General features: G+C 44.7%; 91 protein-coding genes, 1 pseudogene and 1 other annotated feature (2 of these 93 running past the window's edge). Of the genes and pseudogenes, 11 read left to right on the forward strand and 81 right to left on the reverse strand.

Features of this window, described 5'->3' with window-relative positions; all coding sequences use genetic code 11:
* The 5 genes from NQ536_RS13185 to mltG form a co-directional block, all read right to left on the reverse strand.
* Positions 1-1563 carry the 5' portion of a serine/threonine protein kinase gene (locus tag NQ536_RS13185; RefSeq protein WP_004852545.1) on the reverse strand. The gene continues 573 nt to the left of window position 1, outside the view, so 1563 of the gene's 2136 nt are visible here — the first part of the coding sequence; the start codon lies at positions 1561-1563; its stop codon lies off the left edge, out of view.
* 12 nt (positions 1564-1575) lie between these two features.
* Entirely contained in the window at positions 1576-2346 is a 771-nt protein-coding gene (locus NQ536_RS13190; RefSeq protein ID WP_004852547.1) for a PP2C family protein-serine/threonine phosphatase, read from the reverse strand.
* Positions 2347-2391: 45 nt separating this feature from the next.
* Positions 2392-4437, reverse strand: a complete 2046-nt coding sequence (locus NQ536_RS13195) for an FHA domain-containing protein (protein ID WP_049937863.1) — start codon at positions 4435-4437, stop codon at positions 2392-2394.
* 79 nt (positions 4438-4516) lie between these two features.
* Positions 4517-6148, reverse strand: a complete 1632-nt coding sequence (locus NQ536_RS13200) for a DUF6382 domain-containing protein (RefSeq protein ID WP_004852551.1) — start codon at positions 6146-6148, stop codon at positions 4517-4519.
* A 178-nt stretch (positions 6149-6326) separates the two neighbouring features.
* Positions 6327-7424, reverse strand: a complete 1098-nt coding sequence (gene mltG / locus NQ536_RS13205; protein WP_004852553.1) for an endolytic transglycosylase MltG — start codon at positions 7422-7424, stop codon at positions 6327-6329.
* Positions 7425-7512: 88 nt separating this feature from the next.
* Between mltG and NQ536_RS13210 the strand changes: the two genes are divergently transcribed.
* Together NQ536_RS13210 and NQ536_RS13215 are read left to right on the forward strand one after the other, a co-directional pair.
* Positions 7513-8031, forward strand: a complete 519-nt coding sequence (locus NQ536_RS13210) for a peptidylprolyl isomerase (RefSeq protein ID WP_022058654.1) — start codon at positions 7513-7515, stop codon at positions 8029-8031.
* Between the two features lie 218 nt (positions 8032-8249).
* The gene (locus NQ536_RS13215) at positions 8250-9515 is read left to right on the forward strand and encodes a sensor histidine kinase (protein WP_004852559.1); all 1266 of its coding nucleotides are present in this window, start codon (positions 8250-8252) and stop codon (positions 9513-9515) included.
* Positions 9516-9631: 116 nt separating this feature from the next.
* On the opposite strand, the gene NQ536_RS13220 is transcribed toward NQ536_RS13215, so the two are convergent.
* The 6 genes from NQ536_RS13220 to iorA all read right to left on the reverse strand — a co-directional run bounded on the left by NQ536_RS13220 (position 9632) and on the right by iorA (position 17221).
* Positions 9632-10888, reverse strand: a complete 1257-nt coding sequence (locus NQ536_RS13220; RefSeq protein WP_004852560.1) for a diaminopimelate decarboxylase — start codon at positions 10886-10888, stop codon at positions 9632-9634.
* 29 nt (positions 10889-10917) lie between these two features.
* On the reverse strand, positions 10918-12552 hold the full coding sequence (locus tag NQ536_RS13225) for a class I adenylate-forming enzyme family protein (RefSeq protein WP_004852562.1): 1635 nt from the start codon (positions 12550-12552) through the stop codon (positions 10918-10920).
* A gap of 283 nt (positions 12553-12835) precedes the next feature.
* Positions 12836-13552 carry a prepilin peptidase gene (locus NQ536_RS13230; protein ID WP_004852566.1) on the reverse strand — a complete coding sequence of 239 codons (717 nt, stop codon included), beginning with the start codon at positions 13550-13552 and terminating at the stop codon, positions 12836-12838.
* 26 nt (positions 13553-13578) lie between these two features.
* The gene (locus NQ536_RS13235; protein WP_004852568.1) at positions 13579-14820 is read right to left on the reverse strand and encodes a phenylacetate--CoA ligase family protein; all 1242 of its coding nucleotides are present in this window, start codon (positions 14818-14820) and stop codon (positions 13579-13581) included.
* 42 nt (positions 14821-14862) lie between these two features.
* Complete coding sequence (locus tag NQ536_RS13240) at positions 14863-15435, reverse strand: indolepyruvate oxidoreductase subunit beta (protein WP_004852570.1); 573 nt, start codon at positions 15433-15435, stop codon at positions 14863-14865.
* Positions 15428-17221, reverse strand: a complete 1794-nt coding sequence (gene iorA / locus NQ536_RS13245) for an indolepyruvate ferredoxin oxidoreductase subunit alpha (RefSeq protein WP_004852572.1) — start codon at positions 17219-17221, stop codon at positions 15428-15430. The genes NQ536_RS13240 and iorA overlap by 8 nt, the downstream gene beginning before the upstream one ends.
* A gap of 202 nt (positions 17222-17423) precedes the next feature.
* Here iorA and alr point away from each other — a divergent pair, with 202 nt between their 5' ends.
* The 3 genes from alr to NQ536_RS13260 all read left to right on the forward strand — a co-directional run bounded on the left by alr (position 17424) and on the right by NQ536_RS13260 (position 19291).
* Positions 17424-18557, forward strand: a complete 1134-nt coding sequence (gene alr / locus NQ536_RS13250) for an alanine racemase (RefSeq protein WP_004852574.1) — start codon at positions 17424-17426, stop codon at positions 18555-18557.
* A gap of 25 nt (positions 18558-18582) precedes the next feature.
* Entirely contained in the window at positions 18583-19023 is a 441-nt protein-coding gene (locus NQ536_RS13255; RefSeq protein ID WP_049937865.1) for a helix-turn-helix domain-containing protein, read from the forward strand.
* A 112-nt stretch (positions 19024-19135) separates the two neighbouring features.
* Positions 19136-19291 carry a hypothetical protein gene (locus NQ536_RS13260; RefSeq protein WP_004852580.1) on the forward strand — a complete coding sequence of 52 codons (156 nt, stop codon included), beginning with the start codon at positions 19136-19138 and terminating at the stop codon, positions 19289-19291.
* 213 nt (positions 19292-19504) lie between these two features.
* Here NQ536_RS13260 and rsmI read toward each other — a convergent pair whose 3' ends face one another.
* The 13 genes from rsmI to NQ536_RS13325 all read right to left on the reverse strand — a co-directional run bounded on the left by rsmI (position 19505) and on the right by NQ536_RS13325 (position 35365).
* Complete coding sequence (gene rsmI / locus NQ536_RS13265; protein WP_004852582.1) at positions 19505-20344, reverse strand: 16S rRNA (cytidine(1402)-2'-O)-methyltransferase; 840 nt, start codon at positions 20342-20344, stop codon at positions 19505-19507.
* A 62-nt stretch (positions 20345-20406) separates the two neighbouring features.
* Complete coding sequence (locus NQ536_RS13270; RefSeq protein ID WP_408639983.1) at positions 20407-21345, reverse strand: tRNA1(Val) (adenine(37)-N6)-methyltransferase; 939 nt, start codon at positions 21343-21345, stop codon at positions 20407-20409.
* A gap of 16 nt (positions 21346-21361) precedes the next feature.
* The gene (locus tag NQ536_RS13275) at positions 21362-22270 is read right to left on the reverse strand and encodes a PSP1 domain-containing protein (protein WP_004852586.1); all 909 of its coding nucleotides are present in this window, start codon (positions 22268-22270) and stop codon (positions 21362-21364) included.
* Complete coding sequence (locus NQ536_RS13280; RefSeq protein ID WP_004852588.1) at positions 22270-23262, reverse strand: DNA polymerase III subunit; 993 nt, start codon at positions 23260-23262, stop codon at positions 22270-22272. Before NQ536_RS13280 ends, NQ536_RS13275 begins: the two co-directional genes overlap by 1 nt.
* Positions 23263-23332: 70 nt before the next feature.
* Complete coding sequence (tmk, locus tag NQ536_RS13285) at positions 23333-23956, reverse strand: dTMP kinase (RefSeq protein WP_004852590.1); 624 nt, start codon at positions 23954-23956, stop codon at positions 23333-23335.
* Positions 23957-24081: 125 nt separating this feature from the next.
* On the reverse strand, positions 24082-25731 hold the full coding sequence (locus NQ536_RS13290) for an aminotransferase class I/II-fold pyridoxal phosphate-dependent enzyme (RefSeq protein WP_004852592.1): 1650 nt from the start codon (positions 25729-25731) through the stop codon (positions 24082-24084).
* A gap of 167 nt (positions 25732-25898) precedes the next feature.
* Complete coding sequence (locus tag NQ536_RS13295) at positions 25899-26927, reverse strand: aldo/keto reductase (RefSeq protein ID WP_004852595.1); 1029 nt, start codon at positions 26925-26927, stop codon at positions 25899-25901.
* 284 nt (positions 26928-27211) lie between these two features.
* Positions 27212-27535, reverse strand: coding sequence for a sensor histidine kinase (locus tag NQ536_RS13300; protein ID WP_004852599.1), 324 nt, complete (start codon positions 27533-27535; stop codon positions 27212-27214).
* Positions 27536-27754: 219 nt separating this feature from the next.
* Positions 27755-28801 (reverse strand): 16S rRNA (cytosine(1402)-N(4))-methyltransferase RsmH, encoded by a 1047-nt coding sequence (gene rsmH, locus NQ536_RS13305; protein WP_004852603.1) that lies wholly within the window; start codon positions 28799-28801, stop codon positions 27755-27757.
* A 230-nt stretch (positions 28802-29031) separates the two neighbouring features.
* On the reverse strand, positions 29032-29802 hold the full coding sequence (gene aroD, locus NQ536_RS13310) for a type I 3-dehydroquinate dehydratase (RefSeq protein ID WP_044998239.1): 771 nt from the start codon (positions 29800-29802) through the stop codon (positions 29032-29034).
* Positions 29803-29850: 48 nt separating this feature from the next.
* Positions 29851-32433 carry a hypothetical protein gene (locus NQ536_RS13315; protein ID WP_227909614.1) on the reverse strand — a complete coding sequence of 861 codons (2583 nt, stop codon included), beginning with the start codon at positions 32431-32433 and terminating at the stop codon, positions 29851-29853.
* A gap of 144 nt (positions 32434-32577) precedes the next feature.
* Positions 32578-33903: a GTPase HflX gene (gene hflX / locus NQ536_RS13320; RefSeq protein WP_004852893.1), complete on the reverse strand. Its 1326-nt coding sequence runs from the start codon at positions 33901-33903 to the stop codon at positions 32578-32580.
* A gap of 28 nt (positions 33904-33931) precedes the next feature.
* Complete coding sequence (locus tag NQ536_RS13325) at positions 33932-35365, reverse strand: L,D-transpeptidase family protein (protein ID WP_004852891.1); 1434 nt, start codon at positions 35363-35365, stop codon at positions 33932-33934.
* Positions 35366-35617: 252 nt separating this feature from the next.
* Here NQ536_RS13325 and NQ536_RS13330 point away from each other — a divergent pair, with 252 nt between their 5' ends.
* Entirely contained in the window at positions 35618-36964 is a 1347-nt protein-coding gene (locus tag NQ536_RS13330; RefSeq protein WP_004852889.1) for an MATE family efflux transporter, read from the forward strand.
* Between the two features lie 95 nt (positions 36965-37059).
* On the opposite strand, the gene NQ536_RS13335 is transcribed toward NQ536_RS13330, so the two are convergent.
* From NQ536_RS13335 to NQ536_RS14060, 22 genes and pseudogenes are all read right to left on the reverse strand, one after another.
* Positions 37060-41727 (reverse strand): glycosyl hydrolase, encoded by a 4668-nt coding sequence (locus NQ536_RS13335; protein ID WP_004852888.1) that lies wholly within the window; start codon positions 41725-41727, stop codon positions 37060-37062.
* A 705-nt stretch (positions 41728-42432) separates the two neighbouring features.
* Positions 42433-42684, reverse strand: coding sequence for a hypothetical protein (locus NQ536_RS13340; protein WP_004852886.1), 252 nt, complete (start codon positions 42682-42684; stop codon positions 42433-42435).
* Positions 42685-42960: 276 nt separating this feature from the next.
* Entirely contained in the window at positions 42961-44175 is a 1215-nt protein-coding gene (locus NQ536_RS13345) for an aminotransferase class I/II-fold pyridoxal phosphate-dependent enzyme (RefSeq protein WP_015534380.1), read from the reverse strand.
* 178 nt (positions 44176-44353) lie between these two features.
* Positions 44354-44595 (reverse strand) — a binding site (T-box leader).
* Between the two features lie 147 nt (positions 44596-44742).
* Positions 44743-45876, reverse strand: a complete 1134-nt coding sequence (locus tag NQ536_RS13350; RefSeq protein ID WP_004852880.1) for an alpha/beta hydrolase — start codon at positions 45874-45876, stop codon at positions 44743-44745.
* A gap of 16 nt (positions 45877-45892) precedes the next feature.
* On the reverse strand, positions 45893-46786 hold the full coding sequence (locus NQ536_RS13355; RefSeq protein WP_044998282.1) for a Fic family protein: 894 nt from the start codon (positions 46784-46786) through the stop codon (positions 45893-45895).
* A 142-nt stretch (positions 46787-46928) separates the two neighbouring features.
* Complete coding sequence (locus NQ536_RS13360; protein WP_044998280.1) at positions 46929-47549, reverse strand: flavin reductase; 621 nt, start codon at positions 47547-47549, stop codon at positions 46929-46931.
* Between the two features lie 137 nt (positions 47550-47686).
* Positions 47687-49360, reverse strand: a complete 1674-nt coding sequence (locus tag NQ536_RS13365) for a hypothetical protein (protein ID WP_004852875.1) — start codon at positions 49358-49360, stop codon at positions 47687-47689.
* A 246-nt stretch (positions 49361-49606) separates the two neighbouring features.
* Complete coding sequence (locus NQ536_RS13370; RefSeq protein WP_167530869.1) at positions 49607-49996, reverse strand: alpha/beta hydrolase-fold protein; 390 nt, start codon at positions 49994-49996, stop codon at positions 49607-49609.
* 20 nt (positions 49997-50016) lie between these two features.
* Complete coding sequence (locus NQ536_RS13375) at positions 50017-51924, reverse strand: recombinase family protein (RefSeq protein ID WP_044998278.1); 1908 nt, start codon at positions 51922-51924, stop codon at positions 50017-50019.
* Positions 51925-51977: 53 nt separating this feature from the next.
* Positions 51978-52169: a hypothetical protein gene (locus tag NQ536_RS13380; protein ID WP_000503424.1), complete on the reverse strand. Its 192-nt coding sequence runs from the start codon at positions 52167-52169 to the stop codon at positions 51978-51980.
* Positions 52170-52239: 70 nt separating this feature from the next.
* On the reverse strand, positions 52240-52470 hold the full coding sequence (locus NQ536_RS13385) for a YdbC family protein (RefSeq protein WP_000659121.1): 231 nt from the start codon (positions 52468-52470) through the stop codon (positions 52240-52242).
* Between the two features lie 76 nt (positions 52471-52546).
* A complete protein-coding gene (locus tag NQ536_RS13390) occupies positions 52547-53401 on the reverse strand; it encodes a ParB/RepB/Spo0J family partition protein (protein ID WP_000743701.1) in 855 nt (284 codons plus the stop codon).
* A 7-nt stretch (positions 53402-53408) separates the two neighbouring features.
* The gene (mobV, locus tag NQ536_RS13395) at positions 53409-54374 is read right to left on the reverse strand and encodes a MobV family relaxase (protein WP_001145977.1); all 966 of its coding nucleotides are present in this window, start codon (positions 54372-54374) and stop codon (positions 53409-53411) included.
* A gap of 518 nt (positions 54375-54892) precedes the next feature.
* Positions 54893-55924: an AAA family ATPase gene (locus NQ536_RS13400; protein ID WP_001170965.1), complete on the reverse strand. Its 1032-nt coding sequence runs from the start codon at positions 55922-55924 to the stop codon at positions 54893-54895.
* Positions 55925-56077: 153 nt separating this feature from the next.
* Positions 56078-56551: a sigma factor-like helix-turn-helix DNA-binding protein gene (locus NQ536_RS13405; protein WP_000323521.1), complete on the reverse strand. Its 474-nt coding sequence runs from the start codon at positions 56549-56551 to the stop codon at positions 56078-56080.
* 83 nt (positions 56552-56634) lie between these two features.
* Positions 56635-57060, reverse strand: a complete 426-nt coding sequence (locus tag NQ536_RS13410) for an RNA polymerase sigma factor (protein ID WP_000323896.1) — start codon at positions 57058-57060, stop codon at positions 56635-56637.
* Between the two features lie 94 nt (positions 57061-57154).
* Positions 57155-57664, reverse strand: a complete 510-nt coding sequence (locus tag NQ536_RS13415; RefSeq protein ID WP_000872511.1) for a sigma-70 family RNA polymerase sigma factor — start codon at positions 57662-57664, stop codon at positions 57155-57157.
* A 489-nt stretch (positions 57665-58153) separates the two neighbouring features.
* On the reverse strand, positions 58154-58327 hold the full coding sequence (locus tag NQ536_RS13420) for a cysteine-rich KTR domain-containing protein (protein ID WP_011528024.1): 174 nt from the start codon (positions 58325-58327) through the stop codon (positions 58154-58156).
* A 51-nt stretch (positions 58328-58378) separates the two neighbouring features.
* Positions 58379-60298, reverse strand: coding sequence for a tetracycline resistance ribosomal protection protein Tet(O) (gene tet(O) / locus NQ536_RS13425; RefSeq protein ID WP_000691759.1), 1920 nt, complete (start codon positions 60296-60298; stop codon positions 58379-58381).
* Between the two features lie 366 nt (positions 60299-60664).
* Entirely contained in the window at positions 60665-61039 is a 375-nt protein-coding gene (locus tag NQ536_RS13430) for a TnpV protein (RefSeq protein WP_001140406.1), read from the reverse strand.
* Positions 61020-61286, reverse strand: a complete 267-nt coding sequence (locus NQ536_RS13435) for a hypothetical protein (RefSeq protein WP_004852852.1) — start codon at positions 61284-61286, stop codon at positions 61020-61022. The genes NQ536_RS13430 and NQ536_RS13435 overlap by 20 nt, the downstream gene beginning before the upstream one ends.
* A gap of 271 nt (positions 61287-61557) precedes the next feature.
* Positions 61558-61662 (reverse strand): annotated as a pseudogene (locus NQ536_RS14060) (Rpn family recombination-promoting nuclease/putative transposase); the annotation flags it as partial.
* Positions 61663-61965: 303 nt separating this feature from the next.
* On the opposite strand from NQ536_RS14060, the gene NQ536_RS13445 reads away from it, so the two are divergent.
* The 3 genes from NQ536_RS13445 to NQ536_RS13455 all read left to right on the forward strand — a co-directional run bounded on the left by NQ536_RS13445 (position 61966) and on the right by NQ536_RS13455 (position 64415).
* Positions 61966-62244, forward strand: coding sequence for a hypothetical protein (locus tag NQ536_RS13445; protein WP_147564905.1), 279 nt, complete (start codon positions 61966-61968; stop codon positions 62242-62244).
* Positions 62245-62389: 145 nt separating this feature from the next.
* Positions 62390-62779, forward strand: a complete 390-nt coding sequence (locus NQ536_RS13450) for a GntR family transcriptional regulator (RefSeq protein ID WP_004852847.1) — start codon at positions 62390-62392, stop codon at positions 62777-62779.
* A 136-nt stretch (positions 62780-62915) separates the two neighbouring features.
* On the forward strand, positions 62916-64415 hold the full coding sequence (locus NQ536_RS13455) for a PH domain-containing protein (protein ID WP_004852845.1): 1500 nt from the start codon (positions 62916-62918) through the stop codon (positions 64413-64415).
* Between the two features lie 51 nt (positions 64416-64466).
* On the opposite strand, the gene NQ536_RS13460 is transcribed toward NQ536_RS13455, so the two are convergent.
* The 21 genes from NQ536_RS13460 to NQ536_RS13560 form a co-directional block, all read right to left on the reverse strand.
* Positions 64467-64769 carry a type II toxin-antitoxin system RelE/ParE family toxin gene (locus NQ536_RS13460; RefSeq protein WP_004852844.1) on the reverse strand — a complete coding sequence of 101 codons (303 nt, stop codon included), beginning with the start codon at positions 64767-64769 and terminating at the stop codon, positions 64467-64469.
* Positions 64762-65025 carry a type II toxin-antitoxin system prevent-host-death family antitoxin gene (locus NQ536_RS13465; RefSeq protein WP_004852843.1) on the reverse strand — a complete coding sequence of 88 codons (264 nt, stop codon included), beginning with the start codon at positions 65023-65025 and terminating at the stop codon, positions 64762-64764. The genes NQ536_RS13460 and NQ536_RS13465 overlap by 8 nt, the downstream gene beginning before the upstream one ends.
* 432 nt (positions 65026-65457) lie before the next feature.
* On the reverse strand, positions 65458-66093 hold the full coding sequence (locus NQ536_RS13470) for a ThuA domain-containing protein (protein WP_004852840.1): 636 nt from the start codon (positions 66091-66093) through the stop codon (positions 65458-65460).
* Between the two features lie 230 nt (positions 66094-66323).
* Positions 66324-66905 carry a DUF6553 family protein gene (locus NQ536_RS13475; protein WP_004852838.1) on the reverse strand — a complete coding sequence of 194 codons (582 nt, stop codon included), beginning with the start codon at positions 66903-66905 and terminating at the stop codon, positions 66324-66326.
* 185 nt (positions 66906-67090) lie between these two features.
* The gene (locus tag NQ536_RS13480) at positions 67091-68131 is read right to left on the reverse strand and encodes a galactose ABC transporter substrate-binding protein (RefSeq protein ID WP_004852837.1); all 1041 of its coding nucleotides are present in this window, start codon (positions 68129-68131) and stop codon (positions 67091-67093) included.
* A complete protein-coding gene (locus tag NQ536_RS13485; RefSeq protein WP_004852835.1) occupies positions 68124-69086 on the reverse strand; it encodes a substrate-binding domain-containing protein in 963 nt (320 codons plus the stop codon). Before NQ536_RS13485 ends, NQ536_RS13480 begins: the two co-directional genes overlap by 8 nt.
* Positions 69073-70980: a cache domain-containing sensor histidine kinase gene (locus tag NQ536_RS13490; protein WP_004852834.1), complete on the reverse strand. Its 1908-nt coding sequence runs from the start codon at positions 70978-70980 to the stop codon at positions 69073-69075. The genes NQ536_RS13485 and NQ536_RS13490 overlap by 14 nt, the downstream gene beginning before the upstream one ends.
* Positions 70981-71012: 32 nt before the next feature.
* Complete coding sequence (locus NQ536_RS13495; protein ID WP_044998295.1) at positions 71013-72620, reverse strand: response regulator; 1608 nt, start codon at positions 72618-72620, stop codon at positions 71013-71015.
* Between the two features lie 97 nt (positions 72621-72717).
* Entirely contained in the window at positions 72718-72909 is a 192-nt protein-coding gene (locus NQ536_RS13500) for a hypothetical protein (protein ID WP_004852831.1), read from the reverse strand.
* 195 nt (positions 72910-73104) lie between these two features.
* Positions 73105-74757, reverse strand: coding sequence for a galactose/methyl galactoside ABC transporter permease MglC (locus NQ536_RS13505; protein WP_022058265.1), 1653 nt, complete (start codon positions 74755-74757; stop codon positions 73105-73107).
* A 17-nt stretch (positions 74758-74774) separates the two neighbouring features.
* Positions 74775-76283 carry a sugar ABC transporter ATP-binding protein gene (locus NQ536_RS13510; protein WP_044998273.1) on the reverse strand — a complete coding sequence of 503 codons (1509 nt, stop codon included), beginning with the start codon at positions 76281-76283 and terminating at the stop codon, positions 74775-74777.
* 187 nt (positions 76284-76470) lie between these two features.
* Positions 76471-77742, reverse strand: coding sequence for a substrate-binding domain-containing protein (locus tag NQ536_RS13515; RefSeq protein WP_022058043.1), 1272 nt, complete (start codon positions 77740-77742; stop codon positions 76471-76473).
* A 349-nt stretch (positions 77743-78091) separates the two neighbouring features.
* Positions 78092-78703: a zinc-ribbon domain-containing protein gene (locus NQ536_RS13520; protein WP_004852824.1), complete on the reverse strand. Its 612-nt coding sequence runs from the start codon at positions 78701-78703 to the stop codon at positions 78092-78094.
* Between the two features lie 59 nt (positions 78704-78762).
* Complete coding sequence (locus NQ536_RS13525; protein ID WP_004852822.1) at positions 78763-79554, reverse strand: TraX family protein; 792 nt, start codon at positions 79552-79554, stop codon at positions 78763-78765.
* A gap of 47 nt (positions 79555-79601) precedes the next feature.
* Complete coding sequence (locus NQ536_RS13530) at positions 79602-81155, reverse strand: DUF975 family protein (protein WP_004852820.1); 1554 nt, start codon at positions 81153-81155, stop codon at positions 79602-79604.
* Positions 81156-81267: 112 nt separating this feature from the next.
* On the reverse strand, positions 81268-85794 hold the full coding sequence (locus NQ536_RS13535) for a coiled-coil domain-containing protein (RefSeq protein WP_227909612.1): 4527 nt from the start codon (positions 85792-85794) through the stop codon (positions 81268-81270).
* Positions 85736-86455: a DUF6063 family protein gene (locus NQ536_RS13540; RefSeq protein WP_004852816.1), complete on the reverse strand. Its 720-nt coding sequence runs from the start codon at positions 86453-86455 to the stop codon at positions 85736-85738. The genes NQ536_RS13535 and NQ536_RS13540 overlap by 59 nt, the downstream gene beginning before the upstream one ends.
* 200 nt (positions 86456-86655) lie before the next feature.
* A complete protein-coding gene (locus tag NQ536_RS13545; RefSeq protein ID WP_004852814.1) occupies positions 86656-88284 on the reverse strand; it encodes a hypothetical protein in 1629 nt (542 codons plus the stop codon).
* A 142-nt stretch (positions 88285-88426) separates the two neighbouring features.
* Positions 88427-89560, reverse strand: a complete 1134-nt coding sequence (locus NQ536_RS13550; RefSeq protein WP_004852813.1) for a rhomboid family intramembrane serine protease — start codon at positions 89558-89560, stop codon at positions 88427-88429.
* Between the two features lie 58 nt (positions 89561-89618).
* Positions 89619-90674, reverse strand: a complete 1056-nt coding sequence (locus NQ536_RS13555; protein WP_004852811.1) for an iron-containing alcohol dehydrogenase family protein — start codon at positions 90672-90674, stop codon at positions 89619-89621.
* A gap of 594 nt (positions 90675-91268) precedes the next feature.
* Entirely contained in the window at positions 91269-93920 is a 2652-nt protein-coding gene (locus tag NQ536_RS13560; RefSeq protein ID WP_044998271.1) for an ABC transporter ATP-binding protein/permease, read from the reverse strand.
* Between the two features lie 419 nt (positions 93921-94339).
* Here NQ536_RS13560 and fba point away from each other — a divergent pair, with 419 nt between their 5' ends.
* The gene (gene fba / locus NQ536_RS13565; RefSeq protein WP_022058049.1) at positions 94340-95209 is read left to right on the forward strand and encodes a class II fructose-1,6-bisphosphate aldolase; all 870 of its coding nucleotides are present in this window, start codon (positions 94340-94342) and stop codon (positions 95207-95209) included.
* 641 nt (positions 95210-95850) lie between these two features.
* Here fba and NQ536_RS13570 read toward each other — a convergent pair.
* The 10 genes from NQ536_RS13570 to NQ536_RS13615 all read right to left on the reverse strand — a co-directional run bounded on the left by NQ536_RS13570 (position 95851) and on the right by NQ536_RS13615 (position 109242).
* Positions 95851-96933 carry a CvpA family protein gene (locus NQ536_RS13570; RefSeq protein WP_004852802.1) on the reverse strand — a complete coding sequence of 361 codons (1083 nt, stop codon included), beginning with the start codon at positions 96931-96933 and terminating at the stop codon, positions 95851-95853.
* 3 nt (positions 96934-96936) lie between these two features.
* Positions 96937-99828, reverse strand: coding sequence for an excinuclease ABC subunit UvrA (gene uvrA / locus NQ536_RS13575; RefSeq protein WP_044998290.1), 2892 nt, complete (start codon positions 99826-99828; stop codon positions 96937-96939).
* A 94-nt stretch (positions 99829-99922) separates the two neighbouring features.
* A complete protein-coding gene (uvrB, locus tag NQ536_RS13580; protein ID WP_004852799.1) occupies positions 99923-101911 on the reverse strand; it encodes an excinuclease ABC subunit UvrB in 1989 nt (662 codons plus the stop codon).
* Positions 101912-102055: 144 nt separating this feature from the next.
* On the reverse strand, positions 102056-102430 hold the full coding sequence (locus tag NQ536_RS13585) for a hypothetical protein (RefSeq protein WP_004852796.1): 375 nt from the start codon (positions 102428-102430) through the stop codon (positions 102056-102058).
* Positions 102431-102897: 467 nt separating this feature from the next.
* On the reverse strand, positions 102898-103668 hold the full coding sequence (gene trpA / locus NQ536_RS13590; protein WP_004852793.1) for a tryptophan synthase subunit alpha: 771 nt from the start codon (positions 103666-103668) through the stop codon (positions 102898-102900).
* Positions 103661-104845, reverse strand: coding sequence for a tryptophan synthase subunit beta (gene trpB / locus NQ536_RS13595; protein ID WP_044998269.1), 1185 nt, complete (start codon positions 104843-104845; stop codon positions 103661-103663). Before trpB ends, trpA begins: the two co-directional genes overlap by 8 nt.
* Before the next feature lie 146 nt (positions 104846-104991).
* Positions 104992-105852, reverse strand: coding sequence for an indole-3-glycerol phosphate synthase TrpC (gene trpC, locus NQ536_RS13600; RefSeq protein WP_004852789.1), 861 nt, complete (start codon positions 105850-105852; stop codon positions 104992-104994).
* Positions 105853-105901: 49 nt separating this feature from the next.
* The gene (gene trpD / locus NQ536_RS13605) at positions 105902-106915 is read right to left on the reverse strand and encodes an anthranilate phosphoribosyltransferase (RefSeq protein ID WP_044998268.1); all 1014 of its coding nucleotides are present in this window, start codon (positions 106913-106915) and stop codon (positions 105902-105904) included.
* 18 nt (positions 106916-106933) lie between these two features.
* Entirely contained in the window at positions 106934-107500 is a 567-nt protein-coding gene (locus NQ536_RS13610) for an anthranilate synthase component II (RefSeq protein WP_004852786.1), read from the reverse strand.
* Between the two features lie 263 nt (positions 107501-107763).
* Positions 107764-109242: an anthranilate synthase component I gene (locus NQ536_RS13615; protein WP_004852785.1), complete on the reverse strand. Its 1479-nt coding sequence runs from the start codon at positions 109240-109242 to the stop codon at positions 107764-107766.
* Between the two features lie 738 nt (positions 109243-109980).
* Here NQ536_RS13615 and NQ536_RS13620 point away from each other — a divergent pair.
* A complete protein-coding gene (locus NQ536_RS13620) occupies positions 109981-111360 on the forward strand; it encodes an MATE family efflux transporter (protein ID WP_044998266.1) in 1380 nt (459 codons plus the stop codon).
* A 285-nt stretch (positions 111361-111645) separates the two neighbouring features.
* Here NQ536_RS13620 and NQ536_RS13625 read toward each other — a convergent pair whose 3' ends face one another.
* The 4 genes from NQ536_RS13625 to NQ536_RS13640 all read right to left on the reverse strand — a co-directional run.
* Positions 111646-112497, reverse strand: coding sequence for a hypothetical protein (locus NQ536_RS13625; protein WP_022058146.1), 852 nt, complete (start codon positions 112495-112497; stop codon positions 111646-111648).
* A 118-nt stretch (positions 112498-112615) separates the two neighbouring features.
* Entirely contained in the window at positions 112616-112858 is a 243-nt protein-coding gene (locus NQ536_RS13630) for a hypothetical protein (protein WP_004852778.1), read from the reverse strand.
* A 17-nt stretch (positions 112859-112875) separates the two neighbouring features.
* Positions 112876-113967, reverse strand: a complete 1092-nt coding sequence (locus NQ536_RS13635) for a PTS transporter subunit IIC (protein ID WP_044998265.1) — start codon at positions 113965-113967, stop codon at positions 112876-112878.
* Between the two features lie 35 nt (positions 113968-114002).
* Positions 114003-115343, reverse strand: the 3' portion of a protein-coding gene (locus NQ536_RS13640) for an aminoacyl-histidine dipeptidase (RefSeq protein ID WP_004852773.1). Its footprint extends 174 nt past the window's final position; 1341 of the gene's 1515 nt are visible here — the last part of the coding sequence; the start codon falls outside the window, past its right edge; its stop codon occupies positions 114003-114005.

The following is a 115343-nucleotide window of genomic DNA, read 5'->3' on the forward strand; positions in this document are numbered from 1 at the left end:
CTTTGAGAGGACAGTTGCGTTGTCGTTCAGCTTGTCGCTCGCCTCCTGCAACAGTTCTATCGTTCTGTTCGCAAGCTCCTCATCGCTTGAAAGCTTATCTACATATATAGTTGCTATATTAAGGTAATTGACATATTTGTATGTATTTGTATCGTCTATGTTGTCGCTGTTGTACTGCTGAAAGTCAAATACTTCCTGCTTACTGTCATTGAAATCGGCTGTCTTGTTTATCTTGTTATCGCATATAGCCTCATAGTATTTTGCCTGTTTTACATCATTTGCAAAGTTTTCCGTATCTCCTACCATATTAAAGTACTTTCTCGCAGCACTATAATCCGGTACCTCATTAAAATACAGAAGGGCTATCTCATATTTGACATCATCCTTTACCTTGTCAATGTTCCTCAAGGCAAACTTGATTCCCTTTTCCGCCGGTGTCTCTGTACCCGTTCCTGTAGCCACATCCTCATCCGTGTAATAGTAGGCATATGTGTCCATATATCCTATATACGCCTCTGATGCTGTAGGATCAATGTCCACAGCCGCTTTATAACATTCAAATGCCTTGTTGTAGTCGCTCGAATCGACCGCGTCCTCTGCTTCCGCTATCTTGTTGTTATAATCCTGCTCCTTCAGCTGTCCCTTCTTGACTCCGCCAAATATCGCACAACATCCGGACAATATAGAAAGTCCCGCCATCGTTGCAAATACTGCAACTTTTCTCTTTGCCTTTGCCTTGAATTCGTTGTCAAGCTCATTGTAATGATCCAGCGCATACAAAAGCTCTGAACACGACTGATATCTGTCCTCCGGGCTAGGCTGACAGCATTTTATTATTATCTGCTCAAATCCTGACGAGAGCGTTGGATTCCACTGTCTGATAGGTTTTATCTCATATGGAGGCTCACATGGATTCTTACCCGTTACCAAATGATACAACGTAGCACCCAGATTATATATATCGGTTCTTGCATCCGTATTGTATATACCTCGTCCCTGGGAATCTCCGAACTGCTCAGGTGCTGCATATCCTCTGGTTCCAAGAGCTGTGGTATCAGCATTGTTCTCAACGATATATTCCTTTGCCGTTCCAAAGTCTATAAGCTTTACCGAACCATCAGGTTTAAGCATTACATTTGACGGTTTCATATCCCTGTATATTATAGGTGGATTCATGGAATGAAGATAATCCAGTGCACTCGCTAGGGCTCTGCCCCACTCTATGACCTTGTTCTGATCCTGTGCGCCCTCAGCCTTGAGCACATCGCTGAGAGGTTTTCCCTCGACAAAATCCATCACTACATATATCGTACCGTTTTCGTTTATAATATCGACGATACGCGGAAGAACCGGATGGTCGACATCTTTGAGTATGTTGGCCTCCCTCTCCAGACTTTTCAAGAGAGTTGCCGTACTTTTGGAGCCGTCATTTTTAATCTCCTTGACTGCCCACTGCTTATTAAGTCGGTTATCCATAGCGAGATAGACTATCGACATTCCGCCCTGTCCGACTTTTTTTAGTATTTCGTATTTCCCATCTAATACTGTTCCTAATTCTGTCATCTTATCTCCCCATTATTCCGTTTTAATAAGAACCACTGTGATATTGTCTGTTTCTTTTCTGTACTTAACCAGCTCTGTGAGGAACTTACATCCGTCCTCCATCTCTGCCTCTGTTCCACATGCTGCCGGCCCGATCTTACTCATTATCTCATCGTTTGAGATCTTATGTCTGAATCCGTCTGAACAGATCATGTATGTTGCACCCGCCTGGATATCTCCAGCCACAAAGTCCGGCTCAACAACCGGCGATGCACCTATGCACTGGAGAAGAACGCTTCTTCGGCTATCCGTCTCTGCCTGCTCCGGTGTAAGCCTACCAGCTGCTATCTCCCTTGCAACCAGAGTCTGGTCAGCTGTGAGCTGCTGCACGGTCGAGCTCATCTGATATATACGGCTGTCTCCCACATGTACTATGTAATATCTGCCTCTGTACATCAGGATTGCCGATATTGTTGTTCCAAGCATTATTCCATTCTGTTCACCATATGCCTTTATCTTCTCATTCATGTCCACGGCAAGGTGAAGCCACTGATATTTCAATGCTCCCTCACTGAAGCTCTCATTTTTTACCATCTCGGCGAACTGCTGGTCAAACCAATTGCAAAACGCACATATAACTTCTTTGCTGGCGACCTCCCCTTTTGCCAGTCCTCCCATACCGTCACATACAAGTGAGAACAAGGCCTGTCCGTCCGGTGTCTCTGCAATCTTTATTGCAAGCGAATCCTGATTGGTCTTTTTCTTGATTCCCACATCTGTATTGTATACTGCACTAAATCTCATCACAGCTCTCCTTCCAAATATACATTCTAATTATTGGTGACAAGACTATCTTATATGATATACAAATTCTTCATTGCCCAATAAAACAACTACACCATTTGTAAGGAATCTCTTTTCCCCTTCATTTAATCTTTGTCCGTTTATATATGTTCCGTTCGTTGAGTTGTTATCACTGATAAAACATACTCCTCTGTCTTTGACTATCACACAATGTACTCTACTTATATCTGTGTTGTCAGAGATCGCATAATCTACTTCGGAAGCCTTACGTCCAATCTTGAATTCTGCCTTATCAATATTTATTCTCTCACCGGTCCTCATTCTGATGAAATATGGAGCAGGGCCTTCCTCAAACGGCATTCCCGTTGGCACTGCCGATGATACCGGTGTTCCGCCAAACTGATTATTCATCTCAGGCATCGGTGGCATCGGCGCTCCGCCAAATGGATTACCCATCTCTGGAATCGGTGCTCCGCTAAATGGATTGCCCATCTCTGGCATCGGCGGTACCGGTGCTCCACCAATCAGATTATCTGTAACTGGCTGCTCCGATGTCTCCTCTGTATTCTCATTCTCTTTATCTTCAGCTGCCCTGTCCTCTGGCGCCTGCTCAATCGGATTTTCCATCGGTGATACCGGTACTCCGCCAGATAGATTGCCCGTTGGTGGCACTGGTGCTCCACCAAATGGATTGCTCATCTCTGGCATCGACGGTATTGTGGCTTCGCCAAATGGCTTCTCCATCTTTGGCTGCTCCTGTATCTCCCTATCCTCTTCAGCGCCTTTATTCTCTTCGGCGCCTTTATTCTCTTCTACATCCTCTTTCTCAGCATCTTTAACCTCTGGCATCGTCTCAAACGGATTGCCCATCGGTGGCACTGGTGCTCCACCAAGCGGATTGCTCATTGGTGGTACATTTTCGTTCATCGGCATTCCGTTTGGTCCCATCGGCGGCATACCTCCATTCATCGGCATTCCGTTTGGTCCCATCGGCGGCACTCCTCCATTCATCGGCATTCCGTTTGGTCCCATCGGCGGCACTCCCCCATTCATCGGCATTCCGTTTGGTCCCATCGGCGGCATACCTCCATTCACCGGCATTCCATTTGGTCCCATCGGCGGCACTCCTCCGTTTATCGGCATTCCGTTTGGTCCCATCGGCGGCATACCTCCGTTCATCGGCATTCCGTTTGGTCCCATTGGCGGCATACCTCCATTCATCGGCATTCCGTTTGGTCCCATTGGCGGCATACCTCCATTCATCGGCATTCCGTTTGATCCCATCGGTGGCATACCTCCGTTCACCGGCATTCCGTTTGGTCCCATCGGTGGCATACCTCCGTTCACCGGCATTCCGTTTGGTCCCATCGGTGGCATACCTCCGTTCATTCTGGCATTATTTCTCATAACCCCAAGACGGCTTACCTTTGGAGACGGTACATCAGAACGGAGTATATGGCTGTTCCCGCTGGTTGCAAACGCATCATCTGCTACCTTTTTTCTTCCGGCAACAGGGACACTAGCGCCCATCTCCACAAAAAGATCGATCACTTTATTTTTCATGTCGGAACTTGAAAATGTTCCCGGCACATTAGTCAGGTTTATAAGTCTGGCAACATAATTATCACCGTCATTCTCCGAATATGTGGCGTCAACGATTATCGTCTTTATGAGGTTTCTAACCTCATTCATATCCGTGGCTTCTTTATTCACTGGAGCAACGATAAATCCCACATCATAAGTCTCTGGTGAAACGAAAATATGCTGAATATCCTTTGCCACAAAACTCAGAGAAACCATTCCCTTTCCAAACGACTCAAGCCCATCTAACACATTGTAAATCACTGTAAGCATCTCTTTCTTGCCGACAGTAGACCTGAGAATCTCTGGCAAAGGCTTCATATGATCTATATCATACTCAAACACTCTCACCCCACCATTTTCCTGCATATTACAAAGTATCATCTGTGGAAACTGTCCGCTCCTGCTCATATCGTAAACCTTGGCATCGACGACATCGTCAACGTCCAGGCAATAATTTACTTTATATGTATCCCCCATAGGTACTACAGTTATCTTCTCTCTATTCATTCTATTTTTACCCCCTTTAGTAAACACCAAAAGCAGGTATTACTACCTGCTCTTTTCCCACCTCTGTGGGCTGTGTATATTAACTTAATTTGAAAATGAAATCCTCACCGCCGATACTTATCATGGCATCATTTGAAAGCTTCATCTCACCATTATCATCAAGTCTCTGTCCGTTCAGATATGTACCATTGGTCGTCTTGTTATCCTTCAGGTAACATCCATCCTCTCTCTGGTAGATTATAATGTGAACCTTGCTTATCGCACCGTTACCGCCAACATGATAATCAACTCCACGACCAGCCTTGCCTATCTTGAATACGGCCTTATTGATCATAACCCTCTCGCCAGTGTTGACTCTGACTATATAAGGCATAGCCTTAGGAACTCCCTTTGAAACTGCTGCAGCAACCTCTGAGTCGCTATCCTTTACGACATTCATTCCGCCCGTAAGCTCAACTGTGCTACCAGTTCCCTTCTTCTCCTCGGTCTCCACCTTTGATGTGACAGGATCCATATTAGTCTCAGGTTCAACTGCCTCACCATTCATATACTGAGGAGCTGTTATCTGCTCAGTAGGATTGTCTATTCTGCTTTCCTCCGCATCGACAACCGCCTTCTGAATTATCTTAGCTCTGTTTATCTTGATATTCTTGACCACTGGTGGATTGTCCATGACCTCATCCGTGGATATCAGAACAGGTATCTGTTCCTCCTGCCGCTCAAGTTCAACTTCCATGACTCCATCTGTGGTCTGAGCAACCTCTGTCAGACTAGACTGTGTTTTCGGCTCCTGTGGCTCCGGCACCTCCACATCAGATGTAAGTGCCTCTGTATAATCTGAATCGTCATCAACGTTCTCCGTCTCAAGATCATCAAATACACTGTCGTCAAACACTGACATATCTATGCCATCTGATACCGACTTCCCCTCTTCCTGCTTCTCTGAATCATCAAAGGTCAGATCCTTAAACAGACTGTCAACATCTGCTACTGTGTCATCCTCTTCCTCTGAGTCATCATCCTCACCAAATGACACATCCTTGTACTCAGGCAGATCATCCATGCTTGTATCAGGCGATGTGTCGACTGTAGACTGTGATACAGATATATCACCATCTATATCTAAAAACTTTTCTTCAACCTGCATACCTGCAGATTCCATAAGTTCTGTAAGCTGTGAATAAAAATTTCTCACGGTAAACTTATCTGTATTTAAAAGATTCAGCAGTCTTGCAACATAGTTGCAGTCTTCACTATCGTCATACTTTACGCTTGTAAGTATATCCTTTACAAATGTTCTAAATTCTGCATTTATATTTGCATCGGCTTCAACTGGAACACAAAGCATTCCGACATCATATGTAACAGGATTAACATACGTAAATCCTTTATGTAATATGACATAAGAAGCAGGGATTCCAAGATCACGAAGATTGACTATTCCTGAAGCTACCCCCCTGACTATCCCCAATATCTTCTCGGCATTTACTGTATTAGAAAGGAGTGCGTCTACCGTTGTCCTGCCTGTAACATTATATGTAAGATAATCATTCTCATCATCCTCTTCATAAATGATATCTATGAGTTCTGGAATCTTGTTCTCCTCCAGATAATCCAGCAATTCTTCATCAAACTCACAATCATCATTAAGAATATATGACAAATATTTCTCAGAGCCGATATTTCTTACTTTGAAACTTACTTTTCTCATCAAATATTCCTCCTATCGCACCTCCAAAAGCGCATAACTCGATGCATAAAAACCCAAAAGGGTACATACTCTTTTATTATATATAATAAACTTATATATCGCAAGCAGTTTATACCCTTTTGGAAAAATAACGACTATATTTTATTGTATATTTTCTTGCTTCTACACTCTTTGGAAACTACTCTCCATCACCCTCACTCTCTTTCTCAGCCTTTGCAGCGTCCGCCTTCTCTATATCAGCAAGATGTCCCTCATAAGTTTCATTGAATATACATGCGCCCTCACTCTCATCTGAAGTCAGATAGTAGAGATAATTGTGATGTTCCGCGTTAAGAACCCCTTCTATTGAAGTCTGTCCAGGATTACATATTGGGCCTACCGGAAGTCCCGTATACTTATAAGTATTATATGGTGAGTCAACCTCAAGATCATCATACGACAGTTCAGCCTTATCGTACTGTCCATCAGTAACAACATAGAGTACTGACGGATCCACCTGAAGCGGCATATCCTGATTAAGTCGGTTGAGGAATACTCCAGCAACCTTCGGTCTGTCTGAATCAAGTTTGCACTCTTTTTCAACGATTGATGCCATTGTGAGAACTTCAAAGTCTGTAAAGCCCATATCCTCGGCTTTCTTCTTGTACTCATCTGTATATATACTGTTAAACTTATCTATCATATCCTGTATGAGATCCTTGGCTGTCATATTCTCGTATATATCGTATGTAGCAGGAAACAGAAATCCCTGAAGAGCGTATTTAACTTCTGTCGATGGTATTTCAAATGGGTATTCAAAGTCTCCTGATCTGCACTCAGTAAGGAACTCATCCGCAGTACAAAAACCCTTTTCCTCACATCTATCAGCTATCTGTTCAACCGTAAATCCCTCCGGTACAGTGATTGTATACAACACCTCTCTGGTAGACTCTACATAACAAAGAGTTTTTATCATATCCAATGTCGACATACTTGAATTAAGCGTATATGTTCCTGGCTGCAGGCTTCCACTATACTGGGAACCTGTCATTCTGAGCTGAAACGCAAGCTTGTACTTTATAAGGCCTGCCTCCTTCAACATTCCAGCTGCCTCCTTGACCGTAGTATCCTCAGGGATCGTGATCTCTATATTCTCTCCGACCTCCCCGCCTTCTGTACCTTCGTATTCTCTCATAAAACCGGTGTACGTGTCCTTGATCTTATGAACGCCAACCACCACCACACACACTGCAATGGCAATGATTATTATCGGTCTTACAATATTTCTCCAATCCATTTTTCTCTCCTTCTTGTTTTTTTCATTTGCCTGTTTATATAAGTGATGTTATCATAACCATATCTCAATGAAGAAAGGAATGATATAATTGGCAAATCCTATAGTTACTATTACTATGGAAAATGGTGATGTCATGAAAGCTGAGCTTTATCCTGACATTGCACCTAATACTGTAAACAACTTCATCTCTCTCGTAAAGAAGGGCTTCTATGACGAAGTTATCTTCCATCGTGTCATAAAAGGCTTCATGATACAGGGTGGAGATCCTCAGGGAATCGGCATCGGCGGTCCTGGATATTCCATCAAAGGAGAATTCGCACAGAACGGTTTCAAGAATGATCTGGCACACACGCCAGGTGTCCTCTCTATGGCTCGTTCAATGATGCCTGACTCAGCAGGTTCACAGTTCTTTATCATGCACAAGGCAGCTCCACATCTGGACGGTGCCTATGCAGCCTTTGGCAAGGTTATCGAGGGACTTGACATTGTAGACAAGATTGCAAATGTACCAACTGACTACAACGACAAGCCTAGGGTTGAACAGAAGATGAAGACTGTAACTGTCGACACCTTCGGTGTAGACTACCCTGAACCAGAAAAGGCTTAATCGAAGTTATTATAAACCATATACTGGGATTTGAAAATAACAATAATTTTATATTACACAAATTTAAAGACTGACTATACTCCCAAATGAGCACAGTCAGTCTTTTTTCTTCTATATGTTCATAACAGTGCTACCGTATCACATGTAGATTTTTTCTTCCATTTGCGGTACAATACTCTGCAGAGGGGATTCATAATTTTTATTTGAAGGAGTTTCCCATGTTACATCCAGCTATAGATCTGGCGTGCTTTGCTCTGGAAGCAGTCGTTGACATCATTATGTTTTCAGCTCTACTGGGGCTCAGGTTTCGGAATCTGAGGCATCCCATCGCAGGCTTATCCATGTATTTTATCTGTGGCAATCTTATCGGCTACATTTTTCCCAACGCATTTGGCTGGGTAGCTTTATGCCTGTTATCCTATCTGGCAATGCTGTATATGACCAAGGCCTCACCATTTTATACGTTGGTAGCATATATTATCTCCTACCTGTACAATGCTTTCTGCGAAGATTTCTTCTTCATGGCGTTCTCCAAGATTGGTATACAGAATGAGAATATAATCGCCCTGGGAAGTTCAATATTACTTTTCCTCATCGCGCCTGTCATCTGTCATTTTGTGCCGCTTCACAGATGCTTCAGCTATATTATAAAGGGAAGTGCATTGACCAGATTCCTTCTGCTGCATCTGTTCGCCATATACATCATTGAGACCGGCCTGTACAAATACAGTTCAACTGATATCTCATCATATATTCCTTACATAGCTTCATTTGTGGTAATAATTGTCATAACCGATATTGTACTGCTCCATCAGCAGCGAACGATAAGCAGGCAGCAGCACGACCTTGCCAGCTACGAAACATACCAGCCTATGATGACGGATCTTATACAGGATATACTTGGCAGACAGCACGATTTCAACAATCATCTCGCCGCCATCAATATGCTTCCTTATGCCTATAAAGATTATGACTCTCTGGTCAGCGCCCTGGCAGACTACTCGGCAAATATCGTCTCAGACTACAGAGATACCGAGCTTCTGAAGATCAACATGCCTATCGTTGCGGGTTTTATACACAGTAAGATGATCATTGCGGACAGGCTCGGCATAATGCTTGATATAACAATAAAAAATCATGACCTTGTGAGTGCCATGCCTGAATACGATATCATCCGTGTTGCAGGAATCCTTATAGATAACGCACTCGAAGCCTCACAGAGAACCGACACGGTCCGTCTGACTCTCGGAAGCAGTGATGGAAAGATTGAGATTGAGACTCTCAACAAGGGACAGCAGCTCACGCACGAGCTCAGGCAGCAGATGTTTGATGCAGGATATACCAGCAAGCAATCCAACAGAAAGCTGCACGGCTACGGGCTGGCAAACCTGAAAAAGCTTGTTGCCCAGTACAATGGGCAGATTTGTCTCGATAATCAGCAGATAGACGGCGTGACGTATATACATTTTGATGTGCGCGTATAACAATATAAAAGCCAGACACGGACGATCCACGTCATAAATACAAATGACTTATATCCCGTCCATGTCTGGCTTTTATACTTTTGTTCTATATTGCGCTGTTTCTGCTTTTTTCTATCTTACAGCTCTACATCCCAGAAATCATTGATGGTTGCGAAGTAATCCTCCGGTGTCTCTGCACGGCGGATAAGCCTCCATGATCCGTCTGGTCTGAGCAGGACCTCTGCTGACTTAAGCTTTCCATTGTAATTGTATCCCATGGCAAATCCATGAGCTCCTGTATCGTGGATGACAAGGATATCTCCCATGTCGATCTTTGGAAGCATTCTGTCTATAGCGAACTTGTCATTGTTCTCACACAGTGAACCTGTCACATCATACTTGTGATCACATGGCTCATTCTCTTTGCCGAGAACTGTGATGTGGTGATATGCACCATACATAGCAGGTCTCATGAGGTTGACTGCACATGCGTCCACGCCAATGTACTCCTTGTGTGTGTGCTTCTCATGGATGGCTGTTGTAACCAGGTGTCCGTAAGGTGCCAGCATGAAACGTCCAAGCTCTGTGAAGATAGCTACATCACCCATGCCTGCTGGTACAAGCACTTCCTCATATACCTTTCTGACGCCCTCGCCGATGACCATGATGTCATTTGGCTCTTTATCCGGTGTATATGGAATTCCAACTCCGCCTGACAGGTTGATGAAGTCAAGCTTGACGCCTGTCTTCTCCTTGATCTCAACTGCTGTCTCGAATAGAATCTTGGCAAGTGTTGGATAGTATTCATTTGTCACCGTATTGCTGGCAAGGAAGGCATGCATTCCGAATCTCTTCACGCCCTTTGCCTTGAGGATCTTGTATGCCTCGATGATCTGATCCTTTGTCATACCATACTTTGCATCACCAGGGTTGTCCATGATGGTTGTTGATATAGAGAACTTTCCGCCCGGATTGAATCTGCAGCAGATCTTCTCTGGAATTCCTGCTGACTTCTCCAGGAAATCAATGTGTGTGAAATCGTCAAGATTGATGGTTGCGTTCAGCTTCTTTGCAAGCACGAATTCTTCGGCAGGGGTGTCATTGGACGAGAACATGATCTCATCGCCCTTAAATCCCATCTTGTCTGACATCATAAGCTCTGTCAGTGATGAACAGTCAGTTCCGCAGCCCTCTTCCTTGAGGATCTTGAGTATTGTTGGGTTTGGAGTAGCCTTTACAGCGAAATACTCCTTGAATCCTTTATTCCATGAAAACGCCTTGTAAAGCTTTCGCGCATTCTCTCTGATTCCTTTTTCATCGTAAATGTGAAATGGTGTAGGGATCTCCTTGATGATCTCCTCCGCCTTTGCCTTTGTAATAAATGGTGTCTTCATCTTTTTTCCTTTCTGTCCTTTCCTGCATACTATGCGTTGTTCTCCGCTGCGACAAGGTTCTCACTCTTGTGCATCCTACGGAGAAGTGGCTTTTCTATCTTACCTGTAGCATTTCTCGGAACGTGCTCAAATATGATCTTCCTTGGCCTCTTGTATCTTGGAAGTTCTTTACAGAACTCGTTGATCTCTTCCTCTGTGCAGGTCATGCCATCCTTTACCTCTATGATGGCCGCTGTGATCTCTCCGAGACGGGCATCTGCGATACCGATAACCGCAACGTCCTTGATCTTCTCGTATTTGCTGAGGAAGTTCTCTATCTGTACAGGGTAGATATTCTCTCCACCACTGATTATAACATCTTTCTTTCTATCTACAAGATAAATAAATCCATCTTCGTCCTGCATAGCCATATCTCCTGTGTACAGCCAGCCATCCTTCAGGCACTCCTCAGTCGCCTTTGGATTCTTGTAGTAGCAGGTCATGACACCAGGTCCCTTGAGGATAAGCTCGCCGACTGCGCCCTGCTCAACCTCTGTTCCGTCCTCATTCACGATCTTTGCCTGCCAGCCATAACCCGGCACGCCTATAGCTCCGACCTTATGTATGTTCTCTACTCCCAAATGTACAGCGCCCGGTCCGATGGACTCTGAAAGTCCATAGTTCGTATCGTACTGATGGTTAGGGAATATCTCTTTCCATTTTTTTATAAGGCTCTGTGGCACTGGCTGTGCTCCGATGTGCATCAGTCTCCACTGTGACAGCTCGTAATCCTCCAGATGTACATCGCCGTTCTCTATGGCGAGCAGTATATCCTGAGCCCATGGTACAAGAAGCCATACTATAGTACACTTCTCATCACTTACAGTCTGAAGTATAGTCTTTGCGCTTACTCCCTTGAGCAGAACTGCCTTGCCGCCCACTATCAGACTTCCAAACCAGTGCATCTTGGCACCCGTGTGGTACAGCGGTGGAATACACAGGAATACATCATCCTTTGTCTGTCCGTGATGTACATTCTCAACCTTTGCCGCATGCATCAGGCTCTCATGATTGTGAAGAATAGCCTTTGGAAATCCTGTTGTTCCAGATGAGAAATATATAGCCGCATCATCGCTGTCCTTGATGTCTCTCTTCTCGAATACACTTGAACAGTTGGATGTCAGCTTGTCATAATCCTCCGCAAATGTAGGGCAGTTACCGCCCACATAGAAGAGGATTCTCTTCTCAGCTATCTCGTCAACGACAGCCTCTATACGTCCGATGAACTCAGGACCAAATACAAGTACGTCGACATCCGCAAGCTCTACACAGTATTTGATCTCCTCCGCATCGTATCTGAAGTTGAACGGAACAACTATGGCTCCCGTCTTCAACACTCCGAAATATATTGGAAGCCACTCAAGGCAGTTCATCATGAGGATACCTACCTTATCTCCCTTCTGGATTCCACGTGATACCAGAAGATTGGCAAATCTGTTTGCCTTCTCGTTGAACACGCTCCATGTGATCTCTCTTCTGTACTGACATGTAGGATTCGACTCTATGAGTTCATACTCTCTCCATGTAACTCTTCTCGTCTCCTGCACATCAGGATTTATTTCTACCAAAGCGACATCATTTCCATATTCTCTGGCATTTCTCTCTAAGTAATCTGTGATTGGCATAACCGTAACTCCTAACCTCTCTTAATAATTGCTCTTATCTCTTTTTCAATTAAAAGCTTTAACGCGTTAAATTGCACGCTCTTTACAGTATATCCCTCACATGGAAAATATACAATAGGCAAATATACCTCTATATAAAACTATGAGAAACACGCTTCGCGAGTTTCTCAAGTTATCGCGGCAGTCGCCAAGGTCTCGTGCAAGCACGGACTTTGGCTCGTTGCTCGCGTAAATTAAATCAGCGATGAACACAAATTTTCGTGTTCACCGCCGATTTAGTTTTCTACGCATAAAATGATGCCTTGATTACATTGATATAACTGTTCATCATCTGTGATCCCACAAATGTCGCGATCATCAGTCCTACGCTGAGCGCAGGGCCAAATGCAAAATGCTCATCTTTGCCCTTCTTACGTCTTATCAGCAAGATAGCACCCTGGCATCCACCAATGATAAGTCCGATGAAGAACGCTATGACAGTAGCCTTCCAGCCAAGGAAGAATCCTGCGGCAAACATGAGCTTGATATCTCCGCCGCCAAAGCCATCCGGAATGACCAGAACAATCAGGAACAGCGGAAGACTCACACATATCATTCCTATGAGTCTGCTCACAAGTGAGAGATCTCCGCCCGTCAGTGAAAAGCCTCCTCTTGTGAATATGGATATAACTCCAAGCACCAGTATGCATACATTCAGCACAAATGGTATCTCCATGGTGTCAGCGTCTATAAACGTGATTATAGTCAGCAGTGCAAAGAACAGGAATACGGTGACCGCCTCAAGGCTCACACCAAACTGCCACACCATCAGCACTCCGAACACTCCGCCAAGTATCTGTATGAATAAGCATCTCGGAGAAAACTTCTCAAAACTCTTCGGCTTTCCCTTAAATATGTTCTCATTGTTCGGCAGCTTGAGTATGATCTCATTTGCCAGAGTGAAAAGCACCACCCCAAGTAAAAACGCAACTATACAAGCTGCTATATTGATTGAATTCATAAATATAAAATCCCTTCTAAAAATACCTACTGCTCACGATGGTCGATGACACGCTGCGTCTTCTTCTCACTTCTAGGCAGCGTTCCAACAGGGACAACAGTGATCTTCGGTGTAACTCCGATCCTTGACTTGAACAGATCTCTGATCTGACGTCCTGTCTGCTCAAAATCTACACGTCCCTCGGCCTCAACTGTAACCAGCATGATATCCTTATTGGCAGGCTCGTCATGGGCTATATTTATGGTGTACTCACTTGGGACTCCATCCACGAGTGCAAGCAGCTCCTCAACCTGACTTGGAAACATATTTACGCCGTGTACCTTGAACATATCGTCACTTCTACCCTTGATGATATCAAGTCTAGGATGCTTTCTTCCGCATGGACACTCACCCGGAATGATCCTTGATATATCGTGTGTCCTGAAACGGATGAGCGGAGCCCCCTCCTTAACCAGAGTAGTGATAACTATCTCTCCCTCCTCTCCGTCAGGGAGAGTCTTTCCGGTCTTCGGATCTATTATCTCTATATAAACATAATCATCCCAATAGTGCATTCCATTCTGGGCATCGCAGCTTATTCCGATACCAGGTCCATAGATCTCTGTAAGTCCATATATATCATACAGCTCTATTCCAAGCTTCTCTTTTATATACTTTCTCTTCTTCTCACTCCAGCGTTCTGAGCCAAATACGCCCTTCTTCAAATGTATCTTATCCTTAAGCCCTCTCTTATCTATCTCTTCGGCAAGAAGAAGTGCGTATGATGATGTTGCTGTGAGAACTGTACTTTCAAGATCGATCATCATCTGTAACTGTTTGTCAGTATTTCCAGGGCCCATAGGAATTACCATGGCACCAAGCTTCTCCGCGCCCGCCTGAAATCCTATTCCGGCTGTCCACAGACCATATCCCGGTGTGATATGTACTCGGTCTTTCTTTGTCACTCCGGCTGTCTCGTAGCATCTTGCGAACATGGTTGCCCAGTCATCGACATCCTTTGCTGTATAAGGTATGATAACCGGCTTTCCTGTTGTTCCTGAAGATGAATGGATACGTACCACTTCCTCATCCGGAACAGCCTGTATTCCAAGCGGATAAGCATTTCTCAGGTCGTCCTTGCTTGAAAACGGAAGCTCCTCAAATGCCTCCTGACTTGTCACATCTGTTATACCAAGCTCTCTGTACTTCTTACCATAATAGCTGTCAGTCTTTACAAGTCTCTTTATCTGAGCGTCCACCTGACTGAGCTGTGTGTCATTTAACTTCATAATTTTTACTCTCCTTTTTCCCTTCGGTCAGCCCATCGCCAACTACATCTTCATCGCATATTCAAATACTTTCTTGTTCACCTCTACAAACTTCGGATTCACTCCATTCTCAATAGCTGAAATAATATCCGCCTCGTCAAGTCCAAGTCTGCCGCTGGCAACTGCAACTCCAAGAAGTGCTATGTTGTAGAACTTTGCCGAACCAAATTCACGGCTTATCGCCGCGCCGTCCATGACTATACAATCGCATTTATCCTTCAGGTAGTCAAGCATCGGCTGTGCCTCGTAGCCTGAATTCATGAGCGAGTCAGTCGCCGGTTTCACCGGGACGTTGTTGGTGATGACGATTCCTCCCTTTTTCAGATAAGCTAGATTGCGCACCGCCTCTGCAGGCTCAAACGCAAGTATAATGTCAGCACCGCCCTGGGCTATGAGTGGTGAATACGCCTCACCGATCCTCACATGGCTCGTGACACTTCCGCCTCTCTGCGCCATACCTATGGTCTCCGCCGAATGTACCGTCTCGCCCTTTGCCATATACGCCGATGCGATGAGCTTGGACGCAAGAACCGTTCCCTGTCCGCCTACACCGCAGACCAGAATATCTTTATTCATTGCAAGCACCTCCTATCGCACCCACCGGACAGATCTGTGCGCACAGACCGCATCCCGTACACAGGCTTTCATCTATCGCCACCTTGCCATCCTTCAGGATGATCGCAGGGCAGCCTATCTCTCTGATACATTTCTTACACTGTATGCACTTTTCGGATATCTCCATCTTGCCGGACGGCTTGGTGATGGCTATACAAGGCGACTTGAAAATGATCGCCTTAACTCCCCTGATATCCGCGCACTCTTTGACTGCTGCCACGCTGGCCTCAAGATCAAGCGGATCAACCGTGACTATCTTCTTCACTCCGATTCCCTCAAGTACCTTCTGTATGCTCACCTTGTCCACGAACTGGCCCATCATATTGCGTCCTGTTCCCGGATGTGGCTGGTGTCCCGTCATTGCTGTGGTCGAGTTGTCGAGCACACACAGGATCATATTCGCATCATTGTAAACTGCATTTACCACTCCTGTCATACCCGATGCAAAGAATGTGGAATCTCCCACAAATGCAAAGCATACGCCGTCTTCATCCACCCAGTGGAAGCCCTGCGCCATGGTGATTCCGGCTCCCATGCACAGACAGGTATCCACCATGTCAAGCGGCATGGCATTTCCAAGTGTATAGCATCCGATATCTCCGCAGAAGTAGCTCTTTCTGCCAGCCATCGCTTTCTTTACCGCGTAAAATGACGCTCTGTGAGGGCATCCTGCACACAGCACCGGAGGTCTCACAGGAAGCTCTGGTGCATCTGACACATCCACCTGGGAAGTCTTCTCAAGGTCAAGGAAATCGCACAGGATATCCGCAGCCTTGTTGGTAGAAAGCTCTCCGCTCGCCGGCACATCCCCGGTCTGCTTTCCTCTGACATCTATATCCATATGATATTTGCCTGCAAGGCGTAATATCTGATTCTCTATGTATGGGCTGAGCTCCTCAAGACACATGACCTCCGTCACTCCGTCCAGCACATTCTTCACGAACTGTTCAGGGAACGGATGTGGAGTTGCTATACGAACCAGCTTCACATCAGGCACATTCTTAAGCGTCTCCTTTGCATAGCAGTAGCTGATTCCCGATGCGAATACCGCCTTGCTGCCGCTGCCCTCCACCGTGTTCATGGAGTAGCTGCCAAAGTCGTCCCCAATCTCTACATTTCTTTTTTCTATCATGGCATGATTGGCAAATGACAATCTCGGGAAGATGACCCATTTCTTTGAATCCTTTACAAATCCCTCATATTCCTTTGCCTTCCACTCGTCTTTTACCTCTATGGATGCGTATGCATGACACACTCTTGTTGTCGGTCTGAACAGAACCGGTGTCTTGTATTTCTCCGAGTAGTCAAATGCATCCTGTATCATCTGATATGCCTCCTCAGGAGTCGACGGGTCAAATACTGGGATCCTGCAGAAGTCTGCAAACATCCTTGTATCCTGCTCCGTCTGTGACGATATCGGTCCCGGATCGTCCGCAGACACGATAACCATTCCGCCCTTTATCCCGACATACGCCAGCGACATAAGCGGATCCGATGCCACATTGAGGCCCACCTGTTTCATGGTCACAAGTGTCCTCGCTCCACTGTATGATGCACTGGCGGCAACCTCCATAGCCGCTTTCTCATTTACCGACCACTCCACATGGACTCCGTCATGCGGGTATTTTGCTACTGTCTCCAGTATCTCCGAAGACGGGGTTCCCGGATATCCCGCCACAAGGTTCAGACCCGCCGCAAGTGCACCGAGGGCTATGGCCCCATTACCCATAACATATTCTTTTCTCATAACAATACTACCTTCCAAGTCATTTATAAATTCTCTTATATTTCGATATTATACCCTCCACGGCTTTCAATGACAACAAATATTCTGGGACAGCACCACTTTACTGTTATAAAGTGGTGCTGCCCCTTCAAATTCATACTCTTCTTTTTAACATGCATATGTGATACAATGTTTCTTGAATTTTTATAGAAGGAGAATAACCATGAACAACCGACCATTTGCCGGCAGAACTGCTGCCGTTATAGATCTGGCAAAGCTCAGGAGCAATATTGCCAACATAAAATCAAGACTGAAACCGGGTGTTGAATTTATCGCTGTCATGAAGGGCGATGGATATCGCCACGGTATTGCAGGACTTTACCCGACTCTTAAAGAGTGTGGCATAGACAGCTACGCCGTCGCCATCTGGGAAGAGGGAAAGATGCTCAGGGACGCAGGGGCCACAGAGTCTATACTTATCCTTGGCGATACAGCGGATGACATGCTGGACGAGGCCGCAAAGTACGACCTTGATCTCACTGTCTTTTCAATGGAGGGTGCTGAGAACATGGCTGCCGCTGCAAGAAGAGCCGGCAAGAAACAGAATGTCCAGATAAAGCTAAACACCGGTATGAACCGAATAGGATTCCCGGTATGTCAGGAATCATTTGACACTATAAAGAAGATCTGTGAGATGGAGGACCTGAACGTAACAGGTATATTTACACATTTTGCAAGGGCAGATGAGGGGGATCACACAAGTGCAAGAAAGCAGCTTGATCTATATCTCCACGCCGTAAATGAACTTGAGAAGATGGGGGTTGTCATACCAAAGCACCACGTAGCCAACAGCCCTGCCATACTGATGCTTCCTGAAGCACAGCTCGACGCAGTCAGATGCGGTGATATCCTCTATGGTCTTACTCCTTCTGATGATTTTGACTGGAAGAATTCAGGACTTCAGGAGATCCTCAGCTGGTACACATACGTTGCCATGGTGAAGGAGGTCCCTGCCGGATCCGAGGTTGGATACGGCGGAACATTTGTCACCGAAAGACCTACAAAGATCGCAACACTTCCGGTTGGTTTTGCGGACGGCTACAGCCGTTACCTGTCCAACAAGGGCAAGGTCATCATTAACGGTCACGAGGCACCGATCATCGGGCGCGTATGTATGGATCAGTGCATGGCGGACATCACAGACATCCCGGATGTACAACGCGGCGACACCGTAACCCTACTCGGCGAGGGCATGTCCATCGAGGACATGGCAAATATGCTTGATACCAATGTGGATGTGATCGTGTGCAACATATCGGTAAGGGTTCCGAGGGTGTATATAAATGGGGATATCTGATCGGCAGCGCCACGGAGGAGAAGGTATGACTTTTGGAGAACGATTGTATGAATTGCGAAATAAAAATAATCTATCCCAGGAAGAGCTTGCGGAGGTTTTAGATGTGTCCCGGCAATCGATTTCCAAATGGGAAAATGATAAGGCATATCCTGAGATGACAAGGCTGCTGTTTATGAGTGATTATTTTGATGTCTCATTAGATTATCTGATGAGAGGAATTAAAAAAGAAAATAATGAAGAAAAAGTAACTGCAGACGATGCGGACAAAATTTCAAATGATAAATACAAAACAAAAAACATCCTGCTAGTATGGAATAATTTTCTGTCCAATTTATCCCCAAATCAAAAGACATTATTTATGTTGCTGTATATCTTGATTATCTGCTCATTAGTCGCACTCATTGTAAGTGTAATATATCTCGGTGGCTACGAAATAGGAAAATTCATCGGATATCTGACAAAATGACCTGAAATAGCGTGCTGCAACCACAAGTTTACACAAGTGCAACCATATATTTATGGTCTGTTTGTGCTATAAATGCTACCTTTTAATTACAAAATTTATTAGGAGGCTGCTTATGAAAACGAACGGAAATGATTTCAAGAATTGGATGAATCACGGAACCCAAATCCAGATATTGCTAAGAAGGATAATGATTATAGGCCTGATCGCACTTATGATATACGGCACAGGTTATGCTATTGGAACATTTATTGCACACCTTGGGTTTTAAAGGTGGGGATATGGGATATGTTATTTCCATCATGTCTATTATTATCTCCATCATTTATTGATAAAATGATGGAGATAAATCTGAAATGAAGAGGATTTTTAAAAAGCAAAAAGTGTCAGATACATATAAACATTTGTTCATCCGCACCTGACACTAATTAAGATTCTAATTATACCAACATCCACTGCAACAGACAAAATGAAACAAGGCTCCCTATTTCATCACCGCATTATACACATCCCTCTTAGGGACTCCGCGGTCAACTGCCGCCTGCTTGATCGCATCTTTCTTGGACATGCCCTGATCAACGTACATCTGGACATGTTCCTCCACAGACATAGCCTCAAACGAACTCTTCTTCTCCTCCTCAAGCTTCTTTACATCAAGTCCCTCTATCACGAGAACGAATTCTCCTCTTGGATCTTCCTCCTCGTAGCGGGCTATAGCCTGAGAGAGCATCATAGGCTCTATCGTCTCATGCTTCTTGGTGATCTCTCTGGCAAGTGTTATATGCCTGTCACCGAGAGTCTCCATGAGTTCCGCCAAAGTCTTCTTCAGCTTGTGAGGAGCCTCATACATCACCATGGTCCTAGTCTCACGCTTCATCTCCTCGAGAACCCTCGCCCTGTCCTTCTTGTCATATGGAAGAAATGCCTCAAATGCAAATCTTCTTGTCGAAAGCCCCGAGCTTATGAGTGCCGATATACATGCACAGGCACCTGGAACAGGCGTAACTTCAAGTCCGGCATCAAGAGCCTGTCTCACAAGCTCCTCCCCGGGATCAGATATACCTGGAGTTCCCGCATCGGTTATGACTGCCACATTCTGTCCCTGCTGCATCTTCTCAACGAGAACCTTCGCCTTGTCGTATTTGTTGTATTCATGATAACTCGTCATCGGGGTCTTGATCTCAAAATGATTGAGCAGCTTGATACTGTTTCTTGTATCCTCCGCCGCTATCACATCCACCTCTTCAAGAACCCTGACGGCCCTGTATGTCATATCCTCAAGATTGCCTATAGGTGTCGCCACCAAGTATAACTTTCCTGCCATATATATCCTCTCTTCTGCTGAACATCTGAGTATTGAAAATCATAGATATCTTATGCGACCTCTTATCTCTTTGCCGTACCCTCATACGTCGCAAGCAACTGCTCCGTATACACCCCCGGAGCTTTGTATACTATCATAGGCGGATCGATCTTGATCATGGAATTGCCGCCCTTCACAGCCTCCACTATGACCATGTTCGGCTCCTTGTCTATGTAAGGATGTACAAGCTGCATCCTCTTTGGCTCAAGCCTGTGCTCATGCAGACATTCAAATATCTCAGCCAGTCTGAACGGCTTATGTATCATATAAAAGCTTCCGCCGGGTTTAAGGGCATGCTCTGCCGCTGCCACCACCTGCTCCAGCGTCACATGCACCTCATGTCTCGCTATGTTCTTCGGAGCATCCGGATTCTCCAGACCGTGACTGCCCTTTATGTATGGCGGATTTGAGGTCACTATGTCAAAGGAGGCCTTCTTGTAGTTACAAGAGACCTCCTTTATATCTCCGTTATCTATTCGCACTAAACCGTCAAGCCCATTGAGGCTCACACTCCTTGCCGCCATATCCGCACATGCAGGCTGAAGCTCTATACCTATAAACCGTGCTCCATCTGCCATTTTACCGCTAGGTTGCTGAGTCGCCCCTACATCCGAATTAGTAACTCCATCTACGGCAATACAATCATGTGAGGATCTATAATCATCGGCATTCAAACCAGCAAGTCTCTCCTCTCTGGTAAGAGCTTCATCCCCATACTCCTTTGCAGCAAGAAGTATAGGTATGATACCTGTTCCCGTTCCGAGATCCAGATATCTGCCACCGCGCTTAAATCTCACATAGTTTGCCAGCAGCACAGCATCCATCCCAAAGCAGAACATTCCGCTGTTCTGTATGATCTGGTAACCTTTGCACTGAAGGTCATCTATCCTCTCGCAAGATTTAATCTCCACCGTGGATCCGCCCACCACTTCGGACCGGGCCTGTACAGCCTGACTCTCTATCGTTTTATCATCCGGTTTAATCGTCAAATTTGGACTTTCCACCCTTGTCCTCCAATGCCTCAAGTGCCTTGTACTCCTCGGCACTGAGTCTCTCTGAATTCTTTCTTCTCTTAGGCTTGAACTTGAGTTCAGCCACAGGATACTCCATAACTTCCTTGTTGTCATCCTTGTCAGTCACCACGATCTTAACCTTCTGACGGAGGACGTTCACGGACATGACCTCGCCCTTATTTCCATCTACTGTCCTCACGAAATCTCCCACATTTGGAAGTTTTTCATTCAGATACTCATAAGTGTCCTGCTCATGCTTCAGACAGCACATAAGTCTTCCACACACACCAGATATCTTGGTTGGATTCAGCGACAGGTTCTGCTCCTTTGCCATCTTAATCGACACAGGAACGAACTCTGACAAATGCTTGTTACAGCAGAGCTCCCTTCCACATATACCGATTCCGCCCACCATCTTGGTCTCGTCGCGGACACCGATCTGTCTGAGCTCTATTCTTGTCTTGAACACCGACGCAAGATCCTTTACCAGCTCACGGAAATCAATTCTTCTATCCGCTGTGAAGTAGAACAGCACCTTGTTATTGTCAAATGTATATTCAGCCTCTATGAGTTTCATGTCCAGCTTGTGCTTGGCAATCTTCTCAAGGCAGATGTCAAATGCCCTCTTGCTCTTCTTCTTGTTATCCTCGTATTTCTTTGTGTCATCGGCTGTGGCAACCCTTATGATCGGCTTGAGTGAAGCCGTAAGCTTGCTGTCCTCAACTTTTCTTCTACCTAGAACCACCTTACCATACTCCACTCCTCTTGCAGTCTCGACTATGACAAATGTACCAGTCTCAACTTCAAAATTCTGTGGGTCAAAATAATATATCTTTCCATTCGGTCTAAAACGGACTCCTATAATCTCTTTCATCAACAATTCTCCTTCATAGTCAGGAGCATAAGCTCCATTGCAATGTCAAAGCTGACATTTGCCTCAAGTCTGACCTTAGCCTTGTCCATGGACTTGAGCACCTTTTCTATTCCCTCATAGCTGATATGGGACGACTGCTTTCTTATATCCGAATAATACTCCTTGAACATCAGCCTTCCAGGGTTATTTGACACCTTGAGCATCAGTACATCTCTGTACCACATCATCATCAGATCAATGTAATCACTTATCTTGAGCTTGTACAGCTCCATATTCTTGATTGCAAACAGCATATCATCCACCGACATCTCTCTAAGATGTCTCATGATCTTTACAACATTTTCCTTTATCTCTCTGTATTCATCACTGGTGGCAAGCCTTATGGCTTTTCCAAGGTTGCCCTGAGCGAAATCCATACAGAAATCAGCTTTCTGCTTGTCAAGCTTCAGCTCATTCATGAGATAATCGAGTATATCATGCTCTCTGACCGGTTTCACATTCAGAACTATACATCTGGACTGGATAGTCTGGAGCATCTTATCTATATTGTTTGTCAGCAATATAATGATAGCATATGATGGAGCCTCTTCTATAGTCTTAAGAAGTGCATTCTGTGCATTCACATTGAGAAGCTGCGCATCCTCTATCACATATATCTTATATCTGCTGCTGTACGGCTTGATATCAATATCTGAATTCACCTGATCACGTATCTCCTCAACAGAGATGACATTTGGCTTGTCATGTGTGACCCAGATAATATCCGGCTGGTTTCCTGTCTCACACTGGAGGCATGATTTGCAATGATTACAAGGCTCCGTTCCACCCTCCTCACACTGAAGAGTTTTCACAAGTGCCCTTGTGAGGGTCTTCTTACCACTGCCAGTCTCGCCATTGATTATATATCCCTGAGATATCTTTCCAAGCTCTATACTGCTCTTGAAATGGCGTATTATGTCTTCATGTCCGATTATTTCTGTGAAATCTATCATAAATACCAACCCCCTTACATTATTAATTCACATTGTCTGTAGCTTTCTGACCTTCTCCCATCAGATTGCATCACAGGTTGAGTTTCTTCTCTACATACTTTGTTATTATACCATGAATCTCATTGATAGGTAAAGTAGCGTCTATCTTTACTATTCTCTCAGGGTGCATATCCGCCAGCATGCGGTATCCGTCCACTACCTTCTGGTGAAATTCAATTTTTTCATTCTCCATTCTGTCAAGCTCTGCCTGATTCTTTTTTCTCGCAATCCCCTCCTGGGCATTAAGATCCATGAGAAATGTCATATCAGGCATGATCCCCTGAAGCGCAAATTCATTAATCTTATACACCGTATCAACGCCCAAGCCTCTTCCGATTCCCTGATATACAGCGGAGGAATCAACAAATCTATCCGCTATAACCGCCTGTCCCGCTTCAAGCGCCGGTTTGATGTTCTCCTTTACGAGTTGGGCTCTGGCTGACGCATATAAAAGCAGCTCTGTCATATATCCCATCTCCGTAAATTCCTTGTTCAATATAACCTCACGGATTGCCTCACTGATTGGATTTCCTCCCGGATCTCTCGTTATCAGCACATCGTAACCCTTTTTCTCAAGATACTCTTTGAGAAGTTCCCTCTGTGTTGTCTTGCCGGCTCCATCCGGTCCTTCTATTGTTATAAATATTCCTCTCATATCTTAACCCTATGTACATGCACCACAAATGCATATACGCCTTTCTTCTTATATAATTGACCATACGGCTCATCACAAAATATCAGCACATGTCATTCTAATTTTCAATAATGCTTGTATGCTTTTCATTTCTCGCACAGCACAGCTATACAGCCATCATCCACACCTGATACATTCAGCCCGCTTCTTATCATTGTATCTATTCCGCAGACAGCCCGCTCGTCCACTATCTCTCCAGGAGCCAGCACAGGAATCCCCGGCGGATATGCATACACAAACGCACCTGATATTCTTCCCACCGACAGCTCAAGAGGCACCATCTCTGAAGTCTCATCCCATGCTTTCCCGGGAACCACTGCGGATCTTCTTCCGGATATAATGTCCATCGCTCTGCTGCCATCCACGATTGATCTGTACTCAAGTCCACTGTCTATCTCTTCTATCGCCTTAAACAGTATATCATAACTATCGACACTGTCCACAACAGATGATATACAAATAACATAACTCACCGAAGCCATCTCCACGATCAGCCCATACCTATCAGCCAATATGTCAGCGAGCATAACTCCGGTAAATATCTGTCCTGATCCATCCACAGTTCCCGGTCTCACGACAAATACCAGTCTTCCCTCATCGTGGTCAAATACTTTACACGCCGAACAACCTTCATCATTTTTAGACACGTTCACCCCGGGTCTGAACAGCCGTATATTTCTAAGATTGTCACATTTTTCAGCAAATATCTCAAGCCTCCGTCCATACTCGACAAATACTGCTCTGTTATTTGCGCCAAATGCCACCGCCTTCTCCATGCTCTGCATGAATATATACGAAGGGGACGAGGTCTGGAATATCTGCAGATATCTCCTGACTCTCTCATCAAGTTTCGGATCCATAACATGAAGAAGTGATGTCTGAGTGAGTGCAGGCATGGTCTTGTGAAGGCTTTCGATGACGATGTCCGCTCCCTGTGCCATGGCGGTTTCATGTCCTTCCATGAAGTTCAGATGCGCTCCCTGTGCCTCATCCACTATGAGATATATTCCATATCTGTGTGTGATTTCAGCTAAAGTTCCTATGTCTGATATGACGCCCTCATATGTGGGTGATGTGATGATCACCGCACTCGGCTTTCTACCATTTGTTATCAACGTGATGATCGCACGCTCTAGCTTATCCGGCGATATATCACCCAATATATCCGTCCTTTCTGACACTTCACGATCATCTCCACCATTGACAGCTACCCTTTCCGGAGTTTCGCGATCGCCTTCACCACGAATATCTGTCCCTTCCCGAGTTTCACAATCGGCTTTACCACGGGCATCAATCATTTTGTCCGACATTGCCTGGTTCACGCCGCAGTGCCATCTCATATCCACATAATCCGGCACTATGTATTCAGGCTCAAGCTCAAGCATGCAGATGGCATTGTACACCGCCTTATGACAGTTTCTGGCCGCAAGTATCACATCTCCCCTGTGACATGTGGCATGGATAGCCGTCATAAGTCCGGACGTAGAACCGTTCACCAGCATGTACGTCGCAAATGTGCCATACACCTTCTTCATCTCTGCAAGACTGTCCGCTATGAACATCTCCGGCTCATGCATATCATCAAGATCCTTTGCCTCAGTGAAATCATGTGCATATACTCCATTCCAGAAGTTTTCTAGCTTTTCTAACGGCAGTCTCTTGTGCCCCGGCATGTGCCATGGGTATGTGCCTTTATTTATATACTTTTCAAGTGCTTCATTTATATATTCTTTCAATGCTTTTCTCCGAACATATCTCTATATAATCTATCTTCCGTATCATAACATATTTTCACGTTTACATTCAATCCGCCAGCCTGCCAGCCATGTTCCATAAAAAACAGGAGAAACCATAATCGGTCTCTCCTGCGAGGGGGTATGAAAAATTAATTTATCATCTTTTATTATGATCTGCCAAATGCTGCAACAGCATCCTCTATCTTCTGCAGTTCTTCCTCTGTCATGACTGTGTGAGCCTGTTTCTCAGCAGCCTTGAGATTGCTGATGATCTGTTCAGGCTTTGAAGCACCGATCAGCACTGTTGTGACCTCCGGCTTGTTCAGCAGCCATGCGATGGCAAGCTCTGAGAGCTTCATATCATATCCGGCTGCGATCTCATTTAACTGATTGAGGAGAGGTCTAGTTTCAAGCACCTGATCCTCATGAAGGAATCTTCCGTCCTTCACTGCCCTGCTGTCTGCCGGCATATCCTTCAGATATCTGTCTGTCAGCATTCCCTGTGCCAGAGGTGAGAAACATATGAGACCCTTGCCTGATGCGTATGTCTGCTTCAGAAGTCCATTCTTCTCGACAGATCTGTCCATTATGTTGTATCTGTTCTGATTTATCACAAATGGCACATGAAGCTCATCAAGTATGCGCTCTGCCCTTGCCATGGTTGGTCCGTCATAGTTGGAGAGTCCGACATAGAGTGCCTTTCCACTCTTAACTATCTGTGCCAGCGCACCCATGGTTTCCTCGAGAGGAGTGTTCGGATCCATTCTGTGATGATAGAATATATCCACATATGGGATGCCAAGTCTTTTAAGGCTCTGGTCAAGACTCGCTATGAGGTACTTTCTGCTGCCCCAGTTGCCGTAAGGGCCTTCCCACATATCGAATCCGGCCTTAGTGCTGATTATCAGCTCATCTCTGTACGCCCCCAGATCCTCTCTGAGTATCTTTCCAAAGTTCTCCTCTGCACTTCCGTACACTGGTCCATAGTTGTTCGCTATATCAAAATGTGTTATTCCGTTGTCAAATGCGGTAAAGCACATCTTCTTCATATTCTCGTAGTCGTCATTTGTTCCAAAGTTGTGCCAGAGTCCAAGTGCCAGAGGTGGCATCATGAGACCGCTCTTTCCGCAATGTCTGTAAAATCCTGTACCTTCAACATTCTTATATCTATTCTCTGCTGCCTTATAATCTCCCATATTGATACCTCTCTTAAAATATTTTATCCATAAAACTTCATGGACACAGATGGTTTCTTTTTATATATGCAAGTTATCACTACATTTTGAAGTATATCATACCTATTACATCAAGAAAATATGAATATTTTTTTATTATATATGAAATTTTTATAAATGTTCTGTCTAAATTATCACGGACATTTTTACTATCCTCTGTATGCCTGCTACGCATTTACCGGGAGCTTATCGACACCTCATTTTCTTCTATAACTTTTCTGAAGAGTTCCGCCATATCAACGCTCTCAAGCTTTTCTCCGTTTCCCGGTTTCCAGCCTGTCTATCTCCAGCATCTGCTCAATCATTCCATTCATCCTTCGCACATTTTCTGATATTGCCTCCACATACTGCTGCCTCTTGTCCGTATGCACATTTGCGAGAAGGTTCTCCGCATAACCCGACATAGCCATGAGTGGGGTTTTGAGATTGTGAGCCATGGCATTTGTCATATTGCGTCTGTACTCCTGACGGTCATAGCGTTTTTTTCTCGTCAGGTATATGACAGCAGTTGCAAATACAGTTATGCACGCTATACACCATACGGCTACCCTACTTATATCCCCAGCCATCCACCCCTGGAACTCTGTACCTCCGTCCTAAAATAAACATCTTTCCTTCTCATACATCCAGCCACTATACATCTGAAACATATATTCAAAAGGCGACATCCCCTGTCATCATATTAACATGATATACAGACGATGTCGCCTTTCTGTGTCCTTTATTCTGTTTTTACAACATCATTGCTCCGACTTCTTGTGTTAAATCATTTAGTCTTTCTGTTTACTTTATTCCGCTTTTACAGCCCATCTCATCTTCGTTGATCTTGCTCTCGGATTTCGGGCGCACTCCTCCGCTGACGGTCTGATGACATCCTTGCTGACTTCGCTGTAAACACCAGCCTTTGCTCCAGCCTTGAACGCCCTCTTCACAAGCCTGTCCTCTCCGGAATGGAACGTAAGTATGGCAACTCTTCCACCTGGTCTGAGCGCATCCGGCAGCTTGTCAAGGAAATCATACAGAACCTCAAACTCACTGTTCACATCTATTCGGAGAGCCTGAAAACATCTCTGACAGGATTTCTTCACAGCCTCTTTCCGCTCCTTCTCCGGAACAAATGACAACGCCTCCTCAATGGCTTCCTTCATCTGGATAGTGGTCTCCACATAATTCTTAGTGCGGTTTCTCTTCATGATGACCGTGGCGATCTCCTCCGCATACGGCTCATCAGAGTTCTCCTGAAACATTCCCACAAGCTCCTCATATGAAACCTCTCGCAGACGCTCCGCCGCTGACTCACCCTTCTCCGGATCGAGTCTCAGGTCAAGTGGTCCATCAAATTTGTAGGTAAATCCTCTGTCCGGATTGTCTATCTGCATGGAAGATACTCCAAGATCTGCCAGAATAAAATCAAATTTCCCGGCCTCCTCTGCAACCTTGTCTATATTCCTGAAGTTTGTCTGCTTTATCGTGAGTATATCCTCTCCATAACCGGCATCTGCCAGTCTCTGCTTCGTCTTCACGATCTCTATCGGATCAACATCCAGAGCATACATATGCCCCTCTCCATGGAGTTGCTCAAGCATACGCATTGTGTGTCCACCATAGCCAAGCGTCGCATCAAGCCCCTGCTGTCCCGGCTGTATCTGAAAAAAATCAAGTATCTCATTTACACATATTGATATATGCATTCCCGCCGGTGTGCTTCCCTTGCTTATGACCTTCTCTATCGTGTCGGCATATTTCTCAGGATCATGCTCCTTGTATTTCTCCTCAAACCTCTTCGGATGAGTTCCACTGTAGTGAACTCTCCTCTTGTGTATCTTTTCTTCCATTTTATTCTTATCTCCTTAACCGTCTCCGTCTGCCGCACTCGCCGCCCGGAACATTTATGTCATAATACCACATATCTGCCCAACAAGCCACACACTAGATTTTCTCAAAAACGAAAGTGGGAACAGAGGTACCTGTCCCCTTTTACAAAGTGGATGATTGGCATAAAAAACTGGAAGCCCCGCACTTACCGTGAGTGACTTCCAGCATAATAAAATCATTTATCTAACAATTATCTACCAGCTATAATATGATGTATCATAGTGAGCTGGCTTCTGAGTGCATCCACCGATATCTGTCCAGGGGCGGAAGGAATTCCCGCTGTTGCAAATGACACCGAATTGCCATACATCTCACCAGTGGTTCTTGTCTCAACTCCAAGTTCTCCCATTGATATAACTATAAGAGGAGTCTGATTACCACACTCCTGAAGTTCCTTCGCCGCTTGCATCATGTCAACGACCTGAGAACCATCTTCTGGCATCATGGCTATTTTGGCTATGTCTGCACCAGTAAATATGATGGACTTGAATCTGTCCACGATCTGTTCCATCGGAATGGTGGTTTTGAAATCATGATTGGACACGATAACATACACACCCTTCATATGCGCCTCTGCTATAACCTCATCTACTATCTCCGTATCTGAAAAATACTCAACGTCTACTATATCTACGTAGCCACTGGCTATTACATCAATCAGAAGGTCGCGATACTGACTCAGAGTCGCGTCCATACAGCCACCCTCGCCTTTTGTTCTGAATGTGAATATTAATGGATATCGTCCCAGCTTATCATGTATCTTCTCCAAAGTCTTCATAAGAGCATCACTGTCAAAACACTTCTCATACATGTCCGCTCTGAACTCCACCATATCCGGTTCAGACTTTGCTATGATCCTTGACTGATAGTCCACATCGTAATCCGTCGGTGCCACCAGCGGAACACATATCTTAGTCATTCCCTCTCCAATTGCCACATTCTTCACATTTACGACCTTCATCACTGCCTCCCTGCGTATATATGTTATTCGATCCGGACGCATAGTCCATTACTTTATCTCCATCGCTCCGATAAATGTATCACACAGCTTCTGAATATCAATATTATCAGGCTCTTCCCAGTAGCTTATGCTACATACAATAGAACCATCTCCAAGCGGATATATAAATGTTATATCTGTGCTCTTCATATCATATACCGTCATCTGAGCCTCAAGACAGATTACCTCTGTTCCGTCTTTAGCCTTTACCTTGCTGTCTGTAACGGAATCTATCTTAGTATTCTCATCTTCCATATCTTTATATGTTTCTTTTAAGGTCTTAAGATAAGTTTTCGCATCTGCATATTCATTTGCTGAATATATTACATATGCACCACCCTTTGTATCGTTCAATGAGATTGAGTAACTTGAGCCATAACTTCTCTCATATCCCTTAGGGTCATTTATCTTTACAGTTTTATCCCCAATCGCAAGAACTTCCTTTGAATAATCGACATCATCAGTTGCTGCTTCTGTTGTCGCTTCTGTTGCTGCCTCTGTACTAGCTTCTTCCGTAGGATCTGTCGATCCATCATCATCGCCATCATCCTTTTTACCAAGTGGCAGTCCCGCATCTGCGGATTCAAACAAACTTCCCCACGCTGAGATAATCTTCTCTGCACTTTCCGTATTGATATACTGCTGGGCCTCCTCGCCCTGAAGTACTGAATAATCAACGACATCGCTGTCTGCCGGAGCTGAGATCTTACTCTTACTCTCAGCAACGCTCATGCTGCCTGACAATGCCACAAACTCCTGTCCAGAAACATTCAGATTAAACTTAAGATCGTTAAGACTGAATGACTTGCCCTTCTTTACATCAGCCAGAGTTCCTGAATATGTCATCTCGATATCTTCTGAGTTTGCTGTAACCTTACTGCTTCCGTCTATAGCGCCACTCTTCTCATCATATGAAAATACAGTGCTTCCTGTAAATGCCTGAGACTCACCGTCCACATCGGCTGACAAGGTATAATCTGCCGTAACTTCGGTCTTGTCACCACTCTTCTTATTCTTATATGCACAGTCAAATGTGACATTCATCTGTGAACCGTACTCCAGCTTCACAACCATCTTTGTATCCGATGTAACATCTCCATCGCCCATGTGATCCACCGTAACACCAAGTGTCACACCTGCTGCGGCTATATCATACTCTGAATCAATATGAACCACCTTGCCACTGTTGATGTAGACATCTGTCACTATATCCTTTGTGAATACAGCTCCCACAAGTGATGGGATAGTGCCAATAGACTGCTTTATCTGATCCTTTGAAATGTTCATCTCTGCAACCATATCATCAGATATATTACTGTCCACATATTCGTTAAGACAGTCCACAATAGCATTTGACAGATCATTTATCGAACCAGTGGATATTGTGATCGTGTAATGCTCTGCATTTACAGTCTTTCCATTTGCATCGGTGAAACTCTCCTTGCCTACTCTCTCATAGACCATTGAATCCTTAAATTTATCAACTGCAGGAATAAGCTTCTCATCAAGAATCTTTGTAAGAGCCTCTGCATCCACTGTGCCGCCTGCACCAGCCTCAGTGCCACCAAGCTCTGACATGATAGTATTCGCATCGAGAACGAGTGTCTTTGTAAGTAACTCCGGTGATGAAAAGTAAATCTTGTTTCCTATTGAAAGGATCTCTGCTGTCGCTTTCTCACCAGCCGCTGTCATGGAGCCACTTATCTTAAAGTCGTTACTGTCGCCAAATGCTGTGCAACCGTTACACTCGATCTGTGTTCCGCTCAGTGCCTCCGCACCGCTCACATTGTCAAGACTGACCTGTGAGTTAAATTCGATATTGTCAAGGTCAAAATCATTCGCGCCGACTATGCCGCTGATGTTACCATTTTCAAGTTCCTTTGCTGTATTCTCCATGGCATCCTCAACCACTTCCTTAGGTGTCTTTTTGAGGAACACGAGATATACAACAACAAGGGCTGCGATAACGATAAGGGCTGCAACTACCGAGATTATTGCGATCTTGATGCCCTTTCTCTTCTTCGGTGTCTCCGGCTTGTGAGCCTGATCACCATACATATTCATAGTCTGATCATATGTACTCTGTGTCATCTGCTGACCATACTGTCCTGCATACTGCTGATTTGTCTGCTGACCATACTGTCCTGCATACTGCTGATTTGTCTGCTGACCATACTGTCCTGCATACTGCTGGTTTGTCTGCTGACCATACTGTTCTGCATACTGCTGGTTTGCCTGCTGACCATACTGTCCTGCATACTGCTGATTCGTCTGCTGACCATACTGTCCTGCATACTGCTGATTCGTCTGCTGACCATACTGTCCTGCATACTGCTGGTTTGCCTGCTGACCGTACTGTCCTGCATACTGCTGATTCGTCTGCTGACCATACTGTCCTGCATACTGCTGATTTGTCTGCTGACCATACTGCTGGTTTGTCTGCTGACCATACTGTCCTGCATACTGCTGATTTGTCTGCTGGCCATACTGTCCTGCGTTCTGCTGATCCTGCAGCTGACTGGCAGCATTCTGCTCACTTGCTCCATCAGGAGTTACACCTTCCGGTGTTCCATTCAATTCGTTGTCTCCCATAATATTTCCCTTTCTTTGTCATGCATAGGGTATAACCCTGTTTTTTCCTTCCTATAACAATCTACATAAGTATATACAATATGTAAATATTTTTCCAGTGCCTTTACTGCCGATAAAGCATTGGAAAGACATCGTTAAGAGTTATTAATATTCTTCTTCATCTTCAAATCCCAACCCAAGTCTGCCGAGAATAGATGACGGAACATATGCCTCAATGAATATCCCATCATCCAGGTACTCTTCCGTTTTTATCTCACCATACTTGTGTATGAGACCTGTGAGGCCTGCATCTGAGTAGGCAAATGTATGTCTGATGTATATCTTCTGATTTCTGAGTATCTCCTCTATTGCAGATGCCAGCTCGTCAAGTCCCTGACCGTTTTTCGCCGACACGTAGATAGTTCTATCTGCCCTGAGATCCCGCACACCAACCAGATCATCTTTTTCAATCTTGTCAACCTTGTTGAATACCGTTATGATAGGCTTCCCTGATTTCTCATCTATCTTGAGCTGTTTCAAAGTGTGGTACACAGTCTCTATGTTCTTATCCCAGTTCACATCTGAGACATCAACTACATGTATTATAACGTCACAGTATTTTGCCTCCTCAAGTGTTGAGCCAAATGCCTCGACAAGGTGATGAGGCAGTTTCCTTATGAATCCAACAGTGTCCGTGAGCAATATATTCTGACCTCCAGGAAGCCTGTAGTTTCTGGTCGTTGGATCGAGGGTCGCAAATAATTTGTCCTCCTCAAGCACTCCCGCCCCTGTCATAGCATTGAGCAGTGTGGACTTTCCGGCATTTGTATAACCCACTATTCCGGCAACCGGAACCGCACTTCTCTGGCGCTGCTTTCTCTGTTGCATTCTCTGAGCCTCAACGGTCCTAAGTTCCGCCTTGAGCCTTGATATCCTCTCCCTTATAACTCGTCTGTCGATCTCAAGCTTTTTCTCACCTGGGCCTCTTGTGCCTATGCCTCCGCCGAGTCTTGAAAGAGAGTCTCTCATTCCTATAAGTCTGGTCGCCCTGAACTTAAGCTGGGCAAGTTCCACCTGAAGTTTTCCTTCATAGCTTCCTGCATGCGCTGCAAATATATCAAGTATAACCATGGTTCTATCCATAACCTTAATATCCAGTGCATCCTGAAGATTCATGAGCTGGGCAGGTGACAGTTCATCGTCGCAGCATACTCCCGTGGCTCCAAGCTCATATATCATATTCCTGAGTTCCTCAACCTTTCCTCTTCCAAGATACAGGTCATTTGCAATCTTTTCTCTGTTCTGCACAAGCCTGCCCACGACCTCACCGCCTGCCGTGTCTATGAGTTCTGCAAGCTCATCCAGTGAAGCCTGAACCTCAAGGGATACCTCCTTCTGAGTATACCCCCCTGTATCGACGGCAAATATTATTATCTTCTCTCTGATCTTTTCTGCTTCCAGATCATACATTGTACTTTTCTTCTCTGCCATTGATCCACCTCTGCATACGCGCATATGATTACTTAACTATAGTCACCTTTACAGTGTGATACTGTGACCTGTTGCCGGCTGCATCTCTGGCACAGCACACAACCGAGTATGTTCCCGGCTCAGCCTTAACCTCGCCCACTGCCACACAGATGGCATCCTCCTTCAGCTCCGACACGTCAGTTCCATCCAATCTGTGACCATTTCCATCGGTTGCCACTGCATTTTTTATGATCGTATCCTCATCCTGGGCTGTGACGTATGATGCTACTATCTGCGCCAGTTCCTCATTCTGTCCGCTGTAATTGGCAACCTTGATCTCAACAGGCATCCTTGTTATGACCGGAGCCGCCTCATCCTCCACTGTTATGACTATACTCTTTGATATCTCCTTACCCTGATCAGTGAAGCTGTACTTGACGTTGTACTTTCCAACCTTTGTATTGTCAACTGTTCCTTCCACTTTTAGCTGGTCAGTGACATCTTCCCTCTGAGAGTTAAATGCCATAACTCCCGCCATGGTGTCGTAATTTTCCCCCTGCTCTATACTATGACTCTCCGCACCATATATTACCGCCTTGCCTGTTGTAGGGTTCTCCTCCACCATATCCGTAGGATCCCATCCCTGCTCATCCGTGTTCTCAAGCTTTGTCACAGGCACAGGTCGTCCAAGAGGTCCGTAGTAATCACTGTCAAATATATCAACGTAGGTTCCGGACTCACAATTCTCGTATATCCATTTTGTATCTGCCACACAGAGACGCACGCATCCAAGTGAAGCCCCTGTTCCAAGCTTGTTGAACTCCCATGTCTCAAGAGAATCCTTCGTTGTGTCGAGATAAGGAACCGAATGGAACAGTGTGTCTCCATCTATCTGTGATACATATTGACCATAACAATCATCAAAGAGTGCAAGCCAATCCCATTTAAGCGCTATGTTGAAAAGTCCTGTCGGAGTCTCCCCAATAGGTGAAACTGAACATCTCATAGCCCTGACCGGCACTGTATAATATCCCGCCGCATCAAGAGTGTACACTGTCACTATATTCTCCTGTCTGTTGATCTTGATCGCATATGGATATCCGTTATCCTCCAGATCATCACCGTTGTAATTTTCCTGATTTTCCTTCTGAGGGACATCTATATCTACATACTGTACATCTCCCTGAACAGTCAGTGGCAATGCCGTTTCTGTAGACTGTGTCGCATCTGTAGAGCCTGCCTTATCACTTTTATCATTTCCTGCCTTGTCACTCTCCACTGTGGTTCCCGTAGCTACTGCCTCGCCTCCGCTCAACTTGTCCAGCTTGCTCTCAAGTCTGTAGTTTTTGACAGCCAGACTTATGACCAGCGCAAGCAGGATTATTGACACGGCATAAATCACCATCCGCTCTATGTCGTACCTTTTACTTCTTTTCTTCTTATTTTTATTTTTTTTGTTATTGTTGTTGTCCATATTTCCCATTTCTTTCTATATATAATATCCGGCTAAACACCGTCTGTCTCTTAGTATGCATAGTTACAACTATTTTAATCGTTTCACTTTAACATAACATTTTATAAAACAAATTAAAACATTTTTCTTCAAAATTTCTCAAATTCCACATTGACTTTATCAGGAACTGTTGTACAATCGAATATCAGGCGCTCAAAATCAAACACATATTATTAAACGTTATACCAATAGATTATCATTGCCCAAGGAGGTTTATATATCATGAAAGATCTGACAGTTGGAAAACCTATGAAAGTCATATGGATGTTCGCAGTACCTATGATACTGGGACAGATTGCACAGCAGTTATACAGTTTTACAGACTCAGCGATCGTGGGCAACTACGTAAGCTCACGGGCACTCGCCGCGGTTGGCGCAACCTCAGTCATTTCGAATATGATAATAGGCTTCCTCAACAGCGGAACCATGGGGCTTGCCATCCCTATAGCCAAATACTACGGTGCAAAGGACCATCACAATATGCGAAGATGTATCGGTGCATCGGCCATCATGACACTGCTGGCATCCATTGTCCTGACAGTTCTGAGTCTCATATTTATAAGACCTATCCTGGTACTTCTCAAAACACCGGACGACATACTGGATATGGCAGCAAGCTACGTTATAATCATAATCGTTGGAATCATATTCTGTTCATTATATAATCTGTGCGCCAACATACTGCGTGCAGTCGGAGACAGCAAGACGCCTCTTATATTCCTCGGTATATCAGTTGTACTCAATATCGTTCTGGACCTTATGTTTATAAGGGCATTTGACATGGGAGTACGGGGTGCAGCCATCGCCACTGATATATCACAGGCACTGGCGGGCATACTTGCCTTGATCTATATACTTGTGAAGGCCAAGCATCTGATTCCGGAGAAGGGTGAGTACTCCGTAGAGAAGAGTGACCGATCAGACCTCATACAGTCCGCACTTGCCATGGGATTTATGAGCTGTATAGTGAACATCGGTACAGTTATACTTCAGAGAGCCATCAATGGACTCGGAACTGATATAGTAACCGCCCACACAGCAGCAAGAAAGATATTTGATATCCTCATGTTCATGTTATATATAGTAGGAAATGCTGTAACGACTTATGTAAGTCAGAATATGGGCGCGGGCAGATACGACAGAGTACACCAGGGTGTGAGGGCAGCGATCATCATAAACACTATCATCACCACTGTCATGATCATATTCGGCTGGCTGCTCAGTCCGGCACTTATAAAACTGGTTGCAGGTACATCTGCCAGCGCAATCATCGATCCGGCTGTAAGGTACGTAAGGATCGGCGTGACATGCTTCTATGTACTTGGACCTCTATTCGTGCTGAGATGTGCCATGCAGGGAATGGGCCGGAAGATCGTTCCAGTTATGTCATCCACTATAGAACTGGTTGGAAAGGTACTTGCGGTTATGATACTCACTCCAAGACTTGGATATCTGGGTGTTACCATCACAGAGCCTATCATCTGGTTCTGCTGTACGCTGATGCTCTCTATAATGTATCTCACAACCCCTGTAGAGAAGCTTGTTGAGAAGAGACGTGCTGCAAACTGATATTGCATACAAATATAAACCAACAAATAAAGCCCCACTGCCGGTGGTCTTCATCACCGCCGACAGTGGGGCTCTTTGTATGGCTAAAATGAGTATTACTTCTTATCCTTTTTGATAACTATATAGCCTGCACCGGCCATGATAAGTGATGCTATCATTATCGCAAACATTACGTCTACAGGTGACTTATCTCCTGTATTTACCACGTTCTGTCCATTTCCACCTGTGCTTCCATCCGTTGTTGCTGCTGTGGTAGCCTCAGTTGTCTTGTCGTCATTGCCAGGCTTCTCAGTTGTTGGAGCCTCGGTAGTCTGATCCTCTGTGGTTGGATTCTCTGTGGTTGGATTTTCTGTTGTTGGAGCTTCTGTTGTTGGATCGTCCTTACCCGGATCTGCCTCATCCTTTTTTACCAGTGACTTGTCTGTTATGATAAGACCGTTCTTGTCCACAGGATTCTTCTTCAGCATATCATCTGTGAGCTTCACTGCCTGGATTCCATCAAAGTAGATAGCTGAGTCAACTGTCCACTTGCCAGTGTGATCCTCCGGCACGATCGAGTTGCACCATACAGCAAATTTGACTATATCCGATGCATCGAGTGTACCACCCTTCTTACCCTTGAATGAGCTGAATGGAATAGTAACATACTGTGCTTTTGTTCCCTTTACGAAATCTGTGAGGTATACCTCAAATTCCTCGCCGCTTCCATCTGTGATCTGGATTACAAGCTTCTGTCCCATACCGTCCGGCTGTACCCACATCTCAAGCGCATTATACTTTGAGAAATCATTGTTTGTGAGCTCTGACTTGATCCTTCCCGTCCACACCTCTGATCCATTTGTCTCAAGCTTATACTTGAACGCACCGCCGTATGTGCCACCGTTCTTATGAGTCTTGTCAAGAACAAAGCTTGAGCTGCATCCTGCGGCTGAGTTAGATGTGTATGTGGAATCCAGAAGTCCGTCGCTTCCTGAATAGTACTCGAAGTCCTCGATGACATTTGCAGGAGCCTTATCCTTGGCCTTTCCAAGGCTTATGTGTGACAGCTGTGCGAGCTGCTCGCCATCTGCCAAGAGTGTGATAGTTGCTGTATCTGTCTTTCCAAGCTTGCTGAGATTCTTCTCTGTGAGATCAGCCGTGTAAAGTGTTGGCTCTGATCCTGCAGCGGCAATCTCGGCTCCAGCCTCAGCGGTGAGTGTCAACTTAACCCCTGTATCCGGATTGTTGATGACAAACTGAACCTTTGATGCATTCTTAACACCAGCCTTGAGTGTTGTCGCCTTGAGGATGGTATCTCTGTCAAATGGATATACCATGTAACCCATCTGGCCCGTGTATGTATTTGCAGATACTCCTGCAAGGGTTCCCATGTTACTGTAGAATCCTGTATCTCCACCGAATATTGATGAGTCGTCGTTGTAGTACTTTATGAAGTCATTTATAAGCTCCTGTCCATGTGTGTCGTCATACTTATATGGAACGTAGAAGTTGGTATCTCCGAAGTTGGCCCATACAAGATAGTATGGCATGTTGTTCTTCTTCGCAATGTCGCTGACTTCCTGATACCAGTTCTTTCCTGAAGCCTCTGTTCCAACCGGATTACCCTTTACGAGAAGTCCCTCGTTGTCTGAACCGTCCTTCTTCATGACTCTGACACCGCACTCAGCAATGGCTGGTATCTTGCCTCTCTTTGCAGCTATTGATGACACGATATTACATGTTGTATCAAGACTGTCAAAGAAAGAGTTGTCTGCAGCTGCAGGGTATGAATTGTAATCGTTGTAGTAGTCAAATGCAAGGATATCTACATACTCATCGCCTGGATAGTATGACATGTAAGCTGCCTCTGATGTGATAGGTCCGTTTGGCGAGTATACCCAGAGAAGGTTGTGTACACCGCTCTGCTCCATGTAATCCTTGGTATATCTGTAGAGAGACTTGTATGTCTCAGCTGTGTTCATTGATCCCCACCAGAACCAGCTTCCTGTATTCTCGTGGAATGGTCTGATCATGATAGGTATTCCTGCAGCCTGAAGCTGTGATGCGTAGTCTGCGATCACATCGAGGTAAGCTGTAAATACCTCATTGTACTCTCCACCTGGGAGAATCTGCTTTACTATGTCATTTGACAGATCCTTGGACTCTGAGAAATCACATCCGTAGAAGCTGTATGTTCCATCCAAGTTCTTCACTATCTTGGAGCTGGAGAAGTTTGGCATATGCATTGACAATGACACGATCGCACCATTTGCCGCTGCAGTCTTGCTGTATGCCACTGAGTTTGCCAGTGCCGAAGCCGCGTCTGAACCGCCTGCCTCCGAGCCTGTAACTGCCAGTGAGTCGATTCCGAACACACCGCTGACCTGTCCAGTCACATCATATACATCACCGAGTGACGCCTGTGGATTTACGCTTCTGCTCACATCATTCTGATGTCCGAACAGAACCTGATCACTGTTCATGAGCGTATTCAGGTATGCCGCAAGTGCCTTTGCACTGTCTGCTGCATTCGCATCGCTCACTCTAACTGATGATGGCATCTGTGAAAGATCCACTGGTGAACCAGCACCAGGAGTCTCTGTTATCTCGACAAAATCCTTTGTTGTATCTGCCTGTGACAGAACAAGATTATCAAGATATACATTGCCCTTGAAGCTTGTGCTGCTTCCGATGATTCCTATTGTCACATCTGTGAGTGGTTTATCTGTCGGAGTAAATCCCATAGTAACTGTAACCTTCTTTAATCCATCGCCGATATCCTCTGCATCATCATCAATGGTCGTATCTTTATTTATTATTCCATCTGCAAAAAACTTGAGCTTGCTTCCCTTAAGCTTTGCCGGGTAGATGATATCCACACTGAGCTGGTTGTACTGGCTCACATCCATAGCCTCTGTAGGAACACACTTAACCTTTGCCTCACTCCATGAGGAAGTTGAATCTGCTGAGTAGTCAACAGAAACCTTAAGTCTCTCATTTGCACTGTCATATGATATGTCAGGTGTGGCATTGCCGGCCTTGTTGGCTGCATCGCCGTGCTTGTATGCATATCCGGCCTCTGTGCTCCACTTGTCATAATCCTCAGCCGATGAGAGATCTGAGATCACAGCAGGATCTCTCTGCTCAAGTCCGCCGCTGCTCTCCTTAACATCAAGTACCTTAACGTTGCTTATTGTGATCTTGCCAGCATATGCTGAGTTGGAATTGTACTGGAATACGATCTCCTGCACATTTCCCACCTCTGATACATCAAATGCAAATGATATATCGCACTTGCCATCGACAAAGTTCTCAGCCTTGATGAACGGATAGTCGCCTGACTTGACGTAATCCCAGCTGTCTCCTGTCTTCATGGCACACGCAAGCTGGATCGCATTGTATGATCCGTCTGACGCCTCAGCACCGTCAAGGCCTGATATATCGCCATCAAGTGAAACCATAGCTGTGAGCTTTGCCTTTGCTCCAACTTTGACATTGTCTACTGTAGGAAGATCTGTATAGCTTTCTGTATCATTGCTGGCAAATGCCTTGTCTGTCCACTTTGCATCGCTCGCTGTGTCAAACACAAGGCTTGCATCTGCAAAATTTCCAGCCTCAGTCTCTGATGTTGTCGGCTTCTTGCCACTCTCTACCTTGTCAACTGCAACGCCGCCGATGAGAACCTTTCCTGTAAATGCTGAGTTTGCATTGTACTGGAATACGATCTCCTGAACATCGCCTGCATCCACTCCGTTAAAGTTGAACTCTACGCTGCACTTGCCATCTGTAAAGTTCTCACTCTTTAAGAATGGATAGTCATCTGACTTGACGTATGTCCAGCTGTCGCCTGCCTTGATAGCGCAAGCAAGCTGGATCGCATTATATGATCCGTCTGACGCCTCAGCACCGTCAAGGCCTGATATATCGCCATCAAGTGAAACCGTAGCTGTGAGTTTCGCCTTTTCACCTACAGTTGCACCCTCTATTCTCGCCATATCAGCATATGTATCGCTGTCATTGCTGGCGTACGCCTTATCCTTCCATGTCGCATCTGAGGTAGCGTCAAATGTGAGAACTGCATCTGAACTGCTCCATACTGTATTGTCTGTGATCGAAGGTGCTGCCACACCTGTCACATTTCCTGTTGCTGATGATCCGCCACCTGGCTCTTCGCCACCATCAGGCTCTTTGCCACCATCAGGCTCCTCTCCTGAATCATCACTCTGAATCTCTACATCAGATATTGATATTGTTCCAGTATATGCAGAGTTTGAATTGTACTGGAATATTATCTCGTTCACAGCTCCTGTATCCTCCACATCAAATGCAAATGATACCTGTGTCTTGCCATCTGTAAAATTTTCCGCTTTAAGGAATGGATAATCATCAGACTTGGTGTATGTCCATCCATCGCCAGTCTTGATCGCACAGGAAAGCTGGATCGCATTATACGTTCCGTCAGCAGCCTCCGCACCATCCAATCCTGAAAAATCTCCATTAAGTGTTACATTTGCCGTGAGCACAGCCTTTTTACCCACAGACACATCATCAATCCTGCCTAACTCTGGGTATGTACCTTCATCATTGCTGGCATAAATTTTATCTGTCCACTTGGCATCTGCGCCAGTGTCAAATACCAGTTTGTCTGTAGTGATGCTCCACGCCATTTCCGCAGACGGCTCTGATGCATCAGCTGAGACTATTGCCCCTGCACTTCCCCAGAATGAGCCAACCATTGCAACTGCACATGTCACAGCAACAAGTCTTGTTCTAAATCTCACCATATTTCCTTACCCTTTCTTTTTTGTGACATTCCTCCACTTTACTCACCACGAACAGCCTAATTCGTGATTAATATTTATACATATACTTATATTAACTCATTTTTTAATTGTTGAACATGTCATTAATTACCGAATATTTAAGTTATTTTTTATTGCTTTTGCACGTCATATTAGTCAATAATTTAAGTTATTTGCAATTAATATTAGTTTCTTGTTACCGCACGGATTGTTATGGCTCGCAGAGCGGGCAATCAGTGGTTTAACGCACGTTGTAATTAATACATAAAAAAGCCAGCTGGCATAATACCAACTGGCTTTATATTAGTTTATTCATTTTTTAAATATTGAAGTATCTTTTAAAATACTTGAATGTTTCCACACATGCCGTTCATTCTTTCACTTTATATTTTTAATATCTATGAAAAAATTCGATGTGCCTAGAGATTAAACTTACCGGAATATCAACTATCAGGGTACGAACTGCATCTACTCATAACATGCACTGCATGAACTTGTATATGTACCAACCTCTTATAAGCACTGGTCTTACGATATGTGATATGACCTGATGCCCTTGAAACACCACTCATATCTTGTGTTTTGAACAATCACGATGGATCAAATCTGGTATCAAATACCTGCGTCCTTTGTACTTCAACCATGCTGTATTCAGCATCTACATATGGACTGATTCAAGCTTTTATCTTAAAGGCATCTCGTGTGGAAACAACTTCCCAGTTCTGAGTTACCATCATGATAAAAATGTTCTTCAATTGTCTCCAACGGAACCTCCTCCTTTCGTGAACTTGTACCACGGATCTCTGTTTCCTGCGCACCATGCGTGAAGTCTGTTTCCATAAACACTTCGTACATGTTATGTGTCACGGGTGACAATCTATGGTGTGCCATCTGTTTCTTTTTCAAATGGCTGTTCTTTAATGTATCTTTATTATACATGATACTCTCTAAATCGTCAACATATTTTTTGACAATTTACCAACTTTATCATCATTGTTGTTGCGTTTTGCCCGCAAATTGTATTTTATGTATATAATTGCGTGAATATTGTACACACTTTATCTGATTATTTTCTATACTTACGATACAATCGGCCTTATCTGCCGCCATTTTTTCAATATAATATAGCAGGATCTGAAATCTTTTCATAAAAATAACAGGAGCCCTACATATGAGACTCCTGTTATTTGACATTTTATATTAGTGCCTGATATTTTACTGGTGATAATAGCTCAGGAAATCGGCCAGCTTTGCTGTTGCCTCCTTGAGTATCTCCATATTTGGAAGGTATACTATCCTGAAGTGATCCGGATCCTTCCAGTTAAATCCCGTTCCACATGTGACGAGGATGTGCTTATCCCTCAGAAGATCAAGAGCGAACTGTTCATCATTTGTAATGTTGAACTTCTCCTTGTCAAGTTTCGGGAATATATAGAACGCTGCCTCCGGCTTAACCACACTTATTCCCGGTATATCACAGAGTGCTTTATAAATATACTCTCTCTGATCATAGATCCTTCCTCCAGGCAGAAGCAGCTCATCTGCACTCTGGTAGCCTCCAAGACAGGTCTGAACTATACTTTGGGCAGGAACATTCGAGCAAAGTCTCATGGATGACAGGAGGTTAAGTCCCTCTATGTATCCCTTCACATTGCTCTTGTTTCCACACAGACACATCCAGCCAACTCTGTAACCTGCAACTCGGTGGGACTTGCTCAGTCCGTTAAAGCTTATGGTGAAAAGGTCAGGTGCCAGTGAAGCCAGAGCCACATGCTCTTTATCATCCATGACGAGCCTGTCATATATCTCATCTGCAAAAAGGATAAGTTCATTCTCCCTTGCAACCTGAACTATCTGCTCAAGAACCTCCTTTGGATAGAGAGCTCCTGTAGGGTTGTTAGGGTTGATGACTACGATTCCTTTTGTTCTTGATGTTATCTTTTTCTTGATATCTTCTATATCAGGATACCAGTTGGACTGCTCATCACAGAGATAATGAACCGCTGTTCCTCCTGCCAGGTTGACAGATGCTGTCCACAGTGGGTAATCAGGCATTGGAACAAGTATCTCATCACCAGAATCCAGCAATCCCTGCATGGACATGGTGATAAGCTCGCTGACTCCATTTCCTGTATATATGTCATCGATTCCTACATTTGGAATATTCTTCAGCTGGCAATACTGCATGATCGCCTTTCTTGCAGAAAAAAGTCCCTTTGAATCCGAATATCCCTCGGTATCTCTGAGGTTATATGCCATATCCCTTACAACCTCATCAGGCGCCATAAGTCCGTGCGGTGCAGGATTTCCTATGTTCAGCTTGAGGACATTTACCCCTTCAGCCACCATCCTGTTTGCCTCGTCCATAACAGGACCTCTTATGTCGTAACACACATTGTCAAGCTTTGATGATTTTTCGAATTTTCTCATGATACACACTCCTTTATATCTCTTGATCCCTTGTTGTCTGTGTTTGCTGATTGTTGGTTTAACTTGCGTTTTCTTCGAGATTACTCCGCATCTTCGATGCCTGCGTGCAAGCTCGCGCATCGCAGCCGCTTGTCACCCTGAAAACGCAAAATAAAAGCCCTAAGCATACTTATAATATGCTTAGGGCGAACTTTCTTGTCCGTGTTACCACCTAAATTCAGGAACTTATTCCTGCTCTCAGCCGACAGCCATCACTATCGTTGTTCCTATAACGTGGAACCTTCCGTTGACCACTACCCGGAAAACTTTCGCGGTCACAGCTCGGGGACTGCTTCCTTAAGGTGTCCTATAGGCTCGCACCAAACGCCTACTCTCTGAAGTGACAGTGACTTAAGTACTCCTTCCTGTCTTTGCCTTTATCTGTTTTTATAGGATAGCATTCATGGGGCATGTTGTCAAACTGTTTTTTTCACATTCTGCCACATCGGCTAATTTTTTCTGTTTCTTTGCCTGACCACTGTAAATGTTCTCTAATTTTTACAGTACACTAACCATGTTTGATCCTACTTATCTCATAAATGCACACTCATCCTCGTTACAGAGTATTCCCTCTGGATTGTACATATTCATATGGAATATATGGCCGCTGTCAGGATTGTTCTGTCCATACGCTTTTGTGATATGTGCAACTCCAACTTTGTTCAGCACCTCATCCAACGCTTTTGTATGTGATGCCAGATCATCATTTACACTATACATGAGATACGCCTCCGGAAACTCAGCATTTACATAATCAAGCTGATCCATAAACAGCTTGTACTGTTCCTCAGTCACTGCATATGCCTGGCTTATTTTCTTACTTTCACATTTTTCAGCTTTGTCGTGTAAACTTATTTTTCCGTCACTATTCTGATCATCATCCGCATCATTTCTCAGATACCATGCGGATATATTGTCATTTCTTTCTGCCATCTTGTATGCACCACAGTTAAGGCATACCTTCTTAGGCAATAGATCATATGTGAAGAAATCAAGCTTTGCCCTGTAATCGCTGTTTGATGCTATGATGCAATAATTTGCCGTGAGCTGTGCCCCCGCCGAATCACCGACCATATAGAAATTATCAATGTCTATTCCAAGTGTCTGCGCATTCTCATGGATATACCGAATGAGATACGCCACATCCTCTATGGCCGCAGGATATTTGTTCTGCGGTGACAATCTATAGTTGAAGTTCACCACCACATACCCGTGCTCCGCAAGAAGGCAGCAATAGTGGCTGTACAGTTCCTTGTCACCATAGAACCAGCCTCCGCCATGCACGCTCACTATCACCGGATATTTTCTGTTTTCATCTGTCATATACGATATTGGAACACAGAGATCCATGTAGCTGTTGGATGTATAGCTTGCAGAATCCACGTCTGCGGCATCCCCGGAATCGGCAAAGAATATAATGTTTTTCTCTACATCTTTGTTCCATGTTTCAATCAGCTCATTGAAACGGACCTCATCAAGCTCCTTTTTGTAATCCAGATTCTTTATCTGTACAACATTTGCCGGATATTCAAGCCCTCTGTCTCTCGCCGCATCACTTGCTTTCCAGGCGTGGCGCATATTTACCCATGCCGGAAGATTCTTGACCACCGCACCGCGGCTGAATATCTCTGCTACGTTCTTCATCATTCTTTCTCCGTCCATAATTTTCTCCAGTCTTTTAATCTCTGTGCTGTATCCTGAAATAGTCCAGGTACTTTTTAAACTTATCCTGCGCAGTAAGGCAGGTATCCCGCAGATATCCTCTTTCTCTATTCCATTCTGAAAGTCCTCTATAGTAATACCATTTGAGATCTTCATCTATGATAAATGGAACTATATCATATTTCAGACACTCCTTGAACAATATCAGCCTGCCAACCCTGCCATTGCCATCTTGAAACGGATGAATACTTTCAAATTCATGGTGAAAATCCAGAATATCATCTAGTGTCTTTTCATTGAGCTTGCGGTATCTTGCAAGGAGATTTTTCATTTTCTCTGGAACTTCTTCCGGCAAAGCCGTATCATGGCCGCCCACCTCATTCGGAACTTTCTTGTAATCTCCCACCGCAAACCATTCTTTTCGTGAGTCCTGAGTTCCATTCTTGAGAATCAAATGCAGCTCCTTTATCATTTTCTCACTTAATAAGTTCTTTGCATCATCGATCACCAGATCTATACACCTGAAATGATTGGTCGTCTCAACTATATCGTCAACATTTATCGTCTGATCACTCACGCCTATAGTATTTGTCTCATATATATACCGTGTCTGATCATGACTGAGCCTGCTGCCCTCTATATGATTGGAATTGTAAGTGAGATCCACCTGTATCTTATGATAAATGCCACCTTTAATTCCTTTTTTTTTCTCTTCTCTCAGCACAGTCAGCAGATCCCGGTTCTCTTCTCCCGCAGATTGACGCATTGGTTTCTGCGCAGAATCCGGTATATTCCACGTCTTTCCCGTCAGAAAAGCCCCAGGAATCTTATCATGAGCGCAGTAATTTCTAACGGTTCGTTCTGACACATTCCATTTTTTTGCAGTCTCTGCAACTGAAATATAACCCATGAAAATCCCTCCTTTTACGCAATGGGCTTTTATCATCTGCACAGTGTTTTGTATATAGATAGTATATGCCGTTACCGGCAAGAAATCAACTTTTTCAAGATTTGAAACCGTTCATTTATTGCCGATAGCGGCATATCCCACATTACTCATATATAGGTTCAAAGTCGTCTGCTCCGTGTCCACACAGAGGACATACATAATCTGCCGGAAGCTCACTTCCCTCATATACATAGTTACATATCTTGCAGCGCCATCCCACTATCTTCTTATCTGTCTTAGGAGGCTTGTCTGCCTTTGGCTTTACATGCGCCTGATAATCAGCATATGTGAGAGGAGCCTTGTCTGACAGCATCTTCGCATCAACCACCTCCGCGATGAACAACGTGTGTGTTCCAAGATCGTGGCTCTCAACTACCTTGCCACTGATAACCGCACAGGCATACCAGCCCATGTAAGGGATTCCGTTGACATCCTCCGGCATCTTTATTCCTTCGAATTTGTCCACGTCTCTTCCCGACTGGAAACCGAAGTGCTTTATCGAGTCAAATGTACACTGCTCGTCAAGTACACTGAGGGCAAACACACCACTCTCCTTGAGCAGATCACATGTGTAATTCGTGTTGAGAACCGATATCGCAACCCGCGTTGGATTGTTCGCCACCTGTATACAGGTGTTGATGATGCAGCCATTTGCCTTGTCGCCCAGCTTTGTGGACAACATGAAAATCCCGTATGATAAACTGTAGATTGCCTTTTTATCCATGATAATAACCTCCTTGTCAATCATAATCAATCATTTATATAGATTTATTCTCAATAAGATATTTCTATAATACCATATTATCATGCAAAAAGCTCCCCCTGTTTATCACAGGGAGAGCCTTTATTCAGTGAATAAATCTATCTCTCAACAGATATTATGTCATTTATTCCGTTGTCTGATTCCTGATAAAATACTTTTATTTTATCTCCGCTCTGTATAAATATCAGCTCCTCGTTCTCTGAGAAATCCTGCTTGTATACATTGCCGTTTTCATCCGTGATATACACATATGTCGTCTCATCCATGTTGATATATTTGATATCAGCTACCGTGATCTGTCTGTTTGGTATATCATCCGTCATGCTCTGCGTACTCTTAAGTCCGTTCTCTGCCAGCAGCTTGTTGTATGCCGCAAGTGCGTCCTTCTGGGTAGTGCCTGTAGCTACAATATTGTACTTCTCCACATCTACAAGCGCATACATCTTTACCAGGCCACCGTTGTCCTTTAAGACCATGATGTAGGTTGGTATTCCGCTGATATTGATGAGTGATGGGAAGGATGCCTTATAACCAAGATGCTGTACCTGTCCCTCTGCCGACGCCATGGCTGAGTATTCCTCTGCGCCTGCCACCTTGTAATATTTGCTCTCTCCTGTCCGGAGGTTCATCATGGCAAATCCTATGTTAGACTCGTCACCATTTACCGATGTGACACCTGTATATACCCACACATCGCCGTCCATAACCTTGTAACCGTAATCATCCGTAGTCCTCTTGCAGCCCTTATTGCCAAATACGCTGTTCCAGTAGCCGCCTGAGAGCTCTCCGTACCAGTCGTATTTCTGGCACACCAGGTCGCCATCATATACACGGTCCACCCAGTGTGGAACATCACTGACTTCATGATACTCTGTATCGCCCGTACACGGATCGCATATAACCACACCCTTTACATCCTTTGCACCGAAGAGTCCTGCATGCGACTCAAGAACCGGACAGATGTAATACGGATTGCCATCGTCATTGAGCTCCAGATAGAAACCTTCAAATATATATGTCGGATAAGCCATCTGGACATGTCTGTACAGGTTGTTGTTGAAATACGCTGAAGGCGAATATACTATTGGCTTTTCAGTCTGTATATAGTGTGCCTCATTCTTTACCGGATCCACAAGAACATAACCCGGGATTCCGTTCTTCCTGTTGTTCATATATTTGATGAATCCCGCATAATTGAGTGCTGCGACCTTCATCGGCGCGCCATTGTAATCTATAGTACTGTAATTGCCGCTGACCTCATACTGGCTGACCACATCCGAGAGTGAACCGACGGCTCTCTCACCTATGATCCTCGCTGTGCTTGTATCCATCAGCGCAATGTCATTTATCTGCCTGCTCTCCGGGATATCCGTCTGAAAGTCTCCATCCTCTATATTGATAAGGCTTGCGTACTTTGATGCACAAAACAGCTTGGATGATGCCGCCACCATAATGAGTCCGACCGCTATCATTATTACAACTATCCATGCTGCAGGTTTCGTTGCTTTCGTTGCGACACTTCTGGTATCATTACTCTCCACCGTGAAATCAAGCGTACAAAAGCCAACAAGCGCAACTGAAATGACCATCCACACCCAGAAACTTGTACTCTGTATGTTGATCGCCGGTGTTGCCGCATAATAGTATATAAGCTCTCCTATGACCAGCACGACAAATGCTATCACATTCCATTTGCCGAGCCTTCCTGGGGGCTTTGCAAATATCTCCTTTGCCGCTCCTGTGCTTTTCTTTTTCTTTGTCTGTTTACCCATGTTGCCCTTCTTTCCGGCTTACCACGATCTGATTTTTCGCTGCATATACTTACCGGATCGTGTCAGCCATTAATCTATCTACTCCATATGTCTGCCCCATATATTATCATCTATTCCGATAAAAATATATATCTATCCGGTATATGTTATGCCTCGTATCGTTCTGCCAGTGAACGATTGTATATATGTGTTCTCCTGTGCTTTTTGTTATACTTTTGCCTGCTTTAACAGGGCATCCTGCAAAACCTATGCAGAGGCTACTTTCTCTATCCACTTCACAGCCTTCGCCAGCCTCTTCCCGGAATCGGCAAAATGTCCACCTGGATTTATCTCATATATAACATCATTGTCTTTTTTGAGAAGTTCGCAAATCTCCTTTGTCCGATCCGCCACAGTTGCCATAAGTCTGTCTGACGTTCTCGATTCCTTACCGCCGAGGCTGATGTATATACGTTTATTCGCAAGTGTTGGCTGGATGTTTACATATTCCACAAATCCCGGATACCACATTGAACCTGAACATGTGGCACATCCGGCAAATATATCAGTCTGATACATTGCCCAAAGTGCAAAAAGCCCGGCAAGCGAATATCCCATGATATAAAGAGGCCTGTTCGCCTGACTTTGAATATCCAACTGCGGTACGACCTGCTGTTCTATATAATCCAGTGTCCGTCCCGCCTCTCCGGCAAATGATCCATCGACCTCAGTCGGTCATTTTTTGCGGACAGTTCAATACATGCCCTTCGGTTCCTCTCCCTACTCCTGCGTTTGCTCTCGTTTGATTTCTCCCTCTGTATCCTCTTAGCACAAGCGGGACAATACTTTGATATTCCAGAGCTGGGGACGTATTCAACACCGCACACCGTACAATTTTTAGGCTTTAACGCCGTCCACCGCTTTGTGGGTGTGATATGTAATTCACCGACAAAGCCGATGAATTTATAGTAAATCTTGATTTCCTGCCTTACTGTCCCGTCCGCAAGTTTCTCACGTTCCGAAACAAGTATCTTGTCTATGAGTGCGTTTATGATGGTTGCGTCCAACTCTTTCAGCCCCTGATAGTTGCGGATTAGGGATAGAAAGTCCCTCACGCCCTGCGATTTCTCATAGCTGTCATTGAGCGTTTCCGTTACCTCTTTCAGCCGTGCTTCAATTTCAAGCTGCTCTTTCTGGTATTTCCCCGACATCATCTCAAAATTCCGCTCCGTGATACGCTCCATTACCTTGTCCTCATAGAGAGAGGAAAACAGCCTGTCAAGCTCCGCAAGGCGTTTGTTCAGCTTCTTCTTTTCTTTCTCTAATGATTTCGCCCTGCTCTGGTCTGTTTCCGTGAGCCGCCTTTCTATGGCTCTGACCGCCTTTTCATCATTGACCGCCATATCCGCAAAGCGGTTGATGTCGGCAAGGACGGCATTGAATAAGTCCCTCGCTTCAATGCTGTGTGCGGTACACATAACATTGCCATATCTGCCATAATTATTGCAGGTGTATTGTACGCAGTCGATGATGTCGGGGCGTTTCCTCCTGTTGGCACTCGCCGCCCGCATCGCATAGCCGCAGTCCGCACACTTGATAACGCCCGAAAAGATATTCTCAAATCCCCCTGCGTTCTGCTCCCGCCTGCGGCTCGTCATAAGCTGCTGTACGGTGTCAAATTCCTCCTGCGTGACTATCCCCTCATGGGTGTCTGGTATCACTTCCCATTCTTCGGGCAGCTTAGAGGGGCGTTTCTTGCTTTTCATGTTGGCTGCAATCCGCTTGTAGCCTGCAAGGTTGCCCGCATATATCGGGCTTCTTAAAATGCCCCTCACGCTGTTCTCGCTCCAAATATAACGGTTTTCCTCGTTATCCTCAAAGTACCGCTCATAGCCTGTTGCCCCTTGCTCCACCGCATAAGCGGCAGGGCGTAGGATATGCTGTTTGTTGATGTGCTTGCGGATTTTGGCGATGCCGTTGCCCGCTAACGCAAGGTCGAATATCTCCCTTACCACATGGGCAACTTTGTCATCTATCAGCAGATGGTTGTGGTCGGCAGGGTCTTTGACATAGCCATAAGGGGCTGTTGTTCCCATGAATTTCCCCTGCTGAAACCTCGCACGGTACGCCGATTTTATCTTGACTGACACATCGGCAGAATACATTTCGTTTAGGATGTTGCGGAAAGGCGTGATGTCCATAGCGGATTTGTTTAAGGTGTCCACGCCGTCATTGACCGCTATATACCTCACGTTATGCTCTGGGAAAAAGACTTCCAGATATAACCCACAATCAAGATAGTTCCTCCCCAGACGGGATAAATCTTTTGTAATCACGCAGTTTATCAGCCCGTTTTCAATGTCCTTAATCATATTCTGGAAACTTGGTCTTTGGAAATTTGTTCCAGAGTAGCCATCGTCAACATACGTTTTTGCTAAATGCCATCCCTGCCTTTTCACATAATCCGTGAGGATGGATTTTTGTGTCGCAATGCTCGCACTCTCGTTATCCGTGCCATCGTCCTTTGATAAGCGGCAGTAAATGCCGACTTCATAAATCTTGTTCTCCGTTCTTATTCCTGCCATACTGTAAAACCTCCATATCTGTCCTAACGTTTTCATGTTCCATTGCGTACATTCTAAGCGGACAGCCCCTCATTGTCGAAGGTGTCGCCCTCGGCAATCTTCTTCCGAATATCCTCGGAGATAATCGGGACAAACGCTTCTGCAACGGTCTGTGTGCCGATATATTCTCGACTGATAATCATTTGTACTTGCCCTTTTGGCACAATACGCTTTCTTCTTCCAGTTGTTTTCCTATCCTCGCCCATACTTAAATCTTCCTTTCCAGACAGGGCAGGAGAACGTCTGGAAACGCCCCGCCCTGTCAATCAGATACCATCAATCCCCGCTGTTTACTTCTTTCTGTAATGCTTCAAGGAGTGCCGCTGCTTCATCAGCGTTCAACGTGATACCCTTTCCGCACTTCTCACGGTTCGGGGAAAAGCTGCGGATGTCATATTTCGGCTCTCTCCCGTTCCATGAAATAAGATTGATTTCCTTTGTGTAGCCGCTGTCACTCGCAGACAATACGGCGATTTCCTTTACAATCTCATACTGGATTTCTTTCATTCCTTACCTCATTCTCCTTAAAATTCTGTCTTTCTTCTGTTCCAAATTCCTGCATTTACTTCCCGAAAAAAGAAGGTTAGCGGCTGTCCCTGCTCCGTTTTCTCTGCAACTCACGTTCCAGAAGTCGGATGATGGTTTCCTCCATCTGCTTCGGCGTTGTGTCCTTCGGAAAGTATTTTTTCAGTTTGCTTGTGTTGATTTTCAAGGTTTCTTTCTGGTTTCCCTTTTCCTCCGTCATAATGGAAAATATCATATCCATGTCAAGCTGCCCGCTCTGGCTCATGCTTTTCATCCGCTGTGCCTGTGAGAGTGAGGGCGTTGCTTCTTCGCTCTCCATCGTGGCAAAGAGATTTTCCTGCTCGTCTTTCTTCAAAAAGGACAGTTCCACCGCAGGTGTGAGGGCGATTTTCCCCTCGTCCACCATCTGCAAAATCGGCGGTATCAGTTCCGTCAGGCGGATAAAACGCTGGACGGTCATCCTGCCCACGCCGAAGCCCTGTGCCACTTTGTCGTCCGTCCGCAACTTCGTCACAACTTGTGACGAGGTTAAGTCTGTGCGGAAACCCTGCCGCTTCATGGCTTCGGATTTCATCCTGTAGGCAAACGCCCGCTCCGATGGCAGGATATTTTCACGCTGTAAATTACTGTCTACAAGGGTGATGATGGCTCGGTCACGGTCTAAGGGCAGGACAAATGCAGGCACGGTATTTATACCTGCAAGTTCGGACGCACGGACACGCCGCTGCCCCGCAATCACTTCATAACCGTTCCCGTCCTCTTTCGGGCGTGTGATTATCGGCGTGACAATGCCAAATTCCTTGATGCTTTCCGCTAACTCTGACAGCGTTTCATCCTCCACAACATGAAACGGATTGTCGGGAAACGGGTATAAATCTTTGGTCTTTAACACCTTAAAATCCTGTTTCTTCATTCACTTTTTACCTTTCTCTTGATTTGTTTCTGCCTGTTCTCTGTAATTCTTCCAACACTTCTGGCGGTATCTTTGAGAGCAGCCGCCCCATCTGCTCGTTGGTTCTCTGCAATTCAAATATCCTCTGGTTGGCTTTCTGCACCTTTAATTCCTGCTCGTACTTTTCATCACGCATACGCCCTGCATAGTCGGCTTCCTGCCCGATTTGCTCCTTTAAGCTGTCGATATACGCCTGCTGTCTGCCGATTTCCTTAGAGAATTTCTCCACTTCGGGCAGCCATGCGGCAACCAGTTCCAGAGCCTTGTCACGCTTTTTCCCTGCGTTAAAGGCGTTGATGTCGGACAGGGCAGACACGATTTCCCCATACTGCTTATCAAGCCTGCCGCCCAACTTATAGAGCCATGTGGGGACGTGTTTCCGCTTGGTTTCCATCGAAGATTGACCTCTCTCAAGCTGATTCCAACGTGAGGACATCCGCTCATGGTAGGCGGTCTGCCACTCCGACAGGCTCTTTTGATTGCCTAAAATTGTTTTGGCGGACAGCTTATTGTCTGGTGTAATCGGCACAAAGCAGAGGTGCATATGGGGCGTTCTCTCGTCCATGTGGACGACTGCGGAGAGGATATTCTGCTCCCCGACACGCTCCGAAATGAAATCCAGAGCCATCGTAAAATACGCTTTCTGTTCTTCGGGCGGTAACTGGTTCATAAATTCTGGTGAAGCCGTGATGAGCGTTTCCACCATCATCACGCTGTCTTTCCTTGTCCTGCACCCTGCTTCGGCTACCTTTCGGTTAATCTCTTTCTTATAGGTGTACTTTGGCGGTGCGACAAGATGATAGTTATTTTTAGAGCGTTCCATGTCGATATCTGGGTTGCTTTTGTAGGCTTCTTTCTTCCGCTCGTTGTGGCGTTCGCAAGCCGCAACGCCGCCCGCTTTGCGTTTCTGGAAACGCAGGATTGCATAGGGCATAATCCATCATCTTCCTTTCTTCGGCGGGTAACTGCCCTTTGGGTGACAGCGGTGACGGTGGTGACGGCAGTTTTGGGATGCCCCCTGCCGATTGCCGTAACTGTCACCCTTATCCCCTGCATGACGGTCATGACGATGGTGACGGTGTTTTTGGGATACTCCCTCGCAAGAGCTGTAACCGTCATGCCGCCGTTCTTTTATCCGAAGCCGCAAGGCGTAGGATAGCAGGGCGTAAGACCTGCCATAAGGGAGTCCAGAGGGAACGTCTGGCACACGGCTCTTTGCAGGGCAAAGTGTAGTGTGTTACACCCTGTAAACGCAGTCGGAAAAATCGGAGAGATTTTTCTGACCGCAGGGGTGATTTTACACGCCCGAAAAGGGCGGGTGAATCCCACGCCTGCATTTTGCGTTTGCGGGGTGTTCTCCCGTAGGGATGACAGCGGCAGGGTATCCTAAAATCACTGTCACTGCCGTCACCGCTGTCACCCGCAGGGCAGAGCCGCCAACTTTACATGGCTTTAAGCGTCAATGACAGTAACAGGGGGTATCCCAATATCGCTGTCACCGCCGTCACCGCTGTCACCCGCCCTCCTTGCAAGGGCAATCTGCCTGCCGTCTTTCCTGCGGCTGTACTGGTAGCAGATACGGTTCTCGCTTAAAAATGTGGTGTGATATTCATTCAGCCATTTCGTAATCACCGTGGGTATGGTTTCCGTTTCCCCCATAGCGGCTAACAGCTCCGTTGCCGTGCCTGCCCATTCTTCCTTATCCCTCATAAAATCCACCAACCGAAAAAGGACATCTGGTATCGTTTCTTTCGCAAGCTGCTCCTGCGTTTTCCTCTCCACAAGTTCCCAACTGCAATCACGGAAACGGAGCGTGTATTCCTGATAGGGCGTGTCCCTGCCCGTTACATACAGCTTGGCGGTGTCAGATGCCCGTTTCTCCTTTTCCAGAACAAAGGTAGCGTCCGCACTCCCCGTTAAGCCTGTCGTCCCAGACACCTTGTTGAACACATCGCTGTCATTCTGCTTTCGGATGTGGTGTACGACAATGACCGCCAGAGAGTGCCTGTCGGCAAAATCTTTGATTAGGGAGATGTCCCCATAGTCGCTTGCATAGGCGTTGTCTTTTGAAGCTGTACGGACTTTCTGCAAGGTATCAATGACAATGAGCCTGCTGTCTGGATAGTCTTTCAGATAATCCTCAAGCTGCACGATAAGACCGTCTGACAGCTTGCAGCTTGCCACGGCAAAATGAAGCCGCCCGCTCGCTTCGTCCGTCAAACGGAACAGCCTGTCCTGTATGCGGCAGAACGTGTCCTCAAGGCAGAGGTAAAGCACATCGCCCTCCATTGTCGTCATGTCCCATAAGGGGATTCCCTGCGACACGCATAAGCACAGCTTCAGCATGAGCCAGCTCTTGCCTATCTTCTGTGAGCCGCAGAACAGCGACAAGCCTGTGGGGATAAGGCTGTCCACCACAAAGGACGGCTTCTCAAGCGGCTCATAAAGGAGCGTTTCGGCGTTGACTGTCTGTAACTTCTGCATGGGTTTCCTCCTTTCGGGCAGTTATCTTGTTTTTGTTGCACATAGGCGTTGACCTCCTTAAAAATAGATTTACTCCCACGAAAAAAGTGAGAGTATGTAATACCGCCAATCCCACACAAATAAAAAACAGATTTCTTTTTCGGGCGGTGTCGGTCATGGTTGGAGATATTTCCTCATTTCCGCTTTTACTTTCTTCTTTGCAACAGCAACGGATTTCTGTATTGCAGAAGCGGTGCAATGCTCCATAGCGGCGATTTGGTAAAAATTGAACTCATACTCGTAGTAGAGCAGGAAACGTCGCCTTTGTATCTCTGGCAGTCTGTCAACCGCCTTACAGAGCAGTTCCGCCCGTTCTGCTTCAATCATTTGTTCCTCAATGCTCTTAGGCAGCTTTAACGCCCGCCTGTTCAGCGTTTCGTCCCATACTTCCGAAAACTCCCTGTGCCGCTCGTCCCATTGGAGAAGATTCCTGTTCCTGCGTTCCATCTGCCGAAATTCAAAGAATAACTGCTCGGATACTTCCAGTTCGTGGTGTTCCCCCTGCCCGTCCTTAAAACTGATAAAATACCTTATACCGCTTTCCGTGGATTCCTCCCGAAGCGTGTACGCCTTAGCTTTATATGCCATCCCGTTTTCCTCCTGCCAAAAATAAGCGGGGAGATTCCACTCCCCACCCAGTAGCCCGCAGAATAATGGGATGTATTAGACGCTTACAAAATTTTCCGAAGCTTCTTCCGCAGATGGTCTAACCTCGCATAGATGGCACCAGTCGTCAAATGCACAAGTGGGGCAATCTCCTTTGTGGAATACCCCTGCATTTTCAGCAGGACGATTTTCAAGGTACGCCCGTCCACCGTGACTAATACTTGATAGAGATTTTCGCTCTCAATCTCGTCCAGTAACTCCGCAACTGTATTCACCTCCGCTTGCCGCTCCCTGTCTGCCATGTCCTCAAGGTATTCCGCAACGTCATTCGTCCATCGGTAAAACCGCCTGTTGGAATTGAAGTCTGCCCTGTCCGCTATGCGTATCTGCTCAATGGTCACTTCATCAACGCCGCACTCACGCAGCAGCTTTTCCTCCGCTTCTTTCCAGATACGCCATTTCCTGTCCTCCCGTCCGTGGTTGTATGCCATTCTTTCTTCCTCCAATCAGAATTGATTGAGAGGGCAGAGAAAAGCCCCCTCATTTTCCCAAAGGAAAAAACAAGGGGGCTGAACGCCTTAAATTTTAATTTTCTATTATCTTTCTTAGTTTTCTTAGGATTCTGGCTTTGCGTTTGTTCACAACGCTCTGGGTTATGCCTAACCTCGCCCCGACTTCACGCTCGGAAAGTCCGTCAAAAAAGATTGCCTGTATCAACTCCTGCTCACTATCCGACAACAAAGGCAGGGCGGCTTTCAGCCTGTCCACCATAACAGCATTGACAACGGTTTCCGCAATGTCCGCCGCTTCATCAGCGATAAAGTCCAGAGGATTCCCCTCGCTGTCCGTAAATCCGTCCAGAGATAGCAGGCTGTTCCTCGCATCTAATTTTTGCAGGTAACGCCACCGCTCCCTGTCACGGTAGAAGTCCGCATATTGCTCCCTTACGACTTCAAGCAGACAACCTTGGACGGGGATAAACAGCTTGTCCATATATCCCTTGTCGGCTTGCCTGCGGCGGCAGAAATCCGTATAGGACAGTTCCACATAGCCGCCGCTTTCTTTGATATATACTTTTCTTGGTGCGTATTTCACCGCTAATACCTCCAATCTGAATTTTTGAAATGTAAAAATCCAGATGGAGAGGCGGGGAGCGGCAACGCACACCAGAAACAGCCCTGCGGCACTTTCCAACAAAAAACGACAAAAGAAAAACCGCAAAGGCTCTGTGACCTTCACGGTTATGGGAAATACAAATTCTGTTGTATGGAGATTGTACTTCCACTTTCAAGGTGAGAAGTACCGCTGCACTGGCAGAAATTTTTTTAACTGGTTTCCTGCCATTCTCTGATATGCTATGTATTGATAAATTTTACTTCGTATGAGCAGATGAATAACCGCCCGAAAAAAGAACATAAAAAAATCCCTCCAAATTTAAAAACAAATTCAGAGGGTAATTTAGGGTATAACAAAATAACCCACCCGAATATCGTTTTTTTTATTTGGTGAGTTTGTTCTTTCAAATACGAAACAAAAAGAGCCGATGATTCGTGAATTGTTCCACAATTTCATCGGCTCTGCGTCTTAAGCGTCTGGCTCTTTGATGACAGTTATCTTCAAGTTGTCAACTTTAATCAAGCTTTCTTGTCTGCATTTTGGACAATAAAGGGGATAATTCTCCAAAACAGTGTCCTTCCTAATTTTATTACGGGTTTTGCTCCCACAAACAGGACACAATATCCATTCGCATTTCATCATAATTAGTCTCTAATCCTTTCAAATCTCATTTTATATGACTTTTGCAAGCTGTTAAGCTAACTTGTGGAACATATGCCGAACCTTATCTATACGGCTATTCGGGCGGCGGGGTTGGCAAATAAATTTACCAATAGCTGGCTGGTATCCTTTTAACTCTGTCAAGCAGACTCCCTGCCCATTTGTGAAATAAGTTAAATCGTTCCTGTATTCTTGAATACATCTGGCAGGGATTTCTCCTTTCAGAATGACCTCGTCATTCTTTACCTGAGTACTTACAATATCTGCACAATACCTTGGGGCATCATGATACGCCCGTGAGAGATATTCCTGCGGTGCATAAATTTCAAAGTGGAGATATGGCTCTAATAGTTCTGTCCCTGCTTTTTTTAAAGCCTGCTCCAATACGATAGGGGAAAGCAGCCGAAAGTCTGCGGGGGTACTTACAGGACTATAATACAATCCATATTCAAAACAGATTTTACAGTCTGTCACTTTCCATCCATACAGCCCCTGCTCGCAGCCATAAAGAACCCCCTCCATAACCGCATTTTGGAACGATTGGTTTAAATATCCAAGTGAAACTCTGCTTTCATACTGCACTCCGCTTCCAATAGGGAGCGGCTCTATGGACAACCCGACAGAAGCCCAGAAAGGATTTGGCGGGACTTCTATGTGGATGGTATATTCTGCTTTTCTAAGCGGTCTTTCCATATATATAACAGTAGGCTCTTTTATTTCTGCCTCCACATGGTATTTTTCCTCAAGGATGGCACAAATGACTTCCATCTGCACATTCCCCAAAAAAGAAAGTATAATCTCATGCGTTGTAGTATCCACATAATATTTTAAAAGAGGGTCGCCATCTGAAATTTCTGTAAGTGCCCCAAGCAATATTTCCCGCTGTTCAGATTTCTTTACTGCAATCGTTGTTTGGAGCATAGGGAGAGGATTTTCAATAAATTTTCTCTGCGGCAACAGCATTTCGTTCCCCAAAATACTGTTTAGCTGCAAAACATCATTTGGTAAAATTACAATATCACCAGAGCAGGCTGTATCGGATGAATATAATTCACCGTTTGTCGGAACACACATCTCTGTGATTTTTATTTTCTCTTTTTCAGATATTTTAATAACATCCCTCAAATGCAATGTTCCGCTATATATACGCACATAAACAAAACGCCGCCTTTTCTCTGAATATTCAATCTTAAAAACCTGCCCGCATAGTTCAGATTGACCTTCAGGCGTTGATGAATAAAACTTACTGGCAATCACTTCTATAAGCTGCCGAATCCCCAGATTGTTTTTAGCACTTCCGTGATAAACGGGAAATAACGTTCCGTTTTGGAATCTCCTGTTTTCTTCCTGTTCCAGTTCTGACATTTTAAACGGTTTCCCTGACATATATTTCTCTAATAGTTCATCGTTTCCCATAATTACCGCATCCCACTGTTCCATATCGTCATTGTCCGTTACATTTATATGGGGATGCTGCCCAACCTTTTGCTTCACTATAATTTCCGAAGAAAGCTTTGCTTTCATTTCTTGATATACCATTGGCAAATCAATCCCCTCTTGGTCAATTTTATTGATGAAAAAAATTGTCGGAATCTTCATTGTCTGTAGTGCATGAAACAGTATACGGGTCTGTGCCTGTATGCCATCCTTTGCAGAAACTAATAATACTGCTCCGTCTAATACGGATAAAGAACGGTATACTTCCGCCAAAAAATCCATATGGCCTGGCGTATCTATAATGTTGACTTTTACATCCTCCCACTGAAAAGATGTCACTGCTGTCTGGATAGTGATTCCCCTTTGACGCTCCAAATTCATTGTATCTGTCCTTGTTGTGCCTTTATCTACGCTCCCTGGTTCTGCAATTGCACCACTGGTATACAATAAACTCTCCGTTAATGTTGTCTTTCCTGCGTCAACGTGAGCCAGAATGCCTAAGTTAATTATTTTCATGTGATTTTCCTCCTATCAACACCCAAAAAAGGGCATAAAAATACCCAGTGATAAATACTCCTATCACTGGGTAAATAACTCCAATAGCCCCAAAACACTTATATGTTTTCGGGCATATAAAATTACATGATAAAAGTATTCTTAAACTGGGTACAAAAAACTAAGCCCCATATTAAAAGTGAAACGGGACTGCTACTTTTTGTTCCCACTATCAAATTGACAGTTTATTTAAGAATACCTTGCCGCATATTTATTAACTCCTTGTATAATACTGAATCTAATTATATTCCTTAACCCTTTATTTGTCAAGCTGACAAACTAAAGCAGAAAAAGCGGCAGGATTTCCCCCTGCCACTAATCATCTGTTTATGCAAAAATAATTTCCTTTTCCACAATCTCCCTCGCACAAGCCCTTATGTTATTGAGGCATCCTGTCCATTCTAAGGCGTTTTCTGCCTTTAGCTGTTCCGTTATGCCCTGTGCCTGTTTCATACCCTCTATGAGCCTTTCAAAGCGTTCCTGTGCCTGTCTGTCAATGTCGGCAAGGTAAGCGTTAAGTCTGCCGCTTGTAAGAAGATTGGTGTATGTAACTTTGCAGTGATGCTTCAGATAATCCAAATGCCGCTGTCCCCAGATGCCTATCGGCTGTTCTTCTTCGGCGGGTACAGTTAAGCACGGTATTAAATAATCGCCTTGCCTTTCGTATTTGCCGCCCATTTCCTCAAAAATTGTCTTTGCCATTATCTGTTACCTCCACATTCTTTTTTATTTTGAATGTCCGCAAAATCCGTCCTACATCATCCGATCTCCACGGTGAGAGATCCCTGTTCCAGTCATCCACCTGTATCGCAACAAGTGTAAACTGTTCTACTCCCACCTGTTCTCTGATAGAATCCGCTGTGTGCTCCAGTTCATCTCCCCTGTGTGGGTACATGACCCAGAGAATGATCGGACCATTTTCCGAAGATATAAGTGTGTGTAACTGCATATATGTTCATCTCCTATAATGTGTCGGCTATCTTCTGGACTTCCTCCACTGATATGTTCAGTTTCTTCGCTATCTCTTCTATAGGAACCTTCACATCCAAATATGCTCTCACTGCACCCTTTAATTCTCCTCGCGCCTCGCCTATAGATATTCCTCTGGCTTCCGCCCTATCAAGTACTTCACACATATTTTTTAAACCTCCTTTGTTTCCGTTAGCCTGCGCCTGTTCAAATCTTTCGTCCTGCGTCAATACGCTCATGAGCTTTAACACCTCGTCAACAATCGTTTTTCCACCGAACAACAATACATTTACTATATCTGCAAATACATCATTATAATCTGCCAGTATCTTTTCTGTTATATCCTTTTCTCCCATGCAAACCTTCCTCCTCTTGTTTCTATGAAAAGCAAAGAAACCAATAGAGGATAGTTGCATGAATTTATAGCCATATTTTTTATAATTATACTATAGCAAAACCTGAGCGGCAACACACCTCTACCGTCTCCATATTAATTTGAATTATTTTGTGATAATCGCAGTGAAGTACTGCAAAGATCAATTTCGGAATTACACATAACATGATAAACGAAATATAACACGCTGATTTTAGAAATACAATTAAATAACTATAAACTATTCAAAAGTATTGAACTCGTAATTTCATACCAGAAGAACGAATTGTCACCGGAAGAACTTTTAGATATAATGAATTACATAAACAGGATCATTAAACATATTGCTGATGGCAACGAATATGAGGAAAGGATGGTGAGTATCATGGGTGGTACAGTGGAAGAAACCCCATCTCAAAAACTCAAAAGGCTGGAAGATGAGAGAATAATACTTAACCTTTTTTCTAATGGTGTAGGATTCGAACCAATTAGAAAATCCGTTTCTGAAGATGTTATATCAAATGAAAGACTTTTAGAGCTACAGAAATTAGCTGCACCAAAATAGAATTTTAACAGATAATGATCATCTGTGGGTAATCAACTTGCTCACGGATGATCTTTTATTTATATGGCGGTTTGTCATAGTTGACTTATTGCGGAATCTGTATTATATATTATAATACAGATAATACAAAAAGGAGGGCCACCACATGATCATAGAGCTTGACATGAGTAGTGACACACCCATATACGTACAACTGCGCAATCAGATAGTAAAGGGAATCGGCAAAGGCGAGATACAGCCAGGTGAAAAGCTTCCCACTGTAAGACAGCTTGCGGCGGATGCCGGCGTGAACACAATGACTGTGAATAAGACATACCAGATACTCAAAAACGAGGGATATATCAGAACTGACAGAAGGCTTGGAGCATTTGTATCAGAAAATATCAATATGGACGCCGAGTTCCGTGACAAGCTGGAGTCAGAGTTGGAACTTCTGTCCGCCGAGGCAAGCATAACCGGGATGAACCGGGAAGATTTTCTCAAGTTGTGCGATGAAGTATATTCCAAAATGAAGTCTTCTCCAATCCATATATAATACAATGAACCATTAGGCGATATGGTGTAACCAATTTGCATGAAAATAATACCAATTATGAATAATCATTATCATCACTGGGAGAACGAATCTTTATACAACAAATATCCACTAAAATAACAGAAAGGAGCCGCTTATGAGCATAGCATTATTTATCATATTCCTGTTTATGAACTTCTTCATACTGCTCATAATGAAGTTCGTATATACAAGTAATTATTCGTATACCGAAGGAATGCTCCTGGGTGTCCACATTCCAAAGGAACACAGTGAAGACGAAACCGTCCTGAATATTGTTGCTGATGCCAGACGTAAGATGAACCGGATTATCTGGATAAATCTCATCCTTGGAACAGCCCTGTGCTTTGTCGTGTTCTGGGAGATCATTATATTCGTACTGGCATACACTATCTGGATGATCGCATTCTGTTTCCTTATAACATATGCAAACAACTCCGCGCACAGGAAAATGTATGCCCTTAAGATGAAAAATGACTGGATAATCCCTGCTCAGAAAAGAAAACGCTACATTGATACAAATGTGTCAGCTCTGATCGGCAATAGTGAGATCAGTTTCAATTATCATGGAATAATAATCCTTGTAGAACTCATTTGCCTGCTGCCATTTGCGATAGGAAAAAGTGCGGTCATATCAACCACAATGATAATAATAGGACTCTGCTCCGTCCTGATGTCACTTACATCCATGATATTCCACATATATGTAAACCGGCACGAACGAACTGTGTACAGCTCGGATACCCAGCTCAACCAGACCGTCAACAGAACCATGAAGATATACAAGGGACTTGCAATGCTGATTCTTTCGGCAACAAATGCTGTCGCATGGGTATATATCGCTATTGACACCCTGATTCATTGCATATCATCAGCCAATAAGTCCCGGCAAATTTCGCTTTCTGATATTCTGAATTTCAAGGGTGCGCTTGTAGATGTCTCGCTGTGCAGCTCCGCACTCTATGTCTATATATTTATCCAGACTCTCGCAGCCATCGGATTGTTTACGCCTCTCCTCATGTCTCAAAGCAGAAAACGTGAACTCTTGGCAGCCGACACCCAGCCTCTCTACGTGGATGACGACGAATACTGGAAAACCGGATATTACTACAATCCTTCCGACCCGCATGTGCTGGTTCAGAACAGATTGCAAAGTGGAAATTATACATTTAACTATGCCACCAGGGGCGCAAAGATTTTTACAGGACTTACATGTATCCTTATCACCGCCTGCATCGTCTGGATGATAGGTGTGCTTGTGCCATTCATAAACGTGCATATCGACACTCAGCTTGACTCTGACAGACTCATCATCTCCGCCGCCATATACTCGTCAGAGGTTTACTTTGATGACATTGAGGATGTTCAGCTTCTGGACGAACTGCCAGACGACAATTTTGTCCGTGTCAACGGAGGTGCCACCGATGAATACCTGATCGGCCATTTCAAGAGCAGCACCTACGGCAAATGTGAAATGTATGTATACGCAGACAGCTATCCCGTAATCATGATAAAGACGAGGGATGAAGTGATATTTATGAACGCTAAGGATTCTGATGATACATGTTCTGTCTTCAGATCCATATTTCATACTTTCACTTATAACTACCTCCCCTAAAATAACTAAGGGGCTGTCGCACTAGTTGCTTAGTGCGACAGCCCCTACATCTTATAAATTTCGTCCTTGATATTGAACTGTTACCACGTAAACGGTTTTGCGTGGTTCGTCAATGCGGAATATGGCGATATAGTTATCAATCAATAACTGCAGATAGCCTTTGCCGGCATATCTGCCCTCGCTTCGTTCTTGATGGGACTGTGGAAAAGTATCCAAGCTTAAAATAGATTTTTTAATTCGCTCAATCTGCCCTTTGACATTTTCAGGAGCCAATTTCTCATTTGCAATATATTCGTAAATTTGGTCTAATTCACGAATTGCCTTAGGGTTGATTTTTACCTTGTATTTATCCAAAATGTTTTTTCTCCAGTTCTGCAAAAACCATCTCAGCGTCAACTGCTTCTGCTCCGTTGGCAATTTCCTGTTCTGATTCAAATATGGCTTGGTCGATGCGGTTCATTCTTGCAAATTTATCATATAATTCACTACTCATTACAACCAAGTCGCTATATCCGTTTTTAGTAATAAAAATAGGCTCCTGTTCCTTGTGTGCGATATTAGAAATCTCAGTTGTATTGCGTAAATCCTTAATAGGCATAATAAGTGGCATAATGTTTCACTCCTTTCTCTGACATGATTATAGCATAATTATGTCTCAAAAAACAATATAAAATAAGCTCCCCGATATTCTAAAAGAGGACAGTTATCCCGATGTTCAGGCATTTATGGGGCAACCTACCGTGAAATAGAGAGTGTTGTGGAACGATATGAGCGTGAAGTGTGGGAATACAATCTGAAGCTCAAACAGAAAGAGAAGCCAACCAAGAAACCGCCTGAAAAACAGAGCGTCAGAGAACATCTCCGACAGCTTCAGGAACAGGGCAGTTCCCTGTCTTGCGATCTTACATATATACGAGCACAAGAAAACACCCTGCAAGTTTTTATGACTTGTAGGGTGTAACTTATATCGTATTACATGATATTATCTTCCGCACCGGTTAAGACGTCGACCAACTGAAGTTAACGTTTCGAAGCTCAATCACTATTCAACCCAATCAATAGCATTCTTTACAAGTTTGACAAATGGTTCACAGGTCAGATTTTGGGTAGTGTGTGCAGGAACGATACAGCAGATTTTTCCCTTGCCATAGGTGTGAACCCATACAGCAGGCTGAACGCCGTTCTTTGAAACGGTTTCTGCAAGAATCGTTGTATCAGCATTCGGAATCATTTTCATAACATAATGTTCGTCAAAATCAGGGAATGTGAATTTGCCAATGCCTTCAATAATCGGATGCTCTGCTATCGGTTTTACAGTAAGCGGACATTTTTCGGGATGAGTGATAAAGTTACTTCTTACAACATTTGTGAGGATTGGGTGATTTTCTGTGTAATCAGTAAGTGATGCGTGAAGCATAATCGTTCCCATACCATTCTGAACATCATTCAGAAATTTCTCCGTCCATTTTTCATCACACCAGATTGGAGTAGGAATCTGATCATTTTCAATAGGGTCTTTGAAAGACAAAAACAAATCAAACTGCCCGTTGAAATAATCATTTGGGTTCTTCGTGAATGTTACTTCATAATCTGCGTTAAACAGATAGTCCATCATAGGCTTGATGGAATCATCGTGATGCCAATAATCGTGTACCAAAACAAATACTTTTTTACTCATAAATTATACGTCCTTTCATCACCATTTTATGGCTACGTTTTTGTGAATTCTCGTTTTTTAGATGTGTGTTAAATTCGAATTTTCTTTATTGTAGCACTGATAAAAAAGTGATACAACATATAAGAAGGACAGGGCTCAATAAATGTCCTGTCCATATCGTTACGCTATGAATGTATCAGTTGTCAGGGCTCAAGCCTATCCGCAAATACAGTTCATAATCACGCTTATCATCATTTTCTCAAGAAATGCTCCCTGTTCGGATACTCCTGCCTGAATGCCGCCAGTGCGGCACTCTGAAGTATGGCAAATTCCTTGTCCATGTGCAGCATGTGCGGCGCGTCAAATGCTATGGAGCTTATCTGATCTGCGATCTTCTTCGCCACGCCCTCATCCGAGAGCTGCCCCATACCAAATGCTATGGATGTGAAACCTCTGCCGCCTCTGCTCACCTCGATGAACTTGAGGAACGCATTCTTGAGTTCATATAGCAGTATCTCCTGTTCCTCGGCACTTCTTTTGTCTGCGTCGAACAGACAGAGCTTGCTTATGATCTCCACAGCCTGTTTCTTTTTCTGACCTCCGATGTCAACAGAGCCGCCCTCCGATATGTATTTGAGCTCCATAAGGCAGCCCACAAATGCATCATTCTTCGGCTTTCTCTTGCCATATCTCGCTGTCCACAATCTCTGACGGAAAACAGTAGACGAACCGGCGCTGTCACCGTCCATATCCGTGCTGTTATTTTCCAGCAATTCAAGTCTCTTATCTGCATCCGTTTCTTTGTAAAATTCTTCTATCCAGCTATTTTCCATATGTATCCTTCCCGAATATATAATTGGATCTGTATCTCTACATCAATTCTTGATAATTTTTCCAGACAGATCTTCTCCAATTATATATGCTTTTAATTCACGATTGTTTACTCATGTATCAGTTTGTAACTTTAGTCAGCTATTTTAGTTCATTATTTCAGGCTCTTATTTTAACGCTCCTGTACTTATCTGAGCAGGAAATCATCCACGCTGTCAACATCGACCTTCCAGTAAGGCGACACGTAATATTTGCCCTCGTCAAGATTATGACCATCAAGGCTGTTTCCCTTGAAGAGATCAACTGCCAACCGCGCTATCTCTCCTGCCTGGGCCTCTTTGTCATTATAAACTGTTCCTTGCATGTTTCCCTGCTTTATCGCCTGAAGAGCATCGTCAAGTCCGTCTATTCCAAAGATCACAGGCCATCTGTCGCGGCTTATATTTGAGTTATTGTACGCCTCAACTGCGCCCAGTGCCATCTCATCATTGTTGGATATGACAAGCTCTATCTGACTGCCATATTGACTTATAAGCTGTGTCATTCTGTTCTCCGCCTGACCTCTGTTCCAGTCGGCAAACTGATAACTGAGCTTCTCAAGCTCCACTCCACCTTCCATGATGGTCTTCACCGAGCAGTCAGTTCTGCTTATGGCATCCTGATGTCCGGCCTCGCCTTCCAGAAGAACATACTGTATCTTGCCATCACCGTTGCGATCCACTTTGCTGTGCTTCTTTATATAACTTGCCGCAATCTCACCCTGCATATCACCAGATTCTTTTGCGTCACAGCCAACATAGTAGAGCTTTTCCCACTGCATCAGGTCATCACGCACCGGCTCTCTGTTGAAAAAGATCACTGGTATATCACTCTGCCTTGCAGACTTGATGATATTTGCCGGTGCGGTTCTGTCTACAAGATTCACACACAGCACATCGCAGCCTGCATCTATCATCTCATCAACTATCTCGTCCTGCTCACGCTGATCATTATCACCGCTTCTCACCGATACTATCACATTCATATTTGTGGTCTCCATAGTCTTAAGATTGGATTTCACCTTTTCGACCATGGCATTTATGAATGGATCATCTGCTGTATAAGTGACCACCCCGACTCTCATGGTTTTGTTTGATTTTTTATTGCTGTTGCCGCAGCCCATAAACGAGACTATCATCGCAGCCGCCAGCAAAAGCACATATATTTTTCTTAGTTTCTGTCTACTCATATGAATATAAAAACCTCTCTACATCTTCGGAGAACAAATCGTCACTGTATATTATCTTTATGCCCTCCTCCCGACTCTTCATCGTATACAACCTGCTGTTCAGACCTTTTACTACCTCTGTCACACTGGCATAGCCAACACCGTAGCCATCCGGAATAACAAGGCACTTTATCTTGCCCGCATCAAGCAGCGCCACAGATTTTACGCTGGTCCCCATTCCATATATCTGGGCGCCATTGTACATACCGTTATCCGCATTCTCTCCTATCTCATCGATCGCATATGTGTCCATCACAACCATGTAGTCCACCTTTCCCAGAATATCCACAATGCCACATATGTCCTGATTGCCACATCGGCTGTACACCCAGCTCACCTCGCATCCGGTTCCTTCTATCGCATCCATAAGTCCTGCTTTTCCGCTCACACTTCCCTCTGTCTGGGAATATCCGGTTATAATGCCTATGCTTTTGCCACGGAGTCCGTCCGCATCATTTGCCCTGATCTGTTCTCCAAGGGTATATCCTATCTTGTAGTTATCAGGTTTTATCGTAACAAATCCCGAGGCGCCATCTTCACTGTATGCATCCTGGGTTATAAGTACAAATGGCACATCGCCAAGCTGTCCCAGCATATCCGATGTATCCTCGCCCGGTGCAGGACAAATTATGAATGCATCTACATCATTTTCAAGCTGTTCATCTATTAGCTCCTTCTCATCCTGGGCTGACTCGATATCATCGGTGTTGCATATGATAAGATGGACATCATTGACATCTGCTGATTGTTTTAGTCCATTTATAAGTCCATCCCACCTCTTATCACCGGAATTTGAAAGTATGACCGCTACTCTTTTCTGAGGTACATTTTCCCGGAATATCTGATGTATAAAGAATCCGGCTATAACCACCAGAAACAGCTCCGCGATCAGAAAGGTTATCTTACTCTTCTTCATCTGTCACCATCCCCCTTCCAAAATCCTGCCTCTCAAGTCTCTCTCTGTTCTCCTCCGTATAAGGAATGGCTGGAATGTGAATGACAACCTTTGTTCCCTCGTCCGGCTCACTGTACACCTTTAATCCATATTCACTGCCAAACATCAGCTTTATCCTGGAGTGAACATTGATAACACCCACTCCGGAGCCATGCTTTGGCACCTTATTGTTGTCCACAAGGATGTTCCGGGCAACCTCCTCCGTCATACCCATGCCATTATCCTCAACTGAAATGTATATGTCGTCGCCCTTCTTCTCACCGCGGACAGTTATCTTGCCGCCATCGTCCTCATCCATGTTGCCCACACCGTAGTATATTGCATTTTCCAGGATTGGCTGCACGATAAGCTTAACTGTACAATAGTCATTTATCTCTTCGTCTATGATAAATTCTGTAGCAAATCTTTCTTTATATCTTACCTTCTGTATGTTCATGTAACTCGTGCTGTGCTGGATCTCATCCGCTATCCTTATGACGGTTCTGCCCTTTGACAGACTTATTCTGAGCAGCTTTGCAAGCTCAGATATCATAAATACTGCATCTGTATTTCTGTTCGCCTCCACCATCCATGTTATAGACTCCAGTGTATTATACAGAAAATGCGGATTGATCTGGCTCTGGAGAGCATCCATTTCACTCTTTCTCCGCTCATTCTGCTGTCTGATTATTTCCTGCATCAGAACCTCTATCTGCTCATAGGATTTCTTGACCGAATATCCCAGATGTCTTATCTCGGAGGATCCTCCAATATATATATCCGTGGTTCCACCTGTCTCATATGACTTTACTGATTCATTCAGCTTAAGTATAGGCTTTGAGATTTTCTTTGTTATGATCCTGTTCACCCACAAGAGCATCATAAGCAATATCACAACCGTAGTTATAATGTAATATCTGTACTGATTGATGCTGGCAGTCTGAACACTTTCCGGGACAACTCCTATGATCTTCCATCCAGTGTAGGCTATACTGCTGACAACAACATTTTCTTTGCCACCCGTCATCTTGATCTCATATGTACCGTCATCGTATACCGCTGCCTCTGTACTTTCCTCTGTGAAAAAGCCTCTGTCTATCTCTGCTCTTCGCGGATGGTATATGATATCTCCGTCACGGTTGCACAGATAATAATAAGTCTCACTTGAAGAATCATTGATCCTTGAAAGAGCCTCCTCGATCACGGAATACTTCATATCTATCAGAAGCACGCCGTTTACCGGCTTATCTCCATCATTGATATCAACAGAACGGCTGAGGGATATGACCCAATAATACCTGTTGGCGCCATCTTGAAACAGATCTTGTATATGAGGTGTAGAAAAGTGCATATTCTCTATATCTTCAGATGCATTCTTGTACCATTCCTGTTCCTCCACATTAACCTTATCCTTCTGCACCGCAACCGGCTCCGCAGCAACAAGCTTCCCGGAATTGTCGTACAACGCCATACTCTGCACTTTGTCAACATTCACCTCATATAAAAGGCTGAACTGTCTGCTGAACTCCTGACTGGAGATGTCATATTCCTGGATAATGTTATAATTCACTCCATTAGATATCTGTCTGATGCCTGCCAGGTCTGTATCCACTTTATCCACAGTACTCTCTATCATGCTTTCTGCATTCGAGACGGCAGTCTGCTTTATCGCAAGCTTGAATCTATTGTAAATAAGGAACCCCATAACAACAGTTGTGGTTATCGTCAGTCCTGTGAGCACCGCCATGATTATTGACTGTATGTCAAATCCTATAAATCTGCCATGATGAAACCAGCCTCGCAGCCTCGTGCGCAGAGAATATTTATTTTTCTGCTTTTTGCCCTGAGCACCCTTCTTTTTCTCTCTGATCTTCAAAACAATTCTACTCCCATTATTTTTTCTCTGCTCTACTTATTCCCCGTATGTTCAGTTCTGTACTTTGATGGCGACATTCCAAATCTCTTCTTGAACACGTAGCTGAAGTAATTTGCATCCTGATATCCCACCTGCTCTGCTATCTTATAGCTTTTCTCATTTGTCTCAAGTATGAGATTGGCTGCGTGATCCATCCTGTAATCCGTCAGATACGAGATAAATGACTTGCCTGTCTCCTTCTTGAACACCGATGAAAAATACGAATTGGACACACCAAGCTCTGAGCACACCGTATCCAGCGACAGATCGGGCTCCATATACCTGCCAACTATCATATTCTGGGCATCCGTTACCATTCTTCTGGATGTGTTATTTCTGGCATTTTTCAATTCCTCGCTGATCGCCATAGATGTGTCTATGAGCCATGCTGTGAGTGTGACTTCATCCATCTCCGGAACCTTCTCATATGGGTTACTGATTCCACCTGAAAAATTGTCAAAATCTATAAAATTATTTGCGCAGAATCTGTAGAATGTTCCTACCATCTCCATGAGCGTCAGCTTGTACCTGTTCATGGTCTGTGCAGATCTGTGCAGCTTCTCTATCTCATCATGTACTGCGCCCTCAATGGCATCTCTTTTGCCAAGATATATTGACTTGATAAGCTCATGCATATTTGCATCTTCATACTGTACTGCTGCCTTCTGCTCCTTCGGTGCGATCTCAGCAATATTTATAGCCCTCTGGGTTCCGTATAAAACCCTGTATGATACAGCTTCCCTGGCACCCTCATATGAATTGTTGATATTCAGGAGGCTGTCGCACACTCTGCCAATACCGGCAGTCACCACGGCGCCCATGACTCGGTAAGCCCATCTGCAGAATCTGTCACAGGCATCCGTCAGCTCTGACATGGCATCCTCCGAGGCTATCTCGATGATTAGCACTGTGTTGCCCAAGTATGTAAACACCTGGCATGTCCATGTATCAGCAATTCTGTCCTTGATCTGCTGTTCCACCGACATTGACAACAGAAGTGGGTTCATTCCATCTGGAACGTGATGCTCCGATGTATGAAAAACCGTGCAGCAATAAAGCGGTCCTTTCATATCGATCTGGTATGCTGCAAGGAATTTCTCATAATCCGACTCGCTCACTCTGCCCTCTATCAGGGATACAAACAGATTTGTCTGAAGAACAGGCAGAGATGCATTGAAATAATTTGCAAGCTTTTCCACATTCAGCTTTTCCTCCCTCTCCTTGTCCAGAGAGTTCTTGACCCTCTTCAGGCAGTCTGAAAGTTCTAAGGCATTTATAGGCTTGAGCATGTACTCCTCTATCTCAAGGTGCACTGCCTCCTTGGCATACTCAAACTCATCAAATCCTGTGAATATGATGATGTGTATATTCTGATAATCATTGTTAAGTCTACTGGACAGCTCAAGACCGTCCATATACGGCATCTTGATGTCCGTTATGACCACATCCGGCTGCAGCTTCTCCACCAGTTCAAGAGCCTTAACACCGTTGTTGGCACTGCCCACAACATCAAATCCGAGCATATCCCAGTGGATCTTTCTCTCTATAACATCTATAACCTCTTCCTCGTCATCGACAAGGATAACCTTGTATTTATCCATAGTAAGAATCCTTTCTATCATCAAATACCACCCGGTTCACCGGTTTTTTCCAGCAGTGTAATTATATCAAATACCGCAAAGAATATCTGTACTTTTATTATTTTTTCATTATTTCTTCATCTATACCGTTAGGGAAATTTCTCACCTGCCCGTGACTCGAAACCTTGCCTGTTTCCAGCTGAGGATCCAGCTTGTTTACGGCTGAACATCTTGCCCTCCCGTAATCTGGAATATTTTCCCTATCTCCAGCAAAATAGCTGCTGTAGGATAAAATTGTAACTCCCCCCACATATAGCCCTTACAGGAAAATAGAGCGAAGGAAGCGGAACACTCGCCCAAGATTTTACAATATATAAATATCTCCTCAGGCCAGCCTTCTGTGCATGCGGGTCCCTCCTTATGAAAAAAGCCGCTCAATCCATCCTGTAGACGATCCGAGCGGCTTTTTATATAAAGGTTTTGTGAGAGTTAAATTTGTTGTTCCTTACTTCTTCTGTACATACTTGAGACAGTCAAGAGTTACAGCGGCAAGGATGATGATACCTTCGAATATGAACTGAAGGTTTGTATCAATACCAAGAATGGTAAGTGAGTAGGTAAGTGATGTGAAGATAAGAACACCAGTTACAACACCGGAGATCTTACCGATACCACCTGTGAATGAAACACCACCAACAACGCAGGCTGCTATGGCGTCCATATCCCAGCCCTGTCCATAAGCTGCACTACCTGAACCAACCATTCTGTTACACTCAAGCCATGATCCGAATCCGTAAAGGATACCGGCAAGGATGAATGCGCCAAGTGTTACCTTGAAAACTGATATACCTGAAACTGCTGCTGCCTCCGGGTTTCCACCTACAGCGTACAGATTCTTACCAAATGTAGTCTTGTTCCAGATGAACCATACTACTACGATTGCAACTACTGCCCAAATGATAATAGTTGGGAAACTTCCTATTGTTGGGATGAACATATTTGGTATTGCTGAATCAATAGCACCAAATGAAACACCCTTTGTCGCATATGTTACAAGTCCGAAGATGATCAGCATGTTCGCCATTGTTGAAATGAACGGATGCATCTTGTACTTCGCCATGAAGAAACCTGCAATACTTGAAAATACTGTTGTGAGGATAATACATGCAACAAGTGCAAATAATGCTTTTCCTACAACCGGCATACTTGAGAAATCAAATATGTGTCCGAACACACCACCTGTATTTGCACCATTGTGCATGATAATGGTAGCTGTAACCATACCCATACCAACCATACGTCCAATCGAAAGATCGGTACCAGTCAGGAGGATAAGTCCCGCAACTCCGAGTGCCAGGAACATTCTAGGTGATGCCTGCTGAAGTATGTTCAGTATATTGGTAACTGTGAGGAGCTGTGTGTTCTTCACAATTGGAGTGATGATACAAAGTGCAATGAATATCAACACGATTACTATATACAGACCGTTCTTGTAAAGGAACTGTGTTGTGTTGAATGTGTACTTGTAATTCTCAAATTTCTGTGCTCTGCTCTGCATGAATGTGTACTTGGACATTCTAAGGAGATCTATCAGATGATACTTGTGTGAAAATGCATCATGCTTTCTGTCCTTAATCTCCTGAAGTCTTGACTCATGTGTCATCTGTGCATCAAAGAGCTTGTTCTTGTATACATATTTCTCGTCCTTGATCTCTTCCGGATCAGAGAGCTTTGCAAGTGTCTGCTCATGCTCTGTCTTGAGTGTTGCCTTTACTCTCTCATATGACTCATTTTCTGCTGCCTTCTCAGTCTCGCAGCTTGCCACTACCTTGCTGTAGTACTCGCTGTCATAATGCTCCTTAAGGTATCCCTCTGCGTCAGCGATAAGCTTTGCAACCTTATCCTTGTTGGCTGCCTCAACTGCCTTTGCCTTCTCCAGGGCTGCCTTATCCTTTGCGATTATGCTATCCTTTTCTTCCTTTGATAAATTCTTATCTTCCTTTGCGATAGCTATATGGTTCTTCAAACTACGAACCTTGTCAGATCCATCAACTCGAAGTTCATCGATCTGAGCCTGTATCTTTCCAACATATTCATCAATCGGCTTAAGGAGTTTTTCCTCTGCATCAGCCGAAAGGATCATATTTTTATCTGCCATATCCATGCTCCTCTCTATTACAAATATTTAGCACTAAGTCTTAACAATTCTTCCTGATTAGTCTCCTTGGTATTTACAATTCCGGCAAGGTGTCCATTTGACATAACACCTATACGGTTTGTGATACCCAGGATTTCCGGCATCTCAGAGGAGACAACTATGATAGTCTTGCCCTGCTTTGCCATGTTGATTATAAGTTCATATATTTCATACTTAGCTCCTACATCGATACCTCTTGTAGGATCATCCATCATGAATACATTTGGTGAACGCTCAAGCCATTTTCCAAAGATAACCTTCTGCTGGTTACCACCGGACAGGTTGGCGATCATATCGTCAGGTCCCATACACTTGGTGTGCATGACCTTGATCTCCTCAGCTGTGGCACGAACCATGCTGTCATGTGACAGTGCCACGCCGCTCTTGTAGTGGTTCATATTTGCAATGGTGGTATTGAAGGTGATATCTGCCTTGAGGAAGAGACCATTTGCCTTTCTCTCCTCAGTGATGAGGGCAAATCCGTGATCCATAGCATCCTTTGGACCAGTGAAGTTCATGATCTTGCCACCATACATTACATTTCCTGCTGCTCTTGTACGAATACCAAATATAGTTTCCAGGAGCTCTGTACGGCCTGCGCCAACCAGACCATAGAGGCCGAATATCTCGCCCTTCTTCACATCAAATGTGATGTTCTGGAGCTTCGGTGCATACTTTGTGGAGAGTCCCTGTACTGAGAGGATCGTCTCACCCGGCGTATTGTCGACCGGTGGGAATCTGTTATCAAGTGAACGACCAACCATGGCTGATATAAGCTCGTTCATGTTGGTGTCCTTGCTGTCCTTTGTCATGACCAGACTACCGTCTCGGAGAACTGATATCTGATCACAGATCTCGAATATCTCATCCATCTTATGTGAGATGTAGATCAGGGAAATTCCCTGCTCCTTGAGCTGTCTCATCATCTTGAAAAGCTTTGCAACCTCTGGTGCTGTCAGCGATGATGTAGGCTCATCAAGTACGATTACCTTGGAATTGTACGAAATAGCCTTTGCGATCTCACACATCTGTCTCTTGGAAACTGACATCCTCTTCATCGGCTGTGTAAGATTGACCGTTATACCCAGCTTTCTGAACAAGTCTGAAGCTTCCTTCTTCATACGGCCCTCGTCGATGACTCCAAGAGAGTTCTTTGGATAACGTCCAAGGAACAGGTTGTCAACAACGCTTCTCTCAAGGCACTGATTTAATTCCTGATGAACCATCGCAACTCCATTCTCGAGTGCATCCTTAGGGCCAGAGAAATTTACTTCTTTTCCATCTAATATTATTGTTCCTTCGTCCTTCTGATAGGTTCCGAAGAGACACTTCATCATTGTCGATTTACCGGCACCATTCTCACCCATAAGTCCCATGATCGAACCAGGTTTAACATTCAAATTAATATGGTTAAGGACCTTGTTTCTGCCGAATGATTTGCTCATGCCTTGAATCGATAAGATGTATTTATTCTTATCTTCTGCCATATCTCTACTTCCTTTCATTGAACACCAGCCCATTAAAAGTCGCCTTCGGCGAGGGCTGATGCTACATATCAAGTTTTCATAGAAAACTTGATACATACTCTTAGTAAAAGAAGGGTATCAAATGTTTAGTCTGACACCCCTCTGAGTTAAATCATTTCCTATTGATCAATCATCCAGGTAACTTATATTACTTAGAGAGAATTGATGTGTATGATGCTGCATTGTCTGTCTTAACCATGTTGATTGCAAATGCATCGTACTCGCCTGGGTTACCAAGACGGTTTGTGATGTTAGACTCTGTCTGACCATCACCACCGATGTAATCTACATTCAGGTTAAGAAGGTCATCATAGTTCTGAAGAAGTGGCTGGTATGTTGAGCTCAGGAAGTTATCTGAAGCGTTGTAGATATCAAGCCATACCTTCTTGCTTGGGCTCTTGCTTGAGTCAAGCTGCTTTGAAACCTTGTCATAAACCTTTGTTGAATCTGTGAAATCCTGATAGTTATCTGCTGTTACTGCCACATTCAGCGCGTAGTATGATCTCTCGTCTGCGCTGTATCTGTAATCAACACCTTCCTCAAGCTGATTTCCAGCCTCATCAGCTGTACCGATACCAGTATCAACATCTACACCATCAAGTGCGTTACGGAGAACTCTCAGTGTCAGGTAAGCCTGAACATCTGCATGCTGTGAAATTGTTCCACCGTAGCCCTCTGCGATTGCTGCAACTGCATCGCTGTTAGCGTCGTATCCAAATGTAGGAACCTTTGCGTCCTTTGCCCAAGCATTGAACATTGACATTCCCATACCATCGTTATTTGAAACAACTACATCGATCTGATCACCAAATGAAGCTGTCCATGTTCCTATTGCATTACCAGCTGTAGCTGCATCCCATGTAGCTCCTGCTGAGTTCTTCATCTCCTGTGATGCAAGCTCTCTGATCGTATATGTCTTGCCATCAACATCAAGCTTAGCATCCTGTACTACTGTTGCCTTACCATCTACATTTGTTCCGGCTGGTGTTGAATCAACTGCTCCGCTTGCATCAACGCCTGTGCCAAGTGCTGAACGAACACCTCTTGTACGTGCGATTGAATCATTGTGTCCGATATCACCGATTGCAAGTACATATCCGATGACTCCATCGCCGTTACGATCGATCGTTGCTGCGTTTGCCTTGATGTAATCAAGAACCATCTGGCCCTGGAGCTCAGCACCCTGATTAGCATCAAATCCTACATAATATGTGTCCTTGTTGTAGTTAAGGGCATCTTTGTCAAGCTCTCCTGTTGAGCTATTAGATGGCTGACGGTTGAACCAGCAAAGTGGCTTGTCCTTGTTGGCTACTCCACTGCTTGAGCTTCCGCCACTTGAGCTTCCGCCTGATCCACATCCTACCATTGATAAAGCAAGTGTTGCAGCTGCTGCTACAGCTAAAATTCTTCTTTTTCTCATATTACATTCCCTCCTGTGTTTTGGCTTTGTGTGTTTTATTTTTTCGTCTTGCCTCATTGACTGTATTCATTATAATTTGACAGGAGTTTTGAAAGAATAGAATATTTTTGGATTAATTAGCAAAATTTTGCGATTTATCAAAATTTTTATAGATATTTTTACTAATAGCGGTTAGTTAATAGTTATATGTCAGGTGTATTTTTTGCTTAACACGGGTAAAATTGCATATTGAGTTGAGCAATTTTGACTTATTCTACATTTTTAGAATGGCGTTGGTGGCAGCTTCTGTAACGAAAAGAGCGGGTATCCAGCTCACACCCGCTCTTTTCCAATTAGACAATATAACAATTTACATGTTCACATTCATATAGCTTCCACAATAAGGACATTTGCTGGAATATCCAGTCGCTGCACGGAAACTCGAACCACAATTCGGGCATCTGACCGCCACAAGTCTCAGCTTATCCGGTGCCACCGGCTTGTTGTCCATGAGCTCTTCCTCACCTGGAAGCCTCTCATCCCTTACTGAATCCGGATCATAGCCGTATTTGCCATTGTACTCAAATATATCTATCGTCAGACCTATTGGGTACATGCCGGCCCCCCTTGTAAATCCCGTTGGTATTATAGCCTCCCGCTCAACATGGTAGCTGTCAAAGTAATGCACGATCGTGTCCATCATATATGTATTGTTCACCTTAACAGAAGTATTCTCTGTGTATCCATATATCTTTGCAGGATACTTCGCTCCTTTTTTTACTATCATCTTCTTGTTGTGGACCAATATCGCCACCACTATATCCATTCCCCCACCGATCAGTAAGAAACTTCCCGGAAGGCTCAGCATGGCCAGGGGGAATTTTCCCGGCTCCGCTACAATCGCAAATATAATTCCCACGAAAACACCGACAGCAAGGAATATACTGCCAACCAAAACCACTATCTTATGAGCCGCATTCATACTATTTCTTCCTTTCTCAAATATCTGCAAAAACCACCGATTCTCTGCTCATACCATGTCTACATCACCATCTGCCAGATTATGTACAATACAAGCAAGTGCCCCGGATAAAAAGCATAACAGAAGTATTTAAACCACTTCTTATGATATCCCAGTTTTCCATTGTATAGCCATATCACCGGCAATGCGATGAGCGCAAACGCCTGCTGCGGGAACTCAAAGCTATGTCCCGCTATACTAAACGTATAACAATATCCGCTAAGCAGCTGTGCATTGATGTAATACATACACACGAGCTGTGCTATCAATTTCCATGGTTCCTTGCCCCGGAACAGATAGAACATTATAACCATGACAACTCCCGCTCCATAGAAATCAACCATGGTGATCGTTCCTATCACATATCCCACAAGAGTCACAACAATCGCAACCGGGATCCACAGCCATACCTTGCCTGTTTTTCTTACCTTGTCTATCAATGCTATCAGAAGTAATCCTATGAGAAATGTCCAAAGTACATTCTGATGAAACAGATACAAGACGCTGTCTCCGGACACAAGATCAAACGGAACTTCAGATATCACCGCAAATATCAGCATTCTGCACAGATATCTACGGAAATTACTGGTGTGATAAAACCCCTCAACTATCATGAAGGCAAATATCGGAAATGCTATTCTTCCTATGCATGTAAGTATATCCAAATATGGAAACAATGTTGCCCACATATGATCACTGAGCATACATGTCATCGCAATGATATGCAGCATACAGGAGCTGAATACTCCTGCTTTTATATTCCAGGACTGTTTCCCCGGATCAATCATTTTACCATTCTGTATATCCGTCATATTGGTTCCTCCTTTTTATATGACTTCGTCATATTGGTTCCTTCTCTTTATAAGGTGCCGCCAACTCCTTCGCCCTTGTTAAATCCGAAGATGGCACAGCATATCAGATCTATGATAAACAATGCCGACAATGTTATACATATGATGTTCTGCACTTTTTTGCTCTTGGAATTCAGAAATTCACTGAGCTTCGGTGCCGCTATATACACTCCAAACAGACTTCCCATGCCAAACGCAAGAAGCCCCACCAGACATATTCTTCCATTTACATTAAGGAACTCGTTCTTGTAGTCCCAATACTGTGAGTTAAAGAAGAAATCCAGTACCCAGCTTGCTATGAATTCTATGATTCCACATACCACCATCGCCATAGCGAACAGCTTCACCTTATCTGCCTTGAAACGGTCAAGCAAGAATATGATAGCAACGCCGCCGACTCCGTACACAGGCAGCCACGGTCCATACATTGTTCCGCGGTTTACAAGTATGTGATCCATAACTATATAGAGTACGACCTCCCAAAGCCATCCTATAAAACAGAACACAAAGAAGAAGAAAATGAAGTCCCTGAGACTATATTCACTCTTCACCTTCATTCCCTCAGGAACCTCGACCGCGACATCCTGGAGAATATAGGCCGGTTTAGTCCATACCTCAGCAACTCCCGCGTCTCCTGCCGACTGATAAGCAGCCTCGATAGCCTTTTTGTTATACGGTGCAGCATTGAATGCTGCCTCAACAAAATTTTCCACACCTATATTCTGTCTGAACCAGAAGTACATCTCCACATCAAGCTCCATCTGGAATGGCACTGCTACCAGAAGGCCTGCAACCGGTATAGCCTTGATCAACCACACATGGATGCATGACAGATCCGTCAGGAACATTTTCCACTTATAGCCTCTGGTCATCTCCCTTGACATGTTCTTCGCATCTCTCCACTTGAGCATTGGATTTTCGGCCAGGAGATATGGAACCATCCTATACTGGTAATACTTGTACACACCACCGACTATCGTGAGCCACCAGAGCGTCATAGCAACATTGTAACAGAACATGACCCACATAAGTCTTAGCACATAGTGCCTATGGAAAGGCGCAAACATTCGGTTGACGGACACCTTGTCACTGTATCTGCACTCCATGGCATAACGGCATTTGCCCACTATCGCCGCACTCTGTATAAAGAAATGGACAACAGCCATGATAAGAGCAGATATCAGGAGCATCACTATGACCTCGCCGGGATTTCTCTTCACATATGCCGTGTTGGCGCCTAAAAGCTTGATGATCCAAGTCTGTTTCACCGTCACCGAGTCTATCACCCTGGCTACTGTCTCAGCTTGTTTCTCCGACATATGCTCAATCATCGGCATATTCTTTACATACTCCTTGAGTATGGTCACATTGTCAGCCTCATGCTCGGTCTCCTGTCCAAGCACCTGATCTATTCCCTTCACGAATTTTGTCTGGGAAGAATCATCTACCCCAAGATAAGAGAAAATAAAACACACAGCGACCATAGCCATCCAAGCCATAAGTCCACGTTTAAATACCGTGTTCCACGCTCCCTTTCTAAGCTGTTTCCTGTTCCAAATCATTATAATACATTCTCCCTTATAGAATTTTAAATGTTATCATCTTACGTCTATATCTCACATTTTTAATGTCACATCACACAGGCAAACTGCGAAACTCATAACCTGAATCCCCCTAGATGAAGTCGAAGGTTGCCTGCTCATAGGAAAGTTCCTGATATTCCAGCTCCTCCTGATCTGTCTTGCTTGTGTAGTCCACAACGACTGTCTGCTGCTTTCCGCCCACCATCTGCTGTCCCAGGATATAGTTCACGTCAAAGCGTCCGGTGATGGCCGGTGTCGCGCCACGGGCAGGTACGATGAGCTGCACATGATTAGCTGCCAGCATGGCAAATATAGGCTCCCAAATATATATATCTTTTGCAGCACCAAATGGGTTATCGATAAATATAGTCTTGGACTGTATCGACTCCTCAGGTGCCAGACTGTACATTCCGGCAATGTAGTTGATGACAGCAACCAGAAACTGAATGTAGATTCCCTGAGACTGTCCCGTACTTCCAACAGCCTCCTCATATCTGAGATAACGGCTCTGTTCCTTTATTCTCTCCCTCTTGTAGAGGTTAAGCTTTATGGCGTTCATATCTGTGACCATGACGCCGAACAGCTTCTTGAGTCCGAGGCAGTCACGGATGTACTTGATCCTCTTTCTCTCATCCTCGTAGGCATCCGCGCCTTTCACTATGTCATCTATATAATCAGACATTCTCTGCTTTACAAATTCATCCTTCACATAAGGTATGGTGAGATCGACCATCTTGATCACATCATCGCCCACCGTGATGCGTGACAGCTTTGGAAGCTTCTCAAGCTCAGTCTTGACATCCATACATCTCTGTACACACTGATTCTCGAAGTTCTCCTTTATGGCAACCATATCCTCAATGCCCTTCTCGACGCGCTCCTTCTCTAGCTTGATGAACTCAATAATCTGAAGAAGATTTGCCAGAAGTTCCTTTGCCTGACTGTAGGTATCCGGAACCTGCACATCCTGTCTGATCGTATTGGCCATCTCGAATACACCCATCTCCACTAGTGTATCCGCCGTCTGTCCCTTGAATCTCATGATTTCATTCTTTGCGCGGTCAAGAGCCTTCATGCTCCTGTCGTACTTCATAAGACTTGTCTCAAATAACTGTCTGAGGGTATCCATGTCTTCATCCAGTACATTTCCACCGGACACATCTATGTCATTTGTATCGACTATTCTCTTTACATCCTTGTACAGATCCACCATGAAACCATACTGCTTATAGTAATCGCTGTACGCCTTCTCAGCTTCTTTGAATATGCGGTTCATATCCGCAAGCACCGCATCTCCATTGGCTATGGCTGTATCTGCATCGGCTGCAGATATCTCCTCACGTACATAGCTGCCATCGCCGTATGTGCGGTTGATGTTCTCTATCGCATACTCTATGCTTCCCTCAAGCTTGCTATACGCCTTCTGGTCAGCCTTCTGCTGCTGCATCAGCGACGCCTCTATCAACGTGAGCCTTGCCAGCTCATCGTCCATCTCCCTGAGATTGTCCTCAGACGTCGGATAGAGCTCTCCTGCCCCGGCAAATACTGCCATGTCAAAGCCTCTCTTCTCTATGGTCTTCTGTATTCTGTCCATTGACTTCTTCAGCGCATCCATGAGCTTCTTCTTGTCCTCAAGATCCGGCGCATGCTCCTTTGAAACCGCCAGCATAGCCATAAATTCCTGTTCAAGCCGTTCATCTGAAATGTCCAAGGTCTCCTTGTATTCCTCTGGTATTCCGTCCTGCCATGCCGCAGCAGCCACGCCTGCACCATCTGTATTTTCAGCAACTCCCACATTCTCAGACTTCGGCAGATACGGTTCGAAATACTCCGTCCACTTGTACTGGATATCCTCTATATTCCTTGTAAGCCCCGCAAGCTTTGCCTCAGTCTCTCCAACCGTCGTCGACCACTTCAGCACATCGCTCTGAAGTCCTAACAGCTTTGCCACAAGGTCAGATTTCCTCTGCTTATACTCGGCAAGTCTCTGCTCCTCCGGTCTTGCAAGATCCGACAGCTGCTCTATCATGACAAATGTCTGTCTTCTGTCAGATTCCTTCTGCTGACTCTGCTGCAGGTCTCCATATCTCTCGGTGTTATTCTTAAGCTCCGTCTCTGTAACCTTGATCGATGTCTTAAGCTCCTCAAGCTCATCCTTCTTATCGAGCAGTGCCTGGTTCAGCTCTCTCTCCCTGTCCTCGGCACCTGTATATCTCGCATCCACAAGCCTTGTGACAAATGCAAGATCCTCCTGATAAGTCGCAAGCTTCTCATTTATCAGACTGATCTCCTCCGTGAGACCTGCTATCTTATCAGCATTTGCCTTTCTGGCATCCTCTATGGAGTCCTTAGACATGAAATATTTCCTGTCTCTTCCTATGATAAGCATGTTCTCGGCGGGAACTATCGCTGAGTCTGAAAGCTTATCCATATCGTACACCATTACACATTCGCTGCCGGTGTCTATCGAACCGAGATTTATATCGTCCTCCAGACTATCAAATCCCTTTGTCACAACACTGTACGGTAGGTATGGATTTGCCTGAAGCAGCTCCTCCTTTGTATCACCCGGGAGTGCCGACAGATAATCCGCACCATGCATGGCCATGAGCCCATGTCTGGTGGAGATGTAGTTTATCACAGTCTCAGCACCCTCCGACGGCGGAAATGGTCTGCCATCCTCATAGCATTTCGCAAGCTTTGTCAGTCTGTCGATCTCCTGCTGACGCTTTATCGTCTCTGTTATGGTACCCCTTATCCTGTCATTTATAACACCTGTTATATCCTGTAGATTCTCCACAGAGTATACTGCCATGATGCTGTCGAGCTGGCTTCCCGACTGCCTGTACGCCTCGGCGTCAAGCCTTGCATCCTCGCAGCTTCTCTCCAGCGCATCATACTCGGCCTGCACAGTCGTCAGTCTGTATCTGTCATCGTACAGCTTTGTCCTGCCATCTGCTATGGCTATCTCCAACTCTGTCATCTCAGCAAGTATCCTGTCAGACTCCTCCTGAGCCTTGTTCATCATATCCTTCACATCACCCACTACGAGCAGGTTGACCGATGCAGCCAGCTCACTTATGCGGGCACTTATCTCATCAATCTTGGCTGTGGCATCAGCGATATTGTTCTCCGCCACCGCCTGGGCGATCTCGCCCTCCCTCATGACCTTTCTGCAGTACTCCGCCTCCTCAAGTGCATGGTCATAGCTGGTCTGGGCCTCTTCCCTTGCCGCCATGAGCTCTGCAAGCTTCTTCTCATCACGGATGCGTCTGTTGTATGCATACACCGCCATCTTCTCACTGGATGATCCGATGTTATTTCTTATATTGTCGACTATCAGTCTGTTCTCATCGTACTGTCGCTTGTTCTCCCTGTATACAAGGTAGTCATTTACACTCTCCTTGTAGCCGATCTGGTTTTTCAGCTCCGCAAGCTTCTTCTCGTTGTCCTCTATCTGCGTGGCAGTGTCATCCATCTTGCGGTTCATGTCCTCAAGACGCAGATAATCCCTGGTGACCCTGAGATTTGCCAGACGCTTGTTCTGCTGTTCCATCTGCTCCCCGGCGTCAGCCTTTGCCTTCGCCAGCTCCTCCATATGTGTGTCGCCCTCCTGTGTACACGCCCTTCCTGTGGCATATACATCGGCCAGGCCCTTACATATCCTGTCGTTGTCCTCGTAGAGACCTATACATGAGTTCACCTTGCCCTCGAGCACATTTATCAATTCTATCTGGTGGTCATAGTTGGCTATGTCACGCTTTCTCTGTGCCAGAACGTTCAGCTTGTCCTTGATGTCGAGAAGAGTCTCTGCCATGGTGTCTTCCTCACCGTTTCGTCCTGTCTTTGTGGCAAATGCCTTCTCTATGATCTCCTCTATGAGCAGATCCTCCACGACCTTCCTTGTGGTCCTGTAATTTGTCTCAAAATACGTTCTTACGTGCCCCTCTGTCTTGTTGATTCCACGTATGATCTCCCAGTGGCTCTCATGGAGACCATAGCCGCTTATAAATCTCTGGTACTCGCCCTTCTTGTCAAATACCCTGACCTCCAGACTCATATCCCTGTGTCCGAGATCCTTGAGATACGTCTTTAAACCATTGAATGTGATCCTCTCATTGCCCTCCGACAAAGGAAGATTCACTATGTCATTCTTGTTATATTCCCTGTAGAAAATGCAGTAATTAAAATACTCTATGGATGCAGTGTCCTTCTGTACCTCCCCGGCATCCGCCGTATCCTTTGCCTTTCTGGCACAGAATCCGGTGGTCATGTATCTGTAGCCTTCCTTTATATCCGCCTCGTCAAGCTTCCACTCGATCAGCGAATGGATGACTGTGTTGCCGCCGCCCGCACGGAAAAGCTTCTCCACAGGCTGCTTCTCATCCAGAGTACAGTTCGGTATCAGGTTCTGAAGGAGCAGAAGCATGAGAATACTCTTTCCTCCTCCATTTGCCAGATCATACAGCGTGTTCTTGCCATACATTCTCATGGTGAAGTCATCGTACTGCTGTGTACCAAAGTTATATTTTACATTGTTGACCCTTATCCTGTTGATACTAGGCATCCTCTTCTTCACCTCCAAGCAACTGATACAGCCGTCCTCTGTATTCCTCAAAATAGTTCTCCGACAAAGCCTTCATCCTGTCTGTCGGATAGTACCTGTCCGCATTCTCCACAAATAACCGCTGGGCCGACATGAAGTTGAACACCAGCTTCACATAACCCGCCCGGGATGCCTTGGACGCCCTGGCGCTGTCGCCCTCCTGATTGCCCGTCACCGCCGGGAGTTCATCCCACAGAAGCGCTATCGCCTTGAAGCTGTCCTGCTCCACCTCATCAGTTGACAGAACATCAAGCTTCTTCGTTATGTCCGCAAGATATTTGCTTGTCTCATCTATAATGTTCTCTGACTTCACATACTCCCTGAACTGATAGCTGGATGAATCCTTGTAAAAATAGAGAAGTGTCATATACATAATGAAGTAACACAGATAGAGCTCCTTGTTCAGACGAAGTCCCAGAAGCTTCTTCATGTCGTCATTTGTATAGCCAAATACCCGGTTGCCCTCACCGGCTGTTATATACAGGCTGTCATTGTACTCGTACAGTGACAGGTTCATCTTCTTCATCATATTCATGACAATATCGTACACCTCGGCATTGCCGTAGAACTCATCGTACAGCGGGCCATTGTCGGGATGCTTCTTACAGATCTCCTCACCTGATATTAACTTGGAATATATCTCTATCGCCTTGTCCAGATTCTTACTTTCCATCTTTTTCTCCTGTGACGCTGCTGATTTTTTGTTTTATGAGGCTGTATATGAATGTATATATAACTCGTATTCCCTCACTGAGTTATATATAATTCACATACAGCCACTCCACTCACTGAAATCAGCAGCTGTTCTTCTAAATATATATATAATTTAATTATGTTACTTCAAATCACTTAACTTTCTCCGCTCAGTTACTCTCAGCTGGTTTTGTTAAACTGAATTCCCGTAACATACATGTCCTCGCCAATCTGTATCTCTTCGTCTGGATGGAATTCCAGTGTAAATGTCATGCCTCTGAACGCATCCAGTGTGAGTTCTGGCGCGTACATCTCACGTGAGAGTCCGGAACCGCCATGCCCCATATCACCATCGGTTTGATTCTGCAAAATAGCAATACCTTTGCCTGTTTTTATCCTCTCTATGTGATCCACCAACATTCCCTCTAGCATGGTATCCGGCTTCTTCAGGATCTCATCCACACTGTACCTGTCCTTCTGCGCCAGGTGTGTGAGGAAGGAATAGTAATCCTTGTTGTCATATATCTCCTTGCCAAACTTCACCTCCAGAATTCCATTAAATTCCTTGAGACTCAGGTGTCCCCATTTGCTCAACTGGTCAAGGAGTTCGTGGAACAGTTTTGTGAAGTTGGCACTTATCTGCTCATCGAGCAGTTCATCTTCGTAACGGAAGTTCGGATCTAGCTGTTCCTTCTTCACCTTTGTTGTTTTCGCATTGTCCTCGGACTTCAGCGTGAGCATGTGATCTATGGATGTCATACTAAATGTTTTCACGATCCTCGGAGCAAAGAGAGGCGCAAGTATAGTGAGCATCTTATCCGGTCTGTCATCTTTTATAATGCTCTGAAGCTGTCCTGCAAAGTCAAATGCAGGTCTCAGCTTCTGAAGCTTTGCCTTGTGTATAATATTGTCCGATATGTTCTGAAGCTCCATGGTGCTGCTTATCAGACTTCCGTGCTTGATGATCGTCCGTTTGAGCTCAAGCTCAAGCTGGCTTATCTCCTCCATTGCTTTCATGTTTCCCTTGCCCATGTTGTCGTAGCTCGCCTTGGTGATCGCCTTGTCAACCAGTGCCTTGTTCTTGGCAAACAGCTTCTGCTCGTCAGCGAACCATTTGCCGACAGTCTTCATATAATTCTCATATTCTTCTGCGCCCTTAAACACATCTATGGACAGAAGATTCACTATCTCATCCTTCTCTCGGATAAGCCTGTTCACTTCACTATTTATCCTGCGCACGACCTCGATACCGCCACGGAAGTTCTCTCCAACGATCATTTTTTCCAGAAGAAGCTGCTGCACGTTGATCTTGCTCTCGTCCTTGATCTCCTTGGTGTCCAGATAGAATTCGATTCCATCCGCAGTAATGAAATACAGAACCTTGCCATCCACTATATGGCTGTCTATCAGCTTCACTCGTCCCGTCTTGCGCTGCTTCTTTCCCGGATCATAGAACGTGAATTCAAATGCTCTTCCATCGTTCTTGATCTTGTCAAATATATACATTATCAGGTCAGTCCTATCCTCCTCCGCAATCTCCACGTCGAAATCACGGTCGAGAAGCTGCCCCATAAATTCTTCATATTCGTCATATGACACCTCACGCTCATTGAAGCTGTTCTCCTGAATAAAAAAACGCAGAACCGCCATGGTTATATAACCCATGTCCAGCTGTGCATAGCGCCCTTCCTTATACTGCGCAAATGTGGTCTCAGCCAGAACAAAGAACGGGTAATATTTCCTTAGGTTCTGCATTCTCGCATTGTGTTCTTCGATTATGTCATTTATCATCACGTATTTAAGTGCCATATCTTCTCTATCTCTGTACTTTCCTGATTATTGTCATACAAAGTTAGTATACCATGGTACATTTACCGATACAAACTAATCTGTCACTTTTTACGGCTGTTTTTACCATACAGCCGTCTTTTTTTCAGGAATCGTACGCTGTTTATTGCTGTCCTGCCCTTTCACAGACAGCTTCCATAAAATCAGCAGCACCTCTGCTATCCTGTCCCTGATCATTTATTCCAAAATACCCCAGCTTGTAGTCATCACAATCACCAACTATCCTGAACTGGATCAGAACCGTCACCTGCGCCCCTTTATATTCTGCATTTCCATCAAACTCTACAATATCGTCTCCATCTGTTGAAATAAATGTCGACCAGTGTTCATCAGTACAAAACAGGTCAAGACCTTCTCCATATGTAGTGTCATCATTCTCAAAAACCGTCTGTTCCTTGATAAAGTCTATCCTCTTATCCGGAAGATCCGCTGCGGCCTTTCCGATGCCAGCCTCACCAATTCCTGCAATACTCAATATTACCGTCAACATTATTGCCAGCACCTTGAAGAACTTGTTCTCCCTGAATCTCTCCCATTTTCTCACATTAAGTGCAAATGCCAATATTCCACCCACAACAGCTCCGCCTATATGCGCATATATGTCAATATTTTCCTCATATGTGTATATGGCATATATCACAACAAGCACTATGGCTATGGTCATATCCCTTCTGCTTGCCTTTTTGCTTCCCATTACGGACAGAAAAACAGCTGCGCACATAACTCCAAACACTGCCCCTGAAGCGCCTATTGAAAAATGCATTCTGCTCGGATCCATTACGTGTGACAGGTTCATGGATATAAGTCCTGATACAATTCCTGAGACAAAGTATATGATGGTCATACGAAGGGAACCCAGCTTCTTTTCCACCGTCGAACCGAACATGAACAGCGCAAACATATTTCCAACCAAATGATCAAATCCCGAATGAAGAAACATTGATGAAAGAAGTCTTCCATATTCTTTATTGAGTTTGACGTACTCATAGTTGAGTCCGCCCGTCCTCGAATAGTTGTCAACACCGATGCACATGATTCCGGCTATAACATTTGCCAATATCAACGTGATCGTAACGATGGGGATCATTCTCTTCATCTGCGGCTGCTGAAATTCCCCGCCACCCATCTGCTCCGGGCGGATCACGTACGCTGTGTCCTGATCTTTATACATATAGTTACTGTCTTCATAGCTTTGACCGTCTCCTCCAAATCCATATTCGCATCTGTTATCTTCCATATAATAATACTCCCTATGTTTTTACAGTTCATCAGTATCCGTTTTCATCTTTGAATCATCAATCAAATACCCTCTTAAGCACCTCGTCCTCATAGAGTACCTTCTTGGCAAGCTCCCTGTACTTCTCCTCGTGAAGATAAGTATGTCTGTGTGGCTTGATCTGCGGTGCCATATCTATCGCCTTCGCAAAGTCCTCCCTCTTCAGGTCAAGTGTGGCTACATAATCCCAGAAACCTGTCTTCTCAAATATAGCATTTACCCTGACATATCTGTGATCCTGTACGACCGCCATTATATAGGTAGCGATTCCAACCTGTATTCCGTGAAGCTGAGGCTGCTCAAGCATCTTATCCAGAGCATGTGATATCAGATGCTCACTTCCTGATGTAGGTGTGCTTCCGCCTGCTATCTCATTTGCAACACCGCTCATGGCAAGTGAATCGAGAAGCTCTTTCAGGAACAGATCATCCTTTATCGTCTCAAATGGAGTTCTGACGAAACTGTTCACCGCCTTCTTTGCTATCATGACGGCAAAATCGTTCATCTCTGAGTAGCCAAGCTCGGACTCAAAGAGCCAGTCGTATAGCGATGTGATCTTGGAAACCATGTCGCCGATTCCTGAATAGAGGAATCTCTCCGGAGCTGATTTGATGATCTCCGTGTCCGCTATTATTCCGTATGCCATTCTGGCTGGCACCGATGTACGACGGCCATTTACCATGAGTGACGCGCTGGCGCTTGAAAATCCATCCGAAGATGCCGATGTCGGAATACTTATAAATGGAAGCTTTCTGAGGTACGCCGCATACTTTGCCACATCGATAACCTTTCCGCCGCCGATGCCCACTATCACCTGAGCCTTTGCATCTATGTCAAATGCAAGTCTTATTATGTCCTCTATATTGGTAGAATCCAGCTCTCTGTATTCCACTACAGTCACATTCTCCTCCTTGAGTGAGTCCATAACCTGCTGCCCGAACATATCAATGAGTCCGTTTCCAAAATATATAACCGCATTCTTCATCCCAGCGCCCGCTATATATTTTCCCAAATTGTTCAAGGTTCCCTTTCCTATCTTTAGTATTGTAGGTATTGCTATATGACTTCCTGCCATGATCTTCCTCCCTATTCTGCAATCTTCAGACCGGATCCTCGCAACCAGATCCCGATCTGTAACCCTTTGGCCTCCAATTCGAATAAATTAGATTCAAACATTACTTATTATAATGTATATACTAGTTATTGTGAACCGTTAACCAATTTACATACAGACGATATTTTTATACAAATCTTTATATTTCCTTTAAAGTTCTTACGCCATCTTTATATCTTTGCCAGAAATACACATTTTCTACACATCTTTTCCAAAATTAGAACACAGTTTATATGTATATTATTAAATGTAAACAGCGAGAGCGAAAGCAAGTTGTTTACAATCCCCTTTTTCATAAACGACTGCAACACCCTCCCCTCACATAATGTAGTTGCAGTCACTCCCTTTTAATACAAAAAGAAGAGGTTGCCTGAGATGGCAGCCTTTTCTTTTTGTTTTTTGTGGTCCCTGTGATGAAGGTCAACGGCAAATACGTAACGAAAAACGGATATTACACCGATATCTCTGAATGTCCACTTCATTCTCATACCGGTATAATATCCGTTTTTAATATCTATACTTCTATATTAATTATCCTCTATATCCAGTCTTTTATTACTCACTTCTAAGTGCTATAACAGGATCCTTCTTAGCTGCAAGTCTCGATGGGATAAGTCCTCCGATCAATGTCAGTATAACACTGATGATGACCAGTATCACCCCACCCTTCCAAGGAAGCGCCGATACACCGGCGACATTGATGTAACTCTCTATCACCTTACTGATCGGTATATTGATAAGTACCGTCACACCAATACCTATGAGTCCAGAGAAGAGTCCTATGATAAATGTCTCCGCATTGAACACTCTAGATATATCCTTCTTGGAAGCACCTATGCTTCGAAGAATACCTATCTCCTTAGTTCTCTCAAGAACAGAAATGTATGTGATGATTCCAATCATGATGGATGAAACTATCAATGAAATAGCCACAAATGCAATGAGTACATAGGTTATCGCGTTGATGATCTTGGTCACCGATGACAGCATGATTCCGATGTAATCAGTGTATGTGATCTCCTTGTCAGGATAATCCTCATTGTACTTGTCTATGAGCTTTGTTATCTCGTCCTTATCTGCAAATTCTGCACAGTAGAGATTGATGGATGCCGGCTTTGCAAGTTCCGCGTATCCAAGCTTTGACATATTATCTTCATAAGTGGATGTTGACTCCTGAAAGAAGCCGTAACCCTTGAGCATCTCAAAAAGCTGTTCCTTTGTCATAGATGCCATCTGTGCCTGCATGTCCTCAGTAACCTGACCTGAATCCATAAGCTGCTGCATAACAGAATCCATATCCACATCATCCGCTGTCAGTTCCTTGCCATCTGAAAATGGCATTCCTGTGAACACGTCAGTATCAGGATTATCCATCTGAGCCTTGAGTACATCTGTCTTCTCGTTCTCTGAAACTATGTAATTGGCAAGCTCCGATGTGTAACCTATATATCCCGGCTGCATAGTAGTTGCATACGCTTTATCCGAAGCCCTGATTACTGCTGACACCTTTACTTCAAGACCCCCGGCCACGGCAGACTTCAGGAAATCAGCGTCAGAACTCATATCTGTATATGTTCCATCTGCATTCTTCTTGTAAAGATCGCCTGGAAGTACAACCTTGAACTTGAGATCCAGAAGATCATCATAAGTAAACACCATCTGCTCAAGCTCCGGTGCCTCTCCGCCAGCAAGTATGGTTGAAACCATATCCTTCAGTTCCTTTGAATCCCTTAGTCCAAGAGTATACAGTGTAAAATCACTTATCTCGTTGTTTTTGTCAACAACAAGTACAACCTCGTTCTTGTTCTCCGGCCAGTGTCCTGCCAGCACATCGTACTGCTGCCTGAGCAGAGTGTCATTATCTAACATCTGTGTCCACATGTCCATTGATGATGAGCCGTAACTAAACGCCGACATGAAATCTGCCGTTGACTCCTGTGCCTCCGCCATTCCACCAAATCCCATGTCTGTCATGGTTGTGCTTGGATTTACCTGAGCAACTCCGCCATTTGCACTGTTCTCGTTGAACACATACAGTGGTGTGTCATATGTGTATGTTATATCACTTGTGTACTTTGTAAAGCCATTTGCATCGTCTTCAATATAATTCTTGAAAGACTCAAGATCGTTCTCCTTCACATCTGACACCATGGACACAAGCATGTCTCCCATGATATCTCCAGAGTAAACCTTGTCCTCGCCGGCATGATTGTGATCTGAATCTTCTTCGTTGTTTCCGACCATCTTGGAAAGAAGCTCGCTATAATCCATCGCCTTCTTAGTTATCTGCACCGGATATGTGGCAAGTGTCTCCTCCTGTACATCGTTGATGTACTTCTGGAATCCAGACGATAGCGACAATATAAGTGCTATTCCTATGATTCCTATACTTCCGGCAAATGCTGTTAAGAACGTTCGTCCCTTCTTTGTCATGAGGTTGTTCAGACTCAGCGAGAACGCTGTGAACATACTCATGGAGGTCTTCCTCGGAGCATAACTTCCGTCATCCTCCTTCGCCTCGTCCTCATCTGAAAACGGATTTGAATCGTCTATTATATTTCCATCGAGGAGCTTTACGATCCTTGTTGAGTACTGCTGTGCCAGCTCAGGATTGTGTGTAACCATGATGACCAGCTTGTCCTTGGCTATCTCCTTGAGGAGTTCCATGATCTGGACGCTTGTCTCTGTATCAAGGGCACCTGTAGGTTCATCCGCCAACAAAATATCTGGATCGTTTATGAGTGCTCTGGCGATTGCAACTCTCTGCATCTGTCCACCAGACATTTGATTTGGTTTCTTGTGGATCTGATTTCCCAGACCTACCTTCTCCAGAACTTCCTTCGCCCTCTTTCTCCTCTCTGCCTTAGATACTCCTGACAGTGTAAGCGCAAGCTCTACATTCGAGAGTACTGACTGATGCGGTATGAGGTTGTAGCTCTGGAATACGAATCCAACAGAGTTATTTCTATATGAATCCCAGTCTCTTGACTTGAAATCCTTTGTCGACTTACCATTGATAATCAGATCTCCGCTGGTATACTGATCCAATCCACCCACTATGTTCAGAAGTGTTGTCTTTCCACAACCCGACTGACCAAGTATAGACACGAACTCATTTCTTCTGAAATTTACAGATATACCCTTGAGTGCCTGAACAACTTCATCGCCCGTGTGATAATCCTTCACGATGTTCTTTAACTGAAGCATTCTTTCCTCCTTACGAAATTTATTGAGCAGACGCATGAAAAGCGCTTCGCGCGGCGTCTGCGTGCTTCGCAAGGCATCCTCCCGCTCCGCGGGATCCCTCCTTACGAAATTTATAGAGCAGACGCATGAAAGGCGCTTCGCGCGGCGTCTGCGTGGAATACATATTTTACGTTATGTTCTATATACATTACATTTTTCTACATTTGTTAATATTACTGGCAAATCATAGCATTTATTTTTTTCTATTTCAATTAAGACTGGCTATTCTTTATAAATGTTTTATTTTCCAGCGATAAGTTTAAACTAACTATATGCTGAACTTTTGGTTAAAAATTCTTTTATTTTATAATTATATGGGTTATAATCAGCGTAAGTGGGTACGTAAGTATCCAAATATAATTTTACGGAGGATTTTACAAATGTTAGTTTCAGCAACAGAAATGTTAAAGAAAGCTAAGGCTGGTCACTACGCAGTAGGACAGTTCAACATCAACAACCTTGAGTGGACAAAGGCTGTTCTCCTTACAGCACAGGAGCTTCAGTCACCTGTTATCCTTGGTGTTTCAGAGGGCGCTGGAAAGTATATGACAGGATTTGAGACAGTTGCAGCAATGGTTAAGGCTATGGATGAGTCACTTGGAATCACAGTTCCTGTAGCTCTTCACCTTGATCACGGAACATACGAAGGATGCTACAAGTGTGTTAAGGCTGGATTTACTTCAATCATGTTCGATGGTTCACACTATCCATTCGAGGAGAACCTTGCTAAGTCAACAGAGCTCGTTAACGTAGCTCATCAGCTTGGCCTCTCAATCGAGTGTGAGGTTGGTTCTATCGGTGGTGAGGAAGACGGAGTTATTGGTATGGGCGAGTGCGCTGATCCAGCGGAGTGCAAGACTATCGCTGATCTCGGCGTTGATATGCTTGCTGCTGGTATCGGTAACATCCATGGTAAGTACCCAGCTAACTGGAAGGGACTTAGCTTCGAGACACTTGATGCTATCCAGCAGAAGACAGGTGTTATGCCATTAGTTCTTCACGGTGGTACAGGTATCCCAGCTGACATGATCAAGAAGGCTATTTCACTTGGCGTTTCAAAGATCAACGTTAACACAGAGTGCCAGTTATCATTTGCAGATGCTACAAGAAAGTACATCGAGGCTGGTAAGGATCTCGAGGGCAAGGGATTTGATCCTAGAAAGCTTCTCGCTCCTGGTTTCGAGGCTATCAAGGCTACTGTTAAGGAGAAGATGGAACTCTTCGGATCAGTTGGTAAGGCTAACGACTAATCAGCTATCTTTGACAGACTAATTAACAAATGTAACGATAAACTATCCGGTACCTATCGGACAAGTATCGCTCACGTAAACTTAAAGACCCCCATCACAGCATATACAAGTCGTGGTGGGGTTCTTATTTGTTGTTTTGGACTCTGATTTCGTCTAATAAATATTTGTCATCTTTACGTCAAGTGCTTTTTATCCCAAATCAGCCTGTTTTGGTTGAATAAGGATAAAATTATCCATTTTCTCCATTTTATTGAACTGAAAGATACAAAATATCAGGGTATTATCCTAGAATGCAGTTTTGATTTGAATTTAGGATAATTTTGTAACAAATTCCTTCGAATCCCAGCGCAAATATAAAAACGCATTGTTATAAAGTGTTATTTTAGATAGTATCAAATGAGTTATAAAAAATGTATCCAAATAAAAAGGACTCAAATGCGTACTGGGTGGACAAATAATGAACACGGCAAAAGAACGAACGAAAACGGCCAACAAAAAGACAAATAAATAAAACAAGCCAAAACAAATAAATAAGGACAAAGCGTTGTTAAATGGGATTGATCCATAAACACGTTTTGTCCTTAAAAAATTCTTATATTTCATTTATGGCAAAGCCTGATATCTTCAATTCTTTTCTTCTGTTATACTGCAGATTCCGCAGTTTCTTTCTCTGACTTTGCCTTTTTCCTGCTGACTGCCCACCATACAGGCACTGATACCAGAAGAAGAATTGCTGTTACCACGCTGAACCATGCACCAAAACCGAGACCGGCATTTACTGTTTTGTCCAGCCTGCCAAGATCTATCAGCGAGAGCACAAACTCGAATATGAGTGCGCCTCCAATGATAACTGATATCACAAGATCAATTATATATGCTACAGTTTTGTTCATGAACGCACTTATTATATCTGCAACAAGCAATACTGCCACTACAATTACAGATATTACATCTATGCCAAATACTCCACTTATCGTTCTGACATCAGAATCCATATGTGCATACGGCAAAAATACTGTGATCAAAGCCATGATCATTCCAACAATATTTAACAGATTTGGTATATGTGTTGAACCCTTCTTGACATCTACAGGAACATTCTGTCTGTACTCATACCCAACATATCCCATCGGACTGTCATACGGTGTAGACTGCTGACCCGGTTGACCGTATGGTGGCTGCTGGTATGACTGCTGCCCTGCCGGACCATAGTTCTGCTGCTGTCCCGGTGCGCTGTACTGCGGTTGCTGATATGGCTGCCGCCCTGACGAACCATAATAATTCTGCGGCTGTCCCGGTGCACCATACCGAGGCTGCTGATACGGCTGCTGCCCTGACAAACCATAATTCTGCGGCTGTCCCAGCTGGCTGTACTGTGGTCTCTGCTGATATTCCTGTCCGTCTGCCTGCATCTGCTGTGCATATGAATCCTGATTCCACTGTCTCTGCTGATCATATCCTGACTGTCCGTGATACGGCTGCAGCCCTGCCGGACCATAGTTCTGCTGCTGTCCCGGTGCGCTGTACTGCGGCTGCTGCCCTGACTGGCCATAATTTTGCGGCTGACACGGCTGATCATATCCCGAACGTGCCTGTTCATTATTCAGCGTATCTTTCTGTTCCAGATTACCCTCTAATGACAATCTATCATCCTTGTGGATACCATCTACATTATTCTGTTCATCCATGTTGTCATCTACCTCCGATGTAATTATTCGACACATCCCTTACATGCCGAGATACCTCTTCAGATACTGTCCTGTATACGACTGAGGTATCTTTGCTACCTCCTCCGGAGTTCCTCTGGCAATGACTGTTCCACCGCCAGCACCTCCTTCAGGTCCCATGTCAATAATATAATCTGCGGTCTTGATGACGTCAAGGTTATGTTCGATAACAACAACCGTATTTCCGCCCTCGCTGAGCCTCCTGAGTATATCCACAAGCCTGTGAACATCAGCAAAATGAAGTCCCGTGGTAGGCTCATCAAGTACATATATTGTCTTTCCTGTTCCACGCCTTGACAACTCGGTTGCAAGCTTGATTCTCTGTGCCTCTCCGCCTGACAGAGTGGTGGATGGCTGTCCAAGCCTGATATATCCTAGTCCCACATCTCGCAACGTTTCTATCTTCCTGAGTATTCTCGGAACATTTGCAAAGAACTCACATGCCTCATCAACAGTCATATCGAGAACTTCATTGATACTCTTACCCTTGTATTTGACCTCCAGGGTCTCCCTGTTGTATCTCTTTCCTCCGCACACTTCACATGGCACATATATATCTGGCAGGAAGTGCATCTCTATCTTGATTATTCCATCTCCACGACACGCCTCACATCGTCCACCAGATACATTGAAGCTGAATCTTCCCTTGCCGTAACCTCTTGCCTTGGCATCCTTGGTTCCGGCAAACAGATCCCTTATCAGATCAAATGTACCTGTATACGTAGCCGGATTGGACCTCGGCGTTCTACCTATAGGTGACTGGTCTATATTGATAATCTTATCCAAAGCATCATAGCCAATGATATGGTCGTGCTTTCCTGCTTTAATCCTGCTCTTGTTGAGTCTTCTCGCCAGCTTCTTGTACAAGATCTCATTTACCAGAGAACTCTTTCCTGAACCAGACACACCCGTCACACATGTCATGATTCCAAGTGGTATATCCACATCTATATGCTTGAGATTGTTCTCATAAGCATTCTTGACAGTGAGCCATCCAGTTGGCTTTCTCCTCACATCCGGAACCTCTATCTTCTTCCTGCCACTTAAGTAGTCACCGGTGATAGAATTCTCGCACTTCATGATATCCTCTGCGGTTCCCTCTGCAACCACATATCCACCATTTGCACCGGCTCCCGGTCCTATATCTATGATGTGATCCGCAGCCCTCATAGTGTCCTCGTCATGCTCGACAACGATCAGAGTATTTCCAAGGTCTCTCAGATTCTTGAGAGCAGCTATGAGCTTGTCATTATCCCTCTGATGAAGTCCGATACTCGGCTCGTCAAGAATATACGCAACACCCACCAGACCTGAACCTATCTGCGTTGCAAGTCTAATTCTCTGCGCCTCACCTCCTGAGAGCGTGCTTGTACCCCTGCTCAGGCACAGATAGTCAAGACCCACGTCTATAAGAAAATGCAATCTTGACCTGATCTCCTTGAGTATAGCTGCGCCTATCATCTTCTGTCTGTCCGTGAGCTCCAGCTCTTTCATGAATTTTGCAAGTTCTGTGATAGGAAGCTCTGTAAGTTCAGCAATATTCTTATCTCCAACTGTAACAGCAAGGGCTGTGGGCTTAAGTCTCTTGCCACCGCAAACCTCACACGGAGTTATAGTCATGAATGTCTCATACTCAGCCTTAGTAGACTCAGCAGATGTCTCCCTGTATCTTCTTGCGACACTCTTCAGAAGTCCTTCAAATGTTATGTCATACACGCCTTCACCGCGCTGTCCCTTATAGTACACCTTAACTGGGCGAGAGTTCTTTCCATATAATAAGAGATCTTTTATATCCTGTGGGTAATCCTGAAATGGTGTATCCAGAGAGAACCCATATTCCTTACCGAGTGCCTTGAGTATTGCATTTGAATAGCTCTTGCCATCATTGCATGACTGCCATCCAAGTACCACAATGGCTCCATCATTTATAGACAGACTCTGATCGGGTATCATAAGATCCGGATCAAATTCCATCTTGAAGCCAAGACCTGCACATGTCGGGCATGCGCCAAATGGATTGTTGAACGAAAAGCTTCTCGGCTCTATCTCATCTATGCTGATTCCGCAATCCGGACATGAAAAGCTGTCTGAAAAATTGATGACAGCATTCTCCTTCTGAACACCGTTCTCATCCCTCTCCCCGATCACCTCTATCTTCATAAGACCTTCTGCGAGCTGAAGGGCTGTCTCTATGGAATCCGTGAGTCGACGCTCCACATCCTGTCTGACAACCAGACGATCTACAACTATATCTATGCTGTGTTTCTTATTCTTATCAAGTTTTATCTCCTCTGACAGCTCATACATACTTCCATCGACAACCACTCTGACAAATCCGCTCTTCTTTGCCTTCTCAAGAAGCTTTACATGCTCTCCCTTTCGGCCTCTGACCACAGGCGCAAGCACCATGAACTTTGTCCTCTCTGGAAGCTTCATGATCTCATCCACCATCTGGTCAACCGTCTGTCTGCTTATGACCTTGCCGCAGTTCGGACAGTGTGGTATTCCCACTCTTGCATATAGAAGTCTAAAATAGTCGTATATCTCTGTGACAGTACCAACTGTAGATCGAGGATTTCTGTTTGTTGACTTCTGATCTATGGAGATTGCAGGGGAAAGTCCCTCTATCTTGTCCACGTCCGGCTTCTCAGCCTGTCCAAGGAACTGTCTCGCATAGGAGGACAGAGACTCCATGTATCGTCTCTGTCCCTCCGCATATATCGTGTCAAATGCCAGTGAAGACTTACCTGATCCCGAAAGTCCTGTCACGACGACAAATTTGTCCCTTGGAATCTTGACATTGATATTCTTTAGATTATTTTCACGTGCGCCCTCAATAGTTATATACTTCCTATCAATATTCCTGCTGGCGTTGAAATAATCATCCTTCATGCTCGCATCCGTTATATCCTCCAGATGCTCACTGCGTTCATAATTCTTATTGTCTTCCATCTTGATCTAACCTTTTCTCTTTATTATTTATATTTCAGTCCTTATCATAATCTCTGAGTGCCGCCTTGTACACCTTGAGCTGATCTCTGATCTCCGCCGCCACCTCAAAGTTGAGGTCTGCTGCCGCCATATTCATCTTCTTGGTCAGCTTGGCAATAACCTTCTGAAGCTCCTTCTTCGTCATGGACTCAGCGTCCTTATCCTCATCTGGAAGCTCCTCCTTCTTCACCTCTATGGTTATGAGATCCCTTATGCTCTTCTCTATAGTCTTAGGGGTTATTCCATGTTCCTCATTATACTTCTGCTGTATCTCACGACGTCTGCTCGTCTCATCTAGGGCATACTTCATAGAACCCGTAATAGTGTCCGCATACATGATGACATGTCCATCTACATTTCGGGCTGCTCTTCCTATGGTCTGGATGAGCGATGTCTCCGATCTCAGGAAACCTTCCTTGTCAGCATCCAGTATTGCCACCAAAGTGATCTCCGGTATATCAAGTCCCTCTCTCAGAAGGTTGATTCCAACAAGCACGTCGAACACACCAAGACGGAGATCTCTCACTATCTCAACTCTCTCCATAGTATCTATATCCGAGTGCAGATATTTTACCTTTATATCATTATCCCTCATATAGCTGGTGAGGTCCTCAGCCATACGTTTTGTAAGAGTAGTTACAAGCACCTTGTGTCCCTGCTCAGTCTCCTTGCGGACCTCTTTGAGCAGATCGTCTATCTGTCCCTCAACCGGTCTGACCTCAACCGGCGGATCAAGAAGTCCCGTAGGTCTGATGATCTGTTCAGCCATGAGCATCTGGTGTTCTTCCTCGTATTTGCCTGGTGTGGCAGATACGAACATGACCTGATCCAGCTTCTGCTCAAATTCTGAGAAATTGAGAGGTCTGTTGTCAAGTGCCGACGGAAGCCTGAAGCCATAGTCCACCAGATTCATCTTACGTGAACGGTCTCCCGAATACATAGCACCAACCTGCGGCACTGTCATATGCGACTCATCTATAATAAGAAGGAAGTCATCACCAAAGAAATCCAGCAATGTGCTCGGTGTCTCCCCAGCTGATCTGCCAGCCAGAGGTCCTGAATAATTCTCTATTCCAGAACAAAATCCAGTCTCCCGCATCATCTCCATGTCAAAGTTAGTTCTCTCCTCGATACGCTGGGCCTCAATGAGTTTATCCTTTGACTTGAAATACGCAACTCTGTCCTTGAGTTCTGCCTCTATCCTCTTCAGTGCCTTCTCCATCTTCTCCTGTCCAACCACATAGTGGGACGCCGGGAACAGACAAGTGTATGTCAGATCCCTCTTTCCCTCTCCGGTGAGCGGGTCAAATTCCGTGATCCTATCTATCTCATCTCCGAAGAATTCTATCCTTATTCCATCATCAAATGTAGACACAGGAATGATCTCCAGCACATCCCCACGCACCCTAAATGTACCTCTCTGCAGATCCATATCATTCCTGTCATACTGTATATCTGTCAGCTCATCGATGACCTGATCCCTGTCCTTTATCATGCCCACTCTGAATGAGAGCATCTGATTCCTATACTCGTCCGGATCACCGATACCATATATACACGATACAGACGCAACCACGATGACGTCCTTCCTGTCTATAAGCGCCGCTGTTGCACTATGCCTCATACGGTCAATATCATCATTTATAGATGAATCCTTTGCAATATAAGTATCCGTAGACGCAACATATGCCTCCGGCTGGTAATAATCATAGTATGAAACAAAATACTCCACTGCATTATTCGGAAAAAATTCCTTCATCTCTCCATAAAGCTGCGCCGCCAAAGTCTTGTTATGTGCAAGAACCAAAGTAGGCTTATTCAGCTGCTGTATGACATTCGCCATGGTAAATGTCTTACCAGATCCGGTTACACCGAGCAGCGTCTCGAACTGATTGCCTTCCTGAAAACCCTTTACCAATTTTTCTATTGCCTCCGGCTGATCTCCGGTGGGCTTATATTCCGATACCAATTCAAAATGATCCATAAAAGTCTCCTACTCTAGGCTAAAGCCTGCATCTATTATATCGAACATTAGTTCCCATATCAAGTAAAAACACGGCAGTTGCTCAAGTTTATTTATCCCCTGAACAACTGCCACTATACTTCAGCTGTTTGCTCACAACACCTTCTATGCCGCTAGTTCATCCCTACCCAGGCTTATCTCATAGCAGCCTTTCTCATCAACAGTCACCACGACTCTCTCAAATCCTGTATAAAAGCTAAGGATATACAGATCATTTACCTTTGAGATAACCGCCTCAGCATTCATCTCCGCCAGATCCACAATGTTGTCTTTCAACACTCCCTCGCTTACTTTGATGATCTGCCTCTCCTTCTCCACCTGTTTCTTCTCCTGAAGCTCCTTATAATAAAGAAAGAGATTCTCCTCCAACGCCTTTGATCTGCAGCTGCATCTGTGAAAATAGCTGCCGATGATCATGTAAAGCATGTATGCTGTCTCCTGCTGTCTATGTGATGTCTTTTCTGTAAATGAATATCTCATATCGTTACCTCCATAATGAAAAAATCAAAACAAATCTAAACTGTATCTATAAGTTGTCAAGAGCTTCACCAGCTCACACCTCCATGGTGCCTGCTCCTTGGTCTGTCATTCTTCAGCCGATGACAGTCGCTGTGTCCGTATTCTTTGCTGCCCCGGTCACTGGGCAGATGCATATTAATTTGTCATTTGCAATCTGACCCATGCCCGAAAGGCAACAAAAAAAGAGTCATGATCGCAGACTTATAGCACTTGCTACTCATCATGTTCTCCAACTCTTCTACTATGAATTATTCAATTTTCATTATGGGTATCAGCAATCGCTGATGTATATGTTATATCAAAAACTAACTGAGGAGTCAACATATTTATAAATATATCTATAAAACACAAGAGAGCCAGATTTCTCCGACTCTCTTAAATATGCATCCACAAATGCATACCCAAATTAGTATCTATAATTTCCTACCTTATCGCATCGCATCCTTCATACTCTTCACATAATCTCTCACATAAGGCACACAGTCCTTGCCGTACTGGGCACACAGCTTGACGATGGCTGAACCGACGATGACACCGTCTGACTTCTCCGCCATCTGCTTTGCCTGCTCAGGTGTGGATATTCCGAAACCTACAGCGCAAGGGATGTCCTTCGCCTTCTTCACCAGATCGACCATGGCTCCTATGTCTGTGGTGATCTTGGTTCTTGTTCCAGTTACACCGAGTGATGACACGCAATACACAAATCCACTCGCATCATTTGCGATCATGGATATTCTCTCATGGGATGTAGGTGCGATGAGTGAAATGAGATCCACATCATACTGCTTGCATATCCCGTCAAACTCATCCTTCTCCTCGTAAGGAATGTCAGGAAGGATCAGACCGTCTATGCCGATCTCCTTGCATGTGCTGATGAATCTCTCCGAACCATACGAGAACACGACATTTGCATATGTCATGAACACCATAGGTATCGTCACTTTCTTGCGGAGCTTTCTCACAAGGTCAAATACCTTGTCTGTCGTGACGCCGCCTGCAAGTGCTCTTATATTTGCGCCCTGAATGACCGGGCCCTCGGCTGTCGGGTCTGAGAATGGGATTCCCAACTCGATGAGGTCTGCACCAGCCTCAACCATTGCGTATACTACCTCCTCTGTCACATCCATCGACGGATCGCCACATGTCACAAATGGTATAAATGCTTTTCCATGCTCAAATGCTTTTGCTATATTACTCATGAAGATCCTCCCCTCTGTATCTTGCGATGGCTGCTACGTCCTTGTCGCCACGTCCTGATACATTGATCACTATTATTTTATCCTTATCCATTGTAGGTGCCAGCTTCATGGCGTAAGCCACAGCGTGGGCGCTCTCTATCGCAGGGATGATTCCCTCAATCCTTGACAGATACTCAAATGCATCAACTGCCTCGTCATCTGTGATCGCCACATACTCTGCACGTCCGATATCGTGAAGGTATGCATGCTCAGGTCCGATTCCCGGGTAGTCAAGTCCCGCTGAGATCGAATATACAGGTGCGATCTGGCCAAATTCATCCTGACAGAAGTAAGACTTCATGCCGTGGAATATACCAAGCTTTCCGGTTGCGATGGTTGCTGCAGTCTCGAATGTATCAACGCCTCTGCCTGCTGCCTCACAGCCGATCAGCCTGACGCTCTCGTCAGGTATGAAATCGTAGAAAGCTCCGATGGCATTTGAACCGCCGCCCACACATGCCATGACGACATCAGGGAGTCTTCCCTCCTTCTCCATGAGCTGTGCCTTGATCTCTTTACTGATCACAGCCTGGAAATCACGGACGATCTCAGGGAAAGGATATGGTCCCATGACTGAGCCGAGTACATAGTGTGTATCATCGATCCTGCTTGTCCACTCACGGAATGCCTCAGATACCGCATCCTTCAGTGTGGCTGTTCCAGTCTTTACCGGATGAACCTTTGCGCCCAGGAGTCTCATTCTGTACACGTTGAGAGCCTGTCTGATCGTGTCCTCCTCGCCCATGTATATCTCACACTCCATGCCCATCATGGCTGCAACTGTAGCTGTTGCAACACCGTGCTGTCCGGCACCGGTCTCCGCGATAACTCTTGTCTTGCCCATTCTCTTGGCAAGGAGCATCTGTCCGATTACGTTGTTGATCTTGTGCGCTCCTGTGTGGTTCAGATCCTCTCTCTTGAGGTAGATCTTTGCACCGCCCAGATTCTTTGTCATTCTCTCCGCATAGTAAAGTCTGCTAGGTCTTCCCGCATACTCGTTGAGCATCTCCGTGAGTTCTCTGTTGAACTCCGGATCATCCTTATATTTCTTGTAAGCCTCCTCCAGCTCCAGCATCGCATTCATCAGAGTCTCTGGAATGTACTGGCCGCCGTGAACGCCAAATCTGCCTTTTGACATATGTTTTTCCTCCTGTTTGTTCTTTTCAGATGTATTTTCAAATGTATTTCTACACTTTTGTATTGTGTTTCTTCTATATAGTATAGCAATCAAACATATTATATTTCGTTCTCTACATTGCTTTTTCAGATGAGCCTGAATACTTCTTACTCGCCCTTCAATTCCGCAAACAACTTCTTCTTGTCAGGACTTCTCATAAAAGTCTCGCCTATGAGCACCGCATCAGTTCCATTTGCCTTAAGCCTGTCTATGTCCTCCTTTGTCTTGATTCCACTCTCAGACACATACACCATCTTCTGAGGGACGGAGGGGACAGGTACCTCCGTCCCCATATAGGTGGCTGGCACCGTATCCGGTATCAGCATTCTTAGACGAACGCTGTTCATGATGTCCACCGTAAATGTTCTGAGATCTCTGTTGTTCACTCCGATGATGCCTGCTCCGCAGGCTATCGCCCGTCTGACCTCATCCTCATCGTGAGCCTCAACCAGAGCCGACATCCCAAGTTCATGCGCAAGCCGAAGATATGAGGCAAGCTGCTCGTCATCCAGTATTGCGCAAATCAAAAGCACCGCCGAGGCTCCTATGACCTTTGCCTCATATATCATATACTCGTCAACTGTGAAATCCTTCCTCAGCAGCGGTATATTTACCTCCTTCTTTATATCCATCAGGAACTGATTGCTTCCCTGGAAATAAAACGGCTCAGTGAGCACCGATATGGCTGAAGCTCCCGCCGCCTCATATTCCTTTGCGATCTCAACATAAGGAAAGTCCGGTGCGATAAGTCCCTTGGAAGGTGATGCCTTCTTGACCTCACAAATAAACGATATTCCATTTGCCGCCAGATTATCCCTAAATGGGAACTTACTATATGGGTTGCTGCCGTTATTCGTCTCTCTGGCAACTATATCAAGTGCCTGTCTCTTCATCTCCTCAAGAGGAACCCTTTTCTTCTGTTCTGCCACACGTTCCTTTGTCTTTGCAGCTATCTCATCTAATATCATCTCTTACCTCTCTATACAACCTTCTATCACAGTTTGCGATGAAACTTATCTACTCATTTGTCAGTCTTACAAATGCATCAAGCGTCTCAGCAGCCTTGCCACTGTCGATCATGTCCTCTGCTACCTTTATTCCATCCGCTATGGAGTCTGCCTTGCCTGCGATGTAGATACAAGCTGCTGCGTTCAGTACAACTGCATTTCTCTTAGCTCCTTTGATCTTGCCTGACAGGATATCGCGGGTAATCTGCGCGTTTTCCTCAGGACCGCCGCCCACCAGATCCTCCTTGCTGCATCTCTCAAATCCGAAATCCTCTGGCTTGATCTCGTACTTTGTGATCACGCCATCTTTGATCTCTGCAACTATTGTAGGTGCGCTCATGGATATCTCATCCAGACAATCCTGTCCATATACGACAAGTCCCCGTTTTACGCCAAGACCAACAAGTACAGGAGCCATCTGATCAACAAGCTCCTCCTTGTATACTCCCATGATCTGCATCTGAGCCTTTGCCGGGTTGGTGAGAGGTCCAAGGATATTGAATACTGTCGGTATTCCAAGTGCCTTTCTGACCGGGCCTGCATATTTCATCGCCTTGTGATAAACCTGGGCAAACATAAAGCTCATGTTGCACTCAGCAAGAACCTTGCCCATCTTTTCAGGTGATATGGAGATATTTACACCAAGAGCCTCAAGTACATCCGCTGCTCCACTCTTGCTCGATACGCTTCTGTTGCCGTGCTTTGCGATCGGTACTCCGGCCGCTGCTGCAACTATACCACTCGTTGTCGATATGTTAAATGAATTCGCACAATCACCGCCTGTTCCCACGATCTCAAGAACATCTATTCCGTCATGCGGAAGTGACTCCGCATGGTCTCTCATTCCATTTGCACTGGCTGTTATCTCGTCAAGCGTCTCGCCCTTCATGTGAAGCGCTGTGAGATATCCCGCCGTTGTCTCTCCCGGCACCTGGCCGCTGAATATTTCATCCATGCTGGCATATGCCTCATCGTATGTAAGATCCTGTCCTGCTGCTACCTTCTTAAGAGTTTCCTGTATCATCGCCATATCCTCCTTATTTTATATCTCTAAAAAATTCCTGAGCATTATCTTGCCCTTCGGTGTCAATATCGACTCCGGATGGAACTGAACTCCGTACACCTCGTGATCCCTGTGTTTTACTGCCATGATCTCTCCATCCTCCGTTCTTGCTGTGACCTCCAGACATTCTGGGAAATTCTCATCTGCTGCTGCCAGTGAATGATATCTGGCAACCTGTATCTTGCTCTGAAGTCCTCTGAACAATCTGCAGTTCAGATCCACATCAACCAGCGACATCTTTCCATGCATAAGTTTCTTTGCATATGTGACTGTCGCACCATATGTCTCACAAATCGCCTGATGTCCGAGACACACGCCAAGGATTGGTACTTTTCCTGCAAAATATCTCACCGCATCCTCACACATTCCCGCATCCGAAGGTCTTCCGGGTCCCGGTGAGATTATTATGTGATCCGGATTCATCGCTTCAATCTCCTCACAGGTGAACTCATCATTTCTTATGACCTTTATATCCGGATTTATTGCCCCCACAAGCTGATACAGGTTGTAGGAGAAGCTGTCGTAATTGTCTATAAGTATTGTCATATATTTTGTCCTCCTTATATGTATTGTGCATGCGCATGAAAGGCGCTCCGCGCGGCGCATGCATTATCATAAGGAATCTCCCGCATGCGGGTCCTCCTTATTTTTATTGTGCATTCGCATGAAAGGCGCTCCGCGCGGCGCATGCATTATCACAAGGAATCTCCCGCATGCGGGTCCTCCTTATTTTTATTGTGCATTCGCATGAAAGGCGCTCCGCGCGGCGCATGCATTATCACAAGGAATCTCCCGCATGCGGGTCCTCCTTATGATATATCTTGGCTCATTGTGAGTGCTGTCGTAACTGCCTTTGCCTTGTTGATACATTCCTGGAACTCATTTGCCGGAACACTGTCTGCTACAATTCCCGCTCCCGATCTGACAAATACCTTGTCACCCTTTTTGTATGCGATCCTTATGGCTATACATGTATCAAGATTCCCTGTGAAATCTATGTATCCTATGGCACCGCCATATATTCCTCTCTTGTTGTCCTCCAGCTCGTTGATGATCTGACACGCTCTGATCTTCGGTGCTCCTGAGAGGGTTCCGGCCGGAAGTACCGCATCCACGGCTGACAGCTCATCGTATCTGCTGTCGTCGATCTCCCCCCTGACTGTTGAACCTATATGCATTACATGTGAGTACCTCTGAACCTTCATGTACTGCTCAACCTCAACAGTTCCGAACTTGCTTATCTTGCCAAGATCATTTCTTCCGAGATCCACCAGCATGTTGTGCTCCGCCAGCTCCTTCTCATCCGCCATAAGTCCGGCCTCAAGTCTCATATCCTCTTCCTTTGTCTTTCCCCTTGGTCTCGTTCCAGCAAGTGGAAATGTGTGAAGCATGCCATTTTCAAGCTTTACCAGTGTCTCAGGCGATGCGCCCGCAACCTCTATCTGGTCGCCGCTGAAGTAGAACATATACGGAGAAGGATTTGTGCTTCTGAGAATCCTGTACGTGTTGAACAGCGATCCCTCCATCTCAGCCTCAAGTCTGTTGGACAGAACCACCTGGAAGATATCTCCCTCGAATATGTACCTCTTTGCCCTCTCAACCATGCTGCAATACTTCTCTTTGTCAAACAGCGGCTTGAAATCACTCTTCATCTTAACCGGCTCTATCTCCGCCATCTCTCCATCGAGGATGAGCTTCTTCATATCTTCTATATCAGCAAGTGCATTTGCATATCCGGCTTCTATATCGGACGTGTCAGCATTTGCAATGAGAATCAGCTTTGACTTGAAATTGTCAAATGCAATGACCTTGTCAAATAACATCAGATCAAGATCCTGGAATCCTTCATCATCCTCGGCATCGATCACAAGCTTCTTCTCACTGTACTTTATGTAATCATATGAGAAGTAACCGACAAAACCTCCTGTAAATGTTGGAAGTCCTTCTATCTTCGGACTCCTGTAATCCTTGAGTATCTCTCTGATGAATACCTCAGGATGAATATCGTCCGCTTCCTTTATCACATTTCCATCTATATCCTTGAGCTGTATGTGCCCATTCATGCATGTGACATCAAGCTTCGGATTGTAACCAAGAAATGTGTACCGTCCCCACACCTCCTGATTCTCCACGCTCTCAAGTATGTAACAGTGCTCATTTGCCGCTTTCAGCTTTCTGAGTAAGTTGATAGGTGTGATCACATCCGATAACATCTCACAGCACACCGGAACCATCCTGTATCCGTCTGCCGCATATTTCTTTGCCTCGCTAAGTTCTGGTCTTATCATGTCTCATCCTCCTTATTTTTGAACACTATCATGCATTCAATAAATTTCCCTGTGCTCATCTCTTTCATATATGTCTATCAGGCTATCGTCAAAGGATCTATCAAATGTCACATGTCTTTCTGCAAACTAAAAAAGCACCACAGGACATAAAAAAAATTCCTTATCCTACTAACATTAGGACAAGAAATCTAATCTCCTGCGGTGCCACCTAATTTCATCAATAAATAAAAAAAAATATATATAAATAATTTATATATATTTATATATATCGATGCCCTCGACCATATACAATCATATATGTACCTTCTATAACGGTAGGTCTCCGTCTCCCCTACTTGAATCTCAAATCTTTCGGTTTGCCCTCACAAGTCCATTCACCTGCACTCCCATCGCTGCAATCACACCACCTGCAACTCTCTGAACATGTTATATGCCGCTACTCCTCTTGATCAACGGTTTATCTTATATCTGTAACCATAATGCGCTTTCCTAGTAAATTTGTCAAGATTAAATTTTCAAGTTTCTGCCATATTTTCACTTGTTTTTTACTGTTTGCCGCATATTTACTGGACTTTTTCCACTTATCATTTATTTTATACTTTCTTAATTATTTCCTGATTGACTACTTCACCCAACTGAAATATCCTAGGGGACGGAGGGGACAGGTATCTCCGTCCCCATGATGAGCGACGAAGTTTTCAGCAGATTTTATAAAGTTATCAACATTAAGGAGTAGTTATGAACACAAGTACAATTTCTTCAAATTCCGAAGAGAGGATGGGCACGGCGCCGATATTTAAACTTATGCTCTCCATGGGCATTCCGACATTTGTGGCGCAGCTCATCAATCTCTTATACAACATAGTGGACAGAATATACATAGGACATATCCCGGAGATAGGCGCAGCATCCCTCACAGGAATCGGACTGTGTCTCCCGATCATCACCCTTGTAAGTGCATTCAGCGTGTTCGTGGGCGCGGGCGGAGCACCTCTGGCTTCCATTGCTCTTGGTAAAGGCGACAGGGACAAGGCACAGCGCATCCTGTCAAATGGCGTAACCCTGCTCATCATATTTACAGTTATTGTTATGGCTGTCATCTACACATTGAAGAAGCCGCTTCTGTATTTCTTCGGTGCCAGCGATGCCACCTATCCACATGCCGATGACTATCTGAGCATTTACCTTATAGGCACTATATTTGTCATGATCACCACCGGACTGAACACATTTATCACAGCCCAGGGGCAGGCAAAGACAGCCATGGCTTCAGTACTCATAGGTGCGATATGCAACATCATTCTCGATCCGATATTCATATTTGCACTGAACCTCGGAATCAAGGGTGCGGCCATAGCAACCGTCATATCCCAAGCGATAAGCGCGGCATGGGTTATCAGATTTCTGACATCCGACAAGGCTAGTCTTCGCATATCAGCGCAGATGATGCGCCCGCAGGGCAAATTGATACTGTCCATCGCAGCTCTCGGTGTGTCACCATTTATCATGCAGGTCACGGAGAGCCTTATAACCATCGTGTTCACACATGGACTCCAGAAGTACGGCGATGACCTGTACGTGGGATCGTTCACCATACTTCAGAGTATCATGCAGATTATATTTATCCCGATGAGCGGCTTCTCACAGGGAGTCCAGCCCATCATCAGCTACAACTACGGCAAGGGCAATGTAGCCAGAGTGAAGAAGACATGTACCATACTGATAACCATGTCCATCATAGTGTCATTTGTCCTGGCCGGCGCAGCATTCCTGTTCCCGTCTATGGCTGCCGGAATATTTACCTCGGATGAATCCCTCAAAGCACTCTGTGCAAAGGTTCTTCCGATATACATATTCGGAATGATGTTCTTTGGCATACAGAACGGATGTCAGCAGTCCTTCATATCCATGGGTCAGGCAGGCAAATCCCTTATATTTGCACTGCTGAGAAAGGTCATACTGATAATCCCACTCGCGATCATCCTGCCATACTGCACACACTCAGTCATGAGCATTTACTACGCCGAGCCTATCAGCGACATAGTATCCGCCTTCTCCTGCGGCGCGACATTCCTGCTGACATTTAAGTCAATGATGAAAGGCGCAGGGCAGAAGTAGTTATATCATTTGCACTTAAATATTTCAATATTACAAATTTTCCTTCTAAGCAGCATCGTTCCCACCACGCACGACACGATCCCCGTGATCGGGAATGCCCACCATATCAGTGATACATCTGCCTGACCGCCTAAGTTAGTTGGACTTACGCTGAAAAGCTACACACTAGAAAATTTTTTATATACACATAAAAAGCGAGTGACAAAACTGGATTTACGCAATCTTTGCCACTCGCTTTCGATGTGTATTATACTTTCTGTTCTTAAAAAAGTAAAGTTCTAAAATTTATAATGGACTGAACATGTTATCCAGAATATCCTGATAATTTCTGTCTCCAAGAGTCTCTATGGCTATTGTCATCGCGTACTTTCCGTCATCTGATCTTACTATTACATTTGTCAGAGAGTACTCTGTTCCGGACATATCAGCCGTTGCTGTACATATGTAATGCTCTTCACCAAATACTGTACACTTGGAATAACCAGTCTCGATATTGCTTGCTTCAGCACCAATTCTACTTGCTGTAGATGTAACAACAGTATCCATCTGAGCAACAGTTGCCTTTGCTACTGTCTCCTCATCAGCCCACACATCATAACCGTAATTTCCGCCACCCTTAGGGGACTTTATTTTGAGCAGAATATAGTGTGTACCATCATTTGCACAGAATGCATAATCGTTTCCTACCGTAAAGCTATTATCCAGATTATCCAATGCCCTCTGCACAGTCTCATTGCTATTGGAATCCTCCACAACCTCAGAGATATCGGTAGCAGACAGTAATGAACCTCTTGTCTGAATTCCATAGCTTCCTTCAAGGTTGATCTTAAATCCAAAATACGAATTCTCATAACCATTCTTGGTGTATACACCTACTATTGAAGGATCAGCCTCTGCCTCTTCACTGTCCTCTGTATCTTCCGCTGTGTCCTCCTCATCAATGGCGACCGAACTATCCTCAGTATCATCCGCTGTGTCCTGGATCTCAGTATCCTGCTCCTCTGTTGCTACTTCTGTCACAGACTCTGTCGTAGCGCTGGCTGCTGTAGTGTCAGAATTGTCACTTCCACCACAACCCGTCAGTATCAATCCCATCACCATTGCTGCAACTACAATATAGCTTGTTCCCTTTTTCATAATACTCATTTCCTCCTGAATGTTTAATTTTGCAATGACTTCATTATAAGAAAATGCCGGTGTCATTCAAGCTAATTGTAGTTGCAGATCTCGCAACCGGTGGTTGCAGACCTTGATTTTACTGGATTTTATATGCGTCCACCATATACAGGGAATCCGCTGCTGGCACCATAGCCTGTGCAGTGTCAACATGTCTGTAACCTATCCTTATAACTCTATAAAATAAAAATCTGTGTACTATTTTATCAAGTACACAGACCTCTTTAATCCAATATCTATGCATGGATTTTTCTATAATCTTCAGCCCACCATATTTATCTTTTTCTGTTATCTTCTGTCTGATGGAGATAATTTTATCCACCGGATTTCAGCCAGTATTTATGATAAAGTCATATCTCCATCCTTAACCCAGCCGAGTTTTCTCACCACCATATTGATGAGTGGACAGAGAACTGCAGGAAGTACAAATGAGATAAGTATAAGTCCAATCCAGTCTATAGCTGTAACTGCTGACTTGGTTCCCGCCTCGATATCATTCATCCATCCTGTGTACACTCCGATCTGTCCAACCAGACCACATGTACCCATACCTGATGATACAGGAGTTCCGTTCATCTGAAGCTTGAACAGACATGTTGCAAGAGGGCCTGTGATCGCAGATGTAACTATAGGTGCGATCCAGATTCTTGGGTTCTTTATGATGTTGCCCATCTGGAGCATGGATGTTCCTATTCCCTGTGAAACCAGTCCGCCCCACTTATTCTCTCTGAATGACATAACCGCAAAGCCCACCATCTGTGCACAGCATCCTGCCACAGCAGCACCGCCTGCCAGTCCTGTAAGTCCAAATGCCGCGCATATCGCAGCGGATGATATCGGAAGTGTAAGCGCCACACCGACGAGAACTGATACCGCAATACCCATCCAGAACGGCTGAAGGTTTGTAGCTAGCATGATGAGATCTCCGACCTTCATGGCTATGGCACCAAGTGTAGGTGCAAGAAGAGCAGACACAGCCACACCACTTCCGATGGTCACCAGAGGTGTCACCAGTATATCTATCTTTGTCTCCTTTGAGACAACCTTTCCAAGCTCAGTTGCGATAACCGCAATAAAATAAACTGCCAGAGGACCACCTGCGCCGCCCAGGGCATTTGCCGCAAATCCAACTGTTATCAGTGAGAACAATACAAGCTGTGGGGCATTAAGTGCATATCCTATAGCCACCGCCATCGCAGGTCCTGCCATAGCAGATGCGAGACCTCCTACTGTATAATCCGTTCCATTCACGGTCGCAACAACCGCTTTGAGAAATCCTACACCAAACTGATTGCCAAGTGTGTTCAGTATAGTTCCGATCAGCAGAGTGCAGAACAATCCCTGTGCCATGGCACCCAGGGCATCTATTCCGTATCTCTTGACACTGAACACAATGTCCTTCTTCTTCAAGAATCCTTTTACCTTTTCCATCATTCTTCTCCTTATTGAAATTATATTGCTGTCAATTACTTCAATTTCTCAAGTATACCAAGTGTATACCTCCATGTTCTCTGTACACTGGCAACATCCATAGACTCTCTGCTGGTATGGATATTTTTCATATCCGGGCCAAATGATACGCAGTCCAGACCAGGCAGCTTACCGGCAAAAAGACCACACTCCACCCCGGCGTGAAGTGCCTGTATAACAGGCTTTCTTCCATACTGCTCTTCAAACACATCCACCATAATATCTCTGAGAGGAGAATCATGTCTGTACTCCCATGCAGGATAATCTCCCTGCACATCCAGATTTCCACCAGCCGAGACTGATACACATCGGAGCTGATCTATCAGATTTTCCTTTTCAGACTGTACACTGCTTCTTACTGAAAAGCTTGCTGTGACCTCATCCTCAGTTGTCTTCAATATTCCAAGATTCAGCGATGTCTGCACAAGCCCTTCTATATCATTGCTCATCTTCTGAATTCCATTTGGCATCATCATAAGACTCCTGATAACTATATCCGATGACTTTTCTGTCATAACTCTGTTGATCATGATTCTACCATACATATCGTTCTGCACATCATCCGCGTTATTATATGAACCCAGATCATCTGACAGATCCGTTTCTACTTTCACTACAAGCTCTGGATCAGTATTTCCAAATTCATGCCTCAGAATCTTCTCATTCTTTTCCGCAGATTTTACAAAGTTATCCACATTCTCCGGATCAATACCCACATATGCCTCCGCCTTATTAGGTATTGCATTGTCCTTAAGACCGCCCTGTATAGATATCAGTCTATATGGAACATCCCTTCCTATATTATATAGAAGTCTTGCAAGCTGCTTGTCGGCATTTGCCCTCTGTTTTATGATCTCTACGCCGGAATGTCCACCGGTAAGACCCTCTACAATAATTTTCACAACTGAATGATCATCTTTTGCATTCTCATATTCAACCGGAATATGGCACGTAGCACACGCACCTCCGGCACATGACACCAGCAGGTACCCTTCATCCTCAGAATCCAGATTGAGCATGATCCGTGACTTAAGTGGACTACAATCAATCGCCGCAGCTCCCAGCATTCCTATCTCCTCATCAACCGTAAATACACACTCAAGTGGCGGATGTGGTATATCATCGGCATCCAGTATAGCCAGCGCAAATGCCACAGCTATCCCATCATCTCCACCAAGAGTGGTTCCGTCGGCGGATATCACTCCGTCCTCAAACACCAGTCTCAGTCCATCATGTTCAAAATCTATATCACAGTCCGTATCCTTCTCACATACCATATCCATATGTCCCTGCAGCATAACAGACGCGCTGTTCTCATATCCCGCAGTTCCATCCTT

Source organism: Coprococcus eutactus, from assembly GCF_025149915.1.
Classification (GTDB): Bacteria; Bacillota; Clostridia; order Lachnospirales; family Lachnospiraceae; genus Coprococcus; species Coprococcus eutactus.

What these genes read in the sequence shown, in the direction of transcription:
- NQ536_RS13385 (WP_000659121.1), bottom strand. Translation starts at nt 52,470, where the DNA reads ATGAAAGAAATCCAGTATGAGATTGTAAAGGAAATCGCCGTATTGTCT.
- fba (WP_022058049.1), top strand. Translation starts at nt 94,340, where the DNA reads ATGTTAGTTTCAGCAACAGAAATGTTAAAGAAAGCTAAGGCTGGTCAC.
- NQ536_RS13345 (WP_015534380.1), bottom strand. Translation starts at nt 44,175, where the DNA reads ATGAGAAAATTCGAAAAATCATCAAAGCTTGACAATGTGTGTTACGAC.
- NQ536_RS13235 (WP_004852568.1), bottom strand. Translation starts at nt 14,820, where the DNA reads ATGAAGTTAAATGACACACAGCTCAGTCAGGTGGACGCTCAGATAAAG.
- NQ536_RS13545 (WP_004852814.1), bottom strand. Translation starts at nt 88,284, where the DNA reads ATGGCACTTAAATACGTGATGATAAATGACATAATCGAAGAACACAAT.
- trpB (WP_044998269.1), bottom strand. Translation starts at nt 104,845, where the DNA reads ATGTCAAAAGGCAGATTTGGCGTTCACGGCGGCCAGTACATTCCAGAG.
- NQ536_RS13360 (WP_044998280.1), bottom strand. Translation starts at nt 47,549, where the DNA reads ATGGATAAAAAGGCAATCTACAGTTTATCATACGGGATTTTCATGTTG.
- NQ536_RS13505 (WP_022058265.1), bottom strand. Translation starts at nt 74,757, where the DNA reads ATGGCAGATAAAAATATGATCCTTTCGGCTGATGCAGAGGAAAAACTC.
- NQ536_RS13550 (WP_004852813.1), bottom strand. Translation starts at nt 89,560, where the DNA reads ATGGAAGATAACAGATGCGAATATGGATTTGGAGGAGACGGTCAAAGC.
- NQ536_RS13230 (WP_004852566.1), bottom strand. Translation starts at nt 13,552, where the DNA reads ATGAATTCAATCAATATAGCAGCTTGTATAGTTGCGTTTTTACTTGGG.
- NQ536_RS13410 (WP_000323896.1), bottom strand. Translation starts at nt 57,060, where the DNA reads ATGGCATACAACCACGGACGGGAGGACAGGAAATGGCGTATCTGGAAA.
- NQ536_RS13255 (WP_049937865.1), top strand. Translation starts at nt 18,583, where the DNA reads ATGACTTTTGGAGAACGATTGTATGAATTGCGAAATAAAAATAATCTA.
- NQ536_RS13350 (WP_004852880.1), bottom strand. Translation starts at nt 45,876, where the DNA reads ATGGACGGAGAAAGAATGATGAAGAACGTAGCAGAGATATTCAGCCGC.
- NQ536_RS13465 (WP_004852843.1), bottom strand. Translation starts at nt 65,025, where the DNA reads ATGCCACTTATTATGCCTATTAAGGATTTACGCAATACAACTGAGATT.
- NQ536_RS13325 (WP_004852891.1), bottom strand. Translation starts at nt 35,365, where the DNA reads ATGGGAAATATGGACAACAACAATAACAAAAAAAATAAAAATAAGAAG.
- NQ536_RS13340 (WP_004852886.1), bottom strand. Translation starts at nt 42,684, where the DNA reads ATGTATAATAAAGATACATTAAAGAACAGCCATTTGAAAAAGAAACAG.
- NQ536_RS13390 (WP_000743701.1), bottom strand. Translation starts at nt 53,401, where the DNA reads ATGAAGAAACAGGATTTTAAGGTGTTAAAGACCAAAGATTTATACCCG.
- NQ536_RS13195 (WP_049937863.1), bottom strand. Translation starts at nt 4,437, where the DNA reads ATGAATAGAGAGAAGATAACTGTAGTACCTATGGGGGATACATATAAA.
- NQ536_RS13470 (WP_004852840.1), bottom strand. Translation starts at nt 66,093, where the DNA reads ATGAGTAAAAAAGTATTTGTTTTGGTACACGATTATTGGCATCACGAT.
- NQ536_RS13610 (WP_004852786.1), bottom strand. Translation starts at nt 107,500, where the DNA reads ATGACAATACTTATAGACAATTACGACAGCTTCTCCTACAACCTGTAT.
- NQ536_RS13260 (WP_004852580.1), top strand. Translation starts at nt 19,136, where the DNA reads ATGAAAACGAACGGAAATGATTTCAAGAATTGGATGAATCACGGAACC.
- NQ536_RS13315 (WP_227909614.1), bottom strand. Translation starts at nt 32,433, where the DNA reads ATGGGAGACAACGAATTGAATGGAACACCGGAAGGTGTAACTCCTGAT.
- NQ536_RS13225 (WP_004852562.1), bottom strand. Translation starts at nt 12,552, where the DNA reads ATGCCAATCACAGATTACTTAGAGAGAAATGCCAGAGAATATGGAAAT.
- NQ536_RS13625 (WP_022058146.1), bottom strand. Translation starts at nt 112,497, where the DNA reads ATGAAAAAGGGAACAAGCTATATTGTAGTTGCAGCAATGGTGATGGGA.
- NQ536_RS13300 (WP_004852599.1), bottom strand. Translation starts at nt 27,535, where the DNA reads ATGGCTGGGGATATAAGTAGGGTAGCCGTATGGTGTATAGCGTGCATA.
- NQ536_RS13200 (WP_004852551.1), bottom strand. Translation starts at nt 6,148, where the DNA reads ATGAGAAAAGTAAGTTTCAAAGTAAGAAATATCGGCTCTGAGAAATAT.
- rsmI (WP_004852582.1), bottom strand. Translation starts at nt 20,344, where the DNA reads ATGGCAGGAAAGTTATACTTGGTGGCGACACCTATAGGCAATCTTGAG.
- NQ536_RS13495 (WP_044998295.1), bottom strand. Translation starts at nt 72,620, where the DNA reads ATGGATAAATACAAGGTTATCCTTGTCGATGACGAGGAAGAGGTTATA.
- NQ536_RS13480 (WP_004852837.1), bottom strand. Translation starts at nt 68,131, where the DNA reads ATGAGTAGACAGAAACTAAGAAAAATATATGTGCTTTTGCTGGCGGCT.
- NQ536_RS13510 (WP_044998273.1), bottom strand. Translation starts at nt 76,283, where the DNA reads ATGGCAGAAGATAAGAATAAATACATCTTATCGATTCAAGGCATGAGC.
- NQ536_RS13540 (WP_004852816.1), bottom strand. Translation starts at nt 86,455, where the DNA reads ATGGAAAGTAAGAATCTGGACAAGGCGATAGAGATATATTCCAAGTTA.
- uvrA (WP_044998290.1), bottom strand. Translation starts at nt 99,828, where the DNA reads ATGAAGGATGATTATTTCAACGCCAGCAGGAATATTGATAGGAAGTAT.
- NQ536_RS13515 (WP_022058043.1), bottom strand. Translation starts at nt 77,742, where the DNA reads ATGAGAAAAAGAAGAATTTTAGCTGTAGCAGCAGCTGCAACACTTGCT.
- NQ536_RS13620 (WP_044998266.1), top strand. Translation starts at nt 109,981, where the DNA reads ATGAACACAAGTACAATTTCTTCAAATTCCGAAGAGAGGATGGGCACG.
- NQ536_RS13375 (WP_044998278.1), bottom strand. Translation starts at nt 51,924, where the DNA reads ATGGCAGGAATAAGAACGGAGAACAAGATTTATGAAGTCGGCATTTAC.
- NQ536_RS13215 (WP_004852559.1), top strand. Translation starts at nt 8,250, where the DNA reads ATGTTACATCCAGCTATAGATCTGGCGTGCTTTGCTCTGGAAGCAGTC.
- trpC (WP_004852789.1), bottom strand. Translation starts at nt 105,852, where the DNA reads ATGATATTAGATGAGATAGCTGCAAAGACAAAGGAACGTGTGGCAGAA.
- NQ536_RS13615 (WP_004852785.1), bottom strand. Translation starts at nt 109,242, where the DNA reads ATGATAAGACCAGAACTTAGCGAGGCAAAGAAATATGCGGCAGACGGA.
- NQ536_RS13455 (WP_004852845.1), top strand. Translation starts at nt 62,916, where the DNA reads ATGAGCATAGCATTATTTATCATATTCCTGTTTATGAACTTCTTCATA.
- alr (WP_004852574.1), top strand. Translation starts at nt 17,424, where the DNA reads ATGAACAACCGACCATTTGCCGGCAGAACTGCTGCCGTTATAGATCTG.
- NQ536_RS13570 (WP_004852802.1), bottom strand. Translation starts at nt 96,933, where the DNA reads ATGTGTCGAATAATTACATCGGAGGTAGATGACAACATGGATGAACAG.
- NQ536_RS13475 (WP_004852838.1), bottom strand. Translation starts at nt 66,905, where the DNA reads ATGGAAAATAGCTGGATAGAAGAATTTTACAAAGAAACGGATGCAGAT.
- hflX (WP_004852893.1), bottom strand. Translation starts at nt 33,903, where the DNA reads ATGGCAGAGAAGAAAAGTACAATGTATGATCTGGAAGCAGAAAAGATC.
- mobV (WP_001145977.1), bottom strand. Translation starts at nt 54,374, where the DNA reads ATGCCCTATGCAATCCTGCGTTTCCAGAAACGCAAAGCGGGCGGCGTT.
- NQ536_RS13560 (WP_044998271.1), bottom strand. Translation starts at nt 93,920, where the DNA reads ATGCTTCAGTTAAAGAACATCGTGAAGGATTATCACACGGGCGATGAA.
- NQ536_RS13485 (WP_004852835.1), bottom strand. Translation starts at nt 69,086, where the DNA reads ATGAAGAAGAGTAAGATAACCTTTCTGATCGCGGAGCTGTTTCTGGTG.
- NQ536_RS13365 (WP_004852875.1), bottom strand. Translation starts at nt 49,360, where the DNA reads ATGGGTAAACAGACAAAGAAAAAGAAAAGCACAGGAGCGGCAAAGGAG.
- NQ536_RS13520 (WP_004852824.1), bottom strand. Translation starts at nt 78,703, where the DNA reads ATGAATGCGGCTCATAAGATAGTGGTTTTGGTTGGCAGTATATTCCTT.
- iorA (WP_004852572.1), bottom strand. Translation starts at nt 17,221, where the DNA reads ATGAGAAAAGAATATGTTATGGGTAATGGGGCCATAGCCCTCGGTGCA.
- rsmH (WP_004852603.1), bottom strand. Translation starts at nt 28,801, where the DNA reads ATGGAAGAAAAGATACACAAGAGGAGAGTTCACTACAGTGGAACTCAT.
- NQ536_RS13240 (WP_004852570.1), bottom strand. Translation starts at nt 15,435, where the DNA reads ATGAATAAAGATATTCTGGTCTGCGGTGTAGGCGGACAGGGAACGGTT.
- NQ536_RS13420 (WP_011528024.1), bottom strand. Translation starts at nt 58,327, where the DNA reads ATGATGAAATGCGAATGGATATTGTGTCCTGTTTGTGGGAGCAAAACC.
- NQ536_RS13525 (WP_004852822.1), bottom strand. Translation starts at nt 79,554, where the DNA reads ATGACGGATATACAGAATGGTAAAATGATTGATCCGGGGAAACAGTCC.
- NQ536_RS13435 (WP_004852852.1), bottom strand. Translation starts at nt 61,286, where the DNA reads ATGCAGTTACACACACTTATATCTTCGGAAAATGGTCCGATCATTCTC.
- NQ536_RS13280 (WP_004852588.1), bottom strand. Translation starts at nt 23,262, where the DNA reads ATGATAGATTTCACAGAAATAATCGGACATGAAGACATAATACGCCAT.
- uvrB (WP_004852799.1), bottom strand. Translation starts at nt 101,911, where the DNA reads ATGGATCATTTTGAATTGGTATCGGAATATAAGCCCACCGGAGATCAG.
- NQ536_RS13585 (WP_004852796.1), bottom strand. Translation starts at nt 102,430, where the DNA reads ATGAGATATTCATTTACAGAAAAGACATCACATAGACAGCAGGAGACA.
- NQ536_RS13555 (WP_004852811.1), bottom strand. Translation starts at nt 90,674, where the DNA reads ATGGCAGGAAGTCATATAGCAATACCTACAATACTAAAGATAGGAAAG.
- NQ536_RS13335 (WP_004852888.1), bottom strand. Translation starts at nt 41,727, where the DNA reads ATGGTGAGATTTAGAACAAGACTTGTTGCTGTGACATGTGCAGTTGCA.
- NQ536_RS13450 (WP_004852847.1), top strand. Translation starts at nt 62,390, where the DNA reads ATGATCATAGAGCTTGACATGAGTAGTGACACACCCATATACGTACAA.
- NQ536_RS13355 (WP_044998282.1), bottom strand. Translation starts at nt 46,786, where the DNA reads ATGGGTTATATTTCAGTTGCAGAGACTGCAAAAAAATGGAATGTGTCA.
- tmk (WP_004852590.1), bottom strand. Translation starts at nt 23,956, where the DNA reads ATGAGAGGAATATTTATAACAATAGAAGGACCGGATGGAGCCGGCAAG.
- NQ536_RS13220 (WP_004852560.1), bottom strand. Translation starts at nt 10,888, where the DNA reads ATGAAGACACCATTTATTACAAAGGCAAAGGCGGAGGAGATCATCAAG.
- NQ536_RS13380 (WP_000503424.1), bottom strand. Translation starts at nt 52,169, where the DNA reads ATGGGCGAGGATAGGAAAACAACTGGAAGAAGAAAGCGTATTGTGCCA.
- NQ536_RS13295 (WP_004852595.1), bottom strand. Translation starts at nt 26,927, where the DNA reads ATGGGAGATTATAAGGCAGCAGAGAATAGATATAAGAATGTTGAAGGT.
- NQ536_RS13405 (WP_000323521.1), bottom strand. Translation starts at nt 56,551, where the DNA reads ATGGCATATAAAGCTAAGGCGTACACGCTTCGGGAGGAATCCACGGAA.
- mltG (WP_004852553.1), bottom strand. Translation starts at nt 7,424, where the DNA reads ATGGATTGGAGAAATATTGTAAGACCGATAATAATCATTGCCATTGCA.
- NQ536_RS13330 (WP_004852889.1), top strand. Translation starts at nt 35,618, where the DNA reads ATGAAAGATCTGACAGTTGGAAAACCTATGAAAGTCATATGGATGTTC.
- NQ536_RS13190 (WP_004852547.1), bottom strand. Translation starts at nt 2,346, where the DNA reads ATGAGATTTAGTGCAGTATACAATACAGATGTGGGAATCAAGAAAAAG.
- aroD (WP_044998239.1), bottom strand. Translation starts at nt 29,802, where the DNA reads ATGAAGGTCGTAAATGTGAAGAATGTGGCAATTGGAGAGGGAATGACT.
- NQ536_RS13530 (WP_004852820.1), bottom strand. Translation starts at nt 81,155, where the DNA reads ATGATTTGGAACAGGAAACAGCTTAGAAAGGGAGCGTGGAACACGGTA.
- NQ536_RS13400 (WP_001170965.1), bottom strand. Translation starts at nt 55,924, where the DNA reads ATGCAGAAGTTACAGACAGTCAACGCCGAAACGCTCCTTTATGAGCCG.
- trpD (WP_044998268.1), bottom strand. Translation starts at nt 106,915, where the DNA reads ATGATACAGGAAACTCTTAAGAAGGTAGCAGCAGGACAGGATCTTACA.
- NQ536_RS13275 (WP_004852586.1), bottom strand. Translation starts at nt 22,270, where the DNA reads ATGAAAGAGATTATAGGAGTCCGTTTTAGACCGAATGGAAAGATATAT.
- trpA (WP_004852793.1), bottom strand. Translation starts at nt 103,668, where the DNA reads ATGAGTAATATAGCAAAAGCATTTGAGCATGGAAAAGCATTTATACCA.
- NQ536_RS13430 (WP_001140406.1), bottom strand. Translation starts at nt 61,039, where the DNA reads ATGGCAAAGACAATTTTTGAGGAAATGGGCGGCAAATACGAAAGGCAA.
- NQ536_RS13635 (WP_044998265.1), bottom strand. Translation starts at nt 113,967, where the DNA reads ATGGAAAAGGTAAAAGGATTCTTGAAGAAGAAGGACATTGTGTTCAGT.